This is a genomic window from Streptomyces sp. NPDC107500 (assembly GCF_055582785.1).
On the sequence record NZ_JBVJPF010000001.1, the window covers coordinates 1056459 to 1171457 of the forward strand.

The 114999-nt window shown below is 72.3% G+C and carries 102 protein-coding genes, 1 tRNA gene and 1 pseudogene (2 of these 104 running past the window's edge); 65 read left to right on the top strand and 39 right to left on the bottom strand.

Going from position 1 to position 114999, the window contains the following annotated elements:
* The 11 genes from mraY to divIVA form a co-directional block, all read left to right on the top strand.
* Positions 1-97 carry the 3' end of a phospho-N-acetylmuramoyl-pentapeptide-transferase gene (gene mraY / locus ACZ67M_RS04665; protein ID WP_064727430.1) on the top strand. The gene continues 995 nt to the left of window position 1, outside the view, so 97 of the gene's 1092 nt are visible here — the last part of the coding sequence; its start codon lies off the left edge, out of view; it ends in the stop codon at positions 95-97.
* Positions 98-108: 11 nt separating this feature from the next.
* Positions 109-1515, top strand: coding sequence for a UDP-N-acetylmuramoyl-L-alanine--D-glutamate ligase (gene murD, locus ACZ67M_RS04670; RefSeq protein WP_392009448.1), 1407 nt, complete (start codon positions 109-111; stop codon positions 1513-1515).
* Positions 1516-1591: 76 nt separating this feature from the next.
* Positions 1592-2962: a putative lipid II flippase FtsW gene (gene ftsW / locus ACZ67M_RS04675; protein ID WP_361361527.1), complete on the top strand. Its 1371-nt coding sequence runs from the start codon at positions 1592-1594 to the stop codon at positions 2960-2962.
* A 6-nt stretch (positions 2963-2968) separates the two neighbouring features.
* Positions 2969-4063, top strand: coding sequence for an undecaprenyldiphospho-muramoylpentapeptide beta-N-acetylglucosaminyltransferase (murG, locus tag ACZ67M_RS04680; RefSeq protein ID WP_064727427.1), 1095 nt, complete (start codon positions 2969-2971; stop codon positions 4061-4063).
* Positions 4064-4084: 21 nt separating this feature from the next.
* Positions 4085-4879, top strand: a complete 795-nt coding sequence (ftsQ, locus tag ACZ67M_RS04685) for a cell division protein FtsQ (protein WP_469849540.1) — start codon at positions 4085-4087, stop codon at positions 4877-4879.
* 288 nt (positions 4880-5167) lie between these two features.
* The gene (ftsZ, locus tag ACZ67M_RS04690) at positions 5168-6370 is read left to right on the top strand and encodes a cell division protein FtsZ (RefSeq protein ID WP_161330395.1); all 1203 of its coding nucleotides are present in this window, start codon (positions 5168-5170) and stop codon (positions 6368-6370) included.
* Positions 6367-7095, top strand: a complete 729-nt coding sequence (gene pgeF, locus ACZ67M_RS04695) for a peptidoglycan editing factor PgeF (RefSeq protein ID WP_469849542.1) — start codon at positions 6367-6369, stop codon at positions 7093-7095. Before ftsZ ends, pgeF begins: the two co-directional genes overlap by 4 nt.
* Before the next feature lie 6 nt (positions 7096-7101).
* A complete protein-coding gene (locus ACZ67M_RS04700) occupies positions 7102-7821 on the top strand; it encodes a YggS family pyridoxal phosphate-dependent enzyme (RefSeq protein WP_122614931.1) in 720 nt (239 codons plus the stop codon).
* A 129-nt stretch (positions 7822-7950) separates the two neighbouring features.
* Positions 7951-8592, top strand: coding sequence for a cell division protein SepF (locus ACZ67M_RS04705; protein ID WP_161327805.1), 642 nt, complete (start codon positions 7951-7953; stop codon positions 8590-8592).
* Between the two features lie 81 nt (positions 8593-8673).
* Entirely contained in the window at positions 8674-8958 is a 285-nt protein-coding gene (locus tag ACZ67M_RS04710) for a YggT family protein (protein ID WP_122614930.1), read from the top strand.
* Between the two features lie 55 nt (positions 8959-9013).
* Positions 9014-10231: an apical growth/hyphal branching protein DivIVA gene (divIVA, locus tag ACZ67M_RS04715; protein WP_361361518.1), complete on the top strand. Its 1218-nt coding sequence runs from the start codon at positions 9014-9016 to the stop codon at positions 10229-10231.
* Between the two features lie 169 nt (positions 10232-10400).
* Here divIVA and ileS read toward each other — a convergent pair whose 3' ends face one another.
* Positions 10401-13547 (bottom strand): isoleucine--tRNA ligase, encoded by a 3147-nt coding sequence (gene ileS / locus ACZ67M_RS04720; protein WP_469849543.1) that lies wholly within the window; start codon positions 13545-13547, stop codon positions 10401-10403.
* Positions 13548-14142: 595 nt separating this feature from the next.
* Here ileS and ACZ67M_RS04725 point away from each other — a divergent pair.
* The 5 genes from ACZ67M_RS04725 to ACZ67M_RS04745 all read left to right on the top strand — a co-directional run bounded on the left by ACZ67M_RS04725 (position 14143) and on the right by ACZ67M_RS04745 (position 18773).
* A complete protein-coding gene (locus ACZ67M_RS04725) occupies positions 14143-14898 on the top strand; it encodes a TraR/DksA family transcriptional regulator (RefSeq protein WP_469849544.1) in 756 nt (251 codons plus the stop codon).
* Positions 14899-14998: 100 nt separating this feature from the next.
* A complete protein-coding gene (gene lspA / locus ACZ67M_RS04730; RefSeq protein WP_122614926.1) occupies positions 14999-15592 on the top strand; it encodes a signal peptidase II in 594 nt (197 codons plus the stop codon).
* A gap of 77 nt (positions 15593-15669) precedes the next feature.
* On the top strand, positions 15670-16614 hold the full coding sequence (locus tag ACZ67M_RS04735) for an RluA family pseudouridine synthase (protein ID WP_361361510.1): 945 nt from the start codon (positions 15670-15672) through the stop codon (positions 16612-16614).
* Positions 16611-17096 carry a GNAT family N-acetyltransferase gene (locus ACZ67M_RS04740; RefSeq protein ID WP_469849546.1) on the top strand — a complete coding sequence of 162 codons (486 nt, stop codon included), beginning with the start codon at positions 16611-16613 and terminating at the stop codon, positions 17094-17096. Before ACZ67M_RS04735 ends, ACZ67M_RS04740 begins: the two co-directional genes overlap by 4 nt.
* A gap of 90 nt (positions 17097-17186) precedes the next feature.
* The gene (locus ACZ67M_RS04745; protein ID WP_361361506.1) at positions 17187-18773 is read left to right on the top strand and encodes a Na+/H+ antiporter; all 1587 of its coding nucleotides are present in this window, start codon (positions 17187-17189) and stop codon (positions 18771-18773) included.
* A 21-nt stretch (positions 18774-18794) separates the two neighbouring features.
* Here ACZ67M_RS04745 and ACZ67M_RS04750 read toward each other — a convergent pair whose 3' ends face one another.
* Positions 18795-19919 carry a mechanosensitive ion channel family protein gene (locus tag ACZ67M_RS04750; protein WP_361361504.1) on the bottom strand — a complete coding sequence of 375 codons (1125 nt, stop codon included), beginning with the start codon at positions 19917-19919 and terminating at the stop codon, positions 18795-18797.
* Positions 19920-20025: 106 nt separating this feature from the next.
* Here ACZ67M_RS04750 and ACZ67M_RS04755 point away from each other — a divergent pair, with 106 nt between their 5' ends.
* Positions 20026-20622, top strand: a complete 597-nt coding sequence (locus ACZ67M_RS04755) for a dienelactone hydrolase family protein (protein ID WP_161327798.1) — start codon at positions 20026-20028, stop codon at positions 20620-20622.
* Here the strand turns inward: ACZ67M_RS04755 and ACZ67M_RS04760 are convergent.
* The 4 genes from ACZ67M_RS04760 to ACZ67M_RS04775 all read right to left on the bottom strand — a co-directional run bounded on the left by ACZ67M_RS04760 (position 20607) and on the right by ACZ67M_RS04775 (position 25412).
* Complete coding sequence (locus ACZ67M_RS04760; RefSeq protein WP_469849548.1) at positions 20607-22292, bottom strand: alkaline phosphatase D family protein; 1686 nt, start codon at positions 22290-22292, stop codon at positions 20607-20609. The two genes, ACZ67M_RS04755 and ACZ67M_RS04760, sit on opposite strands and share 16 nt — an antisense overlap.
* A 114-nt stretch (positions 22293-22406) precedes the next feature.
* Positions 22407-23207, bottom strand: coding sequence for a DsbA family protein (locus ACZ67M_RS04765; protein ID WP_360894444.1), 801 nt, complete (start codon positions 23205-23207; stop codon positions 22407-22409).
* Between the two features lie 87 nt (positions 23208-23294).
* Positions 23295-24002, bottom strand: coding sequence for a hypothetical protein (locus ACZ67M_RS04770; RefSeq protein WP_361361499.1), 708 nt, complete (start codon positions 24000-24002; stop codon positions 23295-23297).
* Positions 24003-24071: 69 nt separating this feature from the next.
* Entirely contained in the window at positions 24072-25412 is a 1341-nt protein-coding gene (locus tag ACZ67M_RS04775) for a DUF2252 domain-containing protein (RefSeq protein WP_361361497.1), read from the bottom strand.
* Positions 25413-25616: 204 nt separating this feature from the next.
* On the opposite strand from ACZ67M_RS04775, the gene dnaE reads away from it, so the two are divergent.
* Positions 25617-29156 carry a DNA polymerase III subunit alpha gene (dnaE, locus tag ACZ67M_RS04780; protein ID WP_361361495.1) on the top strand — a complete coding sequence of 1180 codons (3540 nt, stop codon included), beginning with the start codon at positions 25617-25619 and terminating at the stop codon, positions 29154-29156.
* 78 nt (positions 29157-29234) lie between these two features.
* On the opposite strand, the gene ACZ67M_RS04785 is transcribed toward dnaE, so the two are convergent.
* Positions 29235-29402, bottom strand: coding sequence for a hypothetical protein (locus tag ACZ67M_RS04785; RefSeq protein ID WP_107420121.1), 168 nt, complete (start codon positions 29400-29402; stop codon positions 29235-29237).
* A gap of 224 nt (positions 29403-29626) precedes the next feature.
* Between ACZ67M_RS04785 and ACZ67M_RS04790 the strand changes: the two genes are divergently transcribed.
* The 4 genes from ACZ67M_RS04790 to ACZ67M_RS04805 all read left to right on the top strand — a co-directional run bounded on the left by ACZ67M_RS04790 (position 29627) and on the right by ACZ67M_RS04805 (position 33572).
* Positions 29627-30838, top strand: coding sequence for an NYN domain-containing protein (locus ACZ67M_RS04790; RefSeq protein ID WP_469849550.1), 1212 nt, complete (start codon positions 29627-29629; stop codon positions 30836-30838).
* A gap of 133 nt (positions 30839-30971) precedes the next feature.
* A complete protein-coding gene (locus ACZ67M_RS04795) occupies positions 30972-31946 on the top strand; it encodes an ABC transporter ATP-binding protein (protein WP_125491064.1) in 975 nt (324 codons plus the stop codon).
* A gap of 89 nt (positions 31947-32035) precedes the next feature.
* Positions 32036-32851 (top strand): ABC transporter permease, encoded by an 816-nt coding sequence (locus ACZ67M_RS04800; RefSeq protein ID WP_122614994.1) that lies wholly within the window; start codon positions 32036-32038, stop codon positions 32849-32851.
* A gap of 34 nt (positions 32852-32885) precedes the next feature.
* Positions 32886-33572 carry an AAA family ATPase gene (locus tag ACZ67M_RS04805; protein WP_469849552.1) on the top strand — a complete coding sequence of 229 codons (687 nt, stop codon included), beginning with the start codon at positions 32886-32888 and terminating at the stop codon, positions 33570-33572.
* A gap of 154 nt (positions 33573-33726) precedes the next feature.
* Here the strand turns inward: ACZ67M_RS04805 and ybaK are convergent, their stop codons facing one another.
* From ybaK to ACZ67M_RS04825, 4 genes are all read right to left on the bottom strand, one after another.
* The gene (ybaK, locus tag ACZ67M_RS04810; RefSeq protein WP_392009223.1) at positions 33727-34227 is read right to left on the bottom strand and encodes a Cys-tRNA(Pro) deacylase; all 501 of its coding nucleotides are present in this window, start codon (positions 34225-34227) and stop codon (positions 33727-33729) included.
* A 13-nt stretch (positions 34228-34240) separates the two neighbouring features.
* On the bottom strand, positions 34241-34981 hold the full coding sequence (locus tag ACZ67M_RS04815; RefSeq protein ID WP_352156251.1) for an LON peptidase substrate-binding domain-containing protein: 741 nt from the start codon (positions 34979-34981) through the stop codon (positions 34241-34243).
* Between the two features lie 11 nt (positions 34982-34992).
* Positions 34993-36033 carry a hypothetical protein gene (locus ACZ67M_RS04820; RefSeq protein ID WP_392240089.1) on the bottom strand — a complete coding sequence of 347 codons (1041 nt, stop codon included), beginning with the start codon at positions 36031-36033 and terminating at the stop codon, positions 34993-34995.
* A gap of 208 nt (positions 36034-36241) precedes the next feature.
* Complete coding sequence (locus ACZ67M_RS04825) at positions 36242-37819, bottom strand: oxidoreductase (protein ID WP_361361485.1); 1578 nt, start codon at positions 37817-37819, stop codon at positions 36242-36244.
* A gap of 201 nt (positions 37820-38020) precedes the next feature.
* On the opposite strand from ACZ67M_RS04825, the gene hisD reads away from it, so the two are divergent.
* The 9 genes from hisD to ACZ67M_RS04870 all read left to right on the top strand — a co-directional run bounded on the left by hisD (position 38021) and on the right by ACZ67M_RS04870 (position 45197).
* The gene (gene hisD / locus ACZ67M_RS04830) at positions 38021-39346 is read left to right on the top strand and encodes a histidinol dehydrogenase (protein ID WP_161330215.1); all 1326 of its coding nucleotides are present in this window, start codon (positions 38021-38023) and stop codon (positions 39344-39346) included.
* Positions 39343-40452, top strand: coding sequence for a histidinol-phosphate transaminase (locus ACZ67M_RS04835; protein ID WP_361361481.1), 1110 nt, complete (start codon positions 39343-39345; stop codon positions 40450-40452). Before hisD ends, ACZ67M_RS04835 begins: the two co-directional genes overlap by 4 nt.
* On the top strand, positions 40449-41042 hold the full coding sequence (hisB, locus tag ACZ67M_RS04840; protein ID WP_055416452.1) for an imidazoleglycerol-phosphate dehydratase HisB: 594 nt from the start codon (positions 40449-40451) through the stop codon (positions 41040-41042). Before ACZ67M_RS04835 ends, hisB begins: the two co-directional genes overlap by 4 nt.
* A gap of 3 nt (positions 41043-41045) precedes the next feature.
* Positions 41046-41210, top strand: coding sequence for a hypothetical protein (locus ACZ67M_RS04845; protein ID WP_163015643.1), 165 nt, complete (start codon positions 41046-41048; stop codon positions 41208-41210).
* A complete protein-coding gene (gene hisH, locus ACZ67M_RS04850; RefSeq protein ID WP_385802604.1) occupies positions 41201-41851 on the top strand; it encodes an imidazole glycerol phosphate synthase subunit HisH in 651 nt (216 codons plus the stop codon). The genes ACZ67M_RS04845 and hisH overlap by 10 nt, the downstream gene beginning before the upstream one ends.
* Before the next feature lie 17 nt (positions 41852-41868).
* Positions 41869-42594: a bifunctional 1-(5-phosphoribosyl)-5-((5-phosphoribosylamino)methylideneamino)imidazole-4-carboxamide isomerase/phosphoribosylanthranilate isomerase PriA gene (gene priA, locus ACZ67M_RS04855; RefSeq protein WP_122614908.1), complete on the top strand. Its 726-nt coding sequence runs from the start codon at positions 41869-41871 to the stop codon at positions 42592-42594.
* The gene (locus tag ACZ67M_RS04860; RefSeq protein ID WP_361361477.1) at positions 42591-42986 is read left to right on the top strand and encodes a RidA family protein; all 396 of its coding nucleotides are present in this window, start codon (positions 42591-42593) and stop codon (positions 42984-42986) included. Before priA ends, ACZ67M_RS04860 begins: the two co-directional genes overlap by 4 nt.
* Positions 42987-43011: 25 nt before the next feature.
* The gene (gene hisF / locus ACZ67M_RS04865; RefSeq protein ID WP_469849555.1) at positions 43012-43767 is read left to right on the top strand and encodes an imidazole glycerol phosphate synthase subunit HisF; all 756 of its coding nucleotides are present in this window, start codon (positions 43012-43014) and stop codon (positions 43765-43767) included.
* A gap of 200 nt (positions 43768-43967) precedes the next feature.
* Positions 43968-45197 (top strand): MFS transporter, encoded by a 1230-nt coding sequence (locus ACZ67M_RS04870; protein ID WP_392009452.1) that lies wholly within the window; start codon positions 43968-43970, stop codon positions 45195-45197.
* Between the two features lie 9 nt (positions 45198-45206).
* On the opposite strand, the gene ACZ67M_RS04875 is transcribed toward ACZ67M_RS04870, so the two are convergent.
* Positions 45207-45842: a TIGR03085 family metal-binding protein gene (locus ACZ67M_RS04875; protein WP_361361473.1), complete on the bottom strand. Its 636-nt coding sequence runs from the start codon at positions 45840-45842 to the stop codon at positions 45207-45209.
* An 81-nt stretch (positions 45843-45923) separates the two neighbouring features.
* Between ACZ67M_RS04875 and hisI the strand changes: the two genes are divergently transcribed.
* The 11 genes from hisI (at position 45924) to lgt (ending at position 54801) form a co-directional block, all read left to right on the top strand.
* Positions 45924-46343 carry a phosphoribosyl-AMP cyclohydrolase gene (gene hisI / locus ACZ67M_RS04880; protein ID WP_469849557.1) on the top strand — a complete coding sequence of 140 codons (420 nt, stop codon included), beginning with the start codon at positions 45924-45926 and terminating at the stop codon, positions 46341-46343.
* A gap of 20 nt (positions 46344-46363) precedes the next feature.
* Positions 46364-47854 (top strand): anthranilate synthase component I, encoded by a 1491-nt coding sequence (locus ACZ67M_RS04885; protein ID WP_392103661.1) that lies wholly within the window; start codon positions 46364-46366, stop codon positions 47852-47854.
* A gap of 84 nt (positions 47855-47938) precedes the next feature.
* Positions 47939-48580 (top strand): TIGR02234 family membrane protein, encoded by a 642-nt coding sequence (locus tag ACZ67M_RS04890; RefSeq protein WP_125491019.1) that lies wholly within the window; start codon positions 47939-47941, stop codon positions 48578-48580.
* Between the two features lie 108 nt (positions 48581-48688).
* A complete protein-coding gene (locus ACZ67M_RS04895) occupies positions 48689-48940 on the top strand; it encodes an HGxxPAAW family protein (protein WP_122614899.1) in 252 nt (83 codons plus the stop codon).
* A 93-nt stretch (positions 48941-49033) separates the two neighbouring features.
* Positions 49034-49486 (top strand): DUF2752 domain-containing protein, encoded by a 453-nt coding sequence (locus tag ACZ67M_RS04900; protein ID WP_385802609.1) that lies wholly within the window; start codon positions 49034-49036, stop codon positions 49484-49486.
* A gap of 117 nt (positions 49487-49603) precedes the next feature.
* Positions 49604-50413 (top strand): indole-3-glycerol phosphate synthase TrpC, encoded by an 810-nt coding sequence (trpC, locus tag ACZ67M_RS04905; protein WP_052841514.1) that lies wholly within the window; start codon positions 49604-49606, stop codon positions 50411-50413.
* Positions 50414-50434: 21 nt separating this feature from the next.
* Positions 50435-50608, top strand: coding sequence for a tryptophan biosynthesis modulator TrpM (trpM, locus tag ACZ67M_RS04910; RefSeq protein ID WP_392009244.1), 174 nt, complete (start codon positions 50435-50437; stop codon positions 50606-50608).
* Between the two features lie 108 nt (positions 50609-50716).
* A complete protein-coding gene (gene trpB / locus ACZ67M_RS04915; RefSeq protein ID WP_469849560.1) occupies positions 50717-52003 on the top strand; it encodes a tryptophan synthase subunit beta in 1287 nt (428 codons plus the stop codon).
* The gene (gene trpA, locus ACZ67M_RS04920; protein WP_361361464.1) at positions 52000-52815 is read left to right on the top strand and encodes a tryptophan synthase subunit alpha; all 816 of its coding nucleotides are present in this window, start codon (positions 52000-52002) and stop codon (positions 52813-52815) included. The genes trpB and trpA overlap by 4 nt, the downstream gene beginning before the upstream one ends.
* Before the next feature lie 85 nt (positions 52816-52900).
* On the top strand, positions 52901-53674 hold the full coding sequence (locus tag ACZ67M_RS04925) for a DsbA family protein (protein ID WP_392009248.1): 774 nt from the start codon (positions 52901-52903) through the stop codon (positions 53672-53674).
* Between the two features lie 110 nt (positions 53675-53784).
* Complete coding sequence (gene lgt, locus ACZ67M_RS04930) at positions 53785-54801, top strand: prolipoprotein diacylglyceryl transferase (RefSeq protein ID WP_392009251.1); 1017 nt, start codon at positions 53785-53787, stop codon at positions 54799-54801.
* A gap of 61 nt (positions 54802-54862) precedes the next feature.
* On the opposite strand, the gene ACZ67M_RS04935 is transcribed toward lgt, so the two are convergent.
* From ACZ67M_RS04935 to ACZ67M_RS04960, 6 genes and pseudogenes are all read right to left on the bottom strand, one after another.
* On the bottom strand, positions 54863-55687 hold the full coding sequence (locus ACZ67M_RS04935) for an HpcH/HpaI aldolase/citrate lyase family protein (RefSeq protein ID WP_361361458.1): 825 nt from the start codon (positions 55685-55687) through the stop codon (positions 54863-54865).
* The gene (locus ACZ67M_RS04940) at positions 55684-56916 is read right to left on the bottom strand and encodes a CaiB/BaiF CoA transferase family protein (protein ID WP_392103600.1); all 1233 of its coding nucleotides are present in this window, start codon (positions 56914-56916) and stop codon (positions 55684-55686) included. Before ACZ67M_RS04940 ends, ACZ67M_RS04935 begins: the two co-directional genes overlap by 4 nt.
* Complete coding sequence (locus tag ACZ67M_RS04945; RefSeq protein WP_469849562.1) at positions 56913-58280, bottom strand: ADP-ribosylglycohydrolase family protein; 1368 nt, start codon at positions 58278-58280, stop codon at positions 56913-56915. Before ACZ67M_RS04945 ends, ACZ67M_RS04940 begins: the two co-directional genes overlap by 4 nt.
* On the bottom strand, positions 58280-59443 hold the full coding sequence (locus ACZ67M_RS04950) for an ADP-ribosylglycohydrolase family protein (protein ID WP_392009258.1): 1164 nt from the start codon (positions 59441-59443) through the stop codon (positions 58280-58282). Before ACZ67M_RS04950 ends, ACZ67M_RS04945 begins: the two co-directional genes overlap by 1 nt.
* Positions 59440-60615, bottom strand: coding sequence for an ADP-ribosylglycohydrolase family protein (locus ACZ67M_RS04955; RefSeq protein ID WP_469849745.1), 1176 nt, complete (start codon positions 60613-60615; stop codon positions 59440-59442). The genes ACZ67M_RS04950 and ACZ67M_RS04955 overlap by 4 nt, the downstream gene beginning before the upstream one ends.
* Positions 60616-61061: 446 nt before the next feature.
* A pseudogene (locus tag ACZ67M_RS04960) lies at positions 61062-62084 on the bottom strand (ADP-ribosylglycohydrolase family protein); the annotation flags it as partial.
* A 234-nt stretch (positions 62085-62318) separates the two neighbouring features.
* On the opposite strand from ACZ67M_RS04960, the gene ACZ67M_RS04965 reads away from it, so the two are divergent.
* From ACZ67M_RS04965 to ACZ67M_RS04975, 3 genes are all read left to right on the top strand, one after another.
* Entirely contained in the window at positions 62319-63050 is a 732-nt protein-coding gene (locus tag ACZ67M_RS04965; protein ID WP_385802623.1) for a VIT1/CCC1 transporter family protein, read from the top strand.
* A 431-nt stretch (positions 63051-63481) separates the two neighbouring features.
* Positions 63482-68026 carry a glutamate synthase large subunit gene (gltB, locus tag ACZ67M_RS04970; protein ID WP_453441520.1) on the top strand — a complete coding sequence of 1515 codons (4545 nt, stop codon included), beginning with the start codon at positions 63482-63484 and terminating at the stop codon, positions 68024-68026.
* A complete protein-coding gene (locus tag ACZ67M_RS04975; RefSeq protein ID WP_361361444.1) occupies positions 68019-69482 on the top strand; it encodes a glutamate synthase subunit beta in 1464 nt (487 codons plus the stop codon). Before gltB ends, ACZ67M_RS04975 begins: the two co-directional genes overlap by 8 nt.
* A gap of 101 nt (positions 69483-69583) precedes the next feature.
* Here the strand turns inward: ACZ67M_RS04975 and ACZ67M_RS04980 are convergent, their stop codons facing one another.
* Positions 69584-70498 (bottom strand): chitosanase, encoded by a 915-nt coding sequence (locus tag ACZ67M_RS04980; protein ID WP_469849564.1) that lies wholly within the window; start codon positions 70496-70498, stop codon positions 69584-69586.
* A 180-nt stretch (positions 70499-70678) separates the two neighbouring features.
* Between ACZ67M_RS04980 and ACZ67M_RS04985 the strand changes: the two genes are divergently transcribed.
* Positions 70679-71401 carry a vWA domain-containing protein gene (locus ACZ67M_RS04985; protein ID WP_392009269.1) on the top strand — a complete coding sequence of 241 codons (723 nt, stop codon included), beginning with the start codon at positions 70679-70681 and terminating at the stop codon, positions 71399-71401.
* 21 nt (positions 71402-71422) lie between these two features.
* On the opposite strand, the gene ACZ67M_RS04990 is transcribed toward ACZ67M_RS04985, so the two are convergent.
* On the bottom strand, positions 71423-72052 hold the full coding sequence (locus tag ACZ67M_RS04990; RefSeq protein WP_163015641.1) for an SIMPL domain-containing protein: 630 nt from the start codon (positions 72050-72052) through the stop codon (positions 71423-71425).
* Between the two features lie 27 nt (positions 72053-72079).
* On the bottom strand, positions 72080-72976 hold the full coding sequence (locus ACZ67M_RS04995) for a hypothetical protein (RefSeq protein WP_392103594.1): 897 nt from the start codon (positions 72974-72976) through the stop codon (positions 72080-72082).
* Between the two features lie 123 nt (positions 72977-73099).
* Here ACZ67M_RS04995 and ACZ67M_RS05000 point away from each other — a divergent pair, with 123 nt between their 5' ends.
* From ACZ67M_RS05000 to ACZ67M_RS05010, 3 genes are all read left to right on the top strand, one after another.
* Positions 73100-73426: a chorismate mutase gene (locus tag ACZ67M_RS05000; RefSeq protein WP_122614883.1), complete on the top strand. Its 327-nt coding sequence runs from the start codon at positions 73100-73102 to the stop codon at positions 73424-73426.
* Between the two features lie 100 nt (positions 73427-73526).
* Positions 73527-76025, top strand: a complete 2499-nt coding sequence (gene pepN / locus ACZ67M_RS05005) for an aminopeptidase N (RefSeq protein WP_469849565.1) — start codon at positions 73527-73529, stop codon at positions 76023-76025.
* A gap of 531 nt (positions 76026-76556) precedes the next feature.
* Positions 76557-77960 (top strand): lysine N(6)-hydroxylase/L-ornithine N(5)-oxygenase family protein, encoded by a 1404-nt coding sequence (locus tag ACZ67M_RS05010; RefSeq protein WP_469849567.1) that lies wholly within the window; start codon positions 76557-76559, stop codon positions 77958-77960.
* 21 nt (positions 77961-77981) lie between these two features.
* Here ACZ67M_RS05010 and ACZ67M_RS05015 read toward each other — a convergent pair whose 3' ends face one another.
* Entirely contained in the window at positions 77982-79790 is a 1809-nt protein-coding gene (locus ACZ67M_RS05015; protein WP_361361433.1) for a bifunctional metallophosphatase/5'-nucleotidase, read from the bottom strand.
* 237 nt (positions 79791-80027) lie between these two features.
* Between ACZ67M_RS05015 and pyk the strand changes: the two genes are divergently transcribed.
* On the top strand, positions 80028-81458 hold the full coding sequence (gene pyk / locus ACZ67M_RS05020) for a pyruvate kinase (RefSeq protein WP_469849569.1): 1431 nt from the start codon (positions 80028-80030) through the stop codon (positions 81456-81458).
* Positions 81459-81506: 48 nt separating this feature from the next.
* Here pyk and ACZ67M_RS05025 read toward each other — a convergent pair.
* Positions 81507-81580 (bottom strand) — tRNA-Leu (locus ACZ67M_RS05025).
* A 101-nt stretch (positions 81581-81681) separates the two neighbouring features.
* Here ACZ67M_RS05025 and ACZ67M_RS05030 point away from each other — a divergent pair.
* Positions 81682-82338, top strand: coding sequence for an ANTAR domain-containing response regulator (locus ACZ67M_RS05030; RefSeq protein WP_122615019.1), 657 nt, complete (start codon positions 81682-81684; stop codon positions 82336-82338).
* A gap of 71 nt (positions 82339-82409) precedes the next feature.
* On the opposite strand, the gene ACZ67M_RS05035 is transcribed toward ACZ67M_RS05030, so the two are convergent.
* From ACZ67M_RS05035 to ACZ67M_RS05075, 9 genes are all read right to left on the bottom strand, one after another.
* Positions 82410-83126 carry an ABC transporter ATP-binding protein gene (locus ACZ67M_RS05035; protein ID WP_122615020.1) on the bottom strand — a complete coding sequence of 239 codons (717 nt, stop codon included), beginning with the start codon at positions 83124-83126 and terminating at the stop codon, positions 82410-82412.
* Complete coding sequence (locus ACZ67M_RS05040; RefSeq protein ID WP_361361429.1) at positions 83123-84037, bottom strand: ABC transporter ATP-binding protein; 915 nt, start codon at positions 84035-84037, stop codon at positions 83123-83125. Before ACZ67M_RS05040 ends, ACZ67M_RS05035 begins: the two co-directional genes overlap by 4 nt.
* Before the next feature lie 5 nt (positions 84038-84042).
* Positions 84043-85869 (bottom strand): branched-chain amino acid ABC transporter permease, encoded by a 1827-nt coding sequence (locus ACZ67M_RS05045; RefSeq protein ID WP_469849571.1) that lies wholly within the window; start codon positions 85867-85869, stop codon positions 84043-84045.
* A gap of 5 nt (positions 85870-85874) precedes the next feature.
* Positions 85875-86807: a branched-chain amino acid ABC transporter permease gene (locus ACZ67M_RS05050; RefSeq protein WP_352156285.1), complete on the bottom strand. Its 933-nt coding sequence runs from the start codon at positions 86805-86807 to the stop codon at positions 85875-85877.
* A gap of 122 nt (positions 86808-86929) precedes the next feature.
* Positions 86930-88165, bottom strand: a complete 1236-nt coding sequence (locus tag ACZ67M_RS05055) for a branched-chain amino acid ABC transporter substrate-binding protein (RefSeq protein ID WP_163015660.1) — start codon at positions 88163-88165, stop codon at positions 86930-86932.
* 288 nt (positions 88166-88453) lie between these two features.
* Positions 88454-89056: a Tat pathway signal sequence domain protein gene (locus ACZ67M_RS05060; protein WP_469849574.1), complete on the bottom strand. Its 603-nt coding sequence runs from the start codon at positions 89054-89056 to the stop codon at positions 88454-88456.
* Positions 89053-89508 carry a hypothetical protein gene (locus ACZ67M_RS05065; protein WP_469849575.1) on the bottom strand — a complete coding sequence of 152 codons (456 nt, stop codon included), beginning with the start codon at positions 89506-89508 and terminating at the stop codon, positions 89053-89055. Before ACZ67M_RS05065 ends, ACZ67M_RS05060 begins: the two co-directional genes overlap by 4 nt.
* Positions 89509-89593: 85 nt before the next feature.
* The gene (locus tag ACZ67M_RS05070) at positions 89594-90073 is read right to left on the bottom strand and encodes a PaaI family thioesterase (RefSeq protein WP_307011289.1); all 480 of its coding nucleotides are present in this window, start codon (positions 90071-90073) and stop codon (positions 89594-89596) included.
* A gap of 79 nt (positions 90074-90152) precedes the next feature.
* Entirely contained in the window at positions 90153-92432 is a 2280-nt protein-coding gene (locus ACZ67M_RS05075) for an FdhF/YdeP family oxidoreductase (protein WP_469849577.1), read from the bottom strand.
* Positions 92433-92621: 189 nt separating this feature from the next.
* Between ACZ67M_RS05075 and polA the strand changes: the two genes are divergently transcribed.
* Positions 92622-95345 (top strand): DNA polymerase I, encoded by a 2724-nt coding sequence (polA, locus tag ACZ67M_RS05080; RefSeq protein WP_469849578.1) that lies wholly within the window; start codon positions 92622-92624, stop codon positions 95343-95345.
* Positions 95346-96122: 777 nt separating this feature from the next.
* A complete protein-coding gene (locus ACZ67M_RS05085) occupies positions 96123-96464 on the top strand; it encodes a hypothetical protein (protein ID WP_385802941.1) in 342 nt (113 codons plus the stop codon).
* On the opposite strand, the gene ACZ67M_RS05090 is transcribed toward ACZ67M_RS05085, so the two are convergent.
* Entirely contained in the window at positions 96391-97239 is an 849-nt protein-coding gene (locus tag ACZ67M_RS05090) for a DUF4184 family protein (protein ID WP_469849580.1), read from the bottom strand. The genes ACZ67M_RS05085 and ACZ67M_RS05090 overlap by 74 nt on opposite strands.
* 271 nt (positions 97240-97510) lie before the next feature.
* Between ACZ67M_RS05090 and ACZ67M_RS05095 the strand changes: the two genes are divergently transcribed.
* On the top strand, positions 97511-99304 hold the full coding sequence (locus ACZ67M_RS05095) for a lytic transglycosylase domain-containing protein (RefSeq protein WP_392103580.1): 1794 nt from the start codon (positions 97511-97513) through the stop codon (positions 99302-99304).
* Positions 99305-99382: 78 nt separating this feature from the next.
* Here ACZ67M_RS05095 and hrpB read toward each other — a convergent pair whose 3' ends face one another.
* Together hrpB and ACZ67M_RS05105 are read right to left on the bottom strand one after the other, a co-directional pair.
* Complete coding sequence (gene hrpB / locus ACZ67M_RS05100) at positions 99383-101932, bottom strand: ATP-dependent helicase HrpB (protein WP_469849581.1); 2550 nt, start codon at positions 101930-101932, stop codon at positions 99383-99385.
* A gap of 67 nt (positions 101933-101999) precedes the next feature.
* Positions 102000-102971 (bottom strand): class I SAM-dependent methyltransferase, encoded by a 972-nt coding sequence (locus tag ACZ67M_RS05105; RefSeq protein ID WP_361361409.1) that lies wholly within the window; start codon positions 102969-102971, stop codon positions 102000-102002.
* A gap of 226 nt (positions 102972-103197) precedes the next feature.
* On the opposite strand from ACZ67M_RS05105, the gene rpsA reads away from it, so the two are divergent.
* The 4 genes from rpsA to ACZ67M_RS05125 all read left to right on the top strand — a co-directional run bounded on the left by rpsA (position 103198) and on the right by ACZ67M_RS05125 (position 106940).
* Positions 103198-104709, top strand: a complete 1512-nt coding sequence (gene rpsA, locus ACZ67M_RS05110) for a 30S ribosomal protein S1 (protein ID WP_392009308.1) — start codon at positions 103198-103200, stop codon at positions 104707-104709.
* A gap of 184 nt (positions 104710-104893) precedes the next feature.
* Positions 104894-105832: a PAC2 family protein gene (locus ACZ67M_RS05115; RefSeq protein WP_361361405.1), complete on the top strand. Its 939-nt coding sequence runs from the start codon at positions 104894-104896 to the stop codon at positions 105830-105832.
* 57 nt (positions 105833-105889) lie between these two features.
* Positions 105890-106510: a dephospho-CoA kinase gene (gene coaE / locus ACZ67M_RS05120; protein WP_392009310.1), complete on the top strand. Its 621-nt coding sequence runs from the start codon at positions 105890-105892 to the stop codon at positions 106508-106510.
* Between the two features lie 49 nt (positions 106511-106559).
* On the top strand, positions 106560-106940 hold the full coding sequence (locus ACZ67M_RS05125) for a tetratricopeptide repeat protein (RefSeq protein ID WP_361361401.1): 381 nt from the start codon (positions 106560-106562) through the stop codon (positions 106938-106940).
* A gap of 3 nt (positions 106941-106943) precedes the next feature.
* On the opposite strand, the gene ACZ67M_RS05130 is transcribed toward ACZ67M_RS05125, so the two are convergent.
* Positions 106944-107201 (bottom strand): DUF6343 family protein, encoded by a 258-nt coding sequence (locus ACZ67M_RS05130; protein ID WP_163015661.1) that lies wholly within the window; start codon positions 107199-107201, stop codon positions 106944-106946.
* A 172-nt stretch (positions 107202-107373) separates the two neighbouring features.
* On the opposite strand from ACZ67M_RS05130, the gene ACZ67M_RS05135 reads away from it, so the two are divergent.
* Both ACZ67M_RS05135 and ACZ67M_RS05140 read left to right on the top strand, forming a co-directional pair.
* Complete coding sequence (locus ACZ67M_RS05135) at positions 107374-108060, top strand: class I SAM-dependent methyltransferase (RefSeq protein ID WP_361361397.1); 687 nt, start codon at positions 107374-107376, stop codon at positions 108058-108060.
* 136 nt (positions 108061-108196) lie between these two features.
* On the top strand, positions 108197-108616 hold the full coding sequence (locus tag ACZ67M_RS05140) for a DoxX family protein (protein WP_392103574.1): 420 nt from the start codon (positions 108197-108199) through the stop codon (positions 108614-108616).
* Positions 108617-108657: 41 nt separating this feature from the next.
* Here the strand turns inward: ACZ67M_RS05140 and ACZ67M_RS05145 are convergent, their stop codons facing one another.
* Positions 108658-109197, bottom strand: a complete 540-nt coding sequence (locus ACZ67M_RS05145) for an RNA-binding S4 domain-containing protein (RefSeq protein WP_361361393.1) — start codon at positions 109195-109197, stop codon at positions 108658-108660.
* Between the two features lie 73 nt (positions 109198-109270).
* Between ACZ67M_RS05145 and ACZ67M_RS05150 the strand changes: the two genes are divergently transcribed.
* Positions 109271-109993, top strand: a complete 723-nt coding sequence (locus tag ACZ67M_RS05150; RefSeq protein ID WP_361361391.1) for a uracil-DNA glycosylase — start codon at positions 109271-109273, stop codon at positions 109991-109993.
* 32 nt (positions 109994-110025) lie between these two features.
* Positions 110026-110991 carry a prolyl aminopeptidase gene (gene pip / locus ACZ67M_RS05155; protein WP_469849582.1) on the top strand — a complete coding sequence of 322 codons (966 nt, stop codon included), beginning with the start codon at positions 110026-110028 and terminating at the stop codon, positions 110989-110991.
* A gap of 87 nt (positions 110992-111078) precedes the next feature.
* On the opposite strand, the gene ACZ67M_RS05160 is transcribed toward pip, so the two are convergent.
* The gene (locus ACZ67M_RS05160) at positions 111079-111549 is read right to left on the bottom strand and encodes a GNAT family N-acetyltransferase (RefSeq protein WP_392009322.1); all 471 of its coding nucleotides are present in this window, start codon (positions 111547-111549) and stop codon (positions 111079-111081) included.
* Positions 111546-111959: a Rid family hydrolase gene (locus tag ACZ67M_RS05165; RefSeq protein ID WP_161327371.1), complete on the bottom strand. Its 414-nt coding sequence runs from the start codon at positions 111957-111959 to the stop codon at positions 111546-111548. Before ACZ67M_RS05165 ends, ACZ67M_RS05160 begins: the two co-directional genes overlap by 4 nt.
* 151 nt (positions 111960-112110) lie before the next feature.
* Here ACZ67M_RS05165 and ACZ67M_RS05170 point away from each other — a divergent pair, with 151 nt between their 5' ends.
* From ACZ67M_RS05170 to ACZ67M_RS05180, 3 genes are all read left to right on the top strand, one after another.
* Positions 112111-112890, top strand: a complete 780-nt coding sequence (locus ACZ67M_RS05170; protein WP_469849584.1) for a nucleotidyltransferase domain-containing protein — start codon at positions 112111-112113, stop codon at positions 112888-112890.
* 149 nt (positions 112891-113039) lie between these two features.
* Positions 113040-114896 (top strand): FUSC family protein, encoded by a 1857-nt coding sequence (locus tag ACZ67M_RS05175; RefSeq protein ID WP_469849586.1) that lies wholly within the window; start codon positions 113040-113042, stop codon positions 114894-114896.
* A 52-nt stretch (positions 114897-114948) separates the two neighbouring features.
* On the top strand, positions 114949-114999 hold the start of the coding sequence (locus tag ACZ67M_RS05180; protein ID WP_469849588.1) for an amidohydrolase. Its footprint extends 1314 nt past the window's final position; 51 of the gene's 1365 nt are visible here — the first part of the coding sequence; the start codon lies at positions 114949-114951; its stop codon lies off the right edge, out of view.

Here is a 114999-nt window from a genome sequence, read left to right on the forward strand (position 1 = left end):
CGAGGTCCTTGTGGTGGTCCGCTTCTGGATCATCCAGGGCATCTGTGTGATCGTCGGACTGGGCCTCTTCTACGCGGGATGGGCAGCGGACAAGTGACCGACTCCTCGGTGCCTTTCGACTTCAAGGGCAAGCACGTCACCGTCGCCGGCCTCGGCGTCTCCGGCGTCCCGGCCGCCAAGGTCCTGCACGGGCTCGGCGCGCGCGTCACCGTCGTCAACGACGGCGACGACGAGCGCGCGCGGGCGCAGGCGGCGGACCTGGAGGCGCTCGGCGTCACCGTGCGCCTCGGCGACGGAGCGACCCTGCCCGAGGGCACCGAGCTGATCGTCACCGCGCCCGGCTGGAAGCCGGACAAGCCGCTGTTCACCGCGGCCCACGAGGCCGGCGTCCCCGTCTGGGGCGACGTCGAACTGGCCTGGCGCCTGCGCCGCCCCGAAGCCGCCCCCTGGCTCGCGGTCACCGGCACCAACGGCAAGACCACCACCGTCCAGATGCTGGCGTCGATCCTGAAGGCGGCCGGCCTGCGCACCGCCGCCGTCGGCAACATCGGCGTCTCCCTGCTGGACGCGGTCACCGGCGACGCGGAGTACGACGTCCTGGCCGTGGAGCTGTCCAGCTACCAGCTCCACTGGGCGCCCTCCCTGCGCGCCCACTCGGCCGTCGTGCTCAACCTCGCCCCCGACCACCTCGACTGGCACGGCTCCATGGAGGCCTACGCCGCCGACAAGGGCCGGATCTACGAGGGCAATCGGATCGCCTGCGTCTACAACGTGGCCGACAAGGCCACCGAGGACCTGGTCCGCGAGGCCGACGTCGAGGAGGGCTGCCGGGCCGTCGGCTTCACCCTCGGCTCCCCGGCCCCCTCCCAACTCGGCGTCGTCGACGGCATCCTGGTGGACCGCGCCTTCGTCGAGGACCGGCAGAAGAACGCCCAGGAACTGGCCGAGGTCTCGGACGTCGACCCGCCGGCCCCGCACAACATCGCCAACGCCCTGGCCGCCGCCGGCCTCGCCCGCGCCTTCGGCGTCTCCGCCGCGGCCGTGCGGGACGGGCTGCGGGCCTTCACACCCGACGCCCACCGCATCGCGCACGTCGCCGACGTCGACGGGGTCGCGTACGTGGACGACTCCAAGGCCACCAACACCCACGCCGCCGAGGCGTCCTTGGCGGCGTACGGGTCGATCGTCTGGATCGCCGGCGGGCTGGCCAAGGGCGCGACCTTCGACGAACTGGTCACGGGCGCGGCCGAGCGGCTGCGCGGAGCGGTCCTCATCGGTGCCGACCGCGCCCTGATCCGCGAAGCCCTGGCGCGACACGCCCCCGAAGTACCCGTGGTCGACCTCGACCGGACCGACACTGGGGCGATGCTCCAGGCCGTCCAGGAAGCCCAGCGACTCGCCCGGCCCGGCGACACGGTCCTGCTGGCCCCCGCCTGTGCCTCCATGGACATGTTCACCAACTACAACAAGCGCGGCGACGCGTTCGCGGAGGCCGTTCGCGAACTCGGCGCCTGACCCGGCCGCCTCCTGCGCCGGGCGACCTCGGGAGGTCGCGTGGGACGGTCCATGCCGACGTACAGCGGAGGCAGCGATGCCCGGTAGTCCCCAGAGCCGTACCGGACGTCCGCCCGTGCAGCGGGCCGTCAAGCGACCCGTGGCGCAGGGGCCGCAGCACGAGAACCCGGTGCTCCGCCTGTACCTGCGCCTGCGCCGCGCCTGGGACCGGCCGCTGACCGCGTACTACCTGATCTGCGGCGGCAGCGCGCTGATCACCGTGCTCGGTCTGGTGATGGTCTACTCGGCCTCCCAGGTCACCGCGCTCCAGCTGTCCCTGCCCGGCTCCTACTTCTTCCGCAAGCAGGCCCTGGCGGCCCTGATCGGCGCCGGACTGCTGGTGGCCGCCATGCGGATGCCGGTGAAGCTGCACCGCGCGCTGGCCTACCCGATCCTCGCCGGTGCCGTCTTCCTGATGGTCCTCGTGCAGGTGCCGGGGATAGGAGTCGCGGTCAACGGCAACCAGAACTGGATCGCCCTCGGCGGCTCCTTCCAGATCCAGCCGAGCGAGTTCGGCAAGCTGGCCCTGGTGCTCTGGGGCGCGGACCTGCTGGCCCGCAAGCAGGACAAGAGACTGCTGACCCAGTGGAAGCACATGCTGGTGCCGCTGGCCCCGGCCGCGTTCATGCTGCTCGGGCTGATCATGATCGGCGGCGACATGGGCACGGCGATCATCCTGACGGCGATCCTGTTCGGGCTGCTCTGGCTGGCGGGCGCGCCCACCCGGCTCTTCGCCGGCGTGCTGTCCGTCGCCGCGCTGCTCGGCTTCATCCTCATCAAGACCAGCCCCAACCGCATGGCCCGGCTCAACTGCCTCGGTGCCACCGACCCGGGTCCCGGCGACTCGTGCTGGCAGGCCGTGCACGGCATCTACGCCCTCGCCTCGGGCGGGCTGTTCGGCTCCGGTCTCGGTGCCAGTGTGGAGAAATGGGGCCAACTCCCCGAGGCCCACACCGACTTCATCTTCGCCGTCACCGGTGAGGAACTGGGCCTGGCGGGGACGCTGTCGGTGCTCGCCCTCTTCGCGGCTCTAGGCTATGCGGGTATCCGCGTGGCCGGACGCACGGAGGACCCGTTCGTGAGGTATGCCGCGGGAGGCGTGACCACCTGGATCACGGCCCAGGCCGTGATCAACATCGGTGCGGTCCTCGGGCTGCTGCCGATCGCCGGTGTCCCGCTCCCGCTGTTCTCCTACGGCGGTTCCGCCCTGTTGCCGACCATGTTCGCCATCGGACTGCTGATCGCCTTCGCGCGTGACGAACCCGGTGCGCGGGCGGCGCTTGCGTTGCGGCAACCTCGCTTTGGTAGAAAGCGGGGAGCCAGGGGTCCCGGAACCAAGCGGGGCCCCCGGAGTTGGAACACGATGAGACGGCGTGCCTCGGCGGCGCGTTCGTCCGGAGAGCGGTGAATTTCGGTGCATGTCGTACTCGCCGGCGGAGGAACCGCGGGCCACATCGAGCCCGCGCTCGCCCTCGCGGACGCCCTGCGCAGGCAGGATCCGACCGTGGGGATCACGGCCCTGGGCACGGAACGCGGCCTGGAGACCCGCCTGGTGCCCGAGCGGGGTTACGAGCTGGCGCTGATCCCGGCCGTACCGCTGCCGCGCAAGCCCACCCCGGAGCTGATCACCGTCCCGGGCCGGCTGCGCGGGACCATCAAGGCCACCGAGCAGATCCTGGAGCGCACCAAGGCTGACGCCGTGGCCGGCTTCGGCGGTTACGTGGCGCTGCCCGCCTACCTCGCGGCCAAGCGGCTCGGCGTGCCGATCGTGGTGCACGAGGCCAACGCCCGCCCCGGCCTGGCGAACAAGATCGGCTCGCGCTACGCCAGCCAGGTCGCCGTCTCCACCCCCGACAGCAAGCTGCGCAACTCCCGCTACATCGGCATCCCGCTGCGCCGCTCCATCGCCACCCTGGACCGGGCCGCCGCCCGTCCCGAGGCCCGCGCGATGTTCGGGCTCGACCCCAACCTGCCGACCCTGCTGGTCACCGGCGGCTCGCAGGGCGCCCGCCGCCTCAACGAGGTGATCCAGCAGGTCGCGCCCTGGCTCCAGCAGGCGGGCATCCAGATCCTGCACGCGGTCGGCCCCAAGAACGAACTGCCGCAGGTCCACCAGATGCCGGGAATGCCCCCGTACATCCCGGTAAGTTATCTGGACCGGATGGACCTCGCGTACGCCGCCGCCGACATGATGCTCTGCCGCGCGGGCGCGATGACCGTCGCCGAACTCTCCGCCGTCGGGCTCCCGGCCGCCTACGTCCCGCTGCCCATCGGCAACGGCGAACAGCGGCTCAACGCCCAGCCGGTGGTCAAGGCGGGCGGCGGACTGCTGGTCGACGACGCGGAACTGACGCCGGAGTGGCTCCAGCAGAACGTCCTGCCGGTGCTCGCCGATCCGCACCGGCTGTACGAGATGTCCCGCGCCGCCGCCGAGTTCGGCCGCCGGGACGCCGACGACCTCCTCGTCGGCATGGTGTACGAGGCGATCGCCGCCCGTGCCCACCGCTAGGGACTGACGGAAGGCAGGAGCGTGGCCGGACCGACCACCGCCGAGCGCGGGGAACGCCAGCAGGAGTCGTCCGGCCCGCCCCGCGCGCGCCGGTTCGGCCCGCTCCGTCTTCGTACGATCATCATCACGGCCGTCTCTCTCGCCCTTGTCGCGGGCGGCACCGTCTGGGTGCTCTACGGCTCGAACTGGACCCGTGTGGAGGGCGTGTCGGTCTCCGGAACGCGGGTTCTCACCCCCGCGCAGGTGCGCGAGGCCGCCGACGTGCCCGCCGGTGAACCCCTGGTCTCCATCGACACCGAGGCGGTCGAGGCGCGACTGCGCCGGAAATTGCCCCGCATTGACGAGGTCGACGTCGAGCGTTCCTGGCCGCACGGAATCGGACTGAAAGTGACGGAGCGCACCCCGGTTCTGATTGTCCAAAAGGGTAAAAACTTCGTGGAAGTGGACGATGAAGGCGTCCGATTCGCCACGGTTTCCCGGGCACCCAAAGGCGTGCCGGCACTTGAATTGGAGCCCGGCCGTTCCGGCTCGGCCGGGGCGAGTCTGCGCCGCTTCGGCGACGACCGTCTGGTGCGGGAGGCGGTACGGGTGGCGGGCCGCCTCCCGGCCGCGGTCGCCCGGGACGCACGCCTCGTCAAGGTCCGTTCCTACGACGACATCTCAGTGGAGTTGAGCGGCGAGCGGACCGTGGCGTGGGGGAGCGGCGAACAGGGTACGGACAAAGCCCGCGCGCTCACCGCGCTGATGAAAGCGACGCCCAAGGCGCGGCACTTCGACGTGAGTGTTCCCACCGCCCCCGCGTCATCGGCGAGTTGACGGGCATCCGTGCAGGCCAGCACCCTGGCTGGGCAGCGCTACGGCTGATCACATAGGGTGAAAAGAAAAACGGGAGGTTCGGCGTGTTCGTTGAACGTGCGCCACTTGTCGACTTAGTGTCCTGTTCAGAAGACTCCAAGGAACAGACACACTGGTAACCCTAAACTTCAGCGTTAGGGTTCGGGTCGGCACTACGGACCGTCCCAATCGGCATCAGTCGTCGGGTCGCGGGGGCATCAGTGCTTCGGTGACCGGGCGACACGTAACTCGAGGCGAGAGGCCTTCGACGTGGCAGCACCGCAGAACTACCTCGCAGTCATCAAAGTCATCGGTGTCGGCGGCGGTGGTGTCAATGCCATCAACCGGATGATCGAGGTCGGTCTCAAGGGCGTCGAGTTCATCGCCATCAACACCGACGCGCAGGCGCTGTTGATGAGCGACGCCGACGTCAAGCTCGACGTCGGCCGCGAACTCACCCGCGGACTCGGCGCCGGAGCCAACCCGGCCGTCGGCCGCAAGGCCGCCGAGGACCACCGCGAGGAGATCGAGGAGGTCCTCAAGGGGGCCGACATGGTCTTCGTGACAGCCGGAGAAGGCGGCGGCACCGGCACCGGCGGCGCGCCCGTCGTGGCCAACATCGCCCGCTCGCTGGGCGCCCTCACCATCGGCGTGGTCACCCGCCCCTTCACCTTCGAGGGCCGGCGCCGGGCCAACCAGGCCGAGGACGGCATCGCCGAACTCCGCGAAGAGGTCGACACCCTCATCGTCATCCCCAACGACCGGCTGCTGTCCATCTCGGACCGCCAGGTCAGCGTGCTCGACGCGTTCAAGTCCGCCGACCAGGTGCTGCTCTCCGGTGTGCAGGGCATCACCGACCTGATCACCACGCCCGGCCTGATCAACCTGGACTTCGCCGACGTCAAGTCGGTCATGTCCGAGGCCGGCTCCGCCCTCATGGGCATCGGCTCGGCCCGCGGCGACGACCGCGCGGTGGCCGCCGCCGAGATGGCGATCTCCTCGCCGCTGCTTGAGGCGTCCATCGACGGCGCCCGGGGCGTCCTGCTCTCCATCTCCGGCGGTTCCGACCTCGGCCTCTTCGAGATCAACGAGGCCGCCCAGCTGGTCAGCGAGGCCGCCCACCCCGAGGCCAACATCATCTTCGGCGCGGTCATCGACGACGCGCTCGGCGACGAGGTGCGGGTCACCGTGATCGCCGCCGGCTTCGACGGGGGCCAGCCGCCGTCCAAGCGGGACAACGTCCTCGGCTCCTCCTCGGCCAAGCGCGAGGAGCCCACCCCGGCGCGGCAGAGCGACAGCCGCCCGTCCTTCGGCTCGCTCGGCAGCGTCAAGCCGAAGGAGGAGCCGGAGCAGGCGCCCGCGCCCGAGCCGGTCGCCGACCTGCCGCAGGTCTCCCCGCCGCCGGTCCCGCCGTCGCGGACCTACTCGGACAGCGCGGCCGAGGAACTGGACGTGCCGGACTTCCTGAAGTGATAGGACAGCGCTCCACCGTGAACGGCGCGCACTTCGGCTTCACCGACCGGTGGGGCGGAGTGAGCGCCGTTCCGTACGAGCAGCTCAACCTCGGCGGCGCGGTCGGCGACGACCCCGGCGCCGTCAAGGCCAACCGGGAGCTGGCCGCCAAGTCGCTGGGCGTGGACCCGGACCGGGTGGTCTGGATGAACCAGGTGCACGGCGCCGACGTCGCCGTCGTCGACGGTCCCTGGGGAGACGGCCCGGTCACGCGGGTCGACGCGGTCGTCACCGCCGAACGCGGTCTCGCCCTCGCCGTCCTCACCGCCGACTGCGTGCCGGTCCTGCTCGCCGACCCGGTCGCCGGCGTGGCCGCCGCGGCCCACGCCGGCCGGCCCGGCCTGGTCGCCGGGGTCGTCCCCGCGGCCGTACGGGCGATGGCCGGACTCGGCGCGGACCCCGCCCGGATCGTCGCCCGCACCGGACCCGCCGTGTGCGGCCGGTGCTACGAGGTACCCGAGGAGATGCGGACCGACGTGGCCGCCGCCGAACCGGCCGCGCACGCCGAGACGAGCTGGGGCACCCCGGCGGTCGATGTGGCCGCGGGCGTGCACGCGCAGCTCGAACGGCTCGGGGTGCGCGACCTGGTGGGATCGCCGGTGTGCACCCGGGAGTCGCGGGACCACTTCTCGTACCGACGCGACCGCACCACCGGGCGGCTCGCGAGCTATGTCTGGCTGGACTGATGGGGCATGACGGACCGTAAGCACGAAATCGCCGCCAATCTGGCGAAGGTGGAGGAGCGCATCAGCGCCGCCTGCGCGGCCGCCGGCCGCCCCCGCGACGAGGTCACCCTCATCGTGGTCACCAAGACCTATCCGGCGGACGATGTGCGCATTCTCTCCGGACTCGGTGTGCGGCACGTCGCCGAGAACCGCGACCAGGACGCCGCACCGAAGGCCGCCTCCTGTGCGGATCTGCCGCTTTCCTGGCATTTCGTCGGCCAGTTGCAGACCAACAAGGTGCGTTCCGTGGTCGGGTACGCGGACGTGGTGCAGTCCATCGACCGGGCCCGGCTCGTCACGGCCCTGTCGAAGGAGGCCGTGCGGGCCGGCCGCGAGGTGGGCTGCCTCCTCCAGGTGGCGCTCGACGCGGGGGAGAGCGAGCGCGGGGAGCGCGGCGGCGTCTCGCCCGCGGGGGTCGAGGAGTTGGCCGACCTCGTCGCGGGGGCCGAGGGGCTGCGGCTCGACGGACTGATGACGGTGGCCCCGCTCACCGGCGAGTACGCGGGACGCCAACAGGCGGCGTTCGAGCGCCTCATGGATTTGTCGACCTGCGTGCGCCGAGCCCATCCGACTGCGAACATGGTCTCCGCAGGCATGAGTGCGGACCTCGAACAGGCCGTGGCCGCCGGAGCGACACATGTACGCGTCGGCACTGCGGTACTCGGAGTCCGCCCCAGGCTCGGGTAACGTCGCCAAGAAGTCGGACCACAGCAGAAAATATGGTCATTACCGCCGAAAGGCGGACGCAACGACCTCGTGGATCGCAGGCACTTGGCAGTCGTCAGCCGATCCACCACAGAGCGGAGGACTCAGAGCATGGCCGGCGCGATGCGCAAGATGGCGGTCTACCTCGGCCTCGTGGAGGACGATGGTTACGACGGCCGGGGGTTCGACCCCGACGACGACTTCGAACCGGAACTGGACCCGGAGCCCGAGCGGGACCACCGGCGACACGAACCGGCACATCAGTCGCACGGTTCACATCAGCCCCAAAGGGACGAAGAGGTACGAGTCGTGCAACCGCCCGCGCAGCGCGAGCCGATGCCCCGTGCCGCTTCGCTCGCGGCGGAATCCGGGCGCCCGGCGCGGATCGCGCCCGTGGCGTCCATCACACAAGAACGCGCAAGCCTGGAAAAGAGCGCACCGGTCATCATGCCCAAGGTCGTGTCCGAACGAGAGCCCTACCGCATCACCACGCTTCACCCCCGGACCTACAACGAGGCCCGTACCATCGGGGAACACTTCCGTGAGGGCACTCCGGTGATCATGAATCTCACTGAGATGGATGACACAGATGCGAAGCGACTTGTCGACTTTGCGGCCGGTTTGGTGTTTGGTCTTCACGGCAGTATCGAGCGGGTGACGCAGAAGGTGTTCCTGCTGTCTCCTGCTAACGTCGATGTCACGGCGGAGGACAAGGCCCGCATCGCAGAGGGCGGGTTCTTCAACCAGAGCTGAGACGCACCACCGGTACAGAGCAAGAACACGGATCCGAGTACGGTTCCGAGAGATGGTTCAGGGGAGAGGGAAGCACCAGTCATGAGCGTGGTCCTGGATGTCGTCTACATCGCGCTGATGTGCTTCCTCATCGTGCTCATCTTCCGGTTGGTCATGGACTACGTCTTCCAGTTCGCCCGCTCGTGGCAACCCGGCAAGGCGATGGTGGTCGTTCTGGAGGCCACCTACACTGTCACCGATCCACCGTTGAAGCTTCTGCGGCGGTTCATCCCGCCGCTGCGTCTCGGGGGCGTGGCGCTCGACCTGTCCTTCTTCGTACTGATGATCATCGTCTACATCCTGATCCACATCGTGAGCCGGCTGTGAACGATGAGAGAGATACGGGCTTGCCGAATGCCGACGACAACGTTGAGGTGAAGAGATGCCGTTGACCCCCGAGGACGTGCGGAACAAGCAGTTCACGACCGTCCGCCTCCGAGAAGGCTATGACGAGGACGAGGTCGATGCCTTCCTCGATGAGGTCGAAGCCGAACTGACCCGCCTGCTCCGCGAGAACGAGGACCTGCGCGCCAAGCTGGCCGCGGCGACGCGTGCGGCCGCGCAGAACCAACAGAACATGCGCAAGCCTCCGGAACCCCCGCAGGACCAGCAGCACGGGCAGCACCCACCGCAGCAGGGCGGCATGCCCCAGCAGGGTGGGATGCCGCAGCAGGGCGGCATGCCCCAGCAGGGCGGTATGCCCCAGCAGGGCATGCGAGGTCCCGGCGCTCCGGTGCCCGCCGGCATATCGGGCCCGCCGCAGCAGCAGATGGGTGGCCCCATGGGTGGCCCGCCCCAGCTGCCGAGCGGCGCCCCGCAGCTGCCCGCCGGCCCCGGCGGACAGGGTGGCCCGCAGGGTCCCGGCCCGATGGGTCAGGGTCCCGGGCCGATGGGCCAGGGCCCGATGCAGGGCCAGATGGGTCCCGGTCCGATGGGCGGCCCCATGGGCGGTCCGCAGGGTCCCGGTGGCCCCGGCATGCCCGGTCAGGGCGGCCCCGGTGGCGACAGCGCCGCCCGGGTTCTGTCGCTGGCCCAGCAGACCGCCGACCAGGCGATCGCCGAGGCCCGTTCCGAGGCCAACAAGATCGTCGGCGAGGCGCGTTCGCGTGCCGAGGGTCTGGAGCGGGACGCCCGTGCCAAGGCGGACGCCCTGGAGCGGGACGCGCAGGAGAAGCACCGCGTCGCGATGGGCTCCCTGGAGTCCGCCCGCGCCACGCTGGAGCGCAAGGTCGAGGACCTGCGCGGCTTCGAGCGCGAGTACCGGACGCGACTGAAGTCGTACCTGGAGTCGCAGCTGCGTCAGCTGGAGACCCAGGCGGACGACTCGCTCGCCCCGCCGCGTACGCCCGCGACGGCCTCTCTGCCGCCGTCCCCGGCGCCCTCGATGGCACCGGCCGGCGCGAGTGCCCCGTCCTACGGCGGCAACCAGTCGATGGGCGGTGGGCCGGGTCAGTCCGGTCCGTCCTACGGCGGCGGCCAGCAGCAGATGTCGCCGGCGATGACCCAGCCGATGGCGCCGGTACGGCCGCAGGGCCCGTCGCCGATGGGGCAGGCGCCCTCGCCGATGCGCGGGTTCCTGATCGACGAGGACGACAACTGAGCCGGCGCACCGACGTCCGGTAGGTAGTACGGCGTAGCAGTCGGCAGCGTTCAGGGCGGGCCCCGGGTTTCTGACCCGGGGCCCGCCCTTTGCCCGACGCCTGCCAGTGGTACGACGACGAGGGCCCGCCTCCCCGGCAGGGGGAGGCGGGCCCTCGTCGTCGTCCTTGCTACTGCTTGCGCAGGCGGAACGTCAGGGACAGGCCCTCGTCCGTGAACGGCGTCCCGTACGTGTCGTCCGCCTCGCCCTGGGCGAAGTCCGTGGCGAGGACCTCGTCGGCGATCAGGCCCGAGTGTCCGGTCAGCGCGGCGATCGTCGCGGGGTCGGTGGCCGTCCAGCGCAGGGCGATCCGGTCGGCGACGTCGAGGCCGCTGTTCTTGCGGGCCTCCTGGATCAGGCGGATGGCGTCCCGGGCGAGGCCCGCGCGGCGCAGCTCCTCCGTGATCTCCAGGTCGAGTGCCACCGTCGCACCCGCGTCGGAGGCGACCGACCAGCCCTCGCGGGGCGTCTCGGTGATGATCACCTCGTCGGGGGCGAGGGTGACGGTCTCGCCGTCGACCTCGACCGAGGCCGTGCCCTCGCGCAGGGCGAGGGAGAGGGCGGCCGCGTCCGCCGCCGAGACGGCCTTCGCCACGTCCTGGACCCGCTTGCCGAACCGCTTGCCCAGCGCCCGGAAGTTGGCCTTGGCGGTCGTGTCGACCAGGGAGCCGCCGACCTCGCTCAGCGACGCGAGCGACTCGACGTTCAGCTCCTCCGTGATCTGGGTGTGCAGCTCGGGGGAGAGCGTGTCGAAGCCGGCGCCCGCGATCAGCGCGCGGCTGAGCGGCTGCCGGGTCTTCACGCCCGACTCCGCGCGGGTGGCACGGCCCAGCTCGACCAGACGGCGGACCAGGACCATCTGCCTGGACAGCTCGGGGTCGATCGCCGAGAGGTCGGCCTCGGGCCAGGAGGACAGGTGGACCGACTCCGGGGCGCCCGGGTCGACGGACACGACCAGGTCCTGCCAGACCCGCTCGGTGATGAACGGGGTCAGCGGCGCCATCAGCCTGGTCACCGTCTCGACGACCTCGTGCAGCGTGCGCAGCGCGGCCTTGTCGCCCTGCCAGAAGCGGCGGCGGGAGCGGCGGACGTACCAGTTGGACAGGTCGTCGACGAACGCGGACAGCAGCTTGCCGGCCCGCTGGGTGTCGTACGCGTCCAGCGCCTGGGTGACCTGGTCGGTCAGCGCGTGCAGCTCGGAGAGGAGCCAGCGGTCCAGGACCGGGCGGTCCGCCGGGGCCGGGTCGGCCTCGCTCGGCGCCCAGCCCGAGGTGCGGGCGTACAGGGCCTGGAAGGCGACCGTGTTCCAGTACGTGAGGAGCGTCTTGCGGACGACCTCCTGGATCGTGCCGTGGCCGACCCGGCGGGCCGCCCAGGGGGAGCCGCCGGCCGCCATGAACCAGCGGACCGCGTCGGCGCCGTGCTGGTCCATCAGCGGGATCGGCTGGAGGATGTTGCCCAGGTGCTTGGACATCTTGCGGCCGTCCTCGGCGAGGATGTGGCCGAGGCAGACGACGTTCTCGTAGGAGGACTTGTCGAAGACCAGGGTGCCGACCGCCATCAGCGTGTAGAACCAGCCGCGGGTCTGGTCGATGGCCTCGCTGATGAACTGCGCCGGGTAGCGGGACTCGAACAGTTCCTTGTTCTTGTACGGGTAGCCCCACTGCGCGAACGGCATGGAACCCGAGTCGTACCAGGCGTCGATCACCTCGGGCACGCGGGTGGCCGTCTTCCCGCACCCGTCCTGCGGGCACGCGAAGGTGACGTCGTCGATGTACGGGCGGTGCGGGTCCAGGCCGGACAGGTCGGTGCCGGTCAGGCCGGTCAGCTCGGCGCGCGAGCCCACGCAGGTGAGGTGGTCGTCCTCGCAGCGCCAGATGGGCAGCGGCGTGCCCCAGTAGCGGTTGCGGGAGAGCGCCCAGTCGATGTTGTTGTTCAGCCAGTCGCCGTAGCGGCCGTGCTTGACGGAGTCCGGGAACCAGTTGGTCCGCTCGTTCTCCTCCAGGAGGCGGTCCTTGATCTCCGTGGTGCGGATGTACCAGGAGGGCTGCGCGTAGTACAGCAGCGCGGTGTGGCAGCGCCAGCAGTGCGGGTAGCTGTGCTCGTACGGGATGTGCCGGAAGAGCAGGCCGCGGGAGTCCAGGTCCTCGGTCAGCTTCTCGTCGGCCTTCTTGAAGAAGACGCCGCCGACCAGCGGGACGTCCTCCTCGAAGGTGCCGTCGGGGCGGACCGGGTTGACCACCGGCAGGCCGTAGGCGCGGCAGACCTTGAGGTCGTCCTCACCGAAGGCGGGGGACTGGTGGACGAGACCGGTGCCGTCCTCGGTGGTGACGTAGTCGGCGTTGACGACGTAGTGCGCGGGCTCCGGGAACTCGACCAGCTCGAAGGGGCGCTGGTACGTCCAGCGCTCCATCTCGGCGCCGGTGAAGGACTGCCCGGTGGTCTCCCAGCCCTCGCCGAGGGCCTTGGCGACCAGGGGCTCGGCGACGACGACCTTCTCGTCGCCGTCGGTCGCGACGACGTAGGTGACGTCCGGGTGCGCTGCCACGGCGGTGTTCGAGACCAGCGTCCAGGGTGTGGTCGTCCACACCAGGAGGGCGGCCTCGCCGGCCAGCGGGCCGGAGGTGAGCGGGAAGCGGACGTAGACGGACGGGTCGACGACCGTCTCGTAGCCCTGCGCCAGCTCGTGGTCGGACAGGCCGGTGCCGCAGCGGGGGCACCAGGGGGCGACGCGGTGGTCCTGGACCAGCAGGCCCTTGTTGAAGATCTCCTTCAGCGACCACCAGACGGACTCGATGTACTCGGGGTCCATCGTGCGGTACGGGTCCTGGAGGTCGGCCCAGTAACCCATGCGGGTCGTGAGCTCCTCGAAGGCGTCGGTGTGGCGGGTCACCGACTCGCGGCACCTGGCGTTGAACTCGGCGATGCCGTACGCCTCGATGTCCTGCTTGCCGGAGAAGCCCAGCTCCTTCTCCACCGCCAGCTCCACCGGGAGGCCGTGGCAGTCCCAGCCGGCCTTGCGGCCCACGTGGTAGCCGCGCATCGTGCGGAACCGGGGGAAGACGTCCTTGAAGACGCGCGCCTCGATGTGGTGGGCGCCGGGCATGCCGTTGGCGGTGGGCGGGCCCTCGTAGAACACCCACTCGGGGCGGCCCTCGGACTGCTCCAGGCTCTTGGCGAAGATCTTCTGCTCGCGCCAGAAGTCGAGCACCGCGTGTTCGAGCGCGGGCAGGTCGACCTGGGCGGGCACCTGGCGGTACTGCGGCTGCGTATTCAACGAGCTTCCTCCGGCGGACGTGCTGCCTTCCGTCGGAGGGACGAGAGCCGTGCTCCCGCGGTACCACCCTCCTTGGCTCCCCGGTGCGTCGTGTGCGCCGGACAGCCCCCTCATTGGGGTCGCGAACCGGTTCTACTCGCCGCGCCCTGTCGGTCACGGCTTTCTTCCGGCGGCTCCGGGGTGATCTTCACGTCGCGCTCGCCCCCGGGCTCACACCGTCCCCGGGTCGCTCTGGGCTGCTGACGCCGCTACTCGTCCCCATCCACGCTTTTCGCTCCGCCCAGTGTACGGCGCCGCGCGGACAGCGGCCGACCCGTTTTCGCGGGGGCCGCGGCGGTGGGCGCCGGGCGTCCCCGCCGGGGCCCGGTGTGACCCGAATGCCGTCGGCGCGCGTGCGGCGTCCGGGCGGCCCGGCCGGACGCCGTCCGGGCGGATTACCGGGCGGGGAGCTGGGCACAACGCATGCATGCTCGCCGCGTGGCGCACGGCGGGCCGGCGAATCGGGCGGCGTGCCCCGTTGCCGCGGGACCCGAGTCGATTTATCGTCCCAGCACGATTCGCGCGCAAGATCACAATATGTGAAGGGGCCGCGGCCATGGTGGCGAAGAAGACCGCCGAAGAGCAGTCGGAGGCGGCTGCGGAGAAGACCGCCGCCAAGAAGACGACGGCCAAGAAGACAGCAGCCAAGGAGACGGCCGCCAAGAAGACGGCTGCGAAGAAGACGGCTGCGAAGAAGACCACGGCCGGCAGGACGACGGGCGCCGAGAAGAAGACCGCGGCCAAGAAGAGCACCGCCAAGAAGAGCACGGCGAAGAAGAGCACGGCCAAGAAGGTGGGCGCGGCGCGGGCCGCGGAGCAGACGGGAGCCACGACGGTGGTTGCGAAGAAGACTCCTGGCACGGCCACGGCGGCCAAGACCGCCGTTCCCAAGGCCCGCGGCGCCGCCGCGGGCCCCGGTGACCTCGCGGTACGCCCCGGTGAGGAGCCCTGGACCCCGGAAGAGGTCGAGGAGGCGCGCGGCGGTCTCCAGTCGGAGGCCGACCGGCTGCGCACCGAGATCGACTCCGCCGAGCGGTCGCTCCAGGGCATGATGCGGGACTCCGGCGACGGCGCGGGCGACGACGAGGCCGACACCGGCAGCAAGAACATCACGCGCGAGCACGAGCTGGCGCTGGCCGCCACCGCGCGGGAGGTGCTCACCCAGACCGAGCACGCCCTGGAACGCCTGGACGCGGGCACCTACGGCCTGTGCGAGAACTGCGGCAACCCCATCGGCAAGGCGCGCATGCAGGCCTTCCCGAGGGCGACCCTCTGCGTCGAGTGCAAGCAGAAGCAGGAGCGCCGGTACTGATCCGCCGCCACCGCGCGCGGGTAAGGGTCCTGAGCACGTACGGCACGGAAAGTGTGCCGTACCCTCGTCCTCAGTCAGGTACCTAGGTTGAGGGACTCACGTGGCAGAGGCGGAGCGCATCATCGGTACGCCGGACACCCCGGACGCGGCGGGGGACGGGCAGGAACGGCCCGACGCCGATCAGGGGGGCGCTCCGGAGCGGCCCCGGGGCAGGCGGCGGATCGCCGTGCTGTTCGCGGTCGCCGCGTTCGCGTACCTGCTCGACCTGGTCAGCAAGATGATCGTGGTCGCCAAGCTGGAGCACAACGAACCGATCGAGATCATCGGGGACTGGCTGAGGTTCGCGGCCATCCGCAACGCGGGCGCGGCCTTCGGCTTCGGCGAGGCCTTCACGGTGATCTTCACGGTCATCGCGGCCGCCGTGATCGTCGTGATCGCCCGCCTCGCGCGCAAGCTCTACAGCCTGCCGTGGGCGGTCGCGCTCGGTCTGCTGCTCGGCGGCGCCCTCGGCAACCTCACCGACCGGATCTTCCGCTCGCCCGGCGTCTTCAAGGGCGCGGTCGTGGACTTCATCGCGCCCAAGCACTTCGCCGTCTTCAACCTCGCCGACTCGGCGATCGTCTGCGGCGGCATCCTGATCGTGATCCTCTCCTTCCGGGGACTGGACCCGGACGGGACCGTCCACAAGGACTGACCGTCCGCGGGCGGTGACCGTCCACAGGCATGGAGCGCGCGTTCGGGAGTGTCCGGCCCGTCCGGCATACTCGACGGGTGAGCACGATTCCCGAGATCCGCACCCTGCCCGTGCCCGACGGCCTGGAGGGCGAGCGCGTCGACGCCGCCATCTCCCGCATGTTCGGCTTCTCCCGTACCAAGGCCGCGGAGCTCGCCGCGGCGGGCAAGGTGCAGGTCGACGGATCGGTGGTCGGCAAGTCCGAGCGGGTGCACGGCGGTGCCTGGCTGGAGGTCGAGATGCCGCAAGCGCCCGCGCCCGTGCAGATCGTCGCCGAGCCCGTCGAGGGCATGGAGATCGTCCACGACGACGAGGACGTGGTCGTGATCGTCAAGCCCGTCGGCGTCGCGGCCCACCCGTCCCCGGGCTGGAGCGGCCCGACCGTCATCGGCGGACTGGCCGCCGCCGGGTACCGCATCTCCACCTCCGGCGCCGCCGAGCGCCAGGGCATCGTGCACCGCCTCGACGTCGGTACCTCCGGCCTGATGGCGGTGGCCAAGTCGGAGCGCGCGTACACCTCGCTCAAGCGCCAGTTCAAGGAGCGCACGGTCGACAAGCGCTACCACACGCTCGTGCAGGGCCACCCCGATCCGACCAGCGGCACCATCGACGCCCCCATCGGCCGCCACCCGCAGCACGACTACAAGTGGGCGGTCACCGCCGAGGGCAAGCCCTCCGTCACGCACTACGACCTCATCGAGGCCTTCCGCGCCGCCTCCCTGCTCGACGTGAAGCTGGAGACCGGCCGCACCCACCAGATCCGGGTCCACATGGCCGCCCACCGCCACCCCTGCGTCGGCGACCTTACGTACGGCGCCGACCCCACGCTCGGCAAGCGGCTGCACCTGACCCGCCAGTGGCTGCACGCGGTCCGGCTCGGCTTCGAGCACCCCGGCACCGGCGACTGGGTGGAGTACGCCAGCGACTACCCCGAGGACCTCCAGCTGGCCCTCGACCTGGTCCGCGAGGAGACCTACGGATGAGCGCCCCGGACCCGGCACCCGCCTACGTGGTGCGCGTCGCCGAGGACCCGGCCGACCGGGAGGCCTGCTTCGCGGTGCGCAAGGACGTCTTCGTCGCCGAGCAGAAGGTCCCCGAGGACATCGAGTACGACGCCTACGACGCGGACGCCGTGCACGTCCTCGCGGTCCGGGCGGACGGCGAGGCCCTGGGCACCGGCCGGCTCCTGCACGGTGCGGCGGCGGCCGCGAAGAACGGCGACGGCGACCCGGCCGTCGGCTCGCTCGGCCGCCTCGCGGTGACCGCGGCGGCCCGCGGTCTCGGCGTCGGCGCGGCCCTGGTGCGGGCCGTGGAGGACGCGGCACGCGAGCGCGGGCTCACCGCGGTGGACCTGCACGCGCAGACCCACGCCCTGGGTTTCTACGAGCGGCTGGGGTACGTGGCGTACGGACCCGAGTTTCCCGACGCCGGGATCCCGCACCGCGCGATGCGGCGCGCCCTGTAACCAGAGGCGCGGAACAGGCTGGTGGGGCGGGTGGCGTGGCAGGCTTGAGGTCCGCCGTGCCCATACCGAGACCCCACCGGAGCGGTGACCGTGGATCAGTTGGCCCTGTTGTTCATGCTGTTGCTCGGGGCCCTGCTGAGCGTCCCCCTCGGTGCCCGGCTCGGGCTGCCGGCGCCGGTCCTGATGACGGTCCTCGGGATCGTCCTCGCCCTGCTCGACTTCGTGCCCAACGTCGACATCCCGCCCGAACTCATCCTGCCCGCACTGCTGCCGCCGCTGCTGTACGCGGCCGTGCGGCGCACCTCCTGGCGGCAGTTCGCGGCCAACAAGCGCCCGATCTTCCTGCTGGCGGTGGCGCTGGTCTTCGTCACCATGGCCTGTGTGGCCACCGTCGCCCACGCGATCGTCCCGGGGCTGCCGATCGCCGCCGCCTTCGCGCTGGGCGCCCTGGTGGCACCGCCCGACCCGGTCGCGGCGACCGCCGTCGCCGGCCAGCTGGGGCTGCCGCGCCGCCTGGTGTCCATCCTGGAGGGCGAGGGGCTGTTCAACGACGTCACGGCGATCGTCCTCTACCACGTGGCCATCGCCGCGGCCGTCAGCGGCACCTTCTCGGCCTGGGAGGCGGGGCTCGACCTGGTGCTGTCCGCCGTCGTCGCCGTCGCCGTGGGACTAGCGCTGGGCTGGGGCTCCAACAAGCTGATGAGCCTCCTGGAGGACCCGACGCTCCAGATCGGCCTGACCCTGCTGGTGCCGTTCGTGAGCTACGTGGCCGCCGACGAACTGCACGGCTCGGGGGTGCTCGCCGTGCTCACCACCGCGATGTTCCTCGCCGAGTACGCCTCCGACGCGGACGACGTGATGACCAGGCTCGCCGGGCACACCGTGTGGGACGTCGTCGACACGCTGGTCACCGGCGTGGCCTTCGGGCTGATCGGCCTCGAACTGCACAACGCGATCCGCACCGCCTCCGGCCGCTGGACCGAGCTGCTGGGCTGGGCGGCCGCGGTCAGCGCCGTCGTCATCCTGGTCCGGCTGCTGTGGCTGCTGCCCGCCACCTGGCTGACCCAGCGGCTGCACGCCAGACGCGACCAGGACGAGGACATCCCGACGAGCTGGCGGGAGACCGTCGTCATGTGGTGGGCCGGGATGCGCGGCGTGGCCTCGGTCGCGCTGGCCCTCGCGATCCCGCTGGAGACGGAGGACGGCGCTGCCTTCCCGAACCGGGAGGAGATCATCTTCATCGCCTTCGGGGTGATCATGGTCACCCTGCTGCTCCAGGGGCTGACCCTGCCCTGGCTGGTGGGCCGGCTCGGCGTACGGGCGGACACCGAGCGGGAGCAGGCCTACGAGAAGGAGCTGGGCCTGCGGGCGGCCAAGGCGGCCAAGCAGCGGCTCAAGGAGATCGAGGCGGTGGAGGAACTGCCGGACGAGCTGGCCGAGCAGATGCTGCGCCGCGCCTACGACATCGGGGTGCGGATCAGCCCCGACCTCGGGGACGAGGAGCGCCGGGAGGCGCAGGAGCAGCGGGCGCGGCGGATCAAGCGGGTCCGGCGCATCCAGGGCGAGATGCTCAGCGCCGCCCGGCACGAGATCCTCGCGGCGCGCAGCGAACCCGGCTCCGACCCGGAGATCGTGGACCGGGTGCTGCGCCACCTGGACGTGCGCAGCCTGCGCTGAGCACGTCCGGCCGCTCGGCGGTCACAGACTCTTCGTGGGGTGCTCCGGGAAGCGGCGCATGCCCCCGTCGGAGGAGCGGCGGGGCCGGTGGACGCCGTCGCGGGACGGCCGCAGGGCCGCGTCCGCCGTGTTGACCCGCGGCAGGGCGTAGGGGTGCTCCTCGGCCAGCCAGCGGATCATCCCCTCACGGACCGTGACCCGCACCGTCCAGATGTCGTCCGCGTCCTTCGCCGTCACCAGCGCCCGCACCTGCATGGTGTTCTGGGTCGTCTCCGTGACCGTCAGGTTGTAGTCCCGTCCGTCCCAGGCCGGGCACTCGCGGAGCAGGTCGCGCAGCCGCTCGCGCATCCGGTCCAGGGGCGCCGTGTGGTCGAGGTGCCAGAAGACCGTGCCGGTCATCTGCGGGGTGCCGCGGGACCAGTTCTCGAACGGCTTGGAGGTGAAGTACGACACCGGCATGGTGATCCGGCGCTCGTCCCAGGTGCGCACCGTCAGGTACGTCAGCGTGATCTCCTCGACGGTGCCCCACTCGCCGTCCACCACGACCGTGTCGCCCATGCGCACCATGTCGCCGAAGGCGATCTGGAACCCGGCGAACATGTTGCTGAGCGTGGACTGCGCGGCTATACCGGCCACGATGCCGAGCAGTCCGGCCGAGGCCAGCAGCGAGGCGCCCGCCGCGCGCATGGCGGGGAAGGTGAGCAGCATCGAGGCCACGGCGACCACGCCGACGACCGCCGTGACCACCCGCATGATCAGCGACACCTGGGTGCGCACCCGGCGGACCCGGGCGGGGTTCCGCTGGGAGTGGGCGTGCGCGTAGCGGGAGTACGACGTCTCGACGACGGCGGCGGCGATCCGGATCACCAGCCAGGCCACCGAGCCGATCAGCAGCAGCGTCAGCAGCCGGCCGACCGCCGACCGGTGGTCGGGGAACACCTGCGCCTCGACGTACGACCCTCTCAGCAGGGCGGCGCAGAGCATCACCTGGTACGGGATGCGGGCACGGCGCAGCAGGCCCCACAGCGGCGTCTCGGGGTGCCGTCCGTCGGCCTTGCGCAGCAACAGGTCGGTGGCCCAGCCGATGACCAGCGTCAGCAGGACGGAGCCGCCGACCACGATCAGGGGGCGGAGTATCGTCTCCATGCCCTCGAACGTAACCGCCCGCGGCGTGCCGTGAACCTGTGACTTCCGTCCCGCCCGGGGTATCGCCGCGCATCGCGCCGTCACACCCGGCTGGCACCATGGCCTCATGAACATCGTGCTCTTTCACTCGACCCTCGGCCCGAGGCCCGCGGTGCGGCAGGCCGCCGACCGGCTGCGCGACGCCGGGCACCAGGTCTGGACCCCGGACCTCTACGAGGGCCGGACCTTCGACACGGTCGAGGAGGGCATGGCCCACCAGGACGGGATCGGCCGGGAGGAGCTGCTCAAGCGGGCCGTGCTGGCCGCCGCCCCGTATTCCGAGCGGGGACTGGTGTACGCCGGGTTCTCGCTCGGCGCGTCCATCGCCCAGACCCTCGCCCTCGGCGACCACCGGGCGCGCGGACTGCTCCTGCTGCACGGCACCTCGGACATCGCGGCCAACGCCGAGGTCGACGACCTGCCGGTCCAGCTGCACGTGGCCGAGCCGGACGCCTTCGAGACGGACGACTGGCTCAGCGCCTGGTATCTCCAGATGGGCCGGATCGGCGCCGACGTGGAGGTCCACCGCTACCCGGGGGCGGGCCACCTCTACACCGACCCCGAGCTGCCGGACTACGACGAGGAGGCGGCCGAGGCCACCTGGCGGGTGGCGCTCGGCTTCCTCGACTCGCTCGGCGAGGAGACGGCTCAGGCGGGCGAGTAGACGCGCTCCACCCGCTGGGTGCCGCTGCGGGTGCGGTAGGAGCGGACCCACCGGGACGTGGCGTGCGGGTCGGTGCGGTCGGAGACGGCGTAGTAGTCCATCTGCGCGCGCTCCGCCGTGATGTCCAGCACGCCGTAGCCGTGCCGGTCGGTGTCGACCCAGTGGACGTGCCGGTTCGCGGCCCGGATGACCGGTGCCGCGATCGCCGAGACGGTGCCCTCGGGGACCTTCACGATGTCGTCGAGGTTGTCGGAGGTCACGGAGGTGACGACGAACTCCGTGGCGGCGGAGGCGGACAGCGGGTACGTGCCGGCGTTGTACGGCACGTCGTTGGCCCACGCCATGTGGATGTCGCCGGTGAGGAACACGGTGTTGCGGACGGCGTTCGCGCGCAGGTGGGCCAGCAGTTCCCGGCGGTCGTCGGTGTAGCCGTCCCACTGGTCGGTGTTGAGGGCGAGGCCCTCCCTGGGCAGGCCGAGCAGCTCGGCGAGCGGCTTGAGCAGCTCGGCGGAGAGCGAGCCGATCGCGAACGGCGACATCATCACCGGGTTGCCGACCAGCCGCCAGGCGGTGTCCGAGGCGGCGAGGCCGGACTTGAGCCAGTCCAGCTGGGCGCGGCCGGTCACGGTGCGGTCCGGGTCGTCGACCTCGCCCTCGCCGATGCCCACCTGCTGCGAGCGGTAGGTGCGCAGGTCCAGCAGCGACAGGTCGGCCAGCTTGCCGAAGCGCAGCCGCCGGTAGGTGGTGCCGGCGATGGCCGGGCGCACCGGCATCCACTCGAAGTAGGCCCGCTTGGCGGCGGTCTGACGCGCCGCCCAGGCCCCCTCGGTGCCCTCGGTGTGGTTCTCGGCGCCGCCCGACCAGGTGTCGTTGGCGATCTCGTGGTCGTCCCAGATGGCCACGACCGGCGCGGCGGCGTGCAGCGCCTGGAGGTCGGGGTCGGTCTTGTACCGGCCGTGCCGTACGCGGTAGTCGGCGAGGGTGAGGATCTCGTGGGCCGGGGCGTGCGGCCGTACGACGGTGTCCCGGGTGCCGTACTCGCCGGTGCCGTACTCGTAGATGTAGTCGCCCAGGTGCAGCCAGGCGTCCAGGTCGCCGCGGGCCGCGAGATGGCGGTACGACGAGAAGTACCCGGCCTCCCAGTTGGCGCAGGAGACCACGCCGAACCGCAGCCCGGAGACGGCCGCGTCGGCCGCCGGCGCGGTGCGGGTGCGGGCGACGGGGGAGTCGGTGGGGCCCGCGGAGAAGCGGAACCAGTAGTCCGTGGCGGGGGCGAGACCGCGGATGTCCGCCTTCACGGTGTGGTCGGAGTCCGCGGTCGCGGTGACGGAGCCCTTGGCGACGATGTTCGTGAGGGCCTTGTCGGTGGCGACGACCCAGCTCACCACGGTGTCGGGACCGGCTCCCGAGCCCGGTATGGCCTCGGGCACCGGCGTCACGCGGGTCCAGAGCAGGACACCGTCGGGCAGCGGGTCGCCGGAGGCGACGCCGTGCAGGAAGGCGGGGGCGGTGCCGGCGGCGCCCGCGGGCAGGGCGGCGGCGAGCGGGGCGGCCAGGACGGCGCCGGCCGCCGCTGCCTTGACGACCGTACGGCGGCTCGGAGTTCGGGCGCCCGCGGGCTCGGCGGGCGACGGGACGGGAATCTCGGACGATCTGTGTCGACTGGTCACGGACGATCAGGTTACTGATCGGTATGCGCGCGAGCGGGCGAACTCGTAAAAGTTCGCCCGCTCGTACGTCGTGCGTCGGTGCGGCGTCACCCCCGTGCGGGGGTCACGCGGGGGTCACTTGGTGACCTTGGCGTCCTTGAGCGCCTTCTCCCAGTCGGCGACCGAGCTGGGGTTCTCGATCACCTTGTCGTTGATCTTGATGGTCGGGGTCGACTGGACGCCCTCGGCGGTGTCGAAGGACTTGCTCATCCGCATCGCCCAGGCGTCGTAGGTGCCCTTCTCCACGGCGTCCTGGAACTTCTTGTTGTTCTTCAGGGCGTCGACCGAGTTCGCCACCTTGATCAGGTAGTCGTCCTTGGCGAACTCGTCGCTGGACTCCTCCGGGTGGTACTCGGAGGAGTACAGGGCGGTCTTGTAGTCGATGAACGCCTCGGGGCTGACGTTGAGCGCGGCGCCGAGGGCGCTGAGCGCGTTCTTGGAACCCTCGCCGCTCAGGTTGCCGTCGAGGAAGGTGCCGATGGTGAAGGAGAGCTTGTAGTCGCCGTCCTCCATGCCCTTGTTGACGGTCTCGCCGATGTTCTGCTCGAAGGAGGCGCAGGCCGGGCAGCGCGGGTCCTCGTAGAGGTGGACGGTGTTGTCGGTCTTGGACTCGCCCATGGTGACCGTGGTGCCGTCCTTGCCCGAGGTGTTGGCCGGGGCCACCACCTTGGCGTCGGCGGCCGCTTCCCACTTCGAGGGCTGGTTGCCCTGGACGACGGCGTAGCTGATGCCGCCGGCTATCGCCAGCACGCCGACGATGGCGGCGGCCACGATGCCCTGCCGCTTGACCTTGTCGCGCTTGGCCTGACGCTCGCGCTCCACGCGCAGGCGCTCACGCGCCGCCGTCTTCGCCGCCTGGCTGTTCCGCTTGCTCATGATGGTGATCTCTCCGGGGACGCGCACACAGGGGTGTGCGGAAACTCGTACGGGGGGCTGCGGTGCTCGGTGAGGTCCGGTGACGGGTCACACGAGGGCGGCCGCGCACGGCGGTCCGCGACGTCCCAGGGAGTGCGTGAGGATCCGCTCGCGGGCGTCGGTGGTGCGGCCGGCCGGGACGACCGGGCGGCGCACCGCCGGGGCGCGGCGGCCGCGCACGGCCGCGACCGCGAGCAGCAGTGGCCGGAAGGTGGTCGCGGCCACCGCGCCGAGCAGCTGGGCCAGCGCCTTCTCGCCCCGCCGCAGCCAGGCCGCGGCGAGCAGTCCGACCCCGACGTGCGCGCCGAGCAGCAGCCAGGCGGTGCCGGGATCGGCGTCGGCGAGCAGCGCCGCCATCCGGTCGGTCTCGGCGCCGGTCACCCGGGTCAGCGGCGCGGTCACGCCCGCGTGCAGGCCGGTGCCGTCGCCGCACAGCACGTCGAAGCCGACGGAGCGCAGCGGGCCCGCGACGGGACCGCCCGCCCGGCCGTAGCAGACGTGCTGGCCGGTGGTGAAGACCGTGTCGGCGGCCAGCTCCAGCGGGATCAGCAGGGCGGCGATCCGCCCGAAGCCGCGCTCGCGCCGCCCGGCCAGGGCGTACGCGATCAGGAACACGGCGGCGGCGACGGCGGCCACCGTGGGCAGCGGCAGCGGAACCCCGGACAGCAGCACGTGCGACGCGGTGCTGAGGGTCACGACGAGTGCCGTGAACAGCGCCGCGCGTACGGCTCTGAGCGGGGTTCCGGATATGTCCATAGCAGTAGAAGAGTGTGTCACGGGGTCCGGTAAGGGACCCCTAAAGGGTTCCTGTGAGAGTGCCGACGGTTACAGACCCGGAATGCGGCCGTTGCGGAAGAGGTCGACGAAGGTCTGGTGGTCGGCACGGGCGCGTGCGCCGTACCGGTGCGCGAAGTCGGTCAGCAGGGGGGCGAAGTTCTCCTCGTCGGCCGCGATCGCCGCGTCGATGGCCCGCTCGGTGGAGAACGGCACCAGCGACTCGCCGGACTGGTCGTCGGCCGCCGCGTGCATGGTGGCCGTGGCCCGGCCCAGGTCGGCGACGACCTCGGCGATCTCCTCCGGGTCGTCGATGTCGCCCCAGTCCAGGTCGACGGCGTACGGCGAGACCTCGGCGACCAGCTGGCCGGAGCCGTCCAGCTCGGTCCAGCCCAGCCACGGGTCGGCGTGCGCCTGGAGGGCGCGCTGGGAGATCACCGTGCGGTGGCCCTCGTGCTGGAAGTAGTCCCGGATCGCCGGGTCGGTGATGTGCCGCGAGACCGCCGGGGTCTGGGCCTGCTTGATGTAGATCACGACGTCGTTCTCCAGGGCGTCGCTATTGCCCTCCAGGAGGATGTTGTACGAGGGCAGGCCGGCCGAGCCGATGCCGATGCCCCGGCGGCCCACGACGTCCTTCACGCGGTAGGAGTCGGGGCGGGCCAGGGAGGACTCCGGGAGCGTCTCCAGGTAGCCGTCGAAGGCCGCGAGCACCTTGTAGCGGGTGGCGGCGTCCAGCTCGACGGCGCCGCCGCCGGGGGCGAAGCGGCGCTCGAAGTCGCGGATCTCGGTCATCGAGTCCAGCAGCCCGAAGCGGGTCAGGGAGCGGGCCACCCGCAGCGCGCCCAGCAGCGGCCCCTCCGCGGTGTCCAGCGTGAAGGGCGGCACCTCGTCGCTCTTGGCGCCGGTGGCCAGGGCGTGGATCCGCTCGCGGTACGCGCCCGCGTACACCCGCACCAGCTCGGTGATCTGCTCGTCGCTGAACGCCTTCGCGTACCCGATCAGCGCGATGGAGGCGGCGAAGCGCTTGAGGTCCCAGGTGAAGGGGCCGACGTAGGCCTCGTCGAAGTCGTTGACGTTGAAGATCAGCCGGCCGGTGGAGTCCATGTACGTGCCGAAGTTCTCGGCGTGCAGGTCGCCGTGGATCCACACCCGGGAGGTCCGCTCGTCCAGGTAGGGGCCGCCGTCCTGCGCACCGAACTCCCGGTCCACGGTCAAATCGTGGTAAAAGAGGCATGCCGTGCCCCGGTAGAACGCGAAGGCCGAGGCCGCCATCTTCCGGAACTTCACGCGGAACGCCGCCGGGTCCGCGGCCAGCAGCTGGCCGAAGGCGGTGTCGAAGACGGCGAGGATCTCCTCGCCGCGGTGCTCCTCGTTGAGCTGCGGGACCGACATGCCTGGTGCCTCCTGGTGCGGGGTGGTGCCTGACGGGTGGAGCTGATCTCCCCTCGGCCCAACGTCCGAAGGGGTGCGGGAGTGCCCGCCCAAGAAGGTACGCGTGGGGGGGCCTCGGAGTGTCAGTCCCGAGGCATAGACTTCGACGCTGACCCCCCGGACTGACCGCAGCCCGTCGCCAACCGTTTTCCCAGGAGGCCGCACGTGTCCAAGCCGCCGTTCACGCACCTGCACGTCCACACCCAGTACTCGCTGCTGGACGGTGCCGCGCGGCTCAAGGACATGTTCGACGCCTGCAACGAGATGGGCATGTCGCACATCGCCATGTCCGACCACGGCAACCTGCACGGGGCGTACGACTTCTTCCACTCCGCGAAGAAGGCCGGGGTCACCCCGATCATCGGCATCGAGGCGTACGTCGCCCCCGAGTCGCGGCGGAACAAGCGCAAGATCCAGTGGGGCCAGCCGCACCAGAAGCGGGACGACGTCTCCGGTTCCGGTGGCTACACCCACAAGACGATGTGGGCGACCAACCGGACCGGCCTGCACAACCTCTTCAAGCTCTCCTCGGACGCCTACGCCGAGGGCTGGCTCCAGAAGTGGCCCCGGATGGACAAGGAGACCATCTCCCAGTGGTCCGAGGGCATCGTCGCCTCCACCGGCTGCCCCTCCGGCGAGGTCCAGACCCGGCTGCGCCTCGGCCACTTCGACGAGGCGCTGAAGGCGGCCGCCGACTACCAGGACATCTTCGGCAAGGACCGCTACTTCCTGGAGCTGATGGACCACGGCATCGAGATCGAGCACCGGGTCCGCGACGGCCTGCTGGAGATCGGCCGCAAGCTCGGCATCCCGCCCCTGGTCACCAACGACTCGCACTACACCTACGCGCACGAGGCGACCGCCCACGACGCGCTGCTGTGCATCCAGACCGGCAAGAACCTCTCCGACCCGGACCGCTTCCGCTTCGACGGCACCGGCTACTACCTGAAGTCGACGGACGAGATGTACGCCATCGACTCCTCCGACGCCTGGCAGGAGGGCTGCGCCAACACGCGCCTGATCGCCGAGATGATCGACACCACCGGCATGTTCGAGAAGCGCGACCTCATGCCGAAGTTCGACATCCCCGACGGCTTCACCGAGGTCACCTGGTTCCAGGAGGAGGTCCGCCGCGGCATGGAGCGCCGCTTCTCGGGCCAGGTCCCCGAGGACCGCCAGAAGCAGGCCGAGTACGAGATGGACGTCATCATCCAGATGGGGTTCCCGGGCTACTTCCTCGTGGTCGCCGACTTCATCATGTGGGCCAAGAACCAGGGCATCGCGGTCGGCCCCGGCCGAGGCTCCGCCGCCGGTTCGATCGTGGCCTACGCGATGGGCATCACCGACCTCGACCCCATCCCGCACGGCCTGATCTTCGAGCGGTTCCTCAACCCCGAGCGCGTCTCCATGCCCGACGTCGACATCGACTTCGACGAGCGCAGGCGCGTCGAGGTGATCAGGTACGTGACGGAGAAGTACGGCGCCGACAAGGTCGCCATGATCGGCACCTACGGCAAGATCAAGGCGAAGAACGCCATCAAGGACTCCGCGCGCGTGCTGGGCTACCCGTACGCGATGGGCGACCGGCTCACCAAGGCGATGCCCGCCGACGTCCTCGGCAAGGGCATCGACCTCAACGGCATCACGGACTCGACCCACCCCCGCTACAGCGAGGCCGGCGAGATCCGCTCGATGTACGAGAACGAGCCGGACGTGAAGAAGGTCATCGACACCGCCAAGGGCGTCGAGGGCCTGGTCCGGCAGATGGGCGTGCACGCGGCCGGCGTGATCATGTCCAGCGAGCCGATCGTCGACCACGCCCCCATCTGGGTGCGGCACACGGACGGCGTGACCATCACGCAGTGGGACTACCCGCAGTGCGAGTCGCTCGGCCTGCTGAAGATGGACTTCCTCGGCCTGCGCAACCTCACGATCATGGACGACGCCGTCAAGATGGTGAAGTCCAACAAGGGCGTCGACCTCGACCTGCTGTCCCTGCCGCTGGACGACCCGACCACCTTCGACCTGCTCCAGCGCGGCGACACGCTCGGCGTCTTCCAGTTCGACGGCGGACCGATGCGCTCGCTGCTGCGGCTGATGAAGCCCGACAACTTCGAAGACATCTCCGCCGTCTCCGCGCTCTACCGTCCCGGCCCGATGGGCATGGACTCGCACACCAACTACGCGCTCCGCAAGAACAACCTCCAGGAGATCACGCCGATCCACAAGGAGCTGGAGGAGCCCCTCCAGGAGGTCCTCGCGGTCACCTACGGCCTGATCGTGTACCAGGAGCAGGTGCAGAAGGCCGCCCAGATCATCGCGGGCTACTCGCTCGGCGAGGCCGACATCCTGCGCCGCGTGATGGGCAAGAAGAAGCCCGACGAACTGGCGAAGAACTTCGTCCTCTTCCAGGAGGGCGCCCGCAAGAAGGGCTACAGCGACGAGGCCATCCAGGCCCTGTGGGACGTCCTGGTCCCCTTCGCCGGCTACGCGTTCAACAAGGCGCACTCCGCCGCGTACGGCCTGGTCTCGTACTGGACGGCGTACCTCAAGGCCAACTACCCGGCCGAGTACATGGCGGCCCTGCTCACCTCGGTCAAGGACGACAAGGACAAGTCGGCCGTCTACCTCAACGAGTGCCGGCGCATGGGCATCAAGGTGCTCCCGCCCAACGTCAACGAGTCCATGTCGAACTTCGCCGCCCAGGGCGACGACGTGATCCTCTTCGGCCTCTCCGCCGTCCGCAACGTCGGCACCAACGTCGTCGAGTCGATCATCAGGTGCCGCAAGGCGAAGGGGAAGTACGCCTCCTTCCCCGACTACCTGGACAAGGTCGAGGCGGTCGTCTGCAACAAGCGCACCACCGAGTCGCTGATCAAGGCCGGCGCCTTCGACGAGATGGGGCACACCCGCAAGGGCCTCACCGCGCAGTACGAACCGATGATCGACAACGTGGTCGCGGTCAAGCGCAAGGAGGCCGAGGGGCAGTTCGACCTCTTCGGCGGCATGGGCGACGAGCAGAGCGACGAGCCGGGGTTCGGACTCGACGTGGTCTTCGGCGAGGACGAGTGGGACAAGACCTATCTGCTCGCCCAGGAGCGGGAGATGCTCGGTCTCTACGTCTCCGACCACCCGCTCTTCGGCCTGGAGCACGTGCTGTCCGACAAGGCCGACGCGGGCATCTCCCAGCTCACCGGCGGTGACTTCGGGGACGGCGCGGTCGTCACCATCGGCGGCATCATCTCCGGCCTCCAGCGCAAGATGACCAAGCAGGGCAACGCCTGGGCCATCGCCACCGTCGAGGACCTGGCCGGCTCCCTGGAGTGCATGTTCTTCCCGGCGACCTACCAGCTGGTGTCCACCCAACTCGTCGAAGACGCCGTGGTCTTCGTCAAGGGCAGGCTGGACAAGCGGGAGGACGTGCCGCGGCTGGTCGCGATGGAGCTCCAGGTCCCCGACCTGTCCAACGCGGGCACCAACGCGCCCGTGGTCCTCACCATCCCGGCCACCCGCATCACGCCGCCGATGGTCAGCCGCCTCGGCGAGATCCTCACCCACCACCGCGGCGACAGCGAGGTGCGGATCAAGCTCCAGGGCCCCACGAAGACGACGGTGCTCCGGCTGGACCGGCACCGGGTCAAGCCGGATCCGGCGCTCTTCGGCGACCTGAAGGTGCTGCTCGGGCCGTCCTGCCTGGCGGGCTGACGGGGCTCCGCCGAAAGCGGGCAAGGGGCGCTCCCGGTTGCCGGGCGCGCCCCATGCCAGTTGTGGCTGTGGTGCTGCTCAGTTGTGGCCGAAGCGCTTCCCGCGCTTGCGGGACGCGGCGTCGCCGGGCGTCGTCAGCTGCGGGGAGTGCTGCTCCTCGCGCTCCAGCACGTTCGACTCGGCCGCCTGCGGGGCGCGCTCGGCGTGGGGCTGCTTACGGTCACGGTTGTTCTTGTTCTTGGCCATGGTGATCTACCTCCTGAGGGGGATCTAGGGGCCAACGACGCAACCAGATTCACATAGGCCGATAAAGAACGCATATCGGGCAATTACCGTGCGTGACACGGCTGGTCGGGGTCCGGGCCGCCGAAACGCCACGCCGAAGATCGAGTTCGGGCCGTTAACCTCCGCGCCGTCGGGCAGACTCGAAGGAAGCCCGAAGCAAACCTCCCGGAAAGAGGGTGGATCGCGTGGACCGCTGCATCGTCCTGGTGGACGCCGGGTATCTGCTGGGGGCCGCCGCGAGTCTGCTCGCCGGGGAGCCCTCACGCTCGCGCATCACCGTCGACCACGCCGCCCTCATCCAGGGGCTGCGCGAGCGCGCCGAGTCCGACACCGGGCAGCCCCTGCTGCGCATCTACTGGTTCGACGGCGCCCCCGACCGCGTCCCGCAGCCCGAGCACCGCCGGCTGCGCGTGATGCCCCGGGTCACCGTCCGGCTGGGCGCCCTCACGCGCAGTGACGGCCGCTGGGCGCAGAAGGGCGTCGACGCCGCCATGCACGCCGAGCTGACCGAGCTGGCCCGCAACCGCGCCTGCTCCGACGTCGTCCTGGTGACCGGCGACGGCGACCTGCTGCCCGGCATGATGGCCGCCAAGGAGCACGGCGTCGCCGTCCACCTGTGGGCCGTACAGGCCGCCGACGGCGACTACAACCAGTCCGAGGACCTGGTCGCCGAGGCCGACGAACGCCGCGTCCTGGACCGTACGTGGATCACCAAGGCGGTACGCGCCAAGGAACTCGGCGGAATCTGCGCGCCGCCGCCCGTGCCCCGCCCCGAGATCGCCGCGATCCTCTCCGCGCCACTGCCCGAATCGGCCCTCTCGGCGACCGCCGAACGGCCCGCACAGGAACCCGAGCACCCCACGACGGCCGCCGGGCGCAACGGGGCGGAGGAGCGCGTACCGCCCGCCAAGGGCGTGCCCACCCCCAAGGACCTGGCCGCCCTGCGCGCCCCCGGTGCCCCGCATGCCCCGCAGCCGACCACCGCCACCCTGCGCTGGTCCTCCGACAAGGGCTGGGTCGACCGGCCCGCGGCGGAGCCGTCCGAGGCCGCCTCCATGCCGACGCTGGCCCAGCTCACCACGGCCGAGCAGCGCTGGGCCGACCGCGAGGAGGACATCACCACGGTCGGCGGCGACCCGTACGAGGTCGGTCAGGTCTTCGCCCGTCGCTGGCTGGAGCGCCTCGGCGACCACGGCCACCTGCAGAAACTCTCCGGGATGTACCCCCGCATCCCGCACCGCGTCGACGGGGAGCTGCTGCGCTACGCGGCCCGCTTCGGGCTGCTGGCCCACAAGGACGACCAGATCGACGAGCACGACCGGTACGCGATCCGGGCCGGGTTCTGGCGGGAGATCGACGTGCGGACGGCGACCGAACGCACCCCCGCGGCGGAGTGAGGCGCTCCGGCGCCGCCCCGGCTGAATCGACACTTATGGGCGGACCCGGGAGCGGGCCGGGGGGACGGACCCCGTAGTCTCGTCCCTTGTGAGTACGCGCGCGGCACAGGCACTACGACCCGGTGGCGGTGCCGTGTGCGCGGTGCGCGGACTGACCAAGACCTATCCGGCCCAGCGCGGCAGGCGCGGCGTCCCCGCCACCCCCGAGGTGCGGGCCACCGACGACGTGAGCCTGGACATCCGCCGCGGTGAGATCTTCGGCCTGCTCGGACCCAACGGCGCCGGCAAGTCCACCCTCGTACGCCAGCTCACCGGCCTCATGCGGCCCGACCGCGGCAGCGTGGAGATCCTCGGGCACGACGTCGTGCGCCACCCCGAGCGGGCCGCCCGGATCCTCGCCTACCTCGGACAGGAGTCCAGCGCCCTGGACGAGCTGACCGTGTCGCTCGCCGCCGAGACCACCGGGCGGCTGCGCGGCCTGGAGGTGCGGCAGGCGCGCGCCGAGCGGGACGCGGTCCTCGACGAGCTGGGCCTGACCCCCCTCGCCGCCCGCCCGATCAAGAAGCTCTCCGGCGGCCAGCGCCGCCTCGCCTGCTTCGCCGCCGCGCTGGTGGGGGAGCGCCCGCTGCTCGTGCTGGACGAGCCGACCACCGGCATGGACCCGGTGGCCCGGCGCGCGGTGTGGGCGGCCGTCGACCGGCGGCGGGCGGAGCGCGGCACCACCGTCCTGCTCGTCACCCACAACGTCATCGAGGCCGAGACCGTCCTCGACCGGGTCGCCGTCCTCGACCGGGGGCGCGTCATCGCCTGCGACACGCCCTCCGGGCTCAAGGAGAAGGTCGCCGGCGAGGTCCGGGTCGACCTGGTGTGGCGTGAGACGGCCCCCCTGCACGTCCCGGAGGTCGCCGCCCTGCGCGACCGCGTCGTCGAGTCGGGGCGGCGCTGGACGCTGCGCCTGGCCCCCGAGGAGGCCCGCGCGGTCGTCGCCACCGTCACCGGCGGTGCCGCCTTCGCCGCGCTCGACGACTTCACCCTCGCGACGCCCAGCCTGGAGGACGTGTACCTGGCACTGGGCGGCGCGGCGCGGCAGGGGCTGGTGAGGGCTTGAGCACACGCACGGTGAGCACATCGGCCGCCGCATCCGTACCCGTCAGGGCGACCGTCTCCAACGACCCCAACGAAGGGGAGCAGCGCGACGTGAGTGTCGTATCCGCCGATGTCCTGCCGGGTGGCGTCCTGGCCGTCGAGGAGCAGGACGCGGCCGAGCTGGGACCCAGGGCGCGGCTGTGGCCGTCCCTGGTGGCCGTGTACCGGGCGCAGCTGTCCCGGGCGCGGGTCGCGCGCATCCCGCTGCTCTTCGTGGCCACCTTCCAGTCGGTCGGCATCATGATCCTGATGCGCGGCGTGGTGGACGGCGGCGGCGAGGCCCGGGCCGTGGTCGCCGGTTCGGCGGTGCTCGTCGTGGCCTTCGTGGCGCTGAACCTGCTCGCCCAGTACTTCGGGCAGCTGCGCGCCAGCGGCGGCCTCGACCACTACGCGACGCTGCCGGTGCCGCCGGCCGCGGTGGTGCTGGGCGCGGCGGGCGCGTACGCGTCCTTCACGGTGCCCGGGACCGTCGTGACGGCGGTGTTCGGCTGTCTGCTGTACGGGCTCCCGATGACGCATCTGTGGGTGCTGGTGGCGGTGATCCCACTGGCGGGCGCCGCCCTCGCCGGACTGGGCGCGGCCCTCGGCCTGCTCGCGCCCCGGCCCGAGTTCGCCACCCTGCTGGGACAGCTGGGCATGTCGGCGGCGCTGCTGCTGGGCGTGCTGCCGGCCGAGCGGATGCCGGAGGCGGTCCGGCTGGTCCGGGACCTGCTGCCCTCGACGTACGGCGTGGAGGCGTTCGCGCGCACCTTCGGGGCGCGGCCCGACTGGGCCTTCGTCCTCGGGGACCTCGCGGTGTGCGCCGGGGTCGGTGTGATCTCCCTGGCCGTCGCCACCTGGGCGTACCGCAGGGCGGCCGTCCGGTGATGTGCCGCACCGGCGCGTTTGGCACGATGGCACGGTGACCGCTCCTCTGAATCCGCCACCCCCACCGAACGAACGCCCGCCGTACCGGGGCGGGCCGGTGCCGCCGCCCGTCGGCGCGCACGCGGTGGGGACCGCGCCCGGCGCACCGTACGACCACCACGGCGAACAGGACGGCCCCGGGATGCTGACGGAACTGCGGCAGGCGGCCGTGGCCGTACTGGCGATCGCCCTCTCCGGCGCGCTGCTGGGCGTGCTGTGGTGGAAGCTGGCCCCGACCGTGCCGCTGGTCGGCGACGTGGTCGACGAGCGCTGGGTGGTCTTCCTCAAGGAGTCCGAGGGCGAGCAGGCGATCGGCGTCGACGGAACGTTCACGCTGCTCGCGCTGGCGTTCGGGGCGCTCAGTGGGCTCGTGGTCTTCCTGCTGCGCCGGCGCGGCGGCGTGCCGCTGGTGGTGGCGCTGGGCGTCGGCGGACTGCTCGGCTCGCTCCTGGCGTGGCGGGTCGGCGTGTGGCTCGGCCCCGCACAGGACGTGATCGCGCACGCGATGGACGTGGGCAAGGGCGTGACGTTCGACGCGCCGCTGAAGCTGGGCGCGAAGGGCGTGCTGCTGGCCTGGTCGCTGGCGGCGCTCGTCGTCCACCTGGGACTGACGGGACTGTTCGGCCCCAGGGACCCGGAGCCGGACCCCTGGCCGGCGCCGTACGGGGACAAGCCGGCGTAGCTCCCGCCGACGACGCGGCTCTCGTGCCGTCGCCCGGTCTAGGCGGGGCGGCGGCCGTGGTTCGCCCGCCGCTTCCTGATGCGCCACCTGCGTTTGCGGGTTCTCTTCGACATGTTCTGTCTGATTAGCCGAGAACGGCGCCGTCGTCGAGTGGTTACGCGCGCCCGATCGGCGCGAGGACCGCGTCCGTCAGCTCGGCGAGGTCGCCGGGGGACAGCTCGACCTCCAGGCCGCGGCGGCCCGCCGAGACGCAGACCGTGGCGTGCCCCGAGGCCGACGAGTCCAGGACCGTCGCGAGCCGCTTGCGCTGGCCCAGCGGCGAGATGCCGCCCCGCACATAGCCCGTGGTGCGCTCGGCCAGCGCCGGGTCGGCCATCGCCGCGCGCTTGCCGCCCACCGCGGCCGCCAGGGCCTTCAGGTCCAGCTGGCCCGCCACCGGCACCACCGCGACCGTCAGGGCGCCGTCGACGTCCGCCACCAGCGTCTTGAAGACCCGCTCAGGGGAGACGCCCATCGCCTCGGCCGCCTCCTCGCCGTAGGACGGGTGCGCGGGGTCGTGCTCGTAGGCGTGCACGGTGTACGCCACCCCGGCCGCCGTGAGCGCCACCGTCGCGGGGGTGCCGCCGGACTGCTGCTTCTTCGACTTCTTCGCCATACGGGCCGGTACCTCAGTTGAGACTCGTCGGGCCGCGCGTCAGTTCCGACGCGGGCAGGGACGGCAGCGTACGGATGACGGCGGTCTCGGAGCGAAGGAGTTTCAGCTCGTCCCGCAGACGGGACGCGGTGTCCGGAGCCTGGAGCAGACGCTGCTTCGTCGGCGTGTCGAGCATCATCGCGGCGGCGACCAGGTACGAGACCACGCCCGGTTCGTCCGGCAGCTCGGCGCCGGTGGCCAGCGACCTCTCGCGCGCCCCCGCCAGCCGCTTCTGGTACTGCCGGAAGGACCGCAGGACGCCCTCGGCCAGCGCGCCCGCCTCGTCGCCCGGTTCCTCCGACAGCGGTTCCAGCTCCGCCGTCAGGAAGGGGCCCGACGCGTCCACCGAGACCAGGCGCACCCGGTTCGTGCCGGTCGCCAGCACCTCGAAGGTGCCGTCGGCCCGCTCGCGGATCGTCGCCGCGTCCGCGATGCAGCCCACCTTGTGGAACGCCTTCAGCGGATCGGAGCCGAACCCGGCCGTCGGCCCGCGTTCCGGCGTGGCCGTCGGGTCGGGCAGGCCGGGAGCGCTCTGGGCCACCTCGTAGCCGTCGCGGATCGCCACGACGGCGAACCTGCGGGGTTCGTCCTCGGAGGTCTTCAGCAGTTCGCGCATCATGGCGCGATAGCGCTCCTCGAAGATGTTGAGGGGGAGCACCAGCCCCGGGAACAGGACGGAGTTCAACGGGAAGAGGGGGAGCCGGACGGTGGTCACGACGCAGAAGCCTAATGGTCGTCGCGACCGACGCGTCCGCCCCGCCCACTTCGTGGATGGCCCGAACCCGTCCTCGGCGGCGCGGCGGCCACGCCCGCGCGGACATCGGCGCGCACCTGGAGGAAGCGGCCGAGTGGATCGTCCGTCTCCCGGTCCCACGGAAAGGACGTGACGTACGGGCCGGTCAGCCGGAGCTGTTCCGCCGCGTCCGCGAGCCGGTCCAGGCGCACGAGGACGTACGCCAGCAGGTTCCGCAGCTCCGCCGCCCACGGGTCGGCCGCCGGGTGGGCCGCCGACAGGGCCACCGCGCGGTCGGCGGCCGCGTCCAGACGGACACGGAGGTCACGCGGGGGTGCGCCGGTCGCGGAGCCGGCGTCGGCGGCCCGCAGACAGGTGAAGGCCGCCCGCAGCGGCAGCGCCCGGACCAGGGCGTCCTCGGGGGCGTCCTGCGCGGCCGTCTCGGCGAAGTCCAGGCATTCGCGGTGGGCGCCGGGTGAGGCGGCGGCGAGGTATTCCAGGGCCGCGACGTGGCAGCCGTAGTGGTGCGGGGAGCGGCGGACCGCCTGTCCCCACAGCCGCTCGAACTCGGCGTGTCCGGCGCCGGCGCCCCGCGCCGCGTCCAGCGCCGTGCGCCACGGCACCGGGTCGGGTCCGGCGGCCTCGGCCGCCGCGGTGACCGCGGGCACGATCTGGCGCAGGAGCAGGGCACGGTCCGGCGAGTCCCAGTGGCGGGTCACCGCCAGGCGGGCCGCGACCAGCAGGGCGTCGGGGTCCTGCGGGTCGGTGATGCGCCAGGCGTCGAGCCACTCCGAGCGGGAGCGGGAGAAGGCGGCGAGCCGGGTGGTGTACCGGTCGCGGTGCTCCCACTCCGCCCGCTGCCGGGTGCCGGTGAGGAGGCCGGCCGCCGGGGTGTGCTCGCCGCGGGCCGCCGCGAGGAGGGCGGGGGCGAGGCGGTCGTCGGGGGCGTCGAGGAGCACGTCGTCGTCTTGGTCGGGCCGGGTGCTCCGGGCGCGGGCCCGGGCGGCCGCGGTCCGGAGGAACGCGCGCAGCATGGTGTCTACGACGGTCGACCGGGCGGGATGGTTGTGCCTCGGCTTCCCGTTCGGCCGATTTGTGTTCCCACCCGCACCACCGTGCGGCTTTCGTGGTCGGGTGCGGGTGGCCCCGACGGGGTGGTGGGGCGTCGGATCTGAAGCGCCCCGGCCCCGGCGGCCGCGGGCCGTGGGCCTCGGACGTGGAGGCGCCTCACCCCCGGAGGGCTCAGCCCCTGCGCAGCAGGCGGGTCGCGCCCGCTGCCACCGTCGTCGCCAGGATCCAGCCCAGCAGGATCAGGGCCGTCGCCAGCCACTGCCAGGCGTCGTGGAGCTGCCAGAAGCCGGCCTGGCCCAGGTCGATGACCGGCAGGAGCAGGTCGAGGGCGAAGAGGGCCGGGTTCCAGTCCGGGTGCTCGCCGGCCTTCAGCGGGGGCGGCTCGGCACGGGCGAAGGCGAGCGAGCCCGCCGCCCACAGCACCGCCATCCACACCGCGGCCCGCCCCGGCCGGTAGCCGTAGGCGACCGTCCAGTCCTGGGCGTACCCCACGAGCTTCGCGGCGATCGGCAGGCTCTCGCGGCGTCGGCGGTGCTTGGCGAGCAGCACCTCGCGGGCGTCCTCGTCCTCCCCGCCGGCCCGCAGCACGGCCGCGAGGCGCTCGTACGGCTCCGGGTTGTACTCGGCGGTCGCGGCGCCCACCCAGCGCAGCCGCTTCGCCAGCGGGAAGGGCCCGCGCGGCACCAGGTTCTCGTAGGCGAAGCCGCCCATGTGCAGGCGGCCGGGTCCCGGCCAGCTGTCCGCCCGGTCCATCAGGTTGACGACCCGCGCCCCCGACAGCACCACCCGGCCCCGCGCCGGCCGCTCGCCCAGGAACCGCAGCTCGGGCGTCTGCACCCGGCGCAGCGACAGCTCCTGCTCGTCGGTGAAGGTGAAGCGGGCGTGCTCGAAGTCGAGCGCGTCGCCGAACCGCCCGTCGTCCAGCCGCACCCCGCCCTCGCACTCGAAGCGCTGGATCCGCGTGCCCTGCGCCGGTGTGGTGCCCCGCAGCAGCGGGCTGCCGAGCCCCGCCGGGGTCAGGTACAGGGTGCGCTCCACCGTCAGCTGCGGAGCGTTGAGCGCGTGCCGCGTGTACGGGTTGAGGAGCCGGGCGCCGCGCAGGCTCAGCGACACGCCGACCTGGGCGCTGCGCAGACTCACCTCGCCGTGCGACTCCAGCATCTCGGCCTGGAGGTCCTGCCCGACGGTCATGCCGTCGGCGGCGATGGAACGGCCGTGCCGGTCCCGGTGGACGATCGCCTGGTTGAGCAGCAGGTCGGTGCCTATCCGCGCGTCCGTGAGTCGAATGCCGCCCCGGAAACGGGAGCGGGGCAGGTGCAGGTCGCCCTCCGTGTGCAGCCGGGCCGCCTCCAGACGGGGCACCGAGCAGTCCACCAGGCGCACGGTCGTGAACCGGGTCTCCGGCAGCAGCACCTCCCGCTCGAACCGGCAGCCCCGCAGCTCCACGTACGGCTCCACGGTGCCGCCGGCCAGGTCCATCGTGCCGCTGATCCGCACGCCGGTCAGCTGGAGCGAGGCCACCCGGCCCGCGAGCGCCGGCGGACCGTCCAGCAGCAGCCAGCACACGATGCGGGCCCGCACGCTCCGCTCCGGTCCCCACGGGTGCCCGCCGTGCGGGTCGTCGACGAGCGCGTCGCCGCTGCTGAGGTCGTACACGCTGCCGTTGCGGAAGGCCTGCCACATGCCGGCCTCGGCGGCGGTCAGGTCGTCCGGCAGCTCTCCGTCACGAGGGCCCACCACTACGGTCACGGCACTTCACTCCCTCCCCAACTACTCGCCGGTCACTCACTCTTCGTACAACCGTTCATGCCCACTGGGTGACACTCCGAACACTCAAAGTGAGCACCGATTCGAGTGAGTTGCCCGTGGGCCGCGCGGGGCCGCCGCGTTCTGTATCAGCCATTGATACGCGCGAACCGTGCCCGACGCGGGTCTGAGAGAATTGGTTCCGTGATCTCCCGAATCGATCTGCGCGGCGACGCCCTCCCCGAGGGCCCCGCTCTGCGCGACCTGCTGCCCCGAGCCGACTTCGACGTCTCGGCCGCCCTGGAGAAGGTGCGTCCGATCTGCGAGGCCGTGCATCATCGGGGCGACGCGGCGCTGATCGACTTCGCCGAGCAGTTCGACGGGGTCAGGCTGGACCACGTCAGGGTCCCGGTGGCCGCGCTCACGCGCGCGCTGGAGGAGCTGGACCCGGCCGTGCGCGCGGCCCTGGAGGAGTCCATCCGCCGCGCCCGGCTCGTCCACCGCGAGCAGCGCCGCACCACCCACACCACGCAGGTCGTGCCCGGCGGCTCGGTCACCGAGAAGTGGGTGCCGGTCGAGCGGGTCGGGCTGTACGCGCCCGGCGGCCGGTCGGTCTACCCGTCGTCCGTGATCATGAACGTGGTGCCCGCGCAGGAGGCGGGCGTAGAGTCGGTCGCCCTCGCCTCGCCCGCCCAGGCCGAGTTCGACGGCCTCCCGCACCCGACCATCCTCGCCGCCTGCGCCCTGCTCGGCGTCGACGAGGTGTACGCGGCGGGCGGCGCCACCGCCGTCGCGATGTTCGCGTACGGCACCGAGTCCTGCCCGCCCGCCAACATGGTCACCGGCCCGGGCAACATCTGGGTCGCCGCCGCCAAGCGCTACTTCACCGGAAAGATCGGCATCGACGCCGAGGCCGGCCCGACCGAGATCGCGGTCCTCGCCGACGCCACCGCCGACCCGGTGCACGTCGCCTCCGACCTGATCAGCCAGGCCGAGCACGACCCGCTGGCCGCCGCCGTCCTGGTCACCGACTCCGTGGAGCTCGCGGACGCGGTCGAGAAGGAACTCCAGCCGCAGGTCGAGGCCACCAAGCACATCGACGACCGGATCGTCCCCGCCCTGAAGGGCCGCCAGTCCGCGATCGTCCTGGTCGACGGCCTGGACGAGGGCCTGCGCGTCGTGGACGCCTACGGCGCCGAGCACCTGGAGATCCAGACCGCCGACGCCGCCGCCCTCGCCGACCGGGTGAAGAACGCCGGCGCGGTCTTCGTCGGCCCCTGGGCGCCCGTCTCCCTCGGTGACTACGCGGCCGGGTCCAACCACGTCCTGCCCACCGGCGGCTGCGCCTGCCACTCCTCGGGCCTGTCCGTGCAGTCCTTCCTGCGCGGCATCCACATCGTCGACTACACGCGCGACGCGCTCGCCGAGGTCGCGCACCACGTGGTGACGCTGGCGGAGGCCGAGGACCTGCCCGCGCACGGGGCGGCGATCAAGGCGAGGTTCGAGTGGAAGGTCCCGGAGAGCAAGTGACGTTCGGAATCGACGACCTCCCCGTACGGGACGAGCTGCGCGGCAAGTCCCCCTACGGCGCGCCCCAACTGGACGTGCCCGTACGGCTGAACACCAACGAGAACCCCTACCCGCTGCCCGAGGCGCTGGTCGAGCGGATCACCGAGCGGGTCCGCGAGGCCGCCCGCGACCTCAACCGCTACCCGGACCGGGACGCGGTCGAGCTGCGCACCGGGCTCGCCGAGTACCTGACGAAGACCTCCGGCCACCCGCTGGACACGGGCAACGTCTGGGCGGCCAACGGCTCCAACGAGGTCATCCAGCAGCTGCTCCAGACCTTCGGCGGCCCGGGCCGGACCGCGATCGGCTTCGAGCCCTCGTACTCGATGCACGGCCTCATCGCGCGCGGCACCGGCACGGGCTGGATCTCCGGGCCGCGCCACGACGACTTCACCATCGACGTGCCCGCCGCCGAGCGTGCCCTCGCCGAGCACCGCCCCGACGTCGTCTTCATCACCACCCCCAACAACCCCACCGGTAACGCCGTCCCGGCCGAGACCGTCCTCGCCCTGTACGAGGCCGCCCAGGCGGCGAAGCCCTCGATGGTCGTCGTGGACGAGGCCTACATCGAGTTCAGCCACGGCGCGTCGCTGCTGCCGCTGCTGGACGGCCGGCCCCGCCTCGTGATCTCCCGCACCATGTCGAAGGCGTTCGGCGCGGCGGGCCTGCGCCTGGGCTACCTCGCCGCGCACCCGGCCGTCGTCGACGCCGTCCAGCTCGTACGGCTGCCGTACCACCTCTCGGCCGTGACCCAGGCGACCGCGCTGGCCGCCCTGGAACACACGGACACGCTGCTGAAGTACGTCGAGCAGCTCAAGACCGAGCGGGACCGGCTGGTCGCCGAGCTGCGCGCCACCGGCTACGAGGTGACCGAGTCCGACGCCAACTTCGTCCAGTTCGGGCGGTTCGCGGACTCCCACGAGGCCTGGCGGAAGATCCTCGACCGGGGCGTCCTGGTCCGGGACAACGGCGTACCGGGGTGGCTGCGGGTCACCGCCGGAACCCCGGAGGAGAACGACGCGTTCCTCGACGCGGTACGTGAAGTCAAGAAGGAGCAGAACACATGAGCCGCGTGGGACGCGTGGAGCGTACGACCAAGGAGACCTCGGTCCTCGTCGAGATCGACCTCGACGGCACCGGGAAGACCGACATCGCCACCGGCGTCGGCTTCTACGACCACATGCTCGACCAGCTCGGCCGGCACGGTCTGTTCGACCTGACCGTGAAGACCGACGGCGACCTGCACATCGACTCCCACCACACCATCGAGGACACCGCCCTCGCGCTGGGCGCCGCCTTCAAGCAGGCCCTCGGCGACAAGGTGGGCATCTACCGCTTCGGCAACTGCACGGTGCCGCTGGACGAGTCCCTCGCCCAGGTCACCGTCGACCTCTCGGGCCGCCCCTACCTCGTGCACACCGAGCCCGAGAAGATGGCGCCGATGATCGGCGAGTACGACACCACGATGACCCGGCACATCCTGGAGTCCTTCGTCGCCCAGGCCCAGGTCGCGCTGCACGTGCACGTGCCCTACGGGCGCAACGCGCACCACATCGTGGAGTGCCAGTTCAAGGCGCTGGCCCGGGCCCTGCGCTACGCCAGCGAGCGCGACCCCCGCGCGGCCGGCATCCTGCCTTCCACGAAGGGCGCGCTCTAACCCATGAACGGTACGTCCACCGCGCTGATCGTCGTCGGCCTGTTCTTCATCGGCGGCATCATCTCCTTCGCCAAGCAGCAGATGCCCAAGGGCCTGATCGTGCTGCTCTCCATCGGTGCCGCGATGTGCCTGTTCGCGGGCGTGCTGCGCCTGGAGGTGTGGAATTGACCTCCCCCGCCAAGCGGGTCGTCGTCTTCGACTACGGATTCGGCAACATCCGTTCCGCCGAGCGCGCCCTCGCGCGCGCGGGAGCCGACGTCGAGATCACCCGTGACTACGACAAGGCCATGAACGCCGACGGCCTGCTGGTCCCCGGCGTCGGCGCCTTCGCCGCCTGCATGGACGGCCTCAAGGCGGCCCGCGGCGACTGGGTCGTGGACCGCAGGCTGTCGGGCGGCCGCCCGGTGATGGGCATCTGCGTGGGCATGCAGATCCTGTTCGCGCGTGGCATCGAGCACGGCGTGGAGGCCGAGGGCCTGGACGAGTGGCCCGGCACCGTCGGCCCGCTCCAGGCCGACATCGTGCCCCACATGGGCTGGAACACCGTCGACGCGCCGGCCGACTCCCAGCTCTTCGCGGGCCTGGACGCGGACGCCCGCTTCTACTTCGTGCACTCCTACGCCGTCCACGACTGGACCCAGGAGTCGCTCAACCCGCTGATCGCCCCGCCCAAGGTCACCTGGTCCACGCACGGCAAGCCCTTCGTGGCCGCCGTGGAGAACGGCGCCCTGTGGGCCACGCAGTTCCACCCCGAGAAGTCCGGTGACGCGGGAGCCCAGCTCCTCAGCAACTGGATCGAGACCCTGTAGAGATGAGCCCGGTAGAGATGAGCAAGCTCGAACTCCTCCCCGCCGTCGACGTCCGCGACGGCCAGGCCGTCCGCCTCGTGCACGGCGAGTCCGGCACCGAGACCTCCTACGGCTCCCCGCTGGAGGCCGCCCTCGCCTGGCAGCGCTCCGGCGCCGAGTGGCTGCACCTCGTCGACCTGGACGCCGCCTTCGGCACCGGGGACAACCGTGCGCTGATCGCCGAGGTCGCGAAGGCCATGGACATCAAGGTCGAGCTGTCCGGCGGCATCCGCGACGACGACACGCTCGCCGCCGCGCTCGCCACCGGCTGCACGCGGGTGAACCTGGGCACGGCCGCCCTGGAGACCCCCGAGTGGGTCGCCCGGATCATCGCCGAGCACGGCGACAAGATCGCCGTCGGTCTCGACGTACGCGGCACCACGCTGCGCGGCCGCGGCTGGACCCGCGACGGCGGCGACCTCTACGAGACGCTGGCCCGCCTCGACAAGGAGGGCTGCGCCCGGTACGTCGTCACCGACATCGCCAAGGACGGCACCCTCCAGGGCCCCAACCTGGAGCTCCTGAAGAACGTCTGCGCGGCCACCGACCGCCCGGTCGTCGCCTCCGGCGGCGTCTCCTCCCTGGACGACCTGCGCGCCATCGCCGGTCTCGTCCCGGCCGGTGTCGAGGGGGCCATCGTCGGGAAGGCCCTGTACGCGAAGGCGTTCACCCTGGAAGAAGCCTTGGAGGCTGTGTCGCCATGACATCCGAAGCCGTACGGCGTGTGCAGAGCGGAAATCCCTGGGAAGAGTCCTTCGGTTTCGCACGGGCCGTGGCGGCGGGTGATCATGTCATCGTGGCCGGCACGACCGCCTTCAAGGGCGACGTGCTGTACGGCGACGGCGACCCGTACGAACAGACCAAGGTGGCCTTCGCCACCGCCATCGAGGCGATCGGTGAGTTCGGGCTCGGCATCGAGTCCGTGATCCGGACGCGTGTGTGCCTGGCACATTCGCGCGACGTCGATGCGGTGGGCCGCGCCCACAAGGAGCTGTTCGACGCCGTACGCCCGGTGACGACCCTGCTGGTCGTCGAGGGCTTCATCGACTCGCGGGTGCTGGTGTCGGTGGAGCTGGAAGCATTCAGAGGACAGTAGGAACAGCAAGAGGAGCCGTGGATTCATGACCCTGGCGGTCCGAGTCATCCCCTGCCTGGACGTGGACGGCGGCCGGGTCGTCAAGGGCGTGAACTTCCAGAACCTGCGCGACGCGGGCGACCCCGTCGAGATGGCCAAGGTGTACGACGCCGAGGGCGCCGACGAGCTGACGTTCCTGGACATCACCGCCTCGTCGGGCAACCGCGAGACGACCTACGACGTGGTGCGGCGCACCGCCGAGCAGGTGTTCATCCCGCTGACCGTCGGCGGCGGCGTGCGGACCGCCGACGACGTCGACAAGCTGTTGCGGGCCGGCGCGGACAAGGTGGGCGTGAACACGGCCGCCATCGCCCGGCCCGAGCTGATCCGCGAGATCGCCGAGCGGTTCGGCCGCCAGGTCCTCGTGCTGTCGGTGGACGCGCGGCGCACCGAGGCGGGCACCTTCGAGGTGACCACCCACGGCGGTCGGCGCGGCACCGGCATCGACGCGGTGGAGTGGGCGCACCGGGCCGCGGAGCTGGGCGCGGGGGAGATCCTGCTCAACTCGATGGACGCGGACGGCACGAAGGACGGCTACGACCTGGAGATGATCGAGGCGGTCCGGCGCCACGTGACCGTCCCGGTGATCGCCTCCGGCGGCGCGGGCCGCCTCACCGACTTCCCGCCCGCCGTGGCGGCGGGCGCGGACGCGGTCCTGGCGGCCTCCGTGTTCCACTTCGGCGACCTGCGGATCGGCGAGGTGAAGGAGACGCTGCGCGGGGCGGGGCATCCCGTTCGGTAGTCCGGGAGCCGGCAGAGCTGCGGGCCGGGGCGCGGCTGCGTGTGTCGCGGTCCAGTGCCTCGCGCATGACGCCCCGATGTCAGGCGTGGCCGCCCGGCGCCAAGAGCGCGCTTCGGGGCCCTGGGAAAGGAAAGTTGCGCAACACGTGTACGGGTTTCCGTTCCGTGTCTGAGCGGACCACGTCCGTGCCGGACACCGTCATGTCCCCGGCGGCAGGGGTCGCCGCCCATCGCGACCCCAACGTCCTGCGCTGGGTCGCCGCCTACACCGTCTCCATGGTCGGGGACATGGTGTTCTACCTCGCGCTGTCCTGGGCCGCCGTGCAGAACGGCACCGCCGCGCAGGCCGGGATCGTCACCGCCGTGAGCGCGGTGCCGCGGGCGCTGCTGATGCTGGGCGGCGGCGTGGTCGCCGACCGGTTCGGGCCGCGCCGGGTCGTCATCGGCAGTGACGCCGTACGGTGCGGCACGGTCCTCGCGGTGGCCGCCGTGCTCTTCGTGACCGACCCCGGGCTCTGGCTGCTCGCGCTGCTCGCCGTCGTCTTCGGCACCGTCGACGCCGTGTTCCTGCCCGCCGTCGGCGCGCTTCCCGCGCGGATCACCACCAAGGACCAGCTCGCCCGCGTCCAGGGGATGCGCGGCCTCGGCATCCGCTTCGCCGCCGTGGTGGGCGCCCCGCTCGGCGGGCTCGGCGTGGCGGTGGGCGGTTCGGCCGCCGCCTTCGCGTGCGCGGGGCTGCTGATCGCCGTCTCCGTGCCGCTGCTGGTCTCCGTACGGGTGCGCGAGCCGGCGCCCGACGAGGCCACCGCCCGGAACGACACCACCGCCTGGCGCGACCTGCGGGCCGGCCTGCGCCACGTCCGCCGGCACCGCGTGCTCGGCCCGCTGATGATCACCATCGCCCTCGGCGACCTCGGCTTCGTCGGCCCGCTCAACGTCGGCCTCACCCTGCTCGCGGACGAACGCGGCTGGGGCGCCTCCGGCATGGGCTGGGTGCTCGGCGGCTTCGGAACGGGGGCCGGCGTGGCGGCGCTGCTGCTGACCGTGCGCGGACGCGTCCCGTACGCCGGTCTGGTCGCCGCCGGAGCCATCATCCCCGGCGCCGCCGCCATCGCCGCCCTGGCGTACGCCCCCGGCCTCCCCGTGGCCGTCGGCACCGCGGTGCTCGTGGGGCTGCTCACGGGGCTCAGCGGCGCCATGTGCGGAGCCCTGCTCCAGACCCAGGCCGACACCGCCTACCTGGGGCGCGTCACGGCGGTGGCCGGGATCGTCAGCCTGGGGATCGCGCCCCTGAGCATGCCGCTGTCCGCCGCCGCGATCGGCGTCTGGGGCACCGGGCCGGTCTTCGTCGTCAGTGCGGTGGTCTGCGCCCTCGGCGGGGTCGTCGCCCTGTGCGCGCCCGGCCTGCGGCGGGCCGAACTGCCGAAGTGAGCGGCGGCCTCAGAGCCCGAGCTGCTTGGTCTCCCGCAGCCTGGTGATCGCGGCCTTCTCGCCGTCGAGTTCCACGTTCGCCGCGTCCTGCCGGCCGTACGCGAAGAGCAGCAGCTCGGACGGCTCGCCGGTGGCCGTCACCACCGGCGTGCCCCGGTGGGCGACGGCCGTCTGCCCGTTGGGGCGGCGCAGGACGAGCCCCGTCGGGACGCCCCGGCCCATCAGCCGGGCGGCGCGCTCCAGGCGGGACCACAGGGCGTCCTGGAAGACCGGGTCCAGCTCGCGCGGCGACCAGTCGGGCCGGGCCCGGCGGACGTCCTCGGTGTGGACGTAGAACTCCACCGTGTTGGCCGCCTCGTCCACCTGCTTGAGCTGGAACGGCGAGAACCGGGGCGGGCCGGTGCGGATCAGCTGGAGCAGCTCCTCGTACGGCTTCGCGCCGTACTCCTCCATCACCCGGTCGAGCCGGGACGCCAGCTGCTTGATCAGGCTGCCCCCGGCGGCGTCCGGCCGGCGCTCGCGCACCACCACGTGCGCGGCGAGGTCGCGGGTCCGCCAGCCCTCGCACAGGGTCGGCGCGTCCGGGCCCGCAGTCTCCAACAGGTCCGCGAGCAGAAGTCGTTCACGCTTGGCGAAAGTCGACATGCGGCCAGCCTACGGCGCCCGGCCGGGTCCGCCCAATGGACAGCGCCGGGGTGTGTCCGACCCGCGCGGCACAATGGGCGCATGACCAGCAGCTCCCCCCGGCCGTCCAGCCCGCTCGCCCCGGAGATCGCGGACCGCCTCAAGCGCAGCGCCGACGGCCTCCTGCCCGCCATCGCCCAGCAGTACGACACCGGAGAGGTGCTGATGCTCGGCTGGATGGACGACGAGGCACTGCACCGCACGCTGACCACGGGACGCTGCACCTACTGGTCGCGCAGCAGGCAGGAGTACTGGATCAAGGGTGACACCTCCGGGCACTTCCAGTGGGTGAAGTCCGTCGCCCTGGACTGCGACGCCGACACCGTCCTGGTCAAGGTCGACCAGGTCGGCGCCGCCTGCCACACCGGCGCCCGCACCTGCTTCGACGCCGACGTGCTCCTCGCCGAAGCGGCCGAGGGGGCCGACGGCGCGGGTTCCGGCGAGCCCGCCGCGGGTCAGTAGGGTCTGCCGCCATGGACGACATGGATCTCCCGACCTTCCGCAAGCTGGCCGCCGACCGCCGCGTGATCCCGGTGAGCCGCAAGCTCCTCGCCGACGGCGACACCCCCGTGGCGCTGTACCGCAAGCTGGCGGCCGAGCGCCCCGGCACCTTCCTGCTGGAGTCCGCCGAGAACGGACGATCCTGGTCCCGGTACTCCTTCGTCGGCGTCCGCAGCGCCGCCACCCTCACCGAGAAGGACGGGCAGACCCACTGGCAGGGCACCCCACCCGTCGGCGTCCCCACCGACGGCGACCCGCTCGCCGCGCTGCGCGCCACCGTCGAGGCCCTGCACACCCCCCGCGACCTCGCCCACGACCTGGGCCTGCCGCCCTTCACCGGCGGCATGGTCGGCTACCTCGGCTACGACATCGTGCGCCGCCTTGAGAAGGTCGGCCCGGGGGAGCGGGACGACCTCAAGCTCCCCGAGCTGACCATGCTGCTCACCAGCGACCTCGCCGTCATGGACCACTGGGAGGGCTCGGTCCTGCTGATCGCCAACGCGATCAACCACAACGACCTGGAGACCGGCGTCGACGAGGCCTACGCCGACGCGATCGCCCGCCTGGACGTCATGGAGGCCGACCTCACGCGCGCGGTCGCCCAGCCCCCGGCCGCCCTGCCGCCGTCCGAGCTGCCCGAGTACACCGCGCTGTGGGGCGGCCCCGACTTCCAGGAGGCCGTCGAGGACATCAAGGAGCGCATCCGCGCGGGGGAGGCCTTCCAGGTCGTCCCCTCCCAGCGGTTCGAGACGCCGTGCACCGCGAGCGCGCTGGACGTGTACCGGGTGCTGCGGGCCACCAACCCCTCCCCGTACATGTACCTGCTCCGCCTCGACGGCTTCGACGTCGTCGGGTCGTCGCCCGAGGCCCTGGTCAAGGTCGAGGACGGCCGCGCCATGGTGCACCCCATCGCCGGCACCCGGCCCCGCGGCGCCACCCCGCAGGAGGACCAGGCCCTCGCCGACGAACTGCTCGCCGACCCCAAGGAGCGCGCCGAGCACCTGATGCTCGTCGACCTCGGCCGCAACGACCTCGGCCGGGTCTGCGAGCCCGGCTCGGTCGAGGTCGTCGACTTCATGTCCGTCGAGCGGTACTCGCACGTCATGCACATCGTCTCGACGGTCACCGGACGGGTCGCCCCCGGCCGCACCGCCTTCGACGTCCTCACCTCCTGCTTCCCGGCCGGCACCCTCTCCGGCGCCCCCAAGCCGCGCGCCCTCCAGATCATCGACGAACTCGAACCCTCCCGGCGCGGCCTGTACGGCGGCTGCGTCGGCTACCTCGACTTCGCGGGCGACTCCGACACCGCCATCGCCATCCGCACCGCGCTGCTGCGCGACGGCACGGCGTACGTCCAGGCGGGCGCCGGCATCGTCGCCGACTCCGACCCCGTCGCGGAGGACACCGAGTGCCGCAACAAGGCGGCGGCGGTGCTGCGCGCCGTACACACGGCCAACCGGCTGGCGCAATAGGGCCAACCCGCCGGAGCGGTGGGGCGATTCTCACGCCGGCCAATCCGAACCCCGGGTGACGGTTCGCCCGGGGTTCGGGTGATAGTGGAGTACGTGACAGCCGTTCCTCACCCCCGTACCCCAGCCGCAGGACCCGCCCGGGCCGGCCGGCGCAGCCTCGCCGTCGCCCTGCTGTGCGGTGCGCTCGGCGCCGCCGTCGCCCTGCTCGCCACCCGGCAGGAGTGGGCGGAGGGCACCGCGACGGTGGCCGGCGGCGCGTTCCCCCTGACCGCCAAGGGCAGCGACGTCACGGGCGTGCCCGCGGCGCTGGCCATAGTGGGCCTCGCCGCGCTCGTCGCCGTGTTCGCCGTCCGCCGCGCGGGCCGCTTCGCGGTGGCCGGCCTGCTCGCGCTGAGCGGCGCGGGCACCATCGCCGCCGCCCTGGCCGGCGCCTCCGACAGCTCCGCCCTGGACGACCAGGCCGCGAAGGCCGCCGGCGACACCTCGGCCACCGTGGACGTCCTCTCGCACACCGCCTGGCCGTACGTCGCGGCCGTGGGCGGCGCCCTGCTGCTGCTCGCCGGGCTGCTCGCGCTGCGCTACGGCCGCCAGTGGCCCGCGATGTCCGGCCGCTACGAGCGCGACGGCACCCCGCGCCCGCGCCGCAAGCCGCAGACCGTCGACCCGGACCGTCCCGAGGACCTCTGGAAGGCCATCGACCGCGGCGAGGACCCCACCAGCGCCTGACGCGCCGTCCCCCTGCGGAGCACCCCCGCTCACGGCGCGTGCGGGGGTGCGGGACAATGGGTACGAGCGTCCTGCTCAGACACGGCACACAGCAACGAGGAGCAAGCAATGGCGGGCAGCAGCCACGGTCACACCCCGGCCGCCTGGACCGGTGTCATCATCGCCTTCATCGGTTTCTGCATCGCGGGCCTGTTCATGGTGGCGGCCCAGCCGGCGGGCTTCTGGGCCGGCCTCGCGGTCGTCGCCCTCGGTGGTGTGGTGGGCTACATCATGCGGATGATGGGCCTCGGCCAGCCGAAGCACAGCCACCCCGTGCACCAGGTCGCCGGCGAGCGCGCCACGGCCGACGCCAAGGGCTGACCCCGCACGGCGTCACGGACCCACCGGAGGGGCGGAGCGGCACAGGGTGCCGGGACCGCCCCTCACGTGCGGGTGGGGACCGTCGGGGGCAGAATGCGGGGCGTGGACGCCGAGACCGCACAGCCGCCCCCGACCAGTGCCGTACCGAAGGGCCGGGCCGCCCGCCTCGCCGTCCCGGCCGCGGTGCTCGCGGCCGTCGCCGGGGCCTTCGCGTACGTGGGCGCCGTGGACCCCAACGAACCCGGGCACTACCCCGTCTGCCCCCTGCTGCGCTTCACGGGGGTCCTCTGCCCCGGCTGCGGCGGCCTGCGCAGCGCCCACGCCTTCGCCCACGGGGACCTGCTCGCCGCGTTGCAGGCCAACACGACGGCGGTCCTGGGCTATCTGGGGTTCGCCGTCCTGTGGACCGTCTGGGTGGTCCGCGCGGCCCGCGGCCGGCCGCTGCGGGTCGAACTGCGACCGGTCCACCTGTGGGCGCTGGGGACGTTGCTGCTGGTCTTCACGGTTGTCCGGAACCTGCCGTTCGGTGGCTGGCTCCGCCCTTGATCATCCGATGAATGTCCAGGTAATGGGACCGGCGGCGGCCGGATGCGGGCCCTGTGCCCGGCTCCGGATACCATCACAGTGACCACCGGTTTCGCCGTCTGAAAGGGGGCCGCTCGCGTGAGTGTGCTCGACGAGATCATCGACGGAGTCCGTGCCGACCTCGCGGAGCGGCAGGCGCGCGTCAGCCTCGACGAGCTCAAGGAGCGCGCGGCCAAGGCCCGTCCCGCGAAGGACGGTGTGGCCGCCCTGCGCGGCGACGGCGTCAAGGTCATCTGCGAGGTCAAGCGCTCCAGCCCGTCCAAGGGCGCGCTGGCGGCCATCGCCGACCCCGCCGGACTCGCCGCGGACTACGAGGCGGGCGGCGCCGCCGTCATCTCCGTCCTCACCGAGGAGCGCCGCTTCGGCGGCTCCCTGGCCGACCTGGACTCGGTCCGCGCCCGGGTGGACATCCCCGTGCTCCGCAAGGACTTCGTCGTCACCTCGTACCAGCTGTGGGAGGCCCGCGCGCACGGCGCCGACCTCGTGCTGCTGATCGTCGCGGCGCTCGACCAGCCCGCGCTGGAGTCCCTGATCGAGCGCGCCGAGTCCATCGGTCTCACCCCGCTCGTCGAGGTGCACGACGAGGACGAGGTCGAGCGCGCGGTGGACGCCGGGGCCAAGGTCATCGGCGTCAACGCGCGCAACCTGAAGACCCTGGAGGTCGACCGCGGCACCTTCGAACGGGTCGCCCCGGAGATCCCCGCGCACATCGTCAAGGTCGCCGAGTCCGGCGTCCGCGGCCCGCACGACCTCATCGCCTACGCCAACGAGGGCGCCGACGCCGTCCTGGTCGGCGAGTCCCTGGTCACCGGCCGCGACCCGAAGACGGCCGTCTCCGACCTGGTGGCCGCCGGCGAGCACCCGGCACTGCGCCACGGCCGCGGCTGACGCCCGGTAGGCTGACCGACGATGACTCTCCCGCTCACCCTGGCCACCAGGGATCCGTACGCGCGCCTGGCGCGAGGCTGCCGCCCCCGCGGCTGCCGCGCCCCCGCGCGCCGGATCCACGGCCGCCGGGTGCGGTACGTCATCGGAGACGAGCCCGGCCAGGTCAATGGCATGCGATGGCAGCAGCCCACCTAGGGGCGCGGGGCTCTGTTGCATCTGCGACTCCGTCGCGTGGGTAGCCGACACACGACACCCGCCCCCACGGCGATTAGTCACGTCAGACACTCACCGTGAGGTACACGCATGCCCAGCAACTTCTTCATCCCCGACCCCGAGGGTCAAACCCCCAGCCCCGAAGGCTACTTCGGGGCGTTCGGCGGCAAGTTCATCCCCGAGGCCCTCGTCGCCGCGGTCGACGAGGTCGCCGTCGAGTACGACAAGGCCAAGTCCGACCCGGAGTTCGCCCGCGAACTGGACGACCTCCTCGTCCACTACACCGGCCGCCCCAGCTCCCTGACCGAGGTTCCCCGCTTCGCCGAGCACGCCGGCGGCGCCCGGGTCTTCCTCAAGCGCGAGGACCTGAACCACACCGGCTCGCACAAGATCAACAACGTGCTGGGCCAGGCCCTGCTCACCAAGCGCATGGGCAAGACCCGCGTGATCGCCGAGACCGGCGCCGGTCAGCACGGCGTGGCGACGGCGACGGCCTGCGCCCTCTTCGGCCTCGACTGCACCATCTACATGGGCGAGATCGACACCCAGCGCCAGGCCCTGAACGTGGCCCGCATGCGGATGCTCGGCGCCGAGGTCATCGCCGTGAAGTCCGGCAGCCGCACCCTGAAGGACGCCATCAACGAGGCGTTCCGCGACTGGGTCGCCAACGTCGACCGCACGCACTACCTCTTCGGCACCGTCGCCGGACCGCACCCCTTCCCGGCGATGGTGCGCGACTTCCACCGCGTCATCGGCGTCGAGGCCCGCCGCCAGCTCCTGGAGCAGGCCGGACGCCTCCCCGACGCCGCGATCGCCTGCGTCGGCGGCGGCTCCAACGCCATCGGCCTCTTCCACGCCTTCATCCCCGACGCGGACGTCCGCCTCATCGGCTGCGAGCCCGCCGGGCACGGCGTGGAGACCGGCGAGCACGCGGCCACCCTGACCGCGGGCGAACCCGGCATCCTGCACGGCTCCCGTTCCTACGTCCTCCAGGACGACGAGGGCCAGATCACCGAGCCGTACTCGATCTCGGCCGGTCTGGACTACCCGGGCATCGGCCCCGAGCACTCCTACCTCAAGGACTCCGGCCGCGGCGAGTACCGCGCGGTCACCGACGACGCCGCCATGCAGGCCCTGCGCCTGCTGTCGCGCACCGAGGGCATCATCCCGGCCATCGAGAGCGCCCACGCGCTGGCCGGCGCCCTGGAGGTCGGCAAGGAACTGGGCAAGGACGGGCTGATCGTCGTCAACCTGTCCGGCCGCGGCGACAAGGACATGGACACCGCCGCCCGCTACTTCGGGCTGTACGACACGGACGCCGAGGTCGCCGCCGACGACGCCGGCACCACCGCGGAGATCGAGGGGGACGCCAAGTGAGCGGGAACGTACAGCTGCTGGACGACACCCTCGCCGGGGCCAGGTCCGAGGGCCGCGCCGCCCTCATCGCCTACCTCCCGGCCGGGTTCCCCACCGTCGACGGCGGCATCGAGGCGATCAAGGCAGCGCTCGACGGCGGCGCCGACGTCGTCGAGGTGGGCCTGCCGCACAGCGACCCGGTGCTCGACGGCCCGGTCATCCAGACCGCCGACGACATCGCCCTCAAGGGCGGTGTCCGCATCGCCGACGTGATGCGCACGGTCCGGGAGGCCCACGCCGCCACCGGCAAGCCGATCCTCGTCATGACGTACTGGAACCCCATCGACCGCTACGGCGTCGAGCGGTTCACCGCCGAGCTGGCCGAGGCCGGGGGCGCCGGGTGCATCCTGCCCGACCTGCCGGTCCAGGAGTCGGCGCTGTGGAGGGAGCACGCGGAGAAGCACGGGCTCGCCACCGTCTTCGTGGTCGCGCCCAGCAGCAAGGACGCGCGGCTTGCCGAGATCACCGCGGCCGGCAGCGGCTTCGTCTACGCCGCATCCCTCATGGGCGTCACCGGCACCCGTGAGTCGGTCGGCGCGCAGGCCGAGGACCTGGTGCGGCGCACCCGCGCCACCACCGACATCCCGGTCTGCGTCGGACTCGGCGTCTCCAACGCCGCGCAGGCCGCCGAGGTGGCCGGCTTCGCCGACGGTGTGATCGTCGGCTCGGCGTTCGTCAAGCGCATGCTGGACGCCCCCGACGACGCGGCGGGTCTGGAAGGCGTCCGCGCCCTCGCCGCCGACCTGGCGAAGGGCGTACGCGGAAAGGCGTGACGACGGGCACGTGACCAGGGTCCCTCGTACGGGTGGACCTTCGACCGGGGAGGCGCGCTGCGCCTCCCCGGTTCGTTCTGCGGGTGTGAGCGAGAAGAACCGACAGGGAAAGCGCACCGCCCGGGAGAAGCTGGCGGCCGAGCGCGAGAAGCACAGGTCCAGGGACAGGCGCCGCCGCGCGCTGATCGTCGGCGCGAGCGTGGTCTGCGTCCTGGGGCTCGCGGCGGTGATCGGCGTCGTCGCGGCGAACGCGGGCAAGGACGACGGCAGCGACTCGGCCGGACCGGTCGTGGCGCCCTCGGGCGCGCAGGGCAAGGACGGCCTCGCGATCCCCGTCGGTGAGGACGGCGCCAAGTCGACGCTCACCGTCTGGGAGGACTTCCGCTGCCCGGCCTGCAAGGGCTTCGAGCTGGCGTACCGCGACACGATCCACGAGCTGACCGAGTCCGGACAGCTCAAGGTCGAGTACCACCTGGCGACCATCATCGACGGCAACATGGGCGGCACCGGCTCCCGCAAGGCCGCCAATGCCGCCGCCTGCGCCCAGGACGCCGGGAAGTTCACCTCGTACCACGACGTGCTGTTCACCAACCAGCCGCCCGAGAGCGACGACGCCTTCGCCGACGAGGACCGGCTGATCGACCTGGCGGGCAAGGTCGACGGCCTCGACACCACCCCGTTCCAGGAGTGCGTGCGCAACGGCAGGCACAACAGCTGGGTGGAGAAGTCCAACAAGGCCTTCCAGAACGGCGGCTTCAGCGGCACCCCGACCGTGCTGCTGGACGGCACGAACATCTACCAGGACCAGTCGATGACCCCGGCCAAGCTGAAGCAGATGGTGGAGGACGCCAACAAGTAGGGCGGGCGGCGGTGGGGCAGTGCGGGCGCGGTGATCCGCGTGCTCGTTACGGACCCGTAGCCGGGCTGCCCGCCGCGCCTCCCGTCCGACACGGTAGCGTCGACCCTGCCATGGAACTTGCCTTCATTCCCAGCCCGTCGCGCGGGGTGCTGCACCTCGGTCCCATCCCGCTGCGCGGCTACGCGTTCTGCATCATCATCGGCGTCTTCGTGGCCGTCTGGCTCGGCAACCGCCGCTGGATCGCCCGGGGCGGGCGGCCGGGCACGGTGGCCGACATCGCGGTCTGGGCGGTGCCCTTCGGCCTGATCGGCGGCCGGCTCTACCACGTGATCACGGACTACCAGCTGTACTTCAGCGAGGGCCGTGACTGGGTCGACGCCTTCAAGATCTGGGAGGGCGGCCTCGGTATCTGGGGCGCGATCGCGTTCGGCGCGCTGGGCGCCTGGATCGGCGCCCGCCGCCGGGGCATCCCGATGCCCGCGTACGCCGACGCCGTCGCCCCCGGCATCGCCCTCGCGCAGGCCATCGGCCGCTGGGGCAACTGGTTCAACCAGGAGCTGTACGGCAAGGCGACCGACCTGCCGTGGGCCGTGGAGATCACCTCGACGACCGACGGGCGGGTCCCGGGCACCTACCACCCGACGTTCCTGTACGAGTCGCTGTGGTGCATCGGTGTCGCCGCGCTCGTCATCTGGGCCGACCGCCGCTTCAAGCTGGGCCACGGCCGGGCGTTCGCCCTCTACGTCGCCGCCTACTGCGCGGGCCGGTTCTGGATCGAGTACATGCGCGTCGACGACGCCCACCACATCCTCGGCCTGCGGCTCAACAACTGGACCGCGTTGCTCGTCTTCGTGCTCGCCGTGGTCTACATGGTGCTCTCGGCGCGGTCGCGTCCGGGCCGGGAGGCCGTGGTCGAGCCGGGTGCCGGGCCGTCCGACGGCGCCGACGGTGCCGACGGATCCGAAGGCTCCGCCGGGGACGACGCGAAGGCGGACGCGGACACCACCGACGAGGACGCCGGGTCCGGCGCCACGGAGGACGACGCCGGCACTCCGGACGAGGCGGCCGGCGACGCGGACGACGCGCGGGACGTGAAGGACGGCGCCGACTCCGCCAAGAAGGGCTGACGGCCCGCCGTACGACGTCGCCGAGGGCGCCCGGATCTCCACCGGGCGCCCTCGGCGCGTGTCAGGACAGGACGGGCCGCCGGGCCAGCGACAGGGTGCGCCGGGCCGTCGCCACCACCGCGGCGTCGACGAACCGGCCGTCCGGCAGCGCCTGCGCGCCCGGCTGCACGCTGGCCGCCTTGACGATCGTCTCCGCCTCCTCCAGCTCCCGCTCGGTCGGCAGGTACGCCCGCTCGATGATCGGCAGCTGGCGGGGGTGGATCGCGGCGCGGCCGAGGAACCCCAGGGCGCGGCCGTGCGCGCAGGACGCCGCCAAGCCCTCCAGGTCCCGGGTGTCCGGATGCACCGTCTGCGACGGCGGCGCCAGGCCGGCCGCCCGCGCGGCCACCACCACCCGGGAGCGCGACCAGTCGAGGCCGGTGTCCCCGTGCACGCCCAGGTCGGCCCGCAGGTCCGCCTCGCCCAGCGCGATGCCGCGCAGCGCCGGATGGGCCGCGGCGATCGGGTACGCCCGCTCCACGCCCAGGGCGGTCTCCAGCAGCGCGTACAGGGGCGGCCCGCCGGTGGCCGCCGCCACGCCGGTGATCTGCCCGGGGGACGTCACCTTGGGCAGCCGCAGGCCGGACAGCCCCGGCAGCGCGGCCAGCGCCCCGAGGTCCGCGGCGGCCAGTGGGCCGTCCAGGGCGTTGACGCGGACGTGCACCGGCACCGGCTGCGGCTCGGTGAGCAGTTCCGCGGTGGCCTCGCGGGCGTACTCCTTGCGGTCCGGGGCGACCGCGTCCTCCAGGTCGACCACCACGACGTCGGCCCCGGCGGCCAGCGCCTTGGCGACCACCCGGGGCCGGTCCCCGGGCGCGTACAGCCAGGTCAGCGGGGGTGCGGTCATACGACGCCCTCCTCACGCAGCTCTTTCACGTCCGCCGGGGTGAGCCCCAGCTCGGTCAGCACCTCCTCCGTGTCCGCGCCGTGCGGACGGCCCGCCCAGCGGATGGCGCCCGGGGTCGCGGAGAGCCGGAAGAGGACGTTCTGCATGCGCAGCGGGCCCAGCTCGGGATCGTCGACGGTGGTGACGGTGTCGAGGGCCTGGTACTGCGGGTCGGTCATCACGTCCCGCACGTCCTGGATCGGTGCCACGGCCGCCTCGGCCTTCTCGAAGGCGGCGAGCACGTCGGCGCGGCCGTGCCGGGCGATCCAGTCGCCGACCGCCGCGTCCAGGACGTCGGCGTGGCGGGCCCGGTCGGCACCGGACGCGAACCAGGGCTCGTCGATCAGCTCGGGACGGCCCACCAGGCGCATCACCCGCTCGGCGACCGACTGGGCCGAGGTGGACACGGCGACCCAGGTGCCGTCGGCGGTGCGGTAGGTGTTGCGCGGGGCGTTGTTCTGCGAGCGGTTGCCGGTGCGCGGCTGGACGTGGCCGAGCTGGTCGTACCAGGTGGGCTGCGGGCCCAGGACGGTGAGGATCGGCTCGATGATCGCCATGTCGACGACCTGCCCCTCGCCGGTGCGCTCGCGCGCGGCCAGTGCCGTCATCACCGCGTACGACGTGGCCAGCGCGGCGATCGAGTCGGCGAGCCCGAACGGGGGCAGCGTCGGCGGGGCGTCCGGTTCGCCGGTCATCGCGGCGAAGCCGCTCATGGCCTCGGCGAGGGTGCCGAAGCCGGGGCGGCGCGCGTACGGGCCGAACTGGCCGAAGCCGGTGACCCGGGTGAGGACCAGGCGGGGGTTGACGGCGGACAGCTCGTCCCAGCCCAGGTCCCACTTCTCCAGCGTGCCGGGACGGAAGTTCTCGATGACGACGTCCGCGGTCGACACGAGGCGCAGCAGGGTGGTGCGTCCGGCGGGTTTCGACAGGTCCAGGGTGATCGTGCGCTTGTTGCGGCCCAGGATCTTCCACCACAGGCCGATGCCGTCCTTGGACGGGCCGTGGCCCCGGGACGGGTCGGGCCGGGAGGGGTGTTCGACCTTGACCACCTCGGCGCCGAAGTCGCCGAGCATGGTGGCGGCGAGCGGGCCCGCGAAGAGGGTGGCGAGGTCGAGCACCCGCAGACCGGTGAGCGGGGCGGGGGCGGCGGTGACGGAGCCGGGGACGGCGTTCACGGCGGGCTGGGTCATGGGCGGGTGGCCTCCCGGTGGGTGAGGTGGGCGAGGGTGTCGAAACCGGTGCCGTCGAAGTCGCCGACCGACGTGGCCAGGCGGTTCTTCAGCGGGCCCGTCCAGTGCTCGGGCAGGGCGGCGGGGGAGCCGGCGAGGAGTCCGGCGACGCCGCCGACGGTGGCGCCGTTGGAGTCGGTGTCCCAGCCCCCGGAGACCGCGCGGGAGACCGAGCCGGTGAAGTCGCCGTCCGCGTGGGTGAGGGCGGCGGCGATCAGGGCGGTGTTGGGCACGGCGTGCACCCAGTGGTGAGTGGGGGAGTGGCGGGCGTGCAGCTCGTCCACGACCGTGTCGAAGTCGGCGTGCGCCCGGGCGAGGCGGACGGCGTGGCGCACGGCTGCGGACAGGCGGGAGCCGGGCGGGACGACCGCGAGGCCGGTGCGCAGGCAGGTGTGCACGTCGTGGGTGCCGGTGGCGGCGGTGGCGATGGCGGCCGCGGCGAACATGGCCGCGTGGACGCCGCTCGCGGTGTGGGTCAGGGCGGCGTCGCGGTGGGCCTGTTCGGCCGCGGCGGCCGGGTCGCCGGGGTTGGTCCAGCCGTGCACGTCGGCGCGGATCAGGGCGCCGATCCACTCGCGGAAGGGATTGCGGTGGTGGGCGGTGGCGGGGGGTTCCAGGCCGGAGAGCAGGTTGCGGTAGGCGACGCGCTCGGCGGTGAATGTGCGGCCGGCGGGTAGCTCGTCGAGCCACACGCGGGCCACGTCGGCGGTGCTGAAGTTCCTGCCGTGACGCTGGAGGAGCAGGAGGTTGAGGAGCGGGTAGTTGAGGTCGTCGTCCTCGGGCATCCCGTCGATGTTCTCGGCGAGGGAGGTGGCGGCGGAGCGGCGGTTCCAGGGGTGGGCGGCCGCGAGGTCCGCTGGGAGGCCACGGGCGGTGAAGTAGCCCGTCGGGGGCCAGTTGCCGGTGGCGCGGCCGATGCGGCGGATGCCGGTCAGCGGGAGCTTCTCGACGGGCTTGCCGAGCAGGCAGCCGACGGCCCGGCCCAGCCAGGCGGCCTCCAGCCGGGCCGGGGACACGGACGAGGCCGCCGGGGCGGCCGGGACCGGCCAGTCGGGACACAGGGCCCTGATCCGGTCGAGACCGGTCGGTTCCGCGGCGGCGGTCGGGTTCGCCAGCCCGGCCAGGTCGTCCAGCAGTTCCTCCGCCAGGAGCCGTAGGTGGCGGGAGGCGGGCCGGGGGGACGCGCCCGCGCGGTCGGGGGCCGGGTCGCCGCCCGCCGCCTCCCAGCGGGCGGCGACCGCCGACGCGTCGCGGCCCTCCAGGGCCGCCTGGCGCAGCTCGTGGCCGATCAGGTCCTCGGGCTGCACCCAGGTCAGCCGCAGCATCACGGACCCCCGATCGCGCCGAACGCCCGCTCGTGCTCGCGGCGCCGCGCCAGGTCCCGCTCGAAGACCTCCCGGGCGACCGCGCTCAGCGTCGCGGCCGGTTCCCACAGATCGAGCCGACTGGCCTCCGCGACCCGTTTGGCCCACTCCTGAGGGACCGGTGAGCCCAGCGCCCCGGCCAGCGCGCCCGCCATCGTGGCGATGGAGTCGCAGTCGCGGCCGTAGTTGACCGCGCCGAGCACCGCGTGCCGGCAGTCGCCGCCGGAGACGATGAGCATGCCGAGGGCGACGGGCAGCTCCTCGATCGCGTGCAGCCGGGACGGGCGGCGGGCGCCCAGCGAGGGCGCGCGGTAGTCGGGGCCCACCGTGTCGTACGGGGTGACCGCCTCCCGCAGCGGGGCCAGCGCCGACTCGAAGTCCGAGTACCGCGCGGCCACGTCGCAGACCGCCTCGATCGCGGCCCGTGTGCCGTCCTTGGCCAGGGCCAGACAGGCGGCCACCACCGAGTCCGGCGTCGCGCCCGGCGCGCAGGCCGCGGCCACCGCCGCCGCGAAGACACCGGCCGCCTCCCTGCCGTACGACGACTGGTGGGCGCCCGCGACGTCCAGGGCCTCGGCGTACGCCCCCGCCGGGTGGGCGGCGTTGACCAGGCCGACCGGCGCCATGTACATCGCGGCACCGCAGTTGACGATGTTGCCGGTGCCCGCCTCGCGCGGGTCCACGTGGCCGTAGTGGATCCGCGCCACCAGCCACTTCTCGGCGAGGAAGATCCGCTGGAGCGGGAGCGCCTCGGTCTCCAGCTCCGGGATCCACCGGGGGTGCGTCATCAGGTCCGGGACCAGGTGCTCGGCGACCGCGTAGGCGTCGAGGTGGTCGCGGACCGTGCCGTACACCCGGACCAGCGCGTGGGTCATCAGGGTGTCGTCGGTGACGTGGCCGTCGCCCTTGTGGTACGGCGCGAGGGGGCGGGCGGTGCGCCAGTCGTCGCCGTTCCAGGGGCCGACGACGCCGTGGATCCGGCCGCCGTGGCGTTCGAGGATCTGCTCGGGCGAGTAGCCCTCGACCGGGCCGCCGAGCGCGTCGCCGACGGCCGCGCCGACGAGTGCGCCGGTGACGCGCTCCTCCAGGGTCGCCGGGCCGGGGCGCGGGGTGCGGGCTGTCATGACGTGCGTCCTCCTTCGGGTCGGGTCGGCTGCGTGGCGTGCAGGAGTCCGGCGAGTTCGACGAGGTCGGTGCCGGTGAGCCTGGGCAGTACGCAGCCGGGGAGGGTGCGGCAGGTGTCCCGCCAGGACGCGGGCACCGAGGTGCCGCCGCCCAGCGCGCCGGTGAGGGCGCCCGCCAGCGCGGGGGCGGAGTCCGCGACCCTGGACAGACAGGCCGCCGCGGGGACCGCCGCCGCGAGGACGCCCCGGGCGGCGGTGGCCAGGGCGAGGGCGACCGGGACGGTCTCGGCGGCGGCGATGCCGTAGCTGTAGACGTGGTCGACGATCTGGTGCTCGAGGAGCGGGACGAGGGCGAAGGTGCTCTCGGCGTCCGCCGCCAGGGCCAGTGCCTGGCGGGCGTTGCGGCCGATCTCCGTCCCCTCGGGGAGTTCGGCGAGGGCGGCCGCCACACAGGTGTCCACGTCGGCGCCGGTGAGGGCGCCGGCCAGCGCCGCCGCCATCGCCCGGGCGCCGTGCACGCCGTCGCCGTCCTGGGTGTAGCGGGCGTCGAACTCGGCGAGGTCCGCCGCGAGGCGCGGGTCGCCCGGGTGGGCGACGGCGAGCACGCAGGCCCGCACGCAGGCGGCGTCGTCGAAGTAGTGCGGGTTGTCGTGGCCGGTGGCGGGCGGGCGCAGGCCCGCGGCGAGGTTGCCGAGCCCGGCCCGTACCGAGATGCGGGCGCGCAGTGGCAGTACGGCCGACTCGGGCTCCGGGGCGCGTTCCGTCGCCGCGGCCACCTCGCTGGCGACGGCGTTCCAGGTCAGGTCGATCGCCGCCCGCATCCGGCGGTCCCGGCTCAGGTCGCCGAGCACGCTGTCGTCGCCGGCCCGCAGCAGTGCCTCGGCCGCGAAGGCCGCCCACTCGGCGTCGTCCGAGGGGCCGAGGCGCAAGGGCTCGGGGGGCTGGTTCAGGGCGATGGGGACCGGGAGGGTGGTGGTCGCGTTCTGCTCGGCGAAGGTGTCCAGCTCGCGGGTGAGGCGGCGGGTCCACTCCGGCATCCGGGCGGCCCGGTGCCGGGCGGCGGGCCAGCCGGCCGCGTCCCCCGCGGCCAGACCGAGGAGCAGCCCCTCGACCCGGTCACGCCCCGGCACCGCACGGGGAGCCCCGGCCTCGGGCGCGGGGCGCTGCCCCATCCCGGCGGGCGCCGACTCCCCGGGCGCCTCGACGTACGCGGTGGTGACCGTCGTCTCCACGCCGGCCCGGACCCCGCTCACGGCCACACCTCCGCCCCCGCCTCGGGCACGAGGGTTCCCCGGCCGGGCGGGTTTGCGAGCGGTGCGGCTTGCGGGGACCGCGGCAGGCCGGCGGCCGGGCCGCCCCGCGGGTGCGGGTCCGTGACGGGCTCCGGTGGGGGCCGGTCGCCGGGGAGTGCGGTGTCGGTCGGCAGGGGGGAGTCGTGGGGTGCCGTGGGCCGTGCGGCTTGCGCGGGCCGGGGTGGCTTCGGTGTCGCGTCGGTCGGGGAGGGGGTGTGCGGGCTGGGGGCAGATGGGGGCCGGTCGCCGGGTGGGAGGGAGGTGCGGGGGGCTTCGGGGTGGGACGGGTGCCTCGGCTCCTCGCGTCCCGGGGGGACCCGTTCCGGATCTCGCACCGCCCGCCGCATCCCCTCGGCCGCTCCCGTCAGCAGGTCCGCCACCTCCAGGACGTGGTGGCCGGCGATGGCCGGCAGGCAGGTGCCGCGGGCGGGGCCGATGGCGGCGGCCCAGGCGGGCGGGATCGCGGCGGCACCGTGGGTGGCGCCGGCCAGCGCGCCCGCCACCGCGGCCGTGGTGTCGGCGTCGCGCCCCATGTTGACGGCCGTCAGCACCGCGTCCGCGAAGTCGCCGTCGGCCGCCGCGTACGCGCCGAAGGCGAGGGCGACCGCCTCGGGTGCCAGGTCGGTCCACGGGTAGCCGCCGATGACCACCGCGGAGCGGACCGCCCGTTCGCCGCGATGCGCCGCCGTCATCGCGCGGCGCAGACAGCGGGCGGTCCAGGAGTCGTCCGGTACGACGGCCAGCGCGGAGGCCACGACCGCGACCGGCGCCGCCCCGGCCATCGCCGCCGCGACACCCGCCGCCACCGCCTGGCCGCCGTAGATGCCCTCGCCGTCGTGGCTGACCGAGCCGTCGATCGCGACCAGCCGGGCCGCCTCGGCGGGGCGGCCGGCCGCGAACACGCCGTGCGGGGCGGCCCGCATGGCGAGGCCGTCGCTCCAGGCATGGCGGTGCTGGGCGGAGATCGGTGCGGCCAGCCCCCGGCGCAGGTTCTCCAGGGTGCCGCGTTCGCTGAAGCCCGCGCCCCGGAAGGGGCCCTCCTCCCGGTCCGCGATCCACTCGTGCCAGGCGGTCTCCACGTGCACCGGGGTGAGCGCGGCGCCGTACCGGGCGAGCAGCAGGCCGGAGAAGATCGCGTACTCGGTGTCGTCGGTGCCGGCCGGCCGGTCGGCCACGTATCCCGTGATGCGGCCCCACCGGGCGCGGATCTCCGAGGGCTTCATGTTCTCGGCCGGCGCCCCGAGGGCGTCCCCGACGGCCAGTCCGAGCAGCGCGCCCCGGGCCCGTTCGCGGAGTCCGACGGCGTCGCCGGGCGCGGGGACCGGGGGAATGCAGGCGGTGGATGCCATGCGGCCTCTCCTCTCCCTCTGCGCATCTGTCCCCGGTGCGGTGCGCACCGCAGCCTCACCGGGCCCAGCGTCACCCGGTCGACATCTGTGCGGGGAAGATCACGAATGAGCACGGAAAGGTAAAACCGCAGGTAAGCCCAGCCTTTCCTTGCTGGCGAGGCGGAAATGACCGGCGTAGATTGGGTGTTGTTAAAAAGTAGAACCGATCCAAACTAGCTCTCCGGGGGATCCCTCATGGCCATCATCGAGACCGAGGCGCCGCTGCACGAGGCGCACCGCGACAACCACACCCACCGCGACGTCAACGGCGGCTGGCTGCGCCCCGCCGTCTTCGGCGCGATGGACGGCCTGGTCTCCAACCTCGCCCTGATGACCGGCGTCGCCGGCGGCGCGGTGAGCCAGCAGACCGTCGTCCTGACGGGCATGGCCGGTCTGGCCGCCGGTGCCTTCTCCATGGCCGCCGGTGAGTACACCTCCGTCGCCTCGCAGCGCGAGCTGGTCGAGGCCGAGCTGGACGTGGAGCGCCGGGAGCTGAGGAAGCACCCGAAGGACGAGGAGGCCGAGCTGGCCGCGCTCTATGAGGCCCGCGGCGTCGAACCGGAGCTCGCGCGCGAGGTGGCCCGGCAGCTGTCCAGCGACCCCGAGCAGGCGCTGGAGATACACGCCCGCGAGGAGCTGGGCATCGACCCCTCCGACCTGCCCTCGCCCACCGTCGCCGCCGTGTCGTCCTTCGGTTCCTTCGCGCTGGGCGCGCTGCTCCCCGTGCTGCCCTTCCTGCTCGGCGCCGGTGCCCTGTGGCCCGCGGTGCTGCTCGCGCTGGCCGGACTGTTCCTGTGCGGCGCGGTGGTGGCCAAGGTGACGGCACGCAGCTGGTGGTACAGCGGACTGCGGCAGCTCGCGCTCGGCGGTGCGGCGGCCGGTGTGACGTACGCCCTGGGCAGCCTGTTCGGAACGGCCGTAGGATAGCCCGGCTCGAACTTATGCGAGGGACCGCATAAGTAGCCGTTACTCGCTGGTTTCGAGTACGTAATCTCCGGGCATGAGCCGTAAGCGCTGTGGGCAATGAGGCCGGCCGCGCACCCGTGGGGCGAGCGACGACGCTCATTCCACGCCTTCGGGCCGACGGACATCGATCTGTGCGCTTCGGTCCTCCATAGCTTCCACCGCCGGCCGCGGTACCCCCGCCGCAACCCCCGGTGTCCGCATGTTGGAATGGATTGTCCCGTTTACCGAGAACCACTCCATCATGTAACCTGCACCAAATTTTGCACCGACACCGCAGAGGGCCAACGTCGTCCCTCGGCACCTGCACATGCCAGATGACGACGACGGGAGAGCCGATGCGTACGCCGCGCCAGCCGTCCCAGCATTCCGCGAGTGGCCAGAACTGGTCCTTCATGGATGCTCGCCCTGCTGCCCAGGGTATGTACGACCCCCGCAACGAGCACGACGCCTGCGGCGTCGGTTTCGTCGCCACTCTCACCGGCGAGGCATCGCACACCCTGGTCGACCAGGCGCTCACCGTGCTGCGCAACCTGGAGCACCGCGGCGCCACCGGTTCCGAGCCCGACTCGGGCGACGGCGCGGGCATCCTCTCCCAGGTGCCGGACGCGTTCTTCCGCGAGGTGGCCGGATTCGAGCTGCCCGAGGCCGGGTCGTACGCCGTCGGCATCGCCTTCCTGCCGGTGGACGGCACCGAGGACGCCGTCTCGCGGATCGAGACGATCGCGGGCGAGGAGGGCCTCACCGTCCTCGGCTGGCGCGAGGTGCCGGTCGCCCCGCAGATGCTCGGCGCCACCGCCCGCTCGACCATGCCGGTCTTCCGCCAGATCTTCGTGAGCGACGGCGAGTCGCAGGGCATCGCCCTCGACCGCCACGCCTTCGCGCTGCGCAAGCGCGCCGAGCGCGAGGCCGGCGTCTACTTCCCGTCGCTGTCCGCGCGGACCATCGTCTACAAGGGCATGCTGACCACCGGCCAGCTGGAGCCCTTCTTCCCGGACCTGTCCGACCGCCGCTTCGCCTCCGCGATCGCGCTCGTGCACTCCCGGTTCTCCACCAACACCTTCCCGAGCTGGCCGCTCGCCCACCCGTACCGCTTCGTCGCGCACAACGGCGAGATCAACACGGTCAAGGGCAACCGCAACTGGATGCGCGCCCGCGAGTCCCAGCTCGCCTCCGACCTGTTCGGCTCGTCCTCGGACCTGGAGCGGATCTTCCCGGTCTGCACGCCGGACGCCTCGGACTCCGCCTCCTTCGACGAGGTCCTGGAGCTGCTGCACCTCGGTGGCCGCTCGCTGCCGCACTCCGTGCTGATGATGATCCCGGAGGCGTGGGAGAACCACGACTCCATGAACGCGGACCGGCGCGCCTTCTACCAGTTCCACTCCACGATGATGGAGCCCTGGGACGGCCCCGCCTGCGTCACCTTCACCGACGGCACCCAGGTCGGCGCCGTGCTCGACCGCAACGGCCTGCGCCCCGGCCGCTACTGGGTCACCGACGACGGCCTCGTCGTCCTCGGCTCCGAGGTCGGCGTCCTCGACATCGACCCCGCGAAGGTCGTCCGCAAGGGCCGCCTCCAGCCCGGCCGCATGTTCCTCGTGGACACCGCCGAGCACCGCATCATCGAGGACGACGAGATCAAGGCCCAGCTCGCGGCGGAGAAGCCGTACGCCGAGTGGATCGAGGCCGGCGAGATCGAGCTGTCCGACCTGCCCGAGCGCGAGCACATCGTGCACACCCACGCCTCGGTCACCCGCCGCCAGCAGACCTTCGGATACACCGAGGAGGAGCTGCGCGTCCTCGTCGCGCCGATGGCCAAGACCGGCGCCGAACCGATCGGCTCCATGGGCACCGACTCGCCCATCGCCGCGCTGTCCGAGCGCCCCCGGCTGCTCTTCGACTACTTCACCCAGCTCTTCGCGCAGGTCACCAACCCGCCGCTGGACGCCATCCGCGAGGAACTGGTCACCTCGCTGCGCTCCTCGCTGGGCCCGCAGGGCAACCTCCTGGACCCGACGGCGGCCTCCTGTCGCAGCGTCCTGCTGCCCTTCCCGGTGATCGACAACGACGAGCTGGCCAAGCTCATCCACATCAACGCCGACGGCGACATGCCCGGCTTCAAGGCCGCGACCCTCTCCGGCCTCTACCGGGTGCACGGCGGCGGCGACTCCCTCGCCGCCCGCATAGAGGAGATCTGCGCCGAGACCGACGCCGCGATCGAGAACGGCGCCCGGCTGATCGTCCTCTCCGACCGCCACTCGGACGCCGAGCACGCCCCGATCCCCTCGCTGCTGCTCACCGCGGCCGTCCACCACCACCTCATCCGCACCAAGCAGCGCACCGAGGTGGGCCTGCTGGTCGAGGCCGGCGACGTCCGCGAGGTCCACCACGTCGCCCTGCTCATCGGCTTCGGCGCCGCCGCCGTCAACCCGTACCTGGCGATGGAGTCCGTCGAGGACCTGGTCCGCGCGGGCACCTTCCTCCAGTCCGACGACGGCGAGCCCGACCAGGCCATCCGGAACCTGATCTACGCCCTCGGCAAGGGCGTCCTCAAGGTCATGTCCAAGATGGGCATCTCCACCGTCGCCTCCTACCGCGGCGCCCAGGTCTTCGAGGCCGTCGGGCTCGACGAGGAGTTCGTCGCCAAGTACTTCAACGGCACCGCCACCAAGATCGGCGGCGTCGGCATCGACGTCATCGCCAAGGAGGTCGCCGCCCGCCACGCCAAGGCGTATCCGGCCAGCGGTATCGCGCCCGCGCACCGGGCCCTGGAGATCGGTGGCGAGTACCAGTGGCGCCGCGAGGGCGAGCCGCACCTGTTCGACCCGGAGACCGTCTTCCGCCTCCAGCACGCCACGCGCTCCGGCAAGTACGACATCTTCAAGCAGTACACCGAGCGCGTGAACGAGCAGTCCGAGCGCCTGATGACGCTGCGCGGCATGTTCGGGTTCACGTCCGGCCGGGCGCCGATCTCCATCGACGAGGTCGAGCCCGTCTCCGAGATCGTCAAGCGCTTCTCCACCGGCGCCATGTCGTACGGCTCCATCTCCCAGGAGGCGCACGAGACCCTCGCCATCGCCATGAACCAGCTGGGCGGCAAGTCCAACACCGGTGAGGGCGGCGAGGACCCGGAGCGCCTGTACGACCCGGCGCGCCGCTCCTCGATCAAGCAGGTCGCCTCCGGCCGCTTCGGCGTCACCAGCGAGTACCTGGTCAACGCGGACGACATCCAGATCAAGATGGCCCAGGGCGCCAAGCCCGGCGAGGGCGGCCAGCTGCCCGGCCACAAGGTGTACCCCTGGGTCGCCAAGACCCGGCACAGCACCCCCGGCGTCGGCCTGATCTCGCCGCCCCCGCACCACGACATCTACTCCATCGAGGACCTCGCCCAGCTGATCCACGACCTCAAGAACGCGAACCCGCAGGCGCGGATTCACGTCAAGCTGGTCTCCGAGGTCGGCGTCGGCACGGTCGCGGCGGGTGTGTCGAAGGCGCACGCGGACGTCGTCCTCATCTCCGGCCACGACGGCGGCACGGGCGCCTCGCCGCTCACCTCGCTGAAGCACGCCGGCGGCCCCTGGGAGCTGGGCCTCGCCGAGACCCAGCAGACGCTGCTGCTCAACGGCCTGCGCGACCGCATCGTCGTGCAGACCGACGGCCAGCTGAAGACCGGCCGGGACGTCGTCATCGCCGCGCTGCTCGGCGCCGAGGAGTTCGGTTTCGCGACCGCGCCGCTCGTCGTCTCCGGCTGCGTCATGATGCGCGTCTGCCACCTGGACACCTGCCCGGTCGGCATCGCCACCCAGAACCCGGTGCTGCGCGACCGGTACTCCGGCAAGGCCGAGTACGTGGTGAACTTCTTCCAGTTCATCGCCGAGGAGGTCCGCGAGATCCTCGCCGAGCTGGGCTTCCGCTCCATCGAGGAGGCCGTCGGCCACGCCGAGACCCTCGACGTGACCCGCGCCGTCAACCACTGGAAGGCGCAGGGCCTCGACCTGGAGCCGCTCTTCCACGTGCCCGCGCTGGCCGAGGGCGCCGTGCGCCACCAGGCCACCGGACAGGACCACGGCCTGGAGAAGGCGCTCGACAACCAGCTGATCAAGCTCGCCTCGGACGCGCTCTCCGCCTCGGACGCCACCCAGGCCGCCCCGGTGCGCGCCCAGGTCGAGATCCGCAACATCAACCGCACGGTCGGCACCATGCTCGGCCACGAGGTGACGAAGAAGTTCGGCGGCGCGGGCCTGCCCGACGACACCGTCGACATCACCTTCACCGGCTCCGCCGGCCAGTCCTTCGGCGCCTTCGTCCCGCGCGGCATCACGCTGCGCCTGGAGGGCGACGCCAACGACTACGTCGGCAAGGGCCTCTCCGGCGGCCGGATCGTCGTCCGCCCGGACCGGGGCGCCGACCACCTCGCCGAGTACTCCACCATCGCCGGCAACACCATCGGCTACGGTGCCACCGGCGGCGAGATGTTCCTGCGCGGCAAGGTGGGCGAGCGCTTCTGCGTCCGCAACTCCGGCGCGCTGGTCGTCTCCGAGGGCGTCGGCGACCACGGCTGCGAGTACATGACCGGCGGTCACGCGGTCGTCCTCGGCGAGACCGGGCGCAACTTCGCGGCCGGCATGTCCGGCGGCATCGCCTACGTCGTCGACCTCGACCCCGACAACGTCAACGCCGGCAACGTCGGCGCCGTACAGGCCCTGGACGACGCCGACCGGGACTGGCTGCACGACGCGGTGCGCCGGCACGCCGAGGAGACCGGGTCCACGGTCGCCGAGAAGCTGCTCGCGGACTGGTCCGCCGCCGTGGAGCGGTTCAGCAAGATCATCCCCAGCACGTACCAGGCAGTGCTCGCCGCCAAGGACGCCGCCGAGCGAGCCGGTCTCTCCGAGACCGAGATCACCGAGAAGATGATGGAGGCGGCGACCAATGGCTGACCCCAAGGGCTTTCTCAACCACGGCCGCGAAGTCGCCAAGTCACGGCCGGTGGAGGAGCGCGTCAAGGACTGGAACGAGGTCTACGTCCCCGGCTCCCTGCTGCCGATCATCAGCAAGCAGGCCAGCCGCTGCATGGACTGCGGCATCCCGTTCTGCCACAACGGCTGCCCGCTCGGGAACCTGATCCCCGAGTGGAACGACTACGCCTACCGCGAGGACTGGTCGGCCGCGTCCGAGCGGCTGCACGCCACCAACAACTTCCCGGAGTTCACCGGCCGCCTGTGCCCGGCTCCGTGCGAGGCCGCGTGCGTGCTCGGCATCAACCAGCCGCCGGTCACCATCAAGAACGTCGAGGTCTCGATCATCGACAAGGCGTGGGAGACCGGGGACGTCGCCCCGCAGGCCCCCGAGCGCCTGTCCGGCAAGACCGTCGCCGTCATCGGCTCGGGCCCGGCCGGCCTGGCCGCGGCCCAGCAGCTCACCCGGGCCGGCCACACGGTCGCCGTCTACGAGCGCGCGGACCGCGTCGGAGGCCTCCTCCGGTACGGCATCCCCGAGTTCAAGATGGAGAAGCGGCACATCAACCGCCGCATAGAGCAGATGCGCGCGGAGGGCACCCGCTTCCGCACCGGCGTCGAGATCGGCCGCGACCTGAAGGCCACCGACCTGAAGAAGCGCTACGACGCCGTCGTCATCGCCGCCGGCTCCACCACCGCCCGCGACCTGCCCGTCCCCGGCCGCGAGCTGAACGGCATCCACCAGGCCATGGAGTACCTGCCGCTGGCCAACAAGGTCCAGGAGGGTGACTACGTCGCCCCGCCGCTCTCGGCCGAGGGCAAGCACGTCGTCGTCATCGGCGGCGGCGACACCGGCGCCGACTGCGTGGGCACCGCCCACCGCCAGGGCGCGGCCTCCGTCACCCAGCTGGAGATCATGCCCCGGCCGGGCGAGGAGCGGGACGCGGCGCGCCAGCCGTGGCCGACCTTCCCGATGCTGTACAAGGTCACCAGCGCCCACGAGGAGGGCGGCGAGCGGGTCTACGCCGTCTCCACCACCCACTTCGAGGGCGACGAGGACGGCAACGTCCAGTGGCTGCACATGAGCGAGGTCGAGTTCATCGACGGCAAGCTCACCCCGAAGCCGGGCACCGAGCGCAAGATCCCCGCCCAGCTGGTCACCCTCGCCATGGGCTTCACCGGCACGGACAGGGAGAACGGTCTGGTCGACCAGTTCGGCCTGGACCTGGACGAGCGCGGTAACATCGCCCGGGACGCGGACTTCCAGACCAACGTGCCGGGTGTGTTCGTCGCCGGTGACGCCGGCCGCGGACAGTCGCTCATCGTCTGGGCGATCGCCGAGGGCCGCTCGGCCGCCCGCGGCGCCGACCGCTTCCTGACCGGGGCCAGCGACCTGCCGGCCCCGATCCGCCCGACGGACCGCGCACTCGTGGTCTGACGGACGGAACAACCGAAGAACGTCCCGCACAAAGGCGTGCGGAACACTGATGGCGCCTGCCCCGTCCCCGACCGGACCATGGGCAGGCGCTGTCGCATGTGTCAGGGCGCCCGGTAGGCGTCCCCGTACACCTCCCACTCCAGCGGCGTCTCCAGCTTCAGGTTCCCGGCCGCCAGGAACCGGCGCTGGGCGGTGTCGACGCGGGAGGTGTCGATGCCCGGGCGCTTGGCCTCCATGGCCCGGCGGCGGACGTCCAGGAAGGCGCCCAGGTAGTCCTTCTCGGAGCCGCCCCGCGCGGGCGTCCCCGCCTCGGCCATGGCCCGCTCGCGCAGCCCGTAGAAGCCCTCGGCGTCCGTGTCCGGGCCGTGGAAGACCATCGCGTCGTAGTAGACGAACTGCCCCAGCGTGCCGAGGCCGTCCAGCTTGGCGAGGCGGACCGCCGGTTCGAAGTAGACGCGGTCCCGCTCCTCCTCCTGCGCCTCGCGGAACGCGGGAACCTCCGCCTCCGCCCGCCAGGCCGTCGTGAAGCCCGGGTCCAGGCCCTCGTGGGAGTCGGTGCCGTCGACCTCGCGCAGGGCGGGCAGGTACGCGGCCAGGCCGTTGCCCGGGTGGGCCTCGGTGTAGCGCTCGACCAGGGTGAGCAGGTCGTGGGTGCCGGTGCAGAAACCGATGATGCCCGCGGTGTACCCGTCGCCGTCCCCGAGGTCCTCGACGGTGCCGTACGCGGTGCGCCACGCGGTGGTCGAGTTCTCGGCGCTGGACACCAGCTGCTGGGCCAGCTCCTTCTTGTCCGGCGCGGCGAGCCCCGGCGGCAGGCCGGCGATCAGCGCGTCGTCCGCCGCCCGCTCCTGTTCGGCCCGCCCCTTGGCGTCCTCGCGGGACGACGGGGCGGTGGCCGTGGCGGTCGTGGTGTCCGCGGCGCCGTCCGCGCCCTCGGGGTCCGCCGGCACCGCCAGGTACACCCCCGCGGCGATCACGGGAACGGCCGCCAGAAGCAGCACACCGGCACGTCTCATCGCGGGAAACCTCCGCCTGTAGGTACGGCGCTCCGCGCGCCGTGATCATGACCGTCACCGCCGGTGGGGTCGGCGGCGAACAAAATAGCGAATGCCGGTGGCCGCTCCCGGAGGCGGGGTGCGCGGTGCCGTAACCTCGGCAGCCGGTAGGCGTACGTCAGGAGTGACGGGGGAGTCCGGATGGCCGCGATCAGTCTCACCAAGGTGCGGGAGACGGCGCCCGCGCTGGTCGACCTGTACAAGAGTGCCGGGGTGTCGCTCACCAAGCACGGGCTGGAGGGGGCGCGGGCGGCGGTGTACCTGGTCGTCGACTACTCGGGGTCGATGAAGCCGTACTACAAGGACGGCAGTGTGCAGGCGCTCGCCGACCGGGTGCTCGGGCTCTCCGCGCACCTCGACGACGACGGCACCGTGCCCGTGGTGTTCTTCTCCACGGACGTCGACGCGGTCACCGAGATCGCGCTCGCCGGCCACGAGGGGCGCATCGAGCGGATCGTGGCCGGACTCGGGCACATGGGGAAGACCAGCTACCACCTGGCCATGGACGCCGTCATCGACCACTACCTGGACAGCGGCGCCCGCCACCCCGCCCTGGTCGTCTTCCAGACCGACGGCGGCCCGATCAACCGGCTCGCGGCGGAACGGTACCTGTGCAAGGCGGCGCCGCTGCCGCTGTTCTGGCAGTTCGTCGGCTTCGGCGACCCGGGCAGCCGCCAGTTCGAGTACCTGCGCAAGCTGGACGAACTGGCGGTGCCGCAGAAGCGGATCGTGGACAACGCCGGGTTCTTCCACGCGGGCCGCGACCCGCGCCGGGTGACCGACGCCGAGCTGTACGACCGGCTGGTGGGCGAGTTTCCCAAGTGGCTGGTGGCCGCACGCGCGCAGGGCATCGTACGGCCGTAGCGGACGGTCGGCGGGGCGCGGTCAGTGCCGCAGCGAGAAGCCCAGCAGGACCTCCGCCGACACCTCCACCGTGCCGGGCGCCAGGTCGCCGGACCCGCCGCCCGCCTTGGCCGCGCGGAAGTGCGCGAAGGGCTCCGCCTCGACGTCCTGGATGTGCAGCACCGGGCCCAGCCGCACGTCCGCCGCCTCCGCGTACACCTGGGCCTTGCGCCGGGCGGCGGCCACCGCCCGGCGCCGTGCCTCGTCCCGCAGCGCCTGCTTGTCGAGCACGTCGAACTCGACGCCGTCGATCCGGTGGGCGCCCGCGTCCACCATGTCCGTGATCAGCTGTTCCAGACCGTCCAGCGCCCGCGTCTCCACCGAGTACGAGGCCTGGCACCGGTAGCCGAGGAGGGTCCGCTCACCCCCGTGACCGTCGTACTCCGAGCTGAGCCCGAGCCGGGAGCCCGACACCGCGGCGTCCGGTACGCCGTGCCGCCGCAGGACCTCCCGCAGCCGCGACACGGCCGCCCCGGCCTGCTGGAACGCCCGCTCCGGCGACGGCTCCAGCACGTCCACCGCCGGCTGCACCCGAGCGAGGCCGGGTTCGGTCCGCACCGTCCCCGTGCCGGACACACTGATCCCCCAGGGCTCTTCGATGGCCTTTGTCATACCGGCATTGAAGCACCGAGGCAATCCCTAGGTGTCGCACTCCAGTACTGTCCGGCAGAGGCCGCACCGGGCCCGCACCCGGCCGCGCACCGGCACCCTGATCCGCTGATGACAGGTCGGGCAGGGGAACGACACGCGCAGCGGTCCGTGCTCCTGCGGCGTGAACCGGTACGGGCCCTCCGCGGCGGGGCCCGCGGTGTGCGCGTCCTGGGCGTGGCGGCGGTCCCGTGCGTAGCGGCGGCGGCCGGCCCAGCCGGCCGCGGTGAGCGGCGGTTGCTGCCCGTCCTCGCGGGCCCGCCGCAGGCCCTTGCCGTACGCCGTGTACGCCTGCGGACTGGTGAACCACACCGACGGGTCCTCGCCGAACACCAGCGCCCGCTTGGCGAGCACGTACCCGAACTCCTCCGGGGTCAGGTAGCCCAGCTTCTGCGAGGACGCCGAGTCCTCCCGGTAGGCGTCGAGCAGCAGCCAGCCGGCGCCCAGGTACGTCGTCGCGGTGTCGGTGAGGATCTCGTTGTCCCGGGTGCCGGGGAAGGACAGGTCGAGCCGGTGCAGGTAGACGTGCATCACCTCGTGCGCGAGGGCCGCGCCGATGTCCCGGCGGTGGGTGCGGAAGCGCTCGTTCAGCTCGACGAAGTACTCGGGGCCCGCCGTGAGTTCCACGTTCGCCGCGTGCGTCATCTCGCGGAAGGAGACGATCATCCGGGCGTCGGGCAGCCGGTAGTGCCGCACCAGCTCGTGGGCCACCCGCTGCGTGCCCAGATACAGGTCGTCGGCGTCGCTGAACGCCACGTCGGCCGGGGCCACACTGGCGGCGAACGTCCGCACGGTGTCGTACGACAACCGCCGGTACAGCGCGGTGACCGCCTCGCGCACCGTCGCCAGGTGCGGGAAGCCGTGCTCGACCGGTCCGCCGTTCGCCACGCCCGACCCCCAAGACGCCTGAACCCCGTGTCCACTCCGAGAGGACCCTCACGACGACTGTACGGCGTTCAGGGCCTGAGACGGTCTGCGGCGGTGGCCGCCACGCCCGTAGGGTGGGCGTCCATGACCACCAGCAACACGGATGCCGTCGACCCCGCCGTCCGCGAGGAGCTGGCCCGGCTGCGGGACAGCATCGACAACATCGACGCGGCCGTCGTCCACATGCTCGCCGAGCGCTTCAAGTGCACCCAGCAGGTCGGCCACCTCAAGGCCCGCCACCAGCTGCCGCCCGGAGATCCGGCCCGTGAGGCGAAGCAGATCGCCCGGCTGCGCGCCCTGGCCGAGAGCGCCAAGCTGGACCCGGCGTTCGCCGAGAAGTTCCTGAACTTCATCATCGCCGAGGTGATCCACCACCACGAGCGCATCGCGGAGAGCTCGGCCTCCGGCTGACCGGCGACCGCGCCCCCGCCCGTGGGGGCGCGCGCCGGACATTCTCCGCGTACCGAACCGCCCCTGTGCCCTGCCGACGGCATCAGGCAGCATGTCGTGCATGTCCGTACTGACGCGCGACGAAGCGCAGACCCGTTCCCGGCTCCTCGACGTCCACCACTACGCGATCGACCTCGATCTCACCCGTGGGGACGACACCTTCGACTCCCGCACCGTCATCCGCTTCACCGTCCGCGACGACACGGACAGCACGGACACCTTCGTCGAGGTCAGGCCCGCCGAGCTGCGCACCGTCACCCTGGACGGACAACCCCTCGACCCGGCCGCCCTGGACGACAACAGGCTCGCCCTGAAGTCCCTCACCCCGGGCGAGCACGAGCTGCGCGTCGAGGCCGCCATGCGCTACTCCAGCACCGGCGAGGGCATGCACCGCTTCACCGACCCCGCCGACGGCGAGACCTACGTCTACACCCAGCTCTTCCTGGACGACGTGCAGCGCGTCTTCGCCGCCTTCGACCAGCCCGACCTCAAGGCCGTCTTCGACCTCACCGTCACCGCCCCCGAGGGCTGGACCGTGCTCGCCAACGGCGTCACCGAGCACTTGGGCGACGGCCGCTGGCAGGCCGCCACCACCCCGCTGATCTCCACCTACCTCGTCGCCGTCGCCGCCGGCCCCTGGCACTCCGTGCGCACCGAGCACCGCGGCCTGCCCTTCGGCATCCACTGCCGCCGCTCGCTCGCTCCCCACCTCGACGCGGACGCCGGCGAACTCCTCGACGTCACCCGCGCCTGCTTCGACCGCTACCACGAGAAGTTCACCGAGCCCTACCCCTTCGACTCCTACGACCAGGCGTTCGTCCCCGAGTTCAACGCCGGCGCCATGGAGAATCCCGGACTGGTCACCTTCCGCGACGAGTTCGTCTTCCGGTCCGCGGTCACCGAGACGCAGCGGCAGACCCGCGCCATGGTCATCGCCCACGAGATGGCCCACATGTGGTTCGGCGACCTCGTCACCCTCCGGTGGTGGGACGACATCTGGCTGAACGAGTCCTTCGCCGAGTACATGGGCTACCAGACCACCGCCGAGGCCACCCGCTTCGCCGACACCTGGACCGACTTCGGCGTCACCCGCAAGGCCTGGGGCTACGACGCCGACCAGCGCCCCTCCACCCACCCCGTCGCCCCGGAGAACGTCGAGGACACCGCCTCCGCCCTGCTCAACTTCGACGGCATCTCCTACGCCAAGGGCGCCTCCGCCCTGCGCCAGCTCGTCGCCTGGCTCGGCGAGAAGGACTTCCTGGCCGGCATCAACATCCACTTCGAGCGCCACAAGTTCGGCAACGCCGCCCTCGCCGACTTCATCGACTCCCTCGCCGCCGCCACCGACCGCGACGTCCACGCCTGGGCCGACGCCTGGCTGCGCACCACCGGCGTCGACACCCTCACCCCGCGCGTCACCGGCGACAACGGCGGCCGCCTGCTCGCCGTCGACCGGGACGGCAGCCGCCCGCACCACGTCGCCGTCGGCCTCTACGACCGCGACCCGGGCCCTGAGGGCCGCCTCACCCTGCGCGAACGCCTCGACGTCGACCTGCCCCAGGCCGAACCCCGGGCCATCGGCAAGCTGCCCGCCCTGGTCGTCCTCAACGACGGCGACCTCAGCTACGCCAAGGTCCGCTTCGACGCCGAGTCCTTCCGGACCGTCCGCGAGGGCCTGTCCGGACTGCCCGACCCGCTCACCCGGGCCGTCGTCTGGAACGCCCTGCGGGACGCGGTGCGCGACGGCGACCTCCCCGCCGGCACCTACCTGGACATCGCCCGCGCCCACCTCCCGTACGAGACCGACCTCGCCCTCGTCGACGGCGTCCTCAACTTCGCCGCGGGCCAGGTCGCCGACCGCTACGTCACGCCCGAGCGGCGTCCGGCCGCGCTGTCCGTCCTCGCCGAGCTGTGCCGCGACCTCATCCGCCGCACCGAGGACGGCGACCACCCCGGGCTGCGCCTCATCGCCGTGCGCCACCGCATCGCCACCGCCGCCCACCCCGACACCATCGCGGCCTGGCTCGCCGACGGCACCGTGCCGGGCGGCCCGGAGCTGGACCCCGAGCTGCGCTGGCGCATCCTCACCCGCCTCGCCGTCCTCGGCGCCACCGGCGAGGAGGCCATCGCCGCCGAACTCGCCCGGGACCCCAGCGCCACCGGTCAGGAGGGCGCCGCCCGCTGCCGCGCCGCGCTGCCCGACGCCGAGGCGAAGAGCCGGGCCTGGGAGGCCATGTTCGCCACCGACGACCTCTCCAACTACCTGTTCACCGCCACCGCCCAGGGCTTCTGGCAGCCCGAACAGGCCGACCTGGTGCGGGACTACGTGCCGCGCTACTACGCCGAGGCGGTCGCGGTCGCCGCCCGCCGCGGCCCCGCCATCGCCGACGCCGCCGGCCGCTGGGCCTTCCCCGGCCACGCCGTCGACGACGCCAACCTGCGCCTCGGCCGGGAGTGCCTGGAAGGCGACGGCCCGATCCCCGCCCTGCGCCGCAAGCTCGCCGACCAGCTGGACGACCTGGCCCGGGCGCTGCGGGTGCGGGAGGCCGACGCGCGCTGAAACCCGCCGCGGCCGGTTCCCCCACCCGGGGAACCGGCCGCGGGCGTACACCCTTTCGGGTGTGATCGTTGGGCTGTCCGGGCGTAACGGCGCATTCGCGTCCAAGCTGGAGCTCCCCGTCCCCGCGCCCGGAGGACAGCACATGGGCCTCCCGCCCCCCACCCGGAACCCGCACGGCACCCACGCCCCGCGGACCCCACGCGACCTCTCACCCCGCGCGCCATCGCCCTCCGGGCCCGCCGCCCCGCCCGCTCTCGGCGGGGCCCGCGTCCCGCGCCCCCCGCTCGGCGTCGCCTCACGCGCCGCCCGCGCCGCCGCGGCGCTCCGCGCCCTGGACACGGTGCCCGCCAACGGCGCCGCGGGCCCTGCCTACGCCACTCGTGCCCCCGCCGGGGCCGTCGCCCTCGCCCCCCGCGCTCCCGCCCGCCGGCCGCGGCTCACGGGTGCCCCGCCCGCCCTCCATGCCCGGCCCGCCGAGCCGTCCGCGCTCCGCACCCCCGTGGAAAACTCCCCGAAAGGACCCGCTCCGCGATGAACGCCACCGCGTCCGACGCCCCCCGCGACCTCGTGGGCATCGGTATCGGCCCCTTCAACCTCTCCCTCGCCGCGCTCGCCGACCCCCTCGCCGGGCTCGACGCCGTGTTCTACGACCAGCGACCCGCCTTCCACTGGCACCCCGGACTGCTCATCGACGGCGCGCGCGTCCAGGTGCCCTTCCTCGCCGACCTGGTGACCCTCGCCGACCCGGCGAGTCCCTGGACCTTCCTCAACCACCTCAAGGCCAGAGACCGCCTGTTCCCCTTCTACTTCGCCGAGCGCTTCCACATCCGGCGCGCCGAGTACGACGCCTACTGCCGCTGGGTCGCCGAGAGCCTGCCCTCGCTCCGCTTCCACCACCAGGTCGACGCCGTCCGCTGGAACCCCGAGCGCGAACTGTTCGAGGTCGACTACACCCAGCTCGACGCGGACGGCGAGGCCGAGGCCCTCGGCCGCACCCACTCCCGCAACGTCGTCCTCGGCGTCGGCACCGAGCCCGACGTCCCGGACCCGCTGCGCCCCCTCGTCGACGCGCCCGGCGTGCCCGTCCTGCACGCCGCCGACTACCTCGACCACCGCGACGCGCTCCTCGCCGCCGGGCACGTCACCGTCATCGGCACCGGGCAGTCCGGCGCGGAGATCTTCCTGGACCTGCTCCGCCACCGGCCCGCCGGCCGCGAGCGGCTGCACTGGCTGGGCCGCAGCGAGGCGTTCGCACCCATGGAGTACTCCAAGCTCGGTCTGGAGCACTTCACCCCCGACTACACCCGCTACTTCCACGGCCTGGCCGAACAGGTCCGCGACCGCCTCGTCGCCTCCCAGTGGCAGCTGCACAAGGGCATCGACGCGGACACGACCGCCGACATCCACGACGAGCTGTACCGCCGCACCCTCGACGGCGGCTGGCCCGACACCGTCCTCACCCCCGGTGTGCACGTCCGCACCGCCGGCCGCGTCGCCACCACCAGGATCGAACTCCACCTGGAGCACGCCCAGCAGAAGACCCGCTCCCGCCTCACCACCGACGCCGTCGTCCTCGCCACCGGCTACCGCGAGCGCCCCCTCGGCCGCGTCCTCGCCGGCCTCGATCCCTACATGCGCCGCGACGGCCGCGAACGCCCCCGCGTCGACGACCGGTTCCGCCTCCTCCTCGACCCCTCCGTCGGCGGCAACGTCTACGTCCAGAACGCCGAGACCCACACCCACGGCGTGGGCGCCCCCGACCTCGGCCTCGCCGCCTGGCGCAGCGCGACCATCCTCAACGACCTGACCGGGCAGGAGCCGTACCCCCTGCCCGGCCGCACCGCCTTCACCACCTTCGGCCTGGAGAGCGGACAGCCGCAGATCCCGTCCGCGCGCCGCCCCCGGACGCTCATCCCCCTGGTGGACGGCGTCTGAGGCCCACCCGGCGGGACCGGATCAGAACACCGGCGCGCCGTCCCGCGTCAGCGACCAGTCCACGGACGCGAAGTCCTTCGGGTCCAGCACGCCCTTCGCCGTCACCCACTCGGCGATGCGCGTGCGGATCTCCGTCGACTCCGCCCACACCTCCTTGGCCGACGCCACGTGCGGGAAGGCACCGCCGCCGTTGGCCCGGTAGTTGTTCACCGCCAGCACGAACTGCTGGTCGTCGGCGAGCGGCGCACCGCCGTGGGCGAGGTTCCTGATCCGCGACCCGGCCGCCCGCGCGATGTCGATCTCGTACGTCAGCCCCGACACGTAGTCGTAGTTGTAGTCCGGGCGGCCGCCCGCGTTGGTCAGCTTGTCCACGTCCACGGGGGCACCGGCGGCCGTCTGGACGTAGTACTCCGCCGAGTACTCCAGGTAGGCCCGCACCTGCGCGCCCGTCAGCACCTTCGCGACCAGCGTGTTGTCGTACACGTACAGGCCCGACAGGTCCCGGATGGTCACGTCGCCGGCCGGGATCTCGGAGGTCCGGGAGAACGGCGACGCCTGCGCCAGCACCGGCAGCGACGCGTACTCGGTGCCCGCCAGCGCCTCCTTGACCACGTCCTCCTGCACCTTGGTGATCAGGTCGATGATCGGGGCGTCCTTGTACCGTGCCTCCACCGTCGTCAGAGCCTCGGTGGCGGTGCCGACGACCTGGTTGACGTACGCCACGACCTTGGCGTGCTCGTCGGTCAGCAGCCGGGTGATCCTCGGGTCGTCGGCGACCGTGTTGGTGTTGCGCAGCGACGCCTTCACCGACTCCACGTGCCAACGCCCGCGTTCGAATACCAGCTCGAAGTCGAAGAGAGTGAGCCGCTCGGCGTAGCACAGCGGCTCCGACAGGACGACGGTCTTCCCGGTCCTGTCGTTGACGACCTTCAGCTCCGCGATCTCCTGGTGCGCGTGCCCGACGAGGATCGCGTCGATGCCCGGCACCTGCTTCGCCACGTTGGCCGCCGCGTTCTCGACGTACGGGAGCTGGTCGCCGTAGGAGGACGTGCCCGAGGAGCCGGAGTGCGCCGAGACGACCACCACGTCGGCGCCCATCGAGCGCAGCTTGGGCACCCACTTCGCCGCCTGCTCCTCCAGCCCCGGGAAGGCGAGCTTGCCCTGCACGTACGCCTTGTCCCAGATCGCGATCCCGGGGTTGGTCAGGCCCAGCACCGCCACCTTCACCGGCGGCGCGCCCTTCACCCGGAAGGTCTTCATGAAGTACGGCGGGAACGCGGGCTTCAGCGTCTTCGCGTCGACCGCGTTCGCGCCGAGCAGCGGGAAGTCGCACTGCTCCTCGAACTTGCGCAGCGTCTCGATGCCGTAGTTGAACTCGTGGTTGCCGAGCGCCACCGCGTCGTAGCCGATGGCGTTCATCGCCTGGGCCATCGGGTGCACCGGGCCGCCCTTGGCGGTGATCGGGTCCACCTTCGCGTAGTAGTACGTCAGCGGGGTGCCCTGGATGGTGTCGCCCGCGTCGAGAAGCAGCGTGTTGTGGCGGCCCTTCTCCTCGCGGACCTGGTCGACCAGGGCCGAGATGCGCGCCAGTCCCTGCGCGTTGCCCGCCGCGTCCGTGTACTCGGCGTCCTTGAAGTAGTCCCAGTTGAAGACGTGTCCGTGCAGGTCGGTGGTGCCCAGCACGGTCAGCGCGTACCGCTTGGGCCGCCTGCGGCCCCGGTGCGCGGCGGGCGCCGCCTCGGCCGCCGGAGCCGCCGCCGCACCGGCCAGCGCCACCCCCGCTCCCGTCACTGCGGACCTGCTCAGGAACTTCCGGCGGTTGAACGGCATGACGGGATCTCCTCGACGGCACGGCATCAACAACGCGCGTAGATTCCTGCGTGATCACCTCGCCTGTCAACAGGGGGTCGTTCAATTGCCCGAAAGGCGCAATAAGAACCGCCCGGAATGCTCATCGGAGCGCCCCGGCGCACAATTCAACACTTGTCAATAACCCTTTACTCAAAGGTTGTTGAGTGGTCATACGTGGCCAATTCGCTACTGGCCGGTAAGTCATAGGCTCGACCCATGCGCCGAGCAAAGATCGTCTGCACTCTTGGGCCCGCCACCGACTCGTACGACCAGATCAAGGACCTGGTCGACGCCGGAATGGACATCGCCCGCTTCAATTTCAGCCACGGCACCCACGCCGAGCACGAAGAGCGTTACCGCCGTGTCCGGAAGGCGTCCGACGAGACGGGCCGCAGCGTCGGCGCCCTCGCCGACCTTCAGGGTCCGAAGATCCGCCTCGGCCACTTCGGTGAGGGTCCCGTACTCCTTGAACGCGGCGACACCTTCACCATCACCGTCGAGGAGGGCGTCGAGGGCGATCGCCACACCTGCGGCACCACGTACGCCGGCCTCGCCGCCGACGTCACCCCCGGTGAGCGCGTCCTCGTCGACGACGGCAAGGTCTGCCTGGAGGTCACCGGCATCGACGGGCCCCGCGTCCGCACGACGGTGATCGAGGGCGGCATGGTCTCCGACCACAAGGGCCTCAACCTCCCGGGCGTCGCGGTGTCCGTCCCCGCGCTGTCCAAGAAGGACGAGGACGACCTGCGCTGGGCCCTGCGCAACGGCTTCGACGTGATCGCGCTGTCCTTCGTGCGCAGCGGGCGGGACATCCTCGACGTGCACCGCATCATGGACGAGGAGGGCCGCCGCCTGCCCGTCATCGCCAAGGTCGAGAAGCCGCAGGCCGTGGAGGACATCGAGGGCATCGTCGCCGCCTTCGACGGCATCATGGTCGCCCGCGGCGACCTCGGCGTCGAGATGCCCCTGGAGCAGGTGCCGATCGTCCAGAAGCGCGCGATCAAGCTGGCGAAGCGCAACGCCAAGCCCGTGATCGTCGCCACCCAGATGCTCGACTCGATGATCGACAACGCCCGTCCCACCCGCGCGGAGGCCTCCGACGTGGCCAACGCGGTCATCGACGGCACGGACGCGGTGATGCTCTCCGGCGAGACGAGCGTCGGCAAGCACGCGACCGACACGGTGCGCACCATGGCCCGGATCGTCGAGGCGGCGGAGGAGGACATCCTGGCCAAGGGCCTGCCCCCGCTGACCGAGCGCAACAAGCCCCGCACCCAGGGCGGCGCGGTGGCCCGGGCCGCGGCGGAGATGGGCGACTTCCTCGGCGCGAAGTTCCTGGTGGCCTTCACCCAGTCCGGCGACACCGTCCGCCGACTGTCCCGCTACCGCTCGCCCATCCCGCTGCTCGCCTTCACCCCGGAGCCGGCCACCCGCTCGCAGCTGAGCCTGACCTGGGGGGTGGAGACCTTCCTGGGTCCGCACGTGGACTCCACGGACGCGATGGTCGACCAGGTGGACGAGCTGCTCACCAGGTACGGCCGCTGTCAGAAGGGTGACGTCGTGGTCATCACGGCGGGCTCACCGCCCGGGGTCTCGGGTACGACGAACCTGGTGCGGGTGCATCACATCGGGGAGGACGACCGCTGAACGGGTGCCTCGACTGATCTGAGGGATGCCTTCGAAATGAAGGTAAAGTGCCCCGGGTGGGACTCGAACCCACACTGAATGCCTTTTGAGGGCATCGTCTCTGCCGATTGGACTACCGGAGCCTCTTCGAACCGAAGGTCAGTGTAGCCCCTCGGTGACTCAAAGATACAGGAGCTAGGTAGGCTCTTGTCAGCGGTACCCCTGCCCCGAACTAGGAGCTCACGTGACCTCCCCCGAGTCGCCCCAGCCCGTAGACGTGCCCGACGACGACAAGTCGCACGTGCCTCCGCTGACGACCCGTGTCGTCATCGCCGAGGACGAGGCGCTCATCCGGCTGGACCTCAAAGAGATGCTGGAGGAGGAGGGTTACTCCGTCGTCGGCGAGGCCGGGGACGGGGAGCAGGCCGTGGAGCTGGCCCGCGAGCACCGGCCGGACCTGGTGATCCTCGACGTGAAGATGCCCAAGCTGGACGGCATCTCCGCGGCCGAGAAGATCGCCGAGGAGAGCATCGCGCCGGTGCTGATGCTCACCGCGTTCTCCCAGCGCGACCTGGTGGAGCGGGCCCGGGACGCCGGCGCCATGGCGTATCTCGTGAAGCCGTTCAGCAAGAGCGACGTCGTTCCGGCGATCGAGATGGCCGTCTCGCGGTTCACCGAGCTGAAGGAGCTGGAGAAGGAGGTCGCCGACCTCAGCCAGCGCCTGGAGACGCGGAAGCTGGTGGACCGGGCCAAGTCGGTGCTCCAGACGGAGTACGGCCTGACCGAGCCGGCCGCCTTCCGCTGGATCCAGAAGACCTCCATGGACCGGCGGATGTCGATGCAGCAGGTGGCCGAGGCGGTCATCCAGGACGCCGACGAGAAGAAGGCGGCCAAGGGCTGACACCCGGGACCACGAGAGAGGCCCGCACCCCCGAGGGGGTGCGGGCCTCTCTCGTGGTCCCGCGGGCGTGCTCAGTCCTCGCCGAGGTAGGCCTTGCGGACCGACTCGTCGTGCAGCAGGTCCTGCCCGCTGCCGGACAGGACGATGCTGCCGACCTCCATCACATGGCCGTGGTCGGCCAGGGACAGGGCCGCCTGGGCGTTCTGCTCGACGAGCAGGATGGTGGTGCCCTGGGACTTCAGCTCGGCGATCGTCTGCATGATCTTCTGCATCATGATCGGGGAGAGACCCATGGAGGGCTCGTCGAGCATGAGCAGCTTGGGCTGGGACATCAGGGCGCGGCCCATGGCGAGCATCTGCTGCTCACCGCCGGAGAGGGTGCCCGCGGCCTGCTTCCGTCGCTCCCCGAGGATCGGGAACAGGTCGTAGGCGCGCTGGATGTCCTTCTCGATGCCCGCGCGGTCGCTGCGCAGGAAGGCGCCGAGGCGGAGGTTGTCCTCGATCGTCATCCGGGGGAAGATGTGCCGCCCCTCGGGCGAGTGGGCGAGCCCCATGGAGACGATCTGGTGCGCCGGCACCTTCTTGAGCGACTTGCCCCCGAACTTGATCTGACCGCCGACGGGCTTCAGCAGGCCCGACAGCGTGCGCAGGGTGGTGGTCTTGCCGGCGCCGTTGGTGCCGACGAGGGTGACCACCTCACCGGCGTCGACCTTGAAGGAGACGCCCTTCACGGCCTCGATCTTGCCGTAGGCGACGCGGAGGTCCTCGACCTCTAGCAGTGCGGTCATCGGTCGTTCTCCTTGCCGGCCGAGGTGTCCGAGGAGGCTTCGGCCTGGGCGGCCTCGGCGGCCTCCACCTCGGCGGCCTCCGCGGCACCGGGGTCGTTCTCCAGGGGTTCGCCGAGGTAGGCGGCGATGACACGCTCGTCGCCCTGCACGGTCGCGCTGTCGCCCTCGACGAGCTTCTGGCCCTGGACGAGGACGGCGACGCGGTCGCAGAGGTTGAAGATGAACCGCATGTCGTGCTCGATGACGAGGACCGCGATGCCCTTGTCGCGGATGGCGAAGACCAGTTCCTCGGTGGCCCGCGTCTCCTGCGGGTTCATGCCGGCCGTCGGCTCGTCCAGGAGCAGCAGCCCCGGCTCGCTGGCGAGGGCGCGGGCGATCTCCAGCTTGCGCTGCTCGCCGTAGGGCAGGTTCCGTGCGAGGTGGTCGGCCTTGCTCGCCAGGCCCACGAACTCCAGCAGTTCCTCGGCGCGTTCGCGGGAGGCCTTCTCCGCCTTGTGGAAGCCCGGTCCGCGCAGGACGGCCGACCAGAAGCCCTCCTTGGTCCGCGTGTGGCGGCCGACGAGGACGTTCTCCAGGACCGTCATGTTGGAGAACAGGCGGATGTTCTGGAAGGTACGGGCGATGCCGGCGGCGGTGACCTTGAAGGACTTGGCCGGCAGGACCTTGTCCTTGTAGCGGACCTCGCCCTCGGTCGGGATGTAGAGGCCGGTCAGGCAGTTGAAGAAGGTGGTCTTGCCGGCGCCGTTGGGGCCGATCAGGCCGACGATCTCGCCGCTGTTCACGGTGAGGTCGACGCCGTTGACGGCCGTCAGTCCGCCGAAGCGCATCGTGACGCCGCGCGCGTCGAGGACGGTGGTGCCGGGTGCGGGTGCGCCCGGGGTGGTGTCCCTGGTGGTGGTGTCGGTGGTCATGGTGGTCAGACCCCTGTCTTGCTCAGGGTGGTGGGCGCTTCGGCCTCTTCGTGGAATTCGAGCTTGCGGCGCCGGTTGGCGATGAGTCCCTCGGGGCGGAAGCGCATGAGCAGGACGAGCGCGAGTCCGAAGGCGAAGAGCTGGTAGTCGCCGAGGAACTGGAGCTTGTTGGGGATCAGGAAGAGCAGCGAGGCGCCGATCAGCGGACCCGCGATGGTGCCCATGCCGCCGAGGACGACCGCGGCGAGCAGGAACGCCGAGTTGGGCGGAGTGGTGCCGGCGAAGAGGTACTGCTCGGGCGTCACGGTGTAGGTGACGTGCGCCTGCACGGTGCCCGCCAGACCGGCGAGGGTGGCGCCCACTGCGAAGGCGATGAGCTTGACGCGGAAGCCGTTGATACCCATGGCGAGCGCGGCGGTCTCGTCCTCGCGGATGGCGACCCAGGCGCGGCCGATGCGGGAGTCGCCGCTGCGCCGGAAGACGAGCACGACCACGGCCGTGATGACGAGCATCAGGAAGAAGTAGTTGGCGAACCGGCCGATGGTGAAGCCGCCGATGTCGTGCTGGACGCCGAGGTCGAGCCCGAAGATCTTCAGGTCCGGGATGGACGAGACACCGTTGGAGCCGTTGGTGAGGTCGGGACCCGAGGTGCCGTCGAGGTTGTTGGCGGTGATGCGGAAGATCTCACCGAAGCCGAGGGTGACGATGGCGAGGTAGTCGCCGCGCAGCCGCAGGGTGGGGGCGCCGATGAGGACGCCGAAGACCAGCGACGCCAGGGCGCCCACGATGACGGCCGCCCAGAAGGGGAAGTGCACGTCGAACGGCGAGCTGGGCGAGCCGGAGACCAGCGCGGCCGCGTAGGCGCCGACACCGAGGAAGGCGACGTAGCCGAGGTCGAGCAGACCGGCGAGGCCGACGACGATGTTCAGGCCGAGGGCGACCGTGGCGAAGATGAGGATGTAGACGCCGAGGGTCGCGTACTGGTCGTCGGACTGGGTGAAGGGGAAGCAGGCGGCCGCGATGAAGGCGCCGCAGACGGTGATGTTCTGGTGCCGGGTGGTGATCTCGGTGGCCTGGGCGACCAGGCCGGCCTTGTTGAGGGCGGCGAAGCCGAGGCCGGCGGTGACCAGGAAGCCGACGAAGAGTTCGTCGTACTCGGTGCCGATGCCGTAGGTGAAGACCAGCAGGGCGATCGCGAGGACGGCGACGATGATCAGGATCTCGACGTACGAGGGCAGGGCGCGCACCGGGCGCGGGGTGCCGCCGGCGAAGGCCGCCCTGACGGTCTGCCAGTTGTGCGCGGTGGTGTGCTTGAACTGTTCCCAGCCGGTGTCGTCCGGGTCGAACGGGTCGGCTTCGGGGCGTTCGAAGGGCAGGGCGAGCGAGCCGAGGACGGCGAGCAGGGTGGCGACGGCGGCGACGTAGGCGCCCGGTTCCAGGTTGACGAGTCCGCCGAGCTGGGCGCTGATCGCGATGACCGTGTACCAGGTGGTGGCGAACGCGGCGAGGGCGGCGAACTTGAGGGCGGCGTCGGCGCCGGCGGGCACCAGCCAGCGCAGCCCCTTCACGTCGTAGGAGGCGAGGCCGAAGAGCGCGGTGAGGGCGCCGGCGATGAGGACCAGGACCTGGAGGCCGCCCGGGTAGCCGTAGTAGGTGAGGTCGCCGGGGAATTCGGCGGTCCAGGTCCAGGCGAGGAAGGTGGAGACGACGGTGAGGATGCCGCCGCCGGTGGCGAGGGCGCGGCCGGCCTGTGCGGGTATGCCGATGAGGCCGGAGGCTTCGCGCGCGGCGGAGGTGCCGGCGTTCTTGGGTGCGGTGGTCTGTGTGGTCATCGGTGTCACGCCCTGTCCGCGACGCGTTCGCCCAGCAGGCCCTGTGGCCTGAACAGGAGCACGAGGATGAGGAGGATGAAGGCCCAGACGTCGGCCCAGGACTGGCTGCCGAGCTTCTCCAGGCCGGGCACGTCGGCGATGAACGCCGTGGCCAGGGTCTCGGCGACACCGAGGACCACGCCGCCGATCATGGCGCCGTAGATGTTGCCGATGCCGCCGAGGACGGCGGCGGTGAACGCCTTGAGGCCGAGGATGAAGCCCATGCGGAAGTCGATGTCGCCGTACTTGAGGCCGTTGGCGACGGCTCCGACGGCGGCGAACACGGCGCCGAGCGCGAAGGCGATCACGATGATGCGGTCGGTGTTGACGCCCATCAGCTTGGCGGTGTCCGGGTCCTGGGCGGTGGCCTGCATGCCGCGTCCGGTGCGGGTGCGCATCACGAAGAAGGCGAGGATGGCCATGCTGATGGGGGCCGCGACGAGCAGGAAGATGTCACCGGTCTGGAGCGTGACGCTGCCGAGGTGGAAGGGACCGCCGTCGATCTGCGGGAAGCTGATCTTCGACTTGGCGCCGGGGTACCAGGCCCACACGGCCTGCTGGAGGGCGAGGGAGAGACCGATGGCGGTGATGAGGGGGGCGAGGCGGGGTGCGCCGCGCAACGGACGGTAGGCGAACCGTTCCGCCCCGACCGCGACGGTGACTGAGACGATCACTGCGCCGATCAGCATCAGGGGTAGGGCGATCAGCATGGAGGTGCCGTCGGGCAGGATGTAGAGATAGACCGTGAGCGCGCCGAAGGCGCCGGTCATGAAGATCTCGCCGTGGGCGAAGTTGATGAGCTGGACGATGCCATAGACCATCGTGTAGCCGATGGCGACCAGCCCGTACATGGATCCCAGTAGCAGGCCGTTGACCAGCTGCTGCGGCAGTTCGTTCACCGCATGTCCTCCGAGACTTTCGGAACTATCGACGGATGTGGCCGGATGCGAGTCCGCGCGGGGCGCCTGGAACGGCGCCCCGCGCGGCTCGTGATCACGTGATCAGTGGTGGGTGCGGTTGATCAGCCGGTGTAGGTGCCGGACTTCACCGACTTCCAGGCACCGTTCTCGACGGCGTACACGGTGAGCTGCTTGTTCGTCGCGTCACCGAACTCGTCGAAGGAGACCTTGCCGGTCACACCGTCGAAGGAGACGTTCTGCATGGCCTCCACGACCTTGGCGCGGGCGTCGTCGGGGAGCTTCCCGTCGTTGTCCTCGACGACCTTCTTGACGGCCTCGATGATCGCCCAGCCGGAGTCGTAGGAGTAGCCGCCGTACGCCTCGTAGGCCTCCTTGTAACCAGCTGCCTTGTAGTTGGCGACGAACTCCTTGGCCGAGGGCAGCTCCTCGACCGGCGCGCCGACCGAGGTCGCGAGGTCACCGTTGCCGGTGGCGCCGGCGAGCTTGATGAAGTCGGCGCTGTAGATGCCGTCACCGCCGACCACGGGGATCTTCGCGCCGGCCGCCTTGATCTGCTTGCTGAGCGGACCGGCCTGCGGGTACTCGCCGCCGTAGTAGACGACGTCGGCGCCGGAGTTCTTCACCTTGGTGGCGACGGCGTTGAAGTCCTTGGTGTCCGGGTTGATGTGCTCGGTGCCGACGACCTGGCCGCCCAGCTTCTTGAACTCGTCGGTGAAGGTGGCGGCCAGACCGGCGCCGTAGGTCTTCTTGTCGTCGATGACGAAGACCTTCTTCTTCTTGGAGTCGTTGAAGACGTACTGCGCGGCGAACGGGCCCTGGATGGCGTCCGTGGTCGCGGTGCGGAAGTACGACTTGTACGGCCGGACCTGCTTGGTCTGCCAGTCCACGCCCTGGGTCAGGGCGGGGTTGGTGTTGGCGGGGGAGACCTCGACCAGCTTGGCCGTGTCGAAGACCTTCTGCATGGACTCGCCGACCGAGGAGTTCAGCGGGCCCACCACACCGAGGACGTCGTCGTTGGCGACGAGCTTGGTGGCGTTCTGCTGGCCCACGGACGGCTGGCCCTGGTCGTCCAGCGCCTGGATCTCGAACTTGACGCCGTCGACGTAGTTGTCCTTGTTGGCGGTCTTCGCGGCGAGGTCGACCGAGTTCTTGATGCCGAGGCCCAGCGCGGACAGGTCGCCCGTCAGCGGGGCGTCGACGCCGATGACGACGGTGGTTCCGCCGCCGCCGCTTCCGGAGTCCGAGCCGCCGTCGTCGTCGCGCGAACCGCAGGCGGTGAGGGTGAGCGCTCCCGCCGCCAGAGCGGCGGTGATGGCGATGAGCGAACGTTGACGCACGATCAGTCCTTTCCCTGGCACAGCCGCTTCCCCGTGGAGACGGCCCGAGTCGAGCGCTGGGCCGAAGTGACAATCCGACGGCGCGGTGACTGGCCGTGACTCTAAGCGTGTGTGGGGAACGTGGAGGAGGGTCTGACTCATGCTGTGACGCTCTTGTTATGACACCGGGTAATGCAGAGCGGTACTGGCTGGGAAGAAGGGCGGAATTCAGGCCGATTCGCCCTGTCCGCATGGTGAGAACCCGCAGGACGCGCCGCCTGCGTTCAGGCGTCTGGAGCGTTTTGGTGATTACCGTGAATCGTTGCTGCAGGCGACCTGAAGTGCCTGGGAGAGCTGCCGCGCATAGCGTGGCCCCAGGATGAAACTGTGGGCTTGTATTGCGCGCGCATTACGCAGCGTTACATCCAGGAAAGGGAATCCGAGGTTCCGGGGCGCTTTATCGCATTCCGTCACCCGCAGCGTGACAATGATCTTGCTGGCGGAATGCGGCTTTGTCTGGAAAGGTGCCGCGGGCGACGAGGTCACCGAGAGGCCCGCCGAGGGCTGGGCGATCCGCGTCACGGTCACGGGCGGTCCCGACCGGACGCTCAGCCGCACCGCGAAGCTGAAGCCGCCGCCCTTCGCCCCGCTCGGGCCGTCCACGGCGTCCAGGTATTCGAGCGTGACGGCCTGGGAGGGGTAGGGCGGCGGATCGGCCGCCGGCTCCCGGGTGCGGTCGGCGTACAGGTAGCCGCCGCCGAGCAGCAGGAGGAGGGCGGCGGCGGTCGTGAGAACGGTGCGGCGGTGACGCTCGCAGAACCGGGCGACACGGCCGCGCGGGCGGGCGTGAGCGGCCACGTCCCGGACGTGGGTGTCCTCGCCCGGCTCGACGGGCCCGATGCCGCCCGTCACTGCCACGGACCGTCGCTCGGGCCGCCGCCGGCGTACTGCTCCTCGCACGCCTCGCGCACCCGGCGGTCGATCAGCGCCCGGGCGGCGCGGTCGCCCCGGTCCCGCTCGGCGGCCCGCGCGGCCGCCACGACCTCGCGCAGGATGCCGTACTGACGGTTGGACAGCCCCGTCGACTGGTAGTCGCCGTAGGGTTCGCCGCCGGCCAGCAGCTCGCGGGCCCAGTGGCCGACGGCGCCGACGCAGGCTTCCGTGGGGGAGGGCGGATCCGTCGTCGCGCTGCTGCCGCCCGAACCGGCCCCCTGGTCACCGGAGTTGCCGCAGGAGACGGTCGTGACCGCCGTGGCGGCCGAGTTGCCGCAGGAGACGGTCGTGACCGCCGTGGCGGCCATCAGGGCGCCGAGAAGGAGCCGCCGAGCCGCCACCCCCGGCCAGGGGGCCTCTCCCCGTCCCATGCCCCGACGCTAGGACGGGGAGAGGCCGGGGGCAATGCCCGAGCCGCGAGTGCCTCGGCCGGGGAGGCCGTGGGACCCCGGCGCCTCAGCTCGCCGGAGCCGCGTCGCCCGGGTTCACGTCGCGCAGCAGGCAGGTCAGCCGGGCGGTGCACACCCGCCGGTCCTGCTCGTCGCTGATCACGATCTCGTACGTCGCCGTCGACCGGCCCCGGTGCACCGGCGTGGCCACCCCGGTGACCAGGCCGGAGCGGGCCCCGCGGTGGTGCGTGCAGTTCAGGTCGACGCCGACGGCGATCTTGGAACTGCCGCCGTGCAGCATCGACCCGACCGACCCCAGCGTCTCGGCCAGCACCGCCGAGGCGCCGCCGTGCAGCAGCCCGTACGGCTGGGTGTTGCCCTCCACCGGCATCGTGCCGACGACCCGCTCGGGCGACGCCTCGACGATCTGGACGCCCATGCGCGTCCCCAGGTGTCCGGCGGAGAACAGCGCGGGCAGGTCGACGCCGAGCGCGGCGTACTCGTCGATGACTTCCTGCGGGAACTGCGTCTGCTGCTGCTCGCCCATGGGCCGGCTCCGTCTCGTCGCTCCGTCTGGCTGGCGCGCCGGCCGCCCGGTGGGGCCGCCGGCTCGACTGAGCAAACGCTCAGTCGGTCGCCGATTGTTCCAGACGGACGACCACGGACTTGCTGGCCGGGGTGTTGCTGGTGTCCGCGGTGGCGTCCAGCGGCACCAGCACGTTGGTCTCCGGGTAGTAGGCCGCCGCGCAGCCCCGGGCCGTCGGGTAGTGCACGACGCGGAAACCGGGCGCCCGCCGCTCCACCCCGTCCCGCCACTCGCTCACCAGGTCGACGTACGACCCGTCCTCGACGTCCAGCGTCCGGGCGTCCTCCGGGTTGACCAGGACGACCCTGCGGCCGTTCCTGATGCCCCGGTAGCGGTCGTCCAGGCCGTAGATCGTGGTGTTGTACTGGTCGTGCGAGCGCAGCGTCTGGAGCAGCAGCCGCCCCTCGGGCAGCTCCGGGTACTCGACCGGCGCGGCGGTGAAGTTGGCCTTGCCGGTGGCCGTCGGGAAGCGGCGCTCGTCGCGGGGCGCGTGCGGGAGGGCGAAGCCCCCGGGGTGCGCCACGCGCGCGTTGAAGTCCTCGAAGCCCGGGACGACCCGCCCGATGCGGTCGCGGATCGTCGCGTAGTCCTTCTCGAACTCCTCCCACGGCGTACGACTGTCCTCGCCCAGCACCCGGCGCGCCAGGCGGCACACGATCGCCGGCTCGGACAGCAGCTGCCCGCTCGCGGGCTCCAGCCGGCCCCGGGAGGCGTGCACCATGCCCATGGAGTCCTCGACGGTGACGAACTGCTCGCCGCTCCCTTGGAGATCGCGTTCGGTGCGGCCCAGCGTCGGCAGGATCAGCGCCCGCGCGCCGGTGACCGCGTGCGAGCGGTTCAGCTTCGTCGACACGTGCACGGTCAGACGCGCCCGGCGCATTGCCGCCTCGGTGACCTCCGTGTCGGGCGAGGCCGACACGAAGTTGCCGCCCATGGCGAAGAAGACCTTCGCCTCACCGTCGCGGAGCGCGCGGATGGCCCGTACGACGTCAAAGCCGTGCTCGCGCGGCGGGGTGAAGCCGAACTCCTTCTCCAGGGCGTCCAGGAACGCGGGCGCGGGCCGCTCGAAGATGCCCATCGTGCGGTCGCCCTGCACGTTGGAGTGGCCGCGCACCGGGCAGACGCCCGCGCCCGGGCGGCCGATGTTGCCGCGCAGCAGCAGGAAGTTCACGACCTCGCGGATCGTGGGCACGGAGTGCTTGTGCTGGGTCAGGCCCATCGCCCAGCACACGATGGTGCGCTCGGAGGCGAGCACCATGCGCAGCGTCTCGTCGATCTCCGCGCGGGTGAGCCCGGTGGCCGCCAGCGTCTCGTCCCAGTCGGCGGCCCGCGCGATCTCGGCGAACTCCTCGTAGCCGTGCGTGTGTTCCGCGACGAAGTCCTCGTCGACCGCGCCCTCGGTCTCCAGGATCAGCTTGTTCAGCAGCCGGAACAGGGCCTGGTCGCCGCCGAGGCGGATCTGCAGGAACAGGTCGGTGAGCGCGGCGCCCGCGGTGAGCCCCTTGGCGGTCTGCGGGTTCTTGAAGCGCTCCAGCCCGGCCTCGGGCAGCGGGTTGACGCTGATGATCCGCGCGCCGTTCGCCTTGGCCTGCTCCAGGGCGGAGAGCATGCGCGGGTGGTTGGTCCCCGGGTTCTGCCCAGCCACGATGATCAGGTCGGACTTGTACAGGTCCTCCAGGAGGACGCTGCCCTTGCCGATGCCGATGGTCTCGGACAGGGCGGAGCCGGACGACTCGTGGCACATGTTGGAGCAGTCGGGCAGGTTGTTCGTGCCCAGCTCGCGCGCGAAGAGCTGGTAGAGGAACGCCGCCTCGTTGCTCGTGCGCCCCGACGTGTAGAAGACCGCCTCGTCGGCGGAGTCCAGGGCGGCGATCTCCTCCGCGACGATGCCGAAGGCGCGCTCCCAGGTGACCGGTTCGTAGTGGTCGCCGCCCTCGGGGAGGTACACCGGGTGCGTGAGCCGTCCCTGCTGGCCCAGCCAGTACCCGCTGCGGCCGGCGAGGTCGGCCACGGGGTGCGCGGCGAAGAACTCCGGGGTGACCCGGCGCAGGGTGGCCTCCTCGGCCACCGCCTTCGCGCCGTTCTCGCAGAACTCCGCCTTGTGCCGGTGGTCCGGCTCGGGCCAGGCGCAGCCCGGGCAGTCGAAGCCGTCCTTCTGGTTGACGCTCAGCAGCGTCAGCGCGGTCCGTTTCACGCCCATCTGCCGCTGCGCCATCCGCAGGGTGTGGCCGATGGCCGGAATGCCGGCCGCCGCGTGCTGGGGCTGTGTCACCTGCGGCGCGTCCTGGACGGGATCACCCTTGGGCGGCTTGCTGGCCATCGCGCGCTCCTTCGCTGACGCGTGTGAGGTACGTCTCCGATCCTCGCACGCGCCGCCGACAACTCGTCCGGCCGGGGCGGGCGGAGATCGTGAGCAATGTTCGCGGACTTCGCGCGCACCACCGCCTCCCACGGCGTGGACGGGCGCGGCCGGGACCGACTGTCAGTGGTCCGTGGCAGGATCGGTGTCGTGGCGAAGACAGCATCGAAGAAGACCGACAGCACCTCCGGCGCCCGCCCGCGGCTGATGCTCATGGACGGGCACTCGCTGGCCTACCGCGCGTTCTTCGCGCTGCCCGCGGAGAACTTCACGACCGCGACGGGCCAGCCGACCAACGCGATCTACGGATTCGCGTCGATGCTGGCCAACACGCTGCGTGACGAGGCGCCCACGCACTTCGCGGTGGCGTTCGACGTCTCCCGCAAGACCTGGCGGTCGCAGGAGTTCACCGAGTACAAGGCGAACCGCTCCAAGACCCCCGACGAGTTCAAGGGCCAGGTCGAGCTGATCGGCGAGCTGCTCGACGCCATGCACGTGACGCGGTTCGCCGTCGACGGCTTCGAGGCGGACGACGTCATCGCCACCCTCGCCACGCAGGCCGAGGCCGAGGGCTTCGACGTGCTGATCGTCACCGGCGACCGGGACTCCTTCCAGCTGGTCAGCGAGCACACCACGGTCCTCTACCCGACCAAGGGCGTCTCCGAGCTGACCCGCTTCACGCCGGAGAAGGTCTTCGAGAAGTACGGGCTGACCCCCGCCCAGTACCCCGACTTCGCCGCCCTGCGCGGCGACCCGTCCGACAACCTGCCCGGCATCCCGGGCGTCGGCGAGAAGACGGCCGCGAAGTGGATCAACCAGTTCGGATCCTTCGCGGACCTCGTCGAGCGCGTCGACGAGGTCAAGGGCAAGGCCGGGCAGAACCTGCGCGACCACCTGGAGTCCGTCAAGCTCAACCGCCGGCTCACCGAGCTGGAGCGGCGGGTCGAGCTGCCCAAGGCGGTCACCGACCTGGAGCGGCCCGCGTACGACCGCAAGGGCGTCGCGATGATCCTGGACACCCTGGAGATCCGCAATCCGTCCCTGCGTGAGCGGCTCTACGCCGTCGACCCGGGCGCCGAGGAGGCCGAGGCCACCCCGGTCGTGGCGGACGGGGTCGAGCTGGACGGCGTGGTCCTGGGCACCGGCGAGGTGGCCGGCTGGCTCACCGAGCACGGCGCACAGCCCCTGGGCGTCGCCACCGTCGACACCTGGGCCCTGGGCACCGGCTCGGTCGCCGAGGTCGCGCTGGCCGCGGCCGACGGAAAGGCCGCATGGTTCGACCCGACTGCGCTGGACGAGGCCGACGAGACGGCGTTCGCCGCCTGGCTGTCCGACGCGGACCGGCCGAAGGTCCTCCACAACGCCAAGGGCGCGATGCGTGTCTTCGCCGAACACGGCTGGAGCGTCGCCGGCGTGGGCATGGACACCGCGCTCGCCGCCTACCTGGTCAAGCCGGGCCGCCGCTCCTTCGACCTGGACGCGCTGTCCCTGGAGTACCTGCACCGCGAGCTGGCCCCGGCCGCCGCGGCCGACGGCCAGCTGGCCTTCGGCGCGGACGACGGCGCCGAGGCCGAGGCGCTGATGGTGCAGGCCCGCGCGATCCTCGACCTCGGCGAGGCGTTCGAGGGCCGCCTGGCGGACGTCGGCGCCGCGGACCTGCTGCGCGACATGGAGCTGCCGACCTCCGCGCTGCTCGCCCGCATGGAGCGGCACGGCATCGCGGCCGACCGGGCCCATCTGGAGGCCATGGAGCAGATGTTCGCGGGCGCCGTGCAGCAGGCGGTGAAGGAGGCGCACGCGGCGGCCGGACGCGAGTTCAACCTGGGCTCGCCCAAGCAGCTCCAGGAGGTCCTCTTCGGAGAGCTGAACCTGCCGAAGACCAAGAAGACCAAGACCGGCTACACCACCGACGCGGACGCCCTGGCCTGGCTCGCGGCGCAGACCGACAACGAACTGCCGGTGATCATGCTCCGCCACCGCGAGCAGGCCAAGCTGCGCGTCACGGTGGAGGGCCTGATCAAGACGATCGCCGCGGACGGCCGCATCCACACCACGTTCAACCAGACGGTCGCCGCGACCGGCCGCCTCTCCTCCACGGACCCGAACCTCCAGAACATCCCGGTCCGCACCGACGAGGGCCGCGCCATCCGCCGCGGGTTCGTGGTAGGCGAGGGCTTCGAGTCCCTGATGACGGCCGACTACAGCCAGATCGAGCTGCGGGTGATGGCCCACCTGTCCGAGGACGCGGGCCTGACCGAGGCGTTCACCTCGGGCGAGGACCTGCACACCACCGCCGCCGCGCAGGTCTTCTCCGTCGAGCAGTCGGCCGTGGACGCGGAGATGCGCCGGAAGATCAAGGCCATGTCCTACGGCCTGGCGTACGGCCTCTCGGCCTTCGGCCTCTCCCAGCAGCTGAACATCGAGGCGGCCGAGGCGCGCGGCCTGATGGACGCCTACTTCGAGCGCTTCGGCGGTGTACGGGACTACCTGCACCGGGTGGTCGACGAGGCACGGGCGACGGGCTACACGGCGACCCTCTTCGGCCGCCGCCGCTACCTGCCCGACCTCAACAGCGACAACCGCCAGCGTCGCGAGGCCGCCGAGCGCATGGCCCTCAACGCCCCCATCCAGGGCACCGCGGCCGACATCGTCAAGATCGCCATGCTCAACGTGGACAAGGCGCTGAGCGAGGCCGGTCTCTCCTCCCGCATGCTGCTCCAGGTCCACGACGAAATCGTCCTGGAGATCGCCCCCGGCGAGCGCGCGGCAGCGGAGGAACTGGTCCGCCGCGAAATGGCGAACGCGGTCCGGCTCAGCGTCCCCCTGGGCGTCTCGGTGGGCTCGGGAGCGGACTGGGAGTCGGCGGCGCACTAGCCTCCGGCGGTTTGGCGGGGCGGGGGAACGCGGGGCAGGGCGCCCACCCGCCCGCGCCCGGCGTGGCGGTCCCGGCATGCGCCGGGGCGCGGTGGCGCATTGGCCTCCGGCGGTTGGCGGGGCGGGGGAGTGCCGGCCAGGGCGGCCCCCCCGCACGCGCCCGGCGAGGCGGTTCCTCGACGCTGTGCGGGGAGTGGAACGCCCGTCTGCCTGGCTGGGCCGTCCGCCCGATTACGCCGTGACACCGGCAGGGGGAGCGGGGGGCCGGTCCCGGGGGACCTTCGCCGCAGTGTCCCCGAGGGTCAGGACCCGCCCCCGGTCGGTCGTCCGCCCCTGTCCCCGGGCTCCCGCCGGATGCCGGCCCGGGTGCTCGCCGGGCGCGGCGGCCGCTCCGCCTGGCCCAGCCCGGGGCCCGTGCCGACGCCGACAGCGGGCACCCCGTCGGGCAGCGGGCACCCCGGCGGGCAGCGGCGCTCCGGCTGGCGCGCCGCAGCGGCGCTCCGGCTGGCGCGCCGTGTGTGCTCCTCCGGGCCTGGGGGCCTCGGCGTGGTTGGCTCGCCCTCCGTAAGGCACCCCCCTGGGCGCCGCCGCTCGACGGCGACACCCGTGCCGACGCAGCACCCCGCGACGCCCCCAGCCCCCGGAGGGCTCGTCACTCTGGTGGCCCCCGCGGATGCGCCGCCCGCGCTCGTCTCCCGTGAGGATGCGGGCATGGGTATACGCATGCTCCACCACCGGACGACACCGGCACGGGCAAGCACAGACGGACCCGCCCGCGTGCCACTGCTACCGGTCCCGGCCCTCGCGCCAGACGCGAGTACCGGCCGCATCCCCGCCACCCTCACCACGGCCCTGCGCCGCACCGCGACCGGCCTCCGGCGCAGACTCGCCCGCCGGGACCCGGCGACTGTCATCCCACGCGAGACACCGGCCTGGCGGCTGTGGGCCGACCTGGCGCGCGGCTACCTGTCGCTGGCACTCTCCCTGGTTCCGCGGCCCCGCCCCGCACGCACCTTCACCGTGTTCGTCGCGACCGCCGACACCCTCAGCGGGCGACCCGGCGGTCCGGCTCCGTACCGGCACGGCTGGTGGGAGCCGGGACCGGACGCCACACCCTGACCGCCACGGCGTACAGCAACAGCGCCGGGACCAGCCCCGCGCCCGCCCCGAAGCACACCGTCGGGATCAGCTCCCAGGGCTTCGCCATGTGACCCCAGTACTCCCACCACCGCGTCGCCCGCCGTACCGCCCCGGCCACCGCGCAGCCGCCGAGGAGCGCCGCGGCCCACCACCGGTCCGGGGCCGAGAGAACCGGAACCGCCGGCGTCCCGCTCCGGGGCGTCCGGCGCAGCGCCCGCGTCAGGAAGACGACGATGACGACCGCGGCCACCGCGGAACCGCCGTACTGCAGGTACCAGTAGAGCGGCGAGCCCGCGATCTCCCGGCCCAGCACCGGGAACACCCGCATCCCCCAGCGGTCGAGGTGGGTGAACGCGTCCCACACCACGTGCGTCAGCGCCCCCAGCACCGCCGACACGTACCACCACGCCACCAGTGACGGCAGCACGCGCGCGCGTGGCGCCCCGCAGCGCGACAGAGACGCGACGCGTCCCTGGTGGGCGCTCGGCAGCAGGGCCACCAGCGGTTCGCGGACCAGCAGCCACAACCCCACCAGCGCCCAGGCCACCGTCACATCCACCGTGAAGACACCGGGAAACGAGTGCGTGACGTCCCCGAACTCCATCGCTTCTGGCAGGAAACTCGCCGCGTAATAGGTCATGTCGGGCGCGAACGACCCCGCGACCAGCGCGGCCGGCACCAGCCGCCCGCGGCCCGTCCCGTCACCCCGCACTCCTGGCAGCACGGCGGCGGCATGACTGAGGGTGAACGGCAACGGAACTCCTCTTATGGCCAACCGGTGAATATCGGGCGCGAACGGGTGCCCGTGCAAAGCAAGTTGCCGTAGGGTCACCTGCGGCACCGTGCCGGTCGAACAGACGGACACCGCGCTCGGAAGGTTGCGGTGCAACCGTCGGCGCGGGCCGATCGTCACAACAGGGCGGAAACAACGGGCGATGGCACGGCAGCCGGACACGGCAGCCGGACACCGCAGCCGGGCACGGACGGAGAGGGACGCGCGGGCGTCCACGGGAGGGGTTCACTCTATGGCGGCGCATTTCGACCGGAGGCTCCGTAAGGCGGCGGTCACCACCACCGTGGCGGCGGTCGTGGTCGCGGCCCTGTCCGCGTCCCAGGCCCCGGACGTGACGGCCGACGCCAACGGCAGACAGACCACCGCGGACAACGCGCCGACGTCCGACACGCCCTCCCAGGAGAGCGCGACCGGCAACTCGCCGTACTACACGGACCTGCCGCCGCTCAACAGCCCGAGTCCCGCACCCACCATCGGCACCCCCGACTCCCGGGCCGCCGCCGAGGCCGGCATACCGGCCACCGTCCTGGACGCCTACAAGAAGGCCGAGGCGGCGGTGCGCCAGGCCAAGCCCGGCTGCAACCTGCCCTGGCAACTCCTCGCGGCCATCGGCAAGGTGGAGTCCGGCCAGGCCCGCGGCGGCCGCGTCGACGCCCAGGGCACCACCATCGGCAAGATCATCGGACCTCAGCTCGACGGCAACGGCTTCGCGCTCATCAAGGACACCGACGACGGCGTCTACGACGGAAACAGCAGCTACGACAACGCCGTCGGCCCCATGCAGTTCATCCCCTCCACCTGGTCGTGGGCGGGCCGGGACGGCAACGGCGACGGCAAGGACGACCCCAACAACGTCTACGACGCCGCGCTCGCCGCCGGACACTACCTCTGCCGCTTCACCTGGGACCTCTCCAACGAGGCCGACCTCAAGAGCGCGATCCTCAGCTACAACAACTCGCAGGACTACCTGCACACGGTCCTGTCCTGGCTGGAGCACTACCGCAAGGGCACCCACGAGATCCCCGACGGCACCGGCAGCCTCCCGGTGGGCCGCAGCGACGACCCGATCGGCGCCGGCACCTTTCCCTCGCCCGGCGCGACGAGCCCGACGACGCGGCCCGGTGCCTCCGGCTCCACGTCGTCCGGCAGCGACAAGCCGACCCGCCCGGCCGAGCCCGGCAGCCCGTCGAACCCCGGCACCGGCTCACCGACCCCCAAGCCGCCGACCGAACCGGAGCCGCCCACCGGCACCCGGCCCCCCACGCCCACCGACACGGTGCACCACCTGGAGAACGCGGGCGCCACCGGGCTCACCGCGATCGCGGGCGACACCTTCGCCCAGAAGCTCAGCGCCCGCGCCGAGACCAAGGCCGGACAGGCCGTCGGCAAGGTGCGCGTCCGCTTCACCGTGCTGGGCGACACGGACGCCGCCTTCACCGGCGGCGACAAGGTGGCCGCGGTCACCACCAACGCCTCCGGCGTGGCCGTCGCGCCCGCGCTGGTGGCGGGCGAGAAGACCGGCGCCTTCACCGTCCGCGCCACCGTCATCGGCCGCACCGTGGGCCTCGACTACAAGGCGACGGTCACCGAACGCGTCGCCGACGCCCTCGCCCGCGTCGGCGACACCGAGCTGACCTGCGCGCCGGGCGGCGAGTTCGCGGACCAGGTCGAGGTGAAGGCCACGCACAAGGGCGCCGCCGCGGACAAGGTCGCCGTCACCGCCACGCTCATCAAGTCGGTGCTCGACCCGACCGAGGCCGACAAGGGCCCCTACTTCAAGGACGCCGACGGCAAGACCGTCCGTACCCTGACCGGCCTCAAGACCGATGCCAAGGGCATGCTGAAGCTGCCGAAGCTGTACGCCGACGACGCAGCCGGCACGTACATGCTCCGCGTCACCACGGCGGGCGGCGCCGCGCTCAACGTCCAGCTGAAGGTCGCCGAGGCGGCCGAGCCGACGCCCGACCCGTCCACGGACCCGTCGACCGAGCCGTCCACGAGCCCTTCCACCGAGCCCGAGGCGTAAGCGCGGTCCCGACCGGACGACCGAGGGCGCCCTCCGCCGCTGCGGAGGGCGCCTTCACCGTCTCCACCGGCCCCCGCGTCACTTCGCGAGCCGGGCCTTCGTGTACCGGGTCGGCTCCGCCGAGGCGGGATCCTCGGGCCACGGATGCTTCGGATACCGGCCGCGCAGCTCCGCGCGTACGCCCTTGTAGCCGTCCCGCCAGAAGGAGGCCAGGTCGGCCGTCACCGCGGCGGGGCGTCCGGCGGGGGACAGGAGATGGACGAGCAGCGGCACCCCGGCGATCCGGGGCGACCGCTGCAACCCGAACATCTCCTGCAACTTCACCGCGAGGACCGGCTGTTCCGGGTCGCCGTAGTCGATCCGGATCCTGGACCCACTGGGGACCATGATGCGCTCGGGCGCGAGTTCGTCGAGCCGCGCCGCCTCCCCGGACGCCCAGGGCAGCAGCCGCGCCAGCGCCTCCACGGCGTCGATCCGGCCGAGGTCGGCCCGCCGTCGGGCCCGGCCCAGCTCGGGCTCCAACCACTCGTCCACGCGCGCGTGGAGGGCGTCGTCGGAGACGTCCGGCCACGGCTCACCGATATGCCGCCGCAGGAACGCGAGCCGCGCGCGCAGCGCGTCCGCGTCGGCCGTACGGCGCAACAGCCCCAGACCTTCCTGCCGCAGCCCTTCGAGCAGCGCGTCCCGCACGAGACCCGGGTCGGCGCCGGTGAGCGGCCGGACCGCGAGTTCCACGGCGCCGAGCCGCTCCACCCGCCGGGCCACCACGTCGCCGTCGCTCCAGCGGACCTCGTCCCGCTCCGTCAGCAGCGCCCCCGCCGCGAGCCGCGCCGTCTCCTCGTCGACGGCCGCACCGAGCTGCACGCGCGCGTGGCCCCGGCCCACCGGCCGGTCGGCCACGGCGACGGCGATCCACGGCGCACCCCGCAGCGCCGCCCCCTCGGGCAGCTCGGCCCGGGTGCCGGAGACCATCAGATAGGTACCGCCGTCCTTCTTCGCCACGCGCTCGGGAAAGGCCAGCGCGGCCACCAACCCGGCGAGAGCGTCCTCGGCGAGCGGCAGCCGCCGCCGGTCGTCCCCCGCCTCCACAGCGCCCCGCAGCCGCCGCACCTCCGCCCGCCACCGCGCGGCGTAGCCGTCGCCCCCACGCCGGGCGGCCCGCAGTACGGACACCAGCTCGTCCCCGTACTCCCGCGGCGCCTCCTCACTGAGCAGCCCGACCACCTCGGCGACCACCTCGGGACCACCGCCGCCGTCACCGGAGCGCCCCGTCCCCGCGTCGTCCCGCGTCGCCGAGCCGGCCGCGTCGAGCAGCGCCCGACCCAGGCGGGGATGGAGGCCAAGGCGTGAGAGCCGGATGCCCCGGGGCGTGGCACGACCGGTGGAGTCGACCGCGCCGACCGCCGTCAGAACCGACCGCGCCGCCGCCATCGCGCCAACCGGCGGCGGGTCCAGGAGCGCCAGTTGGGACGCGTCCGGATCCCCCCAGCAGGCCGCCTGCAAGGCGAACGCGGTCAGGTCGGCCACCTTGATCTCCGGCGCCGGGAACCGCGGCAGCCGGGTGTCCTCCGCCTCCGCCCAGCAGCGGTACACCGCGCCGGGAGCCTCCCGCCCGGCCCGCCCCGCCCGCTGCCGCCCCGCCGCCCGAGACGCCCGTACCGTCGCCAGGGCGCTCAGCCCGCGCGCGTGGTCGACGCGCGGCTCCCGCGCCAGTCCGGCGTCCACGACCGCCCGCACGCCCGGAACCGTCAGCGACGACTCCGCCACCGAGGTCGCCAGCACCACCCGGCGCCGCGCCCCGGGCACCAGCACCGCGTCCTGCACGGCCGCAGGCGCCCGCCCGTGCACCTGGAGCACGTCGACGTCCCCGAGGCCCCCCAACTGCCCGGCGACACGCGCGATCTCCCCGACGCCGGGCAGGAAGCAGAGCACGTCCCCGTCCCGTTCGGCCAGCGCCCGCCGCACCACCGACGCGACGTGCGCGAGCAGCGCCGGGTCCACCCGGGTCCCGTGCGGGGGCCGCACCGGGCGTGCCGGCGGCGACCAGATCACCTCCACGGGATGCGACACGCCTTCCGCCTCGACGACCGGCGCCCCGCCCAGCAGCCGGGCCCAGCCCTCCGCGTCCGTCGTCGCCGACGCGGCCACCAGGCGCAGCTCCGGGCGGAGCGCCTGGCGCACGTCCCACAGGAACGCCGCCGCCGTGTCCGCGTCCAGGTGCCGCTCGTGGCACTCGTCGAGCACCACCACGTCGACGCCGGTCAGTTCCTGGTCCCGCTGGAGCCGCTGGAGGAGCACACCGGTCGTGACGACCTCCACGCGCGTGTGCCGCCCGGCCACCCGCTCACCGCGCACGGTGTACCCGACACGCGCGCCGGGCTTCTCACCCAGCAGCCACGCCATCCGCCGGGCCGCCGCCCGCGCCGCGATCCGCCGGGGCTCGGCCACGACCACGCGCCGCGCGGGGCCCTCGTCCAGCAGCCCGGCCAGCGCGAGCGGCACCAGCGTCGTCTTGCCGGTGCCGGGCGGGGCGACCAGCACCGCCGTGCCGTGCCCCTCCAGGGCGTCGTGCAGCGCGGGCAGGGCACCGCGCACGGGCAGCGCGTCCAGGGCGTCGTAACGGATCACGCCCCCAGTGTCGTACGCCCGCGAAACCGGCTTCCCCGCGCGCGTGCGCACGGACGTCCCGTACGGCTCAGTCGCGCTCGCACACGAAGATCGCCGTCCCCGGGATCAGGTGCCCGCGCAGCGGGGACCACCCGCCCCACTCGGAGGTGTTCCAGTCCGGCCACTCCGGTTCCACGAGGTCCACCAGCCGGAACCCGGACGTCACCACGTCCCGCACCCGGTCACCGAGCGTCCGGTGGTGCTCGACGTACACCGCGCGGCCCTCGTCGTCCTGCTCGACGTAGGGCGTGCGGTCGAAGTACGACGCGGACACCGACAGCCCCTCGGGGCCCGGCTCGTCCGGCAGCGCCCAGCGCAGCGGATGCGTGACGGAGAAGACGAAGCGGCCCCCCGGGCGCAGCACCCGGCGCACCTCCCGCAGCACCAGCCGCGGATCGGCGACGAACGGCAGCGCCCCGTACGCCGAGCACGCCAGGTCGAACGAGCCGTCCGCGAAGGGCAGCACGGCGGCGTCGGCGCAGACCAGGGGGAAGTCGCCGCCGATGCGCAGGGCGTGCTGGAGCTGGCGGTGGGAGAGGTCGAGGGCCACCGGACGGGCGCCCTGGGCGGTCAGCCAGCGCGAGCACTGCGCGGCGCCGGCGCCGATCTCCAGGACCGTCTTCCCCTTCAGGTCCTCCGGCGGGCCGAGCAGCTCGGCCTCCACCTCGTCCAGGCCCTCGGGACACCACACGAAGCGGTCGTCGCCGAGGAAGGTGCCGTGCTCGGTCTGGTACTCGTCCGCGTTCCGGTCCCACCAGCCGCGGTTGGCGCGCGAACTCTCCGTGACACCGGCGGCACGCCGGGTGGCCTCGGGTTCTGCTTCGGCGGTCTCGGACGTTACGGGCTCTTGGATGACCGGCTCCCTCGTACTAGTCTGCGGGCTCTTCCGTGCCGCCGGTCCCGGGTCACGCAAGGGACGCTCAGGGGTCCACGTGGCCTCGGGGGACAGCTTTTGTGCCGGGTATGCGGTGATCTGCCCCGGGTGTGCGGCTTCGCGCATTGACCCTGCCCGGCTGCCCCCGTATGCTACAAGTTGCGCTGCGGGCCTGCGCGCCTCAGACGTAGTAGGTCGCGCTCGCATCTGTTGTATGTCCCCTCGGTTCTCGAGGCGTCACCAGTGGTTTTCGGTGTCGCTTCCTTGGCTGTCCGGCTTCGGCAGAGCGAAACGGGCTCCCGGCGTAAGCAGTACCTACGACTTCAATGTCCGTACCGGAGCCCTTTCCCACATGACGAGCAGCACCGAGACCACCGCCACCACCCCGCAGGTAGCGGTCAACGACATCGGTAACGAGGAAGCCTTCCTCGCCGCGATCGACGAGACGATCAAGTACTTCAACGACGGCGACATCGTCGACGGCGTCATCGTGAAGGTCGACCGGGACGAGGTCCTGCTCGACATCGGTTACAAGACCGAAGGTGTCATCCCGAGCCGCGAGCTCTCGATCAAGCACGACGTCGACCCCAATGAGGTCGTCGCCGTCGGTGACGAGATCGAGGCCCTTGTTCTCCAGAAGGAGGACAAGGAAGGCCGCCTGATCCTCTCGAAGAAGCGCGCCCAGTACGAGCGTGCCTGGGGCACCATCGAGAAGATCAAGGAAGAGGACGGCATCGTCACCGGTACCGTCATCGAGGTCGTCAAGGGTGGTCTCATCCTCGACATCGGCCTCCGCGGCTTCCTCCCGGCCTCCCTGGTCGAGATGCGCCGCGTCCGCGACCTCCAGCCCTACGTGGGCAAGGAGCTCGAGGCGAAGATCATCGAGCTGGACAAGAACCGCAACAACGTGGTCCTGTCCCGCCGTGCCTGGCTGGAGCAGACCCAGTCCGAGGTCCGCCAGACGTTCCTCACCACCCTCCAGAAGGGTCAGGTCCGTTCCGGCGTCGTCTCCTCGATCGTCAACTTCGGTGCCTTCGTGGACCTGGGTGGCGTCGACGGTCTGGTCCACGTCTCCGAGCTGTCCTGGAAGCACATCGACCACCCCTCCGAGGTTGTCGAGGTCGGCCAGGAGGTCACCGTCGAGGTTCTCGACGTCGACATGGACCGCGAGCGTGTCTCCCTGTCGCTGAAGGCGACCCAGGAAGACCCGTGGCAGCAGTTCGCCCGCACCCACCAGATCGGCCAGGTCGTGCCCGGCAAGGTCACGAAGCTGGTGCCGTTCGGTGCGTTCGTCCGCGTGGACGAGGGCATCGAGGGTCTGGTCCACATCTCCGAGCTGGCCGAGCGCCACGTGGAGATCCCGGAGCAGGTCGTCCAGGTCAACGACGAGATCTTCGTCAAGGTCATCGACATCGACCTCGAGCGCCGCCGCATCAGCCTCTCGCTGAAGCAGGCCAACGAGGCCTTCGGTGCCGACCCGTCGACGGTCGAGTTCGACCCGACCCTGTACGGCATGGCCGCGTCCTACGACGACCAGGGCAACTACATCTACCCCGAGGGCTTCGACCCCGAGACCAACGACTGGCTCGAGGGCTACGAGACCCAGCGCGAGGCGTGGGAGACGCAGTACGCCGAGGCGCAGCAGCGCTTCGAGCAGCACCAGGCCCAGGTCATCAAGTCCCGCGAGGCGGACGAGAAGGCCGCGGCCGAGGGTGCCGACACCGCGGGTGCGGCTCAGGCCGCGTCCGGTGGCGGTGGCGGCGGCGGCTCGTACTCCTCCGAGGGTGGCGACAACTCCGGCGCCCTGGCGTCGGACGAGGCGCTGGCCGCGCTGCGCGAGAAGCTGGCCGGCGGCCAGAGCTGAGCGCAGGCCGCTGAGGCCAAGCCGTAGACCAAGGGGCCGTACCTTTCGAGGTGCGGCCCCTTGGCGTTGCCCTGGACGGCGCCCCTCCGACTCCGCCGCCAAGATCACAGTCCTCGCCCTTCCGGGAATGCCCGTCCCCGTCCCGGCGTTGTCACGTACGAACACGAGGAGGGGAGCGGTCACTGTGCTTGATCCGCAGGATTTGTACGCATGGGAGCCGAAGGGCCTGGACGTCGTCGACATGGCGCTCGCGCAGGAGTCGGCCGGACTGGTCATGCTGTACCACTTCGACGGCTACATCGACGCCGGGGAGACCGGCGACCAGATCGTCGAGCGGGTGCTCGACACGCTGCCCCACCAGGTCGTCGCCCGCTTCGACCACGACCGGCTCGTCGACTACCGGGCGCGCCGTCCGCTGCTGACCTTCAAGCGGGACAGCTGGACCGACTACGAGGAACCCACCATCGAGGTGCGGCTCGTCCAGGACGCCACCGGGGCGCCGTTCCTGCTGCTGTCCGGCCCCGAGCCGGACGTCGAGTGGGAGCGCTTCGCCGCGGCCGTGGCGCAGATCGTGGAGCGCCTGGGCGTCCGCCTGGCGGTGAGCTTCCACGGCATCCCCATGGGCGTCCCCCACACCCGGCCCGTCGGCGTCACCCCGCACGGAACCCGCACCGACCTGGTACCGGGCCACCGCAGCCCCTTCGAGGAGGCGCAGGTCCCCGGGAGTGCCGAGGCGCTCGTCGAGTACCGGCTCATGCAGGCCGGCCACGACGTCCTGGGCGTCGCCGCGCACGTCCCGCACTACATCGCCCGCTCCCCGTACCCGGACGCGGCGCTGACCGTCCTGGAGGCGATCACCGCGGCGACCGGCCTGGTCCTGCCCGGCATCGCGCACGCCCTGCGCACGGACGCCCACCGCACCCAGACGGAGATCGACCGGCAGATCCAGGAGGGCGACGAGGAGCTGACCGCCCTCGTCCAGGGCCTGGAGCACCAGTACGACGCGGCCGCGGGCGCCGAGACCCGCGGAAACATGCTCGCCGAGCCCGTCGAGATCCCCTCGGCGGACGAGATCGGCCGCGAGTTCGAACAGTTCCTGGCGGACCGGGAGGGCGACAACTGAGGTCGCCCGACCGGCCCGCGGGCCGGCCCGTCACCGGCAGGCCCTAAGCTTCCGCTCATGCTGAAGGTGGGCCTGACCGGCGGGATCGGTGCCGGCAAGAGCGAGGTGTCGCGGCTGCTCGTGGAGCACGGCGCCGTACTGATCGACGCGGACCGGATCGCTCGCGAGGTCGTCGCGCCCGGGACCCCGGGACTCGCGGCGGTCGTGGCGGCCTTCGGCGAGGACGTGCTCGCCGGGGACGGCAGCCTGGACCGGCCGAAGCTCGGCTCGATCGTCTTCGCCGACCCGGAGCGCCTCGCCGCGCTGAACGCGATCGTGCACCCCCTGGTGGGCGACCGCTCCCGGGCCCTCGAAGAGGCGGCGGACGACGACGCCGTCGTCGTCCACGACGTCCCCCTGCTCACCGAGAACGGCCTGGCGCCGCTGTACGACGTCGTGGTCGTCGTGGACGCCGACCCGGCCACCCAGCTCGACCGGCTGGTCCGGCTGCGCGGCATGACCGAGCAGGACGCGCGGGCCCGTATGGCCGCCCAGGCGACGCGCGAGCAGCGCCGGGAGATCGCGGACGTGGTCATCGACAACGACGTACCCCTGGACGAGCTGCGCCGCCGCGTCGCGGAGGTGTGGACCGAGCTGGCGCACCGGGCACACGCCCGGCGCCGGACGGCGCAGGAATAGGGTGCCCCGCGCGGGCGTTGATCCCTTCCAGTGAGGGAAGGACTCTGCCGTGCCCGAGATCAGCGGTTCGACCGGACGTACCCCGGAGACGGACGTCATCGACTTCCGTGCCGCCGAGCAGTTGCTCGCGGCGCGGGACCCGCGGGGCGCGGTGAAGCTGCTCGACGCGGTCGTCGGAGCCCACCCCGAGAACACCGCCGCGCGGCTGCTGCGTGCCCGTGCCTTCTTCGCAGCGGCGCAACTGCGACCGGCCGAGCTGGAGTTCACCATCGTCCTGGAGCGCGAGCCGGACAACGCGTTCGCGCACTTCGCGCTGGCCCGCACCTATGAGCGCCGGGGCTGCCCCGACCAGGCCCGGCGGCACTTCAGGCTGGCGGCGGCCCTGGATCCGAACCCGGAGTACCTCCAGCAGGCGCGTTTCGACTCCTGACGGTCAGCTCCTCGGCGGCGGGTACGGCGGGATGTCCCGGCCCGGCTGGTAGTGCGGGCCCTGGCGCAGGTGCCGCAGGACCACCGTGAGGTCGATCGTCGCGACCAGCCAGAGCACACCGCAGGCCACGGCCCATCCGATACGGCCGGTGAGCGCGAAGGCCGCCGTGCCGAAGATCGCCCAGACCAGCCCCCACAGGCTCAGCCAGAACCGCGCCCGCAGTGCACTGCGCGCGGTGGCCGGTTCACTGCCCGTACGCATCGGATCACCACTCCTGTAAGCAACGTACTCCGGCGGGCCACGAGGGGGAAACGGGCCGCGTCGGCGTTCCCGCCGCACCACCGGACCGCGTGCGTTCACTCGGTCGGGTGAACCGGCGGCGCGTGGGAACGGGTGTGCGGTGGCGGGCCGTTGGACGGGCATGGAACTGAGAATGCGAGAGGGACACCAGGGGACGGGACCCGGGGCCATCACCCCGGACGGCTGTGCCGTCGAGCTGTATTCGCGGCTGCCCGCGGGACCCGAGCCGGACATCGTCGCCGCCGCCGTACCCGAGGGTGCGCGCATCCTGGAGCTGGGCAGCGGGGTGGGCCGCATGACCCATCCGCTGCTGGAGCGCGGGTTCTCCGTCACCGCGGTCGACGAGTCCGCCGAGATGCTGGAGCACGTGCGCGGCGCACGGACCATATGCGTCCCGATCGAGCACCTCGACCTGGACGAGCGTTTCGACGTGGTGATGATGGCGTCGTTCCTCGTCCACACCGGGGACGTCGAGGTGCGGCGGGGACTGCTGCGCACCTGCGCGCGGCACGTCGCGGACGACGGCTGCGTACTGATCCAGCGGGAGGGCGCGGACTACCACACCAATCTGCCGCGCGAGCGGGTCGACCCCAGCGGCTTCACCGTGCGGATCCTGTCGGCGGACCCGGTCGCGGAGGGGGTCAACTCGGTACGCGCGGAGTACGAGTTCCCCGACGCGGTCTGGACCCAGACCTTCCTGGCCCGGCCGCTGACGAAGGAGCAGTTCGAGCGGGCACTGGCCGAGGCGGGGCTCCGGGTGGACCGGTACCTGACCGACGACGGGACGTGGGTGAGGGCGATCCCGATGCCACGGGCGTGAGGTAACAGCCCTGAGGCAACAGGTGTGGTGCCACAGGGCTGCTGCCACAAGAGTGGGCATCCGGCGATGAGTTCCGGCCCGGCGGGCGGTCTACCCATCCGACAGCAGCACGGACCACCCAGCTCAGGAGACCGCCATGGCCGAGACCGCCGCTTCCACCGCCCCCACGGCTCGCACCGCCCGGATCACCCTGCGCGTGGTGCAGGTGCTCCTCGCGCTGTTCTTCGCCGTGGCGAGCGCCTCGCCCAAGCTCGTCGGGCACTCCTCGGCGGCCGACAGCTTCGCCACGATGGGCTGGGGCGACGCCGGCATGTACGCGATCGGGGTCCTGGAGCTGGCCGGGGCGGTCGCCCTGCTGATCCCGGTGCTCCAGTCGGTGGCGGCGACGGCGCTCGGCGCGCTGATGGTCGGCGCGTTCGTCGTCCAGCTGACCTACTTCGACGGTGAGAACGCGGTGACACCGCTCGTCCTGCTGGTGCCGCTCCTGGTCATCGCCCGGGCCCGCCGCGGGCACAACCGCGACCTGCTCCGGCTGGTCCGGGCCCGGCGCGGCTGAGCGAGCGGTCCGAGGACGGGATCAGGGCCCGGTCACGGCGATCAGGGCCTGGTCTCGGCTTCCTTACGGGCGCGGGCCAGGCTCTCCAGCCCGCGCAGGCGCTCCATCTCACGGCGGTCCCGCTTGGTCGGCCGCCCGGCGCCGCGGTCACGGATCCCGGCCGGGGCGACGGCCTCGCGGGGCGGGGGCGGCGGGGAGTTGTCGACGTAGCACTGGGCGGCGATCGGGGCACCGACGCGCTTGCGGATGAGCCGCTTCACGATGACGACGCGTTCCCGGCCCTCCTGCCGCAGGCGCACCTCGTCGCCCACGCGCAGTGAGTAGGCGGGCTTCACCCGGTCACCGTTCACCCGGACATGGCCGCCCCGGCAGGCGGTGGCGCCCAGGGAGCGGGTCTTGATCAGGCGGACGGCCCAGATCCAGCTGTCCACGCGGACGCTCTCGCCGCTCTGCGGCCCGGCCGCCTCGGCGGCGGCGATCGCGGCGGCGGTCTTCGGGTCCTGTTCCGGGGCCCCGGGGGCGTCCTGCGGGACGGCCGCCCCGTCCGCCGGGACCTTGCCCTCGTCATGCTCGGAAGCCATGCTCCGACCTTAGCTGCCCGGCCAGTCGGGAGGGACCGCAATTTCCGCCCGGGGATCGTTCTACGGTGGACGTATGGACACCGGCGGCCTCTCCACGCTCGACCAGCGGATCGCGGACTGCCGGGCCTGCCCGCGGCTGGTCGACTGGCGGGAGGAGGTGGCCCGTACGAAGCGGGCGGCCTTCGCCGACTGGACGTACTGGGGCCGTCCGGTGCCGGGCTTCGGACCGCCCGACGCGAGCCTGCTGATCGTCGGGCTCGCCCCCGCGGCCCACGGCGGCAACCGGACCGGCCGGATGTTCACCGGCGACCGCTCCGGGGACGTCCTGTACCAGGCCCTGTACGACGTGGGCCTCGCCTCGCAGCCCACCGCGGTCCGTGCCGACGACGGCCTGGAACTGCTCGGCGTGCGCGTCACCTCGCCCGTGCACTGCGCCCCGCCCGCCAACAAGCCCACCCCCGCCGAACGCGACACCTGCCGTCCCTGGCTCGTCCAGGAGCTGGACCTGCTGCGGCCGACGCTGCGTGCGGTGGTGGTGCTCGGCGCCTTCGGATGGCAGGCGGCGCTGCCCGCGTTCGCCGACGCGGGCTGGACCGTACCCCGCCCCCGTCCGGCCTTCGCCCACGGCGGCCGGGTCACGCTGGACGCGCCCGACGGGCCCGGCCTGCGCCTCTTCGGCTGCTTCCACGTCAGCCAGCGCAACACCTTCACCGGCCGGCTCACTCCCGGGATGCTCCGCGACGTGCTGCGGGCCGCGGCGGACGCGGCGGGCCTGCCCACCCGTCAAAGGGGATGAGCGCCCCGGTCCGGCGGCGCTACGGTGCTCCGATGGGCCTGTATCCGGAGATCGAACCGTACGACCACGGCATGCTCGACGTCGGCGACGGCAACAGCGTCCACTGGGAGACCTGCGGCAACCCGCACGGCAAGCCCGCGCTGGTGCTGCACGGCGGGCCGGGCAGCGGCGCGCGCCCGGGGCACCGGCGGTACTTCGACCCCGCCGCCTACCGGATCGTCCTCCTCGACCAGCGCGGCGCCGGACGGTCGCTGCCCCGCGCGAGCGCACACGACACCGACATGAGCGTCAACACCACCGCCCACGTCATGGCGGACCTGGAACGGCTCCGCGCCCACCTGGGCATCGAGCGCTGGCTGGTGTGGGGCGTGTCGTGGGGATCCGCCCTGGGACTGCGGTACGCGCAGACGCACCCCGGGGTGGTGTCCGAGCTGGTGCTGACCGGCGTCGCGACCGGCTCCAACGCCGAAGTGGCCCTCCTCACCCGAGGGCTGGGCAAGATCTTCCCCGAGGCCTTCGAGCGGTTCCTCGCCGAGCTGCCCCCGGACCGGCGCGACGGCGATCCGGCCGCCGCCTGCAACCGGCTGCTGGAGTCGCCGGACGCGGCGGTCCGGGAGCGGGCCGCCCGCGCCTGGACCGACTGGGAGACGGCGACCATCCCGGCGCCGCCGGGCTCGGTCGCCCGGTTCGAGGACCCGGAGTTCCGCCTGGGCTTCGCCCGCACCGTCACGCACTACTGGAGCAACGACCACTTCCTCGGCGAGGGCAACGACGAGGGTGTGGTCCTCAGGGACGCGCACCTGCTGAAGGGCATCCCCGGCACCCTGGTCCAGGGCAGTCTCGACTTCGGCAACCTCCTGGGCGTCGTATGGCGGCTCCACCACGCGTGGCCGGACAGCGAGCTGGTGATCGTGGACGAGGCCGGACACGACGCCGGAGCCGTCGGGGACGAGGCACTCGTGGCGGCGACGGACAAGTACGCCCGGAGCGAAGCCTGAGCGGCGTCCGGGCGTGGGCGCGGCGGCCGGACGTACCGGACGCCCTGACTGCGGACGCCGCCTACTGACGCCGCCCACGGGCCCCGCCTACGGACGCCACACGTACCGCACGTCCGGCTCCCGCTCCTCGTTCCGGGCGCCGTCCGTCCGCTCCACCGCGGTGAACCCGTGCCGCTCGTAGAACCGGTGCGCGGGCGCGTTGACCTGGAACGTCCACAGCTCGAGCCCGGCCGGCCTGCGCTCCTTGGCCAGGGCGACGAACCGGTCGCCGAGCCCGCGACCGCGCCGTTCGGGGGCGAGATACAGCTGCGACAACTCCTCGCCCTCCAGCACCATCACCCCCGCCACCGCACCACCGGCCTCCTCGGCCACCCACGCCTCGTGCTGCTCCACCACCACGTACCGGAAGTACGCCCGGACCTCGTCGTCGGTCCGGGGCCGGACCACCGTGGGCAGCGCGGCGGTGAAGGAGCGCAGCCACACGTCGGCGGCGGCACGCGCGTCGGCGGCCGACGCGCGCCGCAGGACGACCGCCCCGGCCCCCGTGTCCGGGCTCACGGACGGGCCTCCTCGGGCACGACCGCCGTTGCCGTGATCTCCACCAGCTGTCCCGTGTACCCCAGGCAGCTCACTCCGAGGAGAGTTGAGGAGTGCGGGCCGGTGCTGAGCCCCGACGCCTCGACGACGTCCCAGACGGCGGACAGCTCGGCGGGCTCGGTACCCACGACGTACACGTCGGTCGACAGCACGTGCCGCAGGTCGCTGCCGACGGCACGCAACTGCTCGGTGAGGTTCGCGACGACCTGCTCGGCCTGGCGGACCGCGTCGCCCTCGCCGACCAGCTTCCCGTCCGCGTCGAGCGGAACGGCCCCGGCGAGAAAGGCGAGCCTGGTGCCGGCCTCGACGACGGAGGCGTGCGAGTAGGTGGGCGGCGGGAAGAGACCGGACACGGTGACGCGCTGAATCACGTGGGCTCCTGGAAGCTGGACGGACAACCTCCCGATCGTCCGCCTCCCGGCCCACCCCGCGCACCCGATTTTCCCTCGCGGACCGCGCCCGGGCCCGCCTAGGCTTCCGGTGTCCGTTCCGTCGCCCCGTCACCGCCAGGAGCCCACCGCAGTGCCCTCCCTCCCGGATCCCACGGACGAGGCCTTCCTCGACACCATCGCCGACCGGCTCGCCGCCCTGCCCGCCGTCCGGGCGGTCACCCTCGGCGGCTCCAGGGCGCGGGGCACGCACAGGCCCGACAGCGACTGGGACATGGCGGTCTACTACCGGGGCGACTTCGACCCCGACGACCTCCGCGCCCTCGGCTGGGCCGGTGAGGTCTCGGAGATCGGCGCCTGGGGCGGCGGCGTCTTCAACGGCGGCGCCTGGCTGACGATCGACGGCCGCCGCGTCGACGTGCACTACCGCGACCTCGACGCGGTCGAGCACCAGGTGACGGAGGCGGAGGCGGGCCGCTTCGGCGTCGAGCCGCTGATGTTCCACCTGGCGGGCATCCCGACGTACCTGGTGGTCGCGGAACTGGCGATCAACCGGACGCTGCGCGGCGAACTGCCCCGCCCCGGCTACCCCGACGCCCTGCGCGCCACCGCTCCCGCCCACTGGCACGGCGCGGCCACGGCCACCCTCGCCTACGCGAGAACCGGCCACGCCCCCAGGGGCGCCCTCACCCAGGTCGCCGGCGCCATCGCCCTCGCCACCACCCAGACGGCACACGCCGTCCTGGCGGCACGAGGGGAGTGGGTCACCAACGAGAAGGGCATCGTCGAGCGCGCCGGCCTGGGCGGGATCGACGCGCTGGTCGCCGGACTGACCCCGGAGCCGGACTCCCTGACCCGCTCGGTGGAGCACACCGAGAGGTTCCTGCGCGTCGCCCTGGAGGGCCCGGCGTAGGCGCCGAGGCCGACGTCATCCTCCGGAAACACGGCCGTTTCCGCCCCCGCGCCGTTGGGTCGTACCCTTGACACCGCACCACCCAGCCCGGCCACCGTCGCCCGAAGGCTCGTCATCGCCCTCGACCGGACGACAGGAGGCCGCGCCCCTTGTTCCGTACCGCCGCCCGTGTGCTCCCGCCGTGGCTCGCCCATGCTCTGAACGCCCAGCGCGGTCCCGTGCCCTGGAACGCGGTCACGCGCGGTGCGCTGGCCGGCGGGCCGCTGCTGATCACCGCGCTGGCCGCCGGGCGGGCCTCCCTCGGGGTCGTCGCCGCGATCGCCGCCATGCTGGCCGGCATCAACGACCGGCCGGGCAGCCGCCGTGCGTCCGTGCGGCGGATCGGCGTACCCGCGCTCGCGGGCGTGGCCGGGCTGCTCGTCGGGACGTACGCCGGACAGCAGCTGGGCGCCGTTCCGCTGACCCTGGTGCTGACCGGGCTGGGGCTGGTCGCGGGCGGCGTCAGTGCCGTCGGTCCCGTGGCGTCCCAGGCCGGGACGCAGCTGCTGGTCGGCAGCGCGGTGGGCGCCGGGATGCCGCTGCCCGACCCGGGGTGGCAGAGCGTGCTGGCCTTCCTCGCCGGCGCCGGATGGCTGCTCCTGCTGCGGCTGGCCCTGCCCACGCCCGGCTCCCTGACCGGCGGCTTCCGCTTCGACGGGGAGCGCGCGGCCGTCGCCGACGTGTACGACGCCGTCGCCGCGCTGCTGGACGCCGTCGGCACCGAGCACGCCGTGTCCCGCCGGGCCGCGCTCACCGCCGCCCTCGACCACGCCCAGGACGCGCTCGCCGGACCCCGGCTGCGGCGCCGTGCCTCCACCGCCGCCGAACGCCGACTGCACGCCCAGTACGCGGCCGCGCTGCCCCTCGGCGAAGCCGCGACCGCGCTCGCGTGGGCCGAGCGTCCGGTGCCCGCCCGTGCCTCGGAAGGGCCCCGCCGGCTCGCGGCCGCCGTACGCGGCAACGCCCACGCGGGACCGCTGCCCGCGCCCCACCGCACCGACCCCGCCCTGCGCGCCCTGGACGACGCCCTCCTGCACGCCGCGGTCGCCTTCGACCTGGGCAGGGGCCAGGACCTGCACACCCGCAGGCGGTCGGCCGCCGCCCTCGCCCGCGACGTCTTCGGGGCGGGAGGGCGTGAGTACGGGCTGCGGGCCGGGCTGTGCTTCGGAGCCGCCGCCGCCGTCGCCCAGGCGCTGCACCACGGCCACTGGTACGGCGCCCACCAGCACTGGTACTGGCTGCCCGCCACCGCCGTCTTCCTCGTCAAGCCCGATCTCGGTCCGCTCGTGTCGCGGGTCCTGTGCCGGGCGGCCGGGACCGTGCTCGGCGCCTTGCTGTTCGCCGGGTTCGCGGCCGTACTTCCCCGGCCCGAGGGGCTGGTCGCGCTCGTCGCCGTGTGCGGTGCCCTGGTGCCGGTCGCCGCACGGCACTTCGCCGCCCAGACCACCGTCGTCACCGTCCTCGTCCTCGCCCTGGTCATGGTGGGCGGCGAACCCCAGGCATCCGCAGGCCGCATCGGGGAGACGCTGCTGGCCTGCGCGATCGTGCTGGTCGTCGGGCATCTGCCGATGCCGGGACAGCGGGGCGGCGGCGTACGGGCCCGGATCGGGGCCGCCGACGCCGCCGCGCAGGCCTACCTCGCGCACGTACTGAGCGGGTCCGGCGACCGCGCCACCCGGTGGACGCTGCGCCGCGAGGCCTACCGCACACTCGCCGAGGCACGCGCCGCCATCGGCCGCGCCGCCGCCGAACTGCCCGCCCTCGCCCGCCACTCCGAGGGCACGGACGAGGTCGCGGCGGTCCTCGAACGGCTCGTCGACACCACCACCGCCTGCGCCGTCCACCTCGACGACACCGGCCGGCTCACGCCCCGCCACACCGCCCGGCTCGCCGAGCTGGGCGACGAACTGGCCCAGCGGCGCGGACGCGTGGGCGGCGACCGCCCCGAACTGCCGCTCGCGGGGTGAGCGCCCCGGCGGACCGGTGCCGTGGCGGCGTCCGCCCCCGTAGGTTGGCGAGATGACGCCTTCTTCGCACGGGAAGCCCGCGGATCTCGTCATCACCGGCTGC

Bases quoted from the DNA above. Each gene is read 5' to 3' on its own strand.
- ftsW (WP_361361527.1), top strand. From the start codon at position 1,592: ATGCCCGGTAGTCCCCAGAGCCGTACCGGACGTCCGCCCGTGCAGCGG.
- ACZ67M_RS04700 (WP_122614931.1), top strand. From the start codon at position 7,102: ATGACGGACCGTAAGCACGAAATCGCCGCCAATCTGGCGAAGGTGGAG.
- ACZ67M_RS04705 (WP_161327805.1), top strand. From the start codon at position 7,951: ATGGCCGGCGCGATGCGCAAGATGGCGGTCTACCTCGGCCTCGTGGAG.
- ACZ67M_RS04710 (WP_122614930.1), top strand. From the start codon at position 8,674: ATGAGCGTGGTCCTGGATGTCGTCTACATCGCGCTGATGTGCTTCCTC.
- divIVA (WP_361361518.1), top strand. From the start codon at position 9,014: ATGCCGTTGACCCCCGAGGACGTGCGGAACAAGCAGTTCACGACCGTC.
- ACZ67M_RS04725 (WP_469849544.1), top strand. From the start codon at position 14,143: ATGGTGGCGAAGAAGACCGCCGAAGAGCAGTCGGAGGCGGCTGCGGAG.
- ACZ67M_RS04740 (WP_469849546.1), top strand. From the start codon at position 16,611: ATGAGCGCCCCGGACCCGGCACCCGCCTACGTGGTGCGCGTCGCCGAG.
- ACZ67M_RS04750 (WP_361361504.1), bottom strand. From the start codon at position 19,919: ATGGAGACGATACTCCGCCCCCTGATCGTGGTCGGCGGCTCCGTCCTG.
- ACZ67M_RS04755 (WP_161327798.1), top strand. From the start codon at position 20,026: ATGAACATCGTGCTCTTTCACTCGACCCTCGGCCCGAGGCCCGCGGTG.
- ACZ67M_RS04765 (WP_360894444.1), bottom strand. From the start codon at position 23,207: ATGAGCAAGCGGAACAGCCAGGCGGCGAAGACGGCGGCGCGTGAGCGC.
- ACZ67M_RS04770 (WP_361361499.1), bottom strand. From the start codon at position 24,002: ATGGACATATCCGGAACCCCGCTCAGAGCCGTACGCGCGGCGCTGTTC.
- ACZ67M_RS04775 (WP_361361497.1), bottom strand. From the start codon at position 25,412: ATGTCGGTCCCGCAGCTCAACGAGGAGCACCGCGGCGAGGAGATCCTC.
- ACZ67M_RS04785 (WP_107420121.1), bottom strand. From the start codon at position 29,402: ATGGCCAAGAACAAGAACAACCGTGACCGTAAGCAGCCCCACGCCGAG.
- ybaK (WP_392009223.1), bottom strand. From the start codon at position 34,227: ATGGCGAAGAAGTCGAAGAAGCAGCAGTCCGGCGGCACCCCCGCGACG.
- ACZ67M_RS04820 (WP_392240089.1), bottom strand. From the start codon at position 36,033: ATGCTGCGCGCGTTCCTCCGGACCGCGGCCGCCCGGGCCCGCGCCCGG.
- hisB (WP_055416452.1), top strand. From the start codon at position 40,449: ATGAGCCGCGTGGGACGCGTGGAGCGTACGACCAAGGAGACCTCGGTC.
- ACZ67M_RS04845 (WP_163015643.1), top strand. From the start codon at position 41,046: ATGAACGGTACGTCCACCGCGCTGATCGTCGTCGGCCTGTTCTTCATC.
- priA (WP_122614908.1), top strand. From the start codon at position 41,869: ATGAGCAAGCTCGAACTCCTCCCCGCCGTCGACGTCCGCGACGGCCAG.
- ACZ67M_RS04860 (WP_361361477.1), top strand. From the start codon at position 42,591: ATGACATCCGAAGCCGTACGGCGTGTGCAGAGCGGAAATCCCTGGGAA.
- hisF (WP_469849555.1), top strand. From the start codon at position 43,012: ATGACCCTGGCGGTCCGAGTCATCCCCTGCCTGGACGTGGACGGCGGC.
- ACZ67M_RS04870 (WP_392009452.1), top strand. From the start codon at position 43,968: ATGTCCCCGGCGGCAGGGGTCGCCGCCCATCGCGACCCCAACGTCCTG.
- ACZ67M_RS04875 (WP_361361473.1), bottom strand. From the start codon at position 45,842: ATGTCGACTTTCGCCAAGCGTGAACGACTTCTGCTCGCGGACCTGTTG.
- hisI (WP_469849557.1), top strand. From the start codon at position 45,924: ATGACCAGCAGCTCCCCCCGGCCGTCCAGCCCGCTCGCCCCGGAGATC.
- ACZ67M_RS04885 (WP_392103661.1), top strand. From the start codon at position 46,364: ATGGATCTCCCGACCTTCCGCAAGCTGGCCGCCGACCGCCGCGTGATC.
- ACZ67M_RS04895 (WP_122614899.1), top strand. From the start codon at position 48,689: ATGGCGGGCAGCAGCCACGGTCACACCCCGGCCGCCTGGACCGGTGTC.
- ACZ67M_RS04900 (WP_385802609.1), top strand. From the start codon at position 49,034: ATGCGGGGCGTGGACGCCGAGACCGCACAGCCGCCCCCGACCAGTGCC.
- trpM (WP_392009244.1), top strand. From the start codon at position 50,435: ATGACTCTCCCGCTCACCCTGGCCACCAGGGATCCGTACGCGCGCCTG.
- trpB (WP_469849560.1), top strand. From the start codon at position 50,717: ATGCCCAGCAACTTCTTCATCCCCGACCCCGAGGGTCAAACCCCCAGC.
- lgt (WP_392009251.1), top strand. From the start codon at position 53,785: ATGGAACTTGCCTTCATTCCCAGCCCGTCGCGCGGGGTGCTGCACCTC.
- ACZ67M_RS04935 (WP_361361458.1), bottom strand. From the start codon at position 55,687: ATGACCGCACCCCCGCTGACCTGGCTGTACGCGCCCGGGGACCGGCCC.
- ACZ67M_RS04940 (WP_392103600.1), bottom strand. From the start codon at position 56,916: ATGACCCAGCCCGCCGTGAACGCCGTCCCCGGCTCCGTCACCGCCGCC.
- ACZ67M_RS04945 (WP_469849562.1), bottom strand. From the start codon at position 58,280: ATGCTGCGGCTGACCTGGGTGCAGCCCGAGGACCTGATCGGCCACGAG.
- ACZ67M_RS04950 (WP_392009258.1), bottom strand. From the start codon at position 59,443: ATGACAGCCCGCACCCCGCGCCCCGGCCCGGCGACCCTGGAGGAGCGC.
- ACZ67M_RS04955 (WP_469849745.1), bottom strand. From the start codon at position 60,615: ATGGGGCAGCGCCCCGCGCCCGAGGCCGGGGCTCCCCGTGCGGTGCCG.
- ACZ67M_RS04965 (WP_385802623.1), top strand. From the start codon at position 62,319: ATGGCCATCATCGAGACCGAGGCGCCGCTGCACGAGGCGCACCGCGAC.
- gltB (WP_453441520.1), top strand. From the start codon at position 63,482: ATGGATGCTCGCCCTGCTGCCCAGGGTATGTACGACCCCCGCAACGAG.
- ACZ67M_RS04975 (WP_361361444.1), top strand. From the start codon at position 68,019: ATGGCTGACCCCAAGGGCTTTCTCAACCACGGCCGCGAAGTCGCCAAG.
- ACZ67M_RS04980 (WP_469849564.1), bottom strand. From the start codon at position 70,498: ATGAGACGTGCCGGTGTGCTGCTTCTGGCGGCCGTTCCCGTGATCGCC.
- ACZ67M_RS04985 (WP_392009269.1), top strand. From the start codon at position 70,679: ATGGCCGCGATCAGTCTCACCAAGGTGCGGGAGACGGCGCCCGCGCTG.
- ACZ67M_RS04990 (WP_163015641.1), bottom strand. From the start codon at position 72,052: ATGACAAAGGCCATCGAAGAGCCCTGGGGGATCAGTGTGTCCGGCACG.
- ACZ67M_RS05000 (WP_122614883.1), top strand. From the start codon at position 73,100: ATGACCACCAGCAACACGGATGCCGTCGACCCCGCCGTCCGCGAGGAG.
- pepN (WP_469849565.1), top strand. From the start codon at position 73,527: ATGTCCGTACTGACGCGCGACGAAGCGCAGACCCGTTCCCGGCTCCTC.
- ACZ67M_RS05010 (WP_469849567.1), top strand. From the start codon at position 76,557: ATGAACGCCACCGCGTCCGACGCCCCCCGCGACCTCGTGGGCATCGGT.
- ACZ67M_RS05015 (WP_361361433.1), bottom strand. From the start codon at position 79,790: ATGCCGTTCAACCGCCGGAAGTTCCTGAGCAGGTCCGCAGTGACGGGA.
- pyk (WP_469849569.1), top strand. From the start codon at position 80,028: ATGCGCCGAGCAAAGATCGTCTGCACTCTTGGGCCCGCCACCGACTCG.
- ACZ67M_RS05035 (WP_122615020.1), bottom strand. From the start codon at position 83,126: ATGACCGCACTGCTAGAGGTCGAGGACCTCCGCGTCGCCTACGGCAAG.
- ACZ67M_RS05040 (WP_361361429.1), bottom strand. From the start codon at position 84,037: ATGACCACCGACACCACCACCAGGGACACCACCCCGGGCGCACCCGCA.
- ACZ67M_RS05045 (WP_469849571.1), bottom strand. From the start codon at position 85,869: ATGACCACACAGACCACCGCACCCAAGAACGCCGGCACCTCCGCCGCG.
- ACZ67M_RS05065 (WP_469849575.1), bottom strand. From the start codon at position 89,508: ATGGGACGGGGAGAGGCCCCCTGGCCGGGGGTGGCGGCTCGGCGGCTC.
- ACZ67M_RS05070 (WP_307011289.1), bottom strand. From the start codon at position 90,073: ATGGGCGAGCAGCAGCAGACGCAGTTCCCGCAGGAAGTCATCGACGAG.
- ACZ67M_RS05075 (WP_469849577.1), bottom strand. From the start codon at position 92,432: ATGGCCAGCAAGCCGCCCAAGGGTGATCCCGTCCAGGACGCGCCGCAG.
- ACZ67M_RS05095 (WP_392103580.1), top strand. From the start codon at position 97,511: ATGGCGGCGCATTTCGACCGGAGGCTCCGTAAGGCGGCGGTCACCACC.
- ACZ67M_RS05105 (WP_361361409.1), bottom strand. From the start codon at position 102,971: ATGCGCGAAGCCGCACACCCGGGGCAGATCACCGCATACCCGGCACAA.
- rpsA (WP_392009308.1), top strand. From the start codon at position 103,198: ATGACGAGCAGCACCGAGACCACCGCCACCACCCCGCAGGTAGCGGTC.
- coaE (WP_392009310.1), top strand. From the start codon at position 105,890: ATGCTGAAGGTGGGCCTGACCGGCGGGATCGGTGCCGGCAAGAGCGAG.
- ACZ67M_RS05130 (WP_163015661.1), bottom strand. From the start codon at position 107,201: ATGCGTACGGGCAGTGAACCGGCCACCGCGCGCAGTGCACTGCGGGCG.
- ACZ67M_RS05135 (WP_361361397.1), top strand. From the start codon at position 107,374: ATGCGAGAGGGACACCAGGGGACGGGACCCGGGGCCATCACCCCGGAC.
- ACZ67M_RS05140 (WP_392103574.1), top strand. From the start codon at position 108,197: ATGGCCGAGACCGCCGCTTCCACCGCCCCCACGGCTCGCACCGCCCGG.
- ACZ67M_RS05145 (WP_361361393.1), bottom strand. From the start codon at position 109,197: ATGGCTTCCGAGCATGACGAGGGCAAGGTCCCGGCGGACGGGGCGGCC.
- ACZ67M_RS05150 (WP_361361391.1), top strand. From the start codon at position 109,271: ATGGACACCGGCGGCCTCTCCACGCTCGACCAGCGGATCGCGGACTGC.
- pip (WP_469849582.1), top strand. From the start codon at position 110,026: ATGGGCCTGTATCCGGAGATCGAACCGTACGACCACGGCATGCTCGAC.